Source organism: Corynebacterium sphenisci DSM 44792 (assembly GCF_001941505.1).
GTDB classification, from domain to species: Bacteria; Actinomycetota; Actinomycetes; order Mycobacteriales; family Mycobacteriaceae; genus Corynebacterium; species Corynebacterium sphenisci.
The window spans coordinates 1-113,773 of record NZ_CP009248.1 but is presented as its reverse complement, the minus strand read 5'-3'; the positions used below and the strand labels follow the sequence as shown (position 1 = coordinate 113,773).

The following is a 113,773-nucleotide window of genomic DNA, read 5'->3' as shown; positions in this document are numbered from 1 at the left end:
CACCTCGACGCCATCGCCGCCGGCACCGGGGCCCGGCTGGTGCACTCCTGCGGCTTCGACTCGGTGCCCTCGGACATGGCCGTCGCCGAGCTCGCCGCGGCCGCCCCCGGGGAGCTCGCCACGGTGGAGCTGGTGGTGGAGGAGCTCGTCGGCGGGGTCTCCGGGGGCACCGTGGCCTCCCTCAGGGGCCAGCTGGCGGCGATGCGCGCCGACCCCGCCGCCAGGGCGATCGTCGACGACCCCTGGGCGCTGGCCCCCGCCGCCCCCGCCGACCACCGCACCCGGCGCCCGGTGCGGGTCGCCCCCGGCCCCCGCGGCCGGCTGGCCCCCTTCTTCATGGCCCCCTACAACACCCGGCTGGTGCGCCGCTCGGCGATGCTCGCCGGCTACGGGGGGCGCTTCGACTACGCGGAGCGGCTGCGCGTCCGCAGCCCCGCCCGGGCGCTGGCGGTGCGCGCCGGGCTGGCCGCGGGGGCCGCGGCGCTGTACTTCCCGCCGACGGCCCGGCTGCTCGCCCGCCGGCTGCCCGCCCCCGGGGAGGGCCCCACCGCCGCGGAGCGGGCCCGGGGCCGGTTCCGGATGCGCGCGCACGCCCGGACCCGCACCGGCGCCCGCCTGGCGGCGACCGTGGCCCTGGACCGGGATCCCGGCTACGAGGGCACCGCGCTGATGCTCGGCGAGGCGGCGCTGACCCTGCTCCTGGACCGGGATCGGCTGCCCGCCGCGGCCGGGGCGCTCACCCCGGCGACCGGGCTCGGCGCGCCCTACGCGGACCGGCTGCGCGCGGCGGGGATGACCCTGATGGCGCACCCGTGAATGCATAGCCTCACTATGCGGGCGTACCCTGATCGGTGAGCGCGACATACCCCGTCGCCGACATCACCGAGACAGGAGGACCACCATGCGCACCAGCACCCCCGGAGCCGTCGACCTCAGCGGCCGCACCGCCCTCGTCACCGGAGCCGGCTCCGGCATGGGCCACGCCATCGCGAGGACCCTCGCCGCCGCCGGGGCGAAGGTCACCGCCGCCGACCTCGACGAGGAGGCCGCGCACAAGGTCGCCGAGGAGATCGGCGGCGAGGCCTGGGTCGTCGACCTCTCCGACGTGGAATCCCTGGAGGAGCTCAGCCTGGACTGCGACATCCTGGTCAACTGCGCCGGGATCCAGCGGGTGCACGCCATCGAGGAGTTCCCGGCCGCGCAGTGGCGCTTCATCCACCGGCTCATGCTGGAGGCGCCCTTCCTGCTCACCCGGGCCGCGCTGCCGCATATGACCGGCCAGGACTGGGGCCGGATCATCAACATCACCTCCGCCCACGGGCACCGGGCCTCCCGGTACAAGAGCGCCTACGTCGCCGCCAAGCACGGCCTGGAGGGGCTGACCAAGGCCACCGCCCTGGAGGCCGGCGGGCACCGCGTCACCGCCAACTCCATCGCCCCCGGCTACGTGCTCACCCCGCTGGTGCAGGGCCAGGTCGCGGACCAGGCCAAGGAGCGCGGCATCAGCGAGGACGAGGTCTACGACCAGGTCTTCCTGGCCAAGTCCGCCGTCCCGGAGCTACCCACCCCGGAGGATGTCGCGCAGCTGGCGCTGTTCCTCTGCTCCGACGCGGCCGCGGCCATCACCGGCTCCTCGTACAGCATCGACGGCGGCTGGCTGGCGGAGTAACCGGCCGCTCCCCCGCCCCCGGACGCGACAATCCCCGGTCACCGCTGGTGACCGGGGATGTTCCGTGCGCCCGAAGGGATTCGAACCCCTAACCTTCTGATCCGTAGTCAGATGCTCTATCCGTTGAGCTACGGGCGCTCGCGCGTCGCGCGGGCGCGGCCCGTGCAACGAGGGATCACTCTACCCACCGCGCGGGAAAACGCCAAAAACAGCCGCCCACCGGGGCGGATCCGGCTCAGCCGGACAGGCCCAGCGCGGCGGCGGTGAGCTCCACCGAGGCCAGCCGGTCCGGCAGCCGGGTGGCCTGGTGCACCAGGATCAGCTCATCGGCCCCGGACTCCCGGCCGAAGGCGCCGATCTGCTCGCGCACCCGATCCGGATCGCCGACGGCGACGATGCCGAACATCTCCCCCACCCGCCGCCCGGCCGGGGAGTCCAGCAGCAGATCCACCTCCTCCTCGGTGAGCCGGCGGCCCCGGGAGAGCATGGAGCGCACCAGACCGCGGCGCACATGGTGCAGCTGGCGCTCCGCCTCGGCGGCGTCCGCCGCGGCGACGACGTTCATGGTGGCGAAGGCGCGTGGCTCGGCCAGCTGCGCCGAGGGCCGGAAATTCTCCCGGTAGGCGGCGATCGCCTGGTGCAGCGCGGCGGGGGCGAAATGGGAGGCGAAGGCGTAGGGCAGGCCCAGTTCCGCGGCCAGGTGCGCCCCGAACAGGGAGGAGCCGAGGATGTACAGGGGCACGTGGGTGCCCCGGCCCGGGATGGCGTGGATGCCGGGCACCGCCGACTCCTCGCCGAGGTAGCCGCGCAGCTCCCGGACGTCCTCGGGGAAGGTCTCCGCGGCGCGGGCGTCGCGGCGCAGCGCCCGCAGGGTGGCCTGGTCGGTGCCCGGGGCCCGGCCCAGGCCCAGCTCGATCCGGCCCGGGTAGAGGTTCGCCAGGGTGCCGAACTGCTCGGCGACGGTCAGCGGGGCGTGGTTGGGCAGCATCACCCCGCCGGCGCCGAGCAGGATCCGCTCGGTGCGCGCGGCGATCGCGGCGATCAGCACCGCCGGGGCGGAGGAGGCGATCCGGGGCATGTTGTGGTGCTCGGCGTACCAGATCCGCCGGTAGCCGGCGCCTTCGGCGACCCGGGCCAGCTCGACGGAGCCGGCGAGGGCCTCGGCATGGCCCTGCCGGGAGCCGACGGTGGCCAGGTCCAGGATGGATTCGGCGCGGATCACGGGCGCTCCTCGGGGGACGGGGACGGGGACGATCGCGGGCACCCCCGGGCCGCGGTGTCCGCGGGCCGGGGGTGCCGGTGGTGCGCCCGAAGGGATTCGAACCCCTAACCTTCTGATCCGTAGTCAGATGCTCTATCCGTTGAGCTACGGGCGCGTGGCGGAGGCGAGAGGATTCGAACCTCCGGCCCGCCGTGAAGCAGGCAACTCCTTAGCAGGGAGCCCCATTCGGCCGCTCTGGCACGCCTCCGCGCGAGAAGGGAGTCTACCGCCGGGGCGCCCGCGGGGGCAAAAGGCCCCGGCCGCGCCGTATGGTGGGCACATGATTCGCCCCGACCTCGCCCAGATCCCGGCCTACGTCCCCGGCACGGTGGGCGCCGAGATGCTCAAGCTGTCCTCCAACGAGATGACCCTGCCGCCGCTGCCGGCGGTGCAGGCCGCGGTGGCCGATTGCGCCGCCCGCGCGAACCGGTACCCGGACATGGGCGCGGTGGCCCTGCGCGAGGCGCTGGCCGGCTACCTGGGGCTGGACCCGGCCGAGGTGGCGGTGGGCTGCGGCTCCACCGCGCTGTGCCAGCAGCTCATCCAGGCCACCTGCGCCGAGGGTGATGAGGTGATCTTCGCCTGGCGCAGCTTCGAGGCCTACCCGATCCTGGCGCGGGTGGCCGGGGCCACCCCGGTGCCGGTGCCGCTGGACGCCGGCCACCGGCACGACCTGGACGCGATGGCCGCGGCGATCACCGGGCGCACCCGGCTGATCTTCGTGTGCAACCCGAACAACCCCACCGGCACCACGCTCACCGCGGAGGAGCTCGAGGGGTTCCTGGCGAAGGTGCCGGGGGACGTGGTGGTCGCCCTGGACGAGGCCTACCTGGAGTTCGCCGACGGCTTCGACCCGGCCGACCCGGCGGCGGCGCTGCCCGGCACCCCCAATGCGGTGCAGGTGGCGCGGGCGCACCGCAACGTGGTGGGGCTGCGCACCTTCTCCAAGGTGTGGGGCCTGGCCGGGCTGCGGGTGGGCTACCTCTTCGGCGACGCCGGGCTGGTGGAGGCGGTGCAGAAGGTGGCGATCCCCTTCTCCGTGAACGCCCCCGCCCAGGCCGCGGCGCTGGCCTGCCTGGCGGAGGACGCCCGCGCCGAGCTGCTCGGCCGGGTCGGCGAGGTCGCCGCCGAACGCGAGCGGCTCACCCGGATGATCGCCGCCGCCGCCGGGGAGGGCGCGGTGGTGCCCGGGGCGCAGGGCAACTTCCTGTGGATCCCGGAGGACCGGGCCGCGGATCTGGGCCGGGTCGCCGCGGGCGCGGACCCGGCCCCGGCGGACGCGGCCGGGCTGGAGGCGCTGCTGGCCGCCCGCGGGGTGCTGGTGCGCTGCTTCCCCGGGGAGGGCATCCGGGTGACCGTGACCTCCCCGGCGGAGTCGGACCGGCTGCTCGCCGCCCTGGGCCTGGGCTAGGTCAGCGGCAGGCCCCGCCGGTGGCGGGGTGCGCGGCGATGACCTCGGCGAGCTCGTCGAGCATCGCCATGGCGGTGCCGTAGCTGCCGTCATCGGGCAGCGCCGCCACCGCCACGCCGACGAAGGAGCCCGGCAACGGGTCGGCCCGGTAGTCCGGGTAGTCCCCGGCCCGGGCGGGCTTGCCGGCGCCCTTCCCGGCCGGGCCCGGGTCCCGGGCGGGCAGCAGCCCGAACTGGCGCACGAAGTAGGCGCCGTCGTCATCGGGGGACCAGCCGCCCTTGAACCGGGCCCCGGGCACCTCGCCCAGGCCGTAGCGCTGGTCGGCGACGACCTCCCCCATCACCTGGGAGACCACCTCCCCGCCGTCGATGCAGGGCAGGTTCGCGCCGAACACCGCCTGGTCGGCGAGCGTCCAGGGGGTCAGCCCGAAGGGGATGTGCGCCCCGGTGGCGTCGTCCTCGGCGAAGCGGGTGACCTCGTCCCCGCCGTCGCGGAGCACCTCGTCGACGGTCTCCCCGGCCGCCGCCCAGCCGCCCAGGCCCTCCCACAGCGCCTCCGCGCCGTCATTGTCGGACCAGGTCAGGGTGGACTCCACCAGGGGGCCGACCTCCCCCTCGCGGCGCACCGTGGCCACCGCCAGCGGCACCTTGGAGGTGGACCAGGCCGGGCCGCCGTCGAGATCCCCGGCATGGGCGGCGGAGCCGCCGGGCAGCGCCAGGGCCACGCCCATCCGGCCGCCGTACTCGGCCTCGATCCGCTCCACCGCCGCCGCCCACTGCGCGGGCAGCTCCCCCGGCGCCGGCGGTGGATCGGCGGCCTCCGCGGCGGGGGCGCCACGCTCCGGCCCGTCCGCGGCGCAGGCGGCCGCGGCCAGGGGGAGGGCCAGGGCGAGGGCCGCGCTGCCGAGGCGCGCGGCGGGGCTGGGGGCTGCTCGCATGGCGACACCATACCGCCGGGGTTAACTGATGTGCACCACCGCGTTATTGCCGCCGGTGCAGGTGACGTGCTCCCCATCATCGCGGCAGTCCATGGTGTAGGTCCTGCCGGTCACCGGGCTCTCCGCCCGGATGGTGCCGGAGGTCTCCCCGGTGTCCCGGTAGTAGTCGACGAAGGCGTCCCGGACCTCCCTCGTGAAGGGGCAGCTGGTCACGTCCGTGCCCGCCCAGTACAGGTTGAAGTCCCCGGGCTCCCCGGAGCCGCCGCACTTCTCCCAGGCCGGGTCCGGGGTGAAGTCCCGGCGGTTGGGCCGCTCCTCGGTGGTGGTGGTGGAGCTCGTCGTCGACGACGATCCCGTGGTCGGGGCGGTGCCGGCGCCCGGGCCCCCGCCCGGGGCGGCGGTCGGCGCGGAGCCGGCGCCCCCGTCGCCGTCGGCGGAGCGGTACACCCAGTAGCCGATCCCGGCGCCGAGCACGATGGCCAGCACCGCCAGCACCGCGAGCACGCCGACCACCGGCCCGGAGCCGGACCGGGGCGGCGCCGGCTGCGCCGGCGGCACCGGCGGGGCCGGCTGCTGCGGCGGCGGGGCGGCGGCGTAGGGGGAGCCGGACCGGGGCCTGTCCCCGCCCGGGCCGTAAGCCGCCGGCTGGGTCCAGCCGGGGTCGGCCGCGGGCTGCGCCCAGCCCTGCTGCGGGGGCAGCTGCCCGGTGGGCTCGGATTCGGACCAGGCCCGGTCCTGCAGCGGCTCCCAGCGGGGGGCGTCCCCGCCATCGCCCGGTCGGTCTCCGGTTCCGGTCATCGCGGCTCCTCGGTCATCTCGCGCGCCCGGGCGCCCCGGGCGGGCCGGGCCCACCCCGGCACGGTCGCCATTGTGCCCCAGGTCGCGCCGCGGGCACGGGGAAACCCCGGGCCGGGGTGTCCGGCCCGGGGGTTTTCCGCCGGTGCCGCGGAGACGGGGGGATTCGAACCCCCGGTCCCGTGCGGGACGCTCGCTTTCAAGGCGAGTGCATTCGGCCGCTCTGCCACGTCTCCCGGTGCCCGCGCGGCGGCGCGGGCCCCGCCAGACTACCGGCCGCATCGGCGCCGGCCCACCCGGCGGGGCCCTTCCGCGGCTACGGTGGGCTCATGTTGGCTATCGAACAGACCGATCCCGAGGACCCCCGCTCCCTGACCTGGGCGGAGGCCCCCACCCCGCGCCCCACGACCGGGGAGGTGCTGGTCAAGGTCGCCGCCACCGCGGTCAACCGGGCGGATCTGCTGCAGGCCGCCGGGCACTACCCCCCGCCCGCCGGGGAATCGGCCATCCTCGGCCTGGAATGCGGCGGGGTGATCGCCGAGGTGCCCGCCGACGGCTCCGCCGGGGACTGGGCGGTCGGCGAGGAGGTGCTCTGCCTGCTCGCCGGGGGCGGCTACGCCGAGTACGCGGCGGTGCCGGCGGGCCAGCTGATGCGCCCGCCGGCGGGCCTGCCCATGACCGAGGCGGTGTCCCTCGTGGAGGTCGCCTGCACGGTGTGGTCCAACCTGGTCATGACCGCGGGCCTGCGCGCCGGGGAGACGGTGCTCATCCACGGCGGCGCCGGCGGGATCGGCACCTTCGCGATCCAGCTGTGCCGGGCGCTGGGCGCCACCGTGGCGACCACCGCCGGGGGCCCGGCGAAGGTGGCCCGCTGCCGGGAGCTCGGCGCGGACATCGCCATCGACTACCGGGAGGAGGACTTCGCCGAGGTGCTCGCCGACCACGGCGGGGCGGACGTGATCCTGGACATCATAGGCGCGAAGTACCTGGACCGGAACATCCGGGCGCTGGCCCCGGACGGCCGGCTGGTGATCATCGGCATGCAGGGCGGGGTCAAGGGCGAGCTGAACATCGCCCGGCTGCTGGCCAAGCGCGGCAGCGTCACCGCCACCGGGCTGCGCTACCGGGACCGGGCGGACAAGGCCCGGATCGTCGCCGCCACCGCCGCCGGGGCGTGGCCCCTGGTGGAGTCCGGGGCGATCCGGCCGAGCGTGCACCGGGTCATGGACATCCGGGAGGCCGCCGCCGCCCATGATCTGCTCGACTCCGGGGAGGTCAGCGGCAAGCTGGTGCTCACCATCGGCGGGGCCTAGCCCAGGGAGGCCACCGCCCGGACCAGCTGGTCCACGTCGCCGGGGGTGTTGAAGGGCTGCAGGCCCACCGCCACCGCGCCCCCGGCCTCGAACACGCCCATCGCCTCCAGCAGCGCCGAATCCCCCGGCTGCACCGCGGAGGTGACCAGCCCGTTGGCGAGCAGCCGGCGCACCACGTCCACCGCGGGCACCGCGTCGGCGCCATCGCCGACGAGGAAGCTCACCCGGCCCACGGTCTCCGGGGCGGGGCCCTCGGCCTCGGCGGGCACCCCGATGACGTGCACCCGGTCCAGGTTGCCCAGGGCGTCCACCAGCCGCCGGGTCAGCCCGCCGAGGTAGTCCGCGACCTGCGGCAGGGAGGCCTCGATCCGGCGCCGCCGGGTGCCCCGGGCCGCCCGGTCCAGGTCCGCGAGATGCTCCACCGAGGCGGCCACCCCGCCGAGCAGGCCCGGCGCGACCGGGGAGACCTCCAGCCGGTGCGCGCCCCGGGCCCCCGGGGCCAGCGCCAGGGAGGCCAGCCGATCCAGCATGGCGGCGTCCCGGAACACCAGGGCGGCGACATCCGGGCCGCCCCAGGCGGCGGCGTCGAGCAGCACCACGTCCGCGTCCAGGGCGGCCATGTCCACCACCCGGTGCGGGGCGTAGTCGGTGACGTCGACCAGCAGCCACGCCCCCGGGGCGCGGCGGCGCACCTCCGCGGCGATCCCGGCCACCGGGGCGACCACCCCGACATGCGGGTCCGCGGCGGGCACCACCACCAGCCGGGTGCGCGCCCCCACCAGGTCCCGGTACTGCCAGGCGGGCACCTCCCCGGTGGACAGATCCGCCTCCGCCACCCGCACCCGGGCGCCGAACATGTCCGCGGCCCGCTCCACCGGCAGCCGCACCGCCGGCCGGCCCGCCCGGGAGAGCACCACCTCGGTGCCCAGGGTGAGCTGCCGGCGCATCGCGGTCATCAGCTGCTCCACCAGGGCGTGCCGGGAGGCGCCGAGCACCACCGCGTTCGCCCGGCCGCCGACCACGTCGGCGAAGGCGCGGCGGGCGGTCATCGCCATCTGCCCGGCGGCGGCCACGCCCGGCTCCTGCAGCCGGCCGTGGGTGCCGGAGGACGGCTCCGACTTCAGCTTCTTCGGGGCGGTGCGGAAGGAGGTGGCCACCGCCGCGGAGACCCGCTCCGGGATCTGCGCGCACTCCAGGCCGTTGAGGTAGGTCCACCCGTCGGACAGGGACGTGTAGGAGCCGCGCGTCGTGGGGACGTCGAAGGCCATCTCATCCTCTCTGGGGTGCGTCGCCGGCGGCCGCGCCGGCGCCGGTCCGATACCAGACACCCTATCCCCGCAAGGCGGCCCTTAGGGAGCCGACGGGTAGGTTGGGGGCGTGGATTCCAGCTACGAACCCGACCCGGGGGCCGCCGGCCGGGCCGCCGCGGTGGCCCGGATGGTCGGCCGCGACCCGGACCGGCCGGTGCCGCCCTCGCGTTCGCGCACCGTCGCCGCCGCCTGGGCCGACCTCTCCCGCGGCTTCGGCCAGCGCGAGCTGTGGCTGCAGCTGGGCTGGCAGGACATCAAGCAGCGCTACCGGCGCTCCACCCTGGGCCCGCTGTGGATCACCATCGCCACCGGGGCGATGGCCCTGGCCCTGGGCCTGCTGTACTCCCTGCTCTTCCAGCAGGATCTGGGCTTCTTCCTGCCGCATGTCACCGTCGGCCTCATCGTGTGGGGCTTCATCTCCGGCTGCGTGCGCGACGGGGCGCAGGTGTTCATCGAGAACGAGGGGCTGATCAAGCAGCTGCCCAGCGCGCTGAGCGTGCACGTCTACCGGCTGGTGTGGCGCCAGCTGCTCTTCCTGGCGCACAACATGATCATCTGGGCGATCCTGGTGGCGGTGTTCCGCCCGCACCTGGGCTGGTCCTTCTGGCTGGCGGTGCCCGGGTTCGCGCTGCTGGTCGCCAACGGGGTGTGGGTGACCATGTTCTTCGGCATCGTCTCCACCCGGTACCGGGACATCGCCCCGCTGCTGGACTCGCTCATCCAGCTGGTGTTCTACATGACCCCCATCGTGTGGACCACCCGCACCCTGCAGGAGCAGGGCGGGGCGGTGGCGCAGCGGGCCCGGATCGCCGAGATCAACCCGCTGTACCACTACCTGGAGATCGTGCGGGCCCCGCTCACCGGCCAGCCGCTGGCCGCCTACCACTGGTGGATCGTGCTCGCCTGCACCGCGGCGGGGCTGCTGCTGGCCCTGGCCGCGATGCGGCAGTGGCGCTCCCGGGTCAGCTACTGGGTGTAGCGGAAAGGACGACATGGTCTCAATCGACACCTACGGCGCCTGCGTGGACTTCCCCATCTTCGACGCGAAGTCCCGGTCCATGAAGAAGGCCTTCCTCGGCGCCGCCGGCGGGGCGATCGGGCGCAACGACTCCAATGTGGTGGTGGTGGAGGCGCTGCGCGATATCGACCTGCACCTGCGCACCGGGGACCGGGTGGGCCTGGTCGGGCACAACGGGGCCGGCAAGTCCACCCTGCTGCGGCTGCTGTCCGGGATCTACGAGCCCACCCGCGGATCGGCGGTGGTGCGCGGCCGGGTGGCCCCGGTGTTCGACCTGGGCGTGGGCATGGACCCGGAGATCTCCGGGCTGGAGAACATCATCATCCGGGGGCTGTTCCTGGGCCAGTCCCGGGCCCGGATGCGCGCCAAGCTCGACGACATCGCCGAGTTCACCGAGCTCGGCGACTACCTGCACATGCCGCTGCGCACCTACTCCACCGGGATGCGGGTGCGCCTGGCCCTGGGCGTGGTGACCTCCATCGAACCGGAGATCCTGCTGCTCGACGAGGGCATCGGCGCCGTCGACGCGGCCTTCCTGGCCAAGGCCCGGGACCGGCTGCGCGACCTCGTCGCCCGATCCGGGATACTGGTGTTCGCCTCCCATTCCAACGAGTTCCTCGCCCAGCTCTGCGACACGGCGCTGTGGGTCGACCACGGCGAGATCCGGGCCGCCGGGGCGGTGGACGAGATCGTGGCGGCCTACGAGGGGCCGGAGGCGGCCCGGCACGTGCGCGAGATCCTGAAGGAGAAGAAGTGAGCCCATCCCAGCACCCGGCGGAGCCCGCCGAGGCGGCCGAGGCGGTCGCCGCGGTGGTGGTCACCCACGACCGGCTGGATTCCCTGGCCGCGTCCCTGGAGGCGGTGGTGGGCCAGTCCCGGCCGCCGCGCTGGCTGCTGGTGGTGGACAACGCCCACGACGCCCGGGTGCGCGCCCTGGTGGAGTCCCTCGACGGGGAGTCCGGGGTGGCGGCGCACTACCTGGGTTCGCGGACCAACCTGGGCGGCGCCGGCGGGTTCGCGCACGGCATGCTGCACGCCCTGGCGCTCGGCGCGGACTGGGTGTGGTGCGCCGACGACGACGGCCGGCCCGAGGGCCCGGAGGTGCTCGCCGAGCTGCTCGACTGCGCCGCCCGCCATGAACTGGCCGCGGTGAGCCCGCTGGTGCTCAACATCGCCGACGCCACGAAGCTGGCCTTCCCGCTGCGCCGCGGCCTGGCCTGGCGGCGCACCCGCGATGAGCTGGTCGCCGGCGGCGCCGACCCCCGGCTGCCCGCGGTGGACGACGACTCCGGGCGGCGCTGGTACGTCAACTTCGCCTCCGCGGAGGCCGCCACCGGCCGGCCCGCCCCGGCGGGGGTGGACCCGGTGGACCGGGACCGGGATCTGCTGCCCGGGATCGCCAGCCTGTTCAACGGGGCGCTGCTCTCCGCCGGGGCCCTGGCCCGGGTGGGGGTGCCCGACTACCGGCTGTTCATCCGCGGCGACGAGGTGGAGTTCCACCGCCGGCTGGCCCGCTCCGGGCTGCGCTTCGGCACCTGCCTGACCACCGCCTACCTGCACCCCTCGGGCACCGGGGAGTTCCTGCCGATCCTGGGCGGGCGGATGCACGCCCAGTACCCGGCGGACGAGGCCAAGCGCTACTTCACCTACCGCAACCGCGGCTACCTGATGAGCCGGCCCGGGATGCGCCGGCTGCTGCCCCAGGAGTACGCCCGCTTCGCCTGGTTCTTCCTGGTGGTGCGCCGGGATCCGGCCGGGTTCGTGCGCTGGTGGGCGCTGCAGCGCCGCGGCCGCCGGGAGCGCTTCGCCCCCTTCCGGCCGCGGGGCCGGCGCTAGGCGCGGCCGGCGCGGGGCGCGCCCTCGAACAGCGGGGCCCAGTTCCCCGGGGAGGCCAGGTCCGCGGCGGCCGCCGCCCAGCGCTCCCGGTGCGCCGGCCATTCCCCGGCGAGCCGGCGCAGCAGGCCGACCAGCTCGGCGCGCAGCCGCAGCTCCAGCTCCCGGTCGCGCACCAGATGGCGCACCCCGGACTGGGAGGCGTCGGTGACCCACACCTCGTCGAAGGTGGACAGGTGCCACCAGAAGGCGTCCTCGTGGGACACCGCCACCGGCCCCGGGCGGCGCCGGCCGAGCTGGGTGTAGGCCACCCGCTTGGCCAGGGTGCGATCCACCGAGGCGATCTCCCGGGTCGGCGGGCGCACCGGGTCCAGCCCGGCGGGCAGCTCGGCGGCGGGCAGCACCCGGGTCTCCGGGTGCTCCGCGCGGCCGGCGGCGATCCGGGCGAGATCCCCGGCGCTGCCGTGGTCGAGCACCCCCGGCCCGGCGAGGGCGTCGCGCACCGCCTGCAGCTGGGTCCAGGCCAGCCCGTAGCGCATGGACACCAGGGTGGTGCCGATCATCCGGCCCACGGTGGCGGCCATGGTGCGCCCGCCGGCGGCGCCGGCCGGGCCGTGCAGGGCGGCGGCGATGAGCCCGTTGCGCAGGGAGAAGTAGGCGCCGACGCCGTCGACGTCCTTCCAGTAGAAGTCGGCGTGCCACACCGCCGCCCCGGGCACCGTGTCCGTGGGGTAGCCGTGCGCGGCGGCGCGGTGGCCGTAGTCGATGTCGTCGTACTGGAAGAACAGCGGCAGCGCCAGGCCGATGTCCTCGATCACGGTGGAGGGCACCAGGCAGGACCACCAGGCGTTGTAGTCCACGCCCAGGCGGCGCAGCTGGTGGTGCTCCCGGACGTCGACGTCGGCCTTGGCGTAGAGCGGGTCGTTGAGCACCACGTTGAGCCCCGCCCAGTCGAAGCGCTCCCCGGTGCGGAACAGGTGCGTGGGGTTGTACAGGAAGAGCATCTGCGCGCCGAGCAGCATCGGCCGGGTGGCGTAGCGGCCCAGGGCGGACAGCCGCAGCGTGGTCTCCGGCTCCGGGCGGATGTCGTCGTCGGTGAGCAGCACCAGGCACTCCCCGGCGGCGCAGGCGTCGCGCATGCCCCGGGAGAACCCGCCGGCGCCGCCCAGGTTCGGCTGGGCCACCACCTGCAGCCGGTCGCCGAGGGTCTCCCGGGCGGCGGCGAAGGCGGGCTCGTCGGCGGGGTGCCGGTCGCCCTGATCCACCACCCGGATGGCGCGCACCCGCTCCAGGGCCGGCGGGTCGGCGGCGAGGGTGGCCACCGTGTGCGCGCAGTCCGCGGGCCGGTTGAAGGTGCAGATCACCAGGTCGGTGGGCACGTCCCGGGCGGCCAGGTCGGCCGGGGCGGTGAAGCGCACCCGGCGCACCCCGCCGCCGGCGGGCCCGGTGCCCACGGCCACGTGCACCGCGCCGCCGTCGGCGTAGCGGTCCAGGGGCACCTCCACGGCGATCTCCGCCGGGCCGGCGGCGTCGGCGGGCACCGCCGCCGCCCCGATCAGGGCGACGTGGCCGCCGATGTCCTCGGCGCAGGCGCGCACCCGCACCCCCGGGTCCGCCTCGGCGCGCAGGATGACCCGGTCCACGCCGGTCCAGCGCTGCCAGTGCCCGGCGCGCAGCCGCCCGAAGTAGGTGTCCGTGCGCACCGTGGTGCGCGGGGCCAGCTCGATGGCCTCCCGGCCGGCGGAGAGCACCTCCCCGGAGCCGTCGACGCGCCAGTACAGGCCCTCGTCGACCCAGGGGGCGGGGGGCGCGAAGAGCACCCGCTGGATGGTCTGCTCCCCGCCGGCGGCGGGGCTGGTCGAGCCGCTCATGTCGTTCACGCCATTCAGGGTATCGGCGCGCCGATCGGCGCCGCGGCGGCGGGGGTGGCCCGCTCAGCGCACCCGGAAGATCACGGTGCGCTGCACCACGAAGTTGATCACCGTGGCCACGCCCTGGGCGACCACGAAGGCCCCCGCCTGGGCGGCGCCGAGCGCCCAGCCGGCCTCGGACAGCGCCGGCCGGAGCACCACGAAGATCCCGGTCTGGGTGGCGTAGGTGGCCAGGTAGAGCACCGCCACCGCGGCGGTGCGGGCCACGGTGGGGGCGGCCCGGAAGGTCCACCGGGCGTTGATCAGGTAGGCGGTGAGGGTGCCCAGCACCCAGCCCCCGGTCTTGCCCGCGAAATCCGACCAGCCGGCTAGGTTGAGCAGCGCCGCGGTGACCCCGAAGTCCACCACCGCGGCGATCACCCCGGAGATGATGAAGCGGGTCAGCTGGGTGCGCAGCCCATGCTCGTCGCGGGCCGGGGCGGCGGGGTCGGTGATGCTCACCCCGGGGATGGTACCCGCTGGCGGCGCAGCGCCTCGCGCAGCAGCTCCAGGCGGGCGTCCGCGGGCAGCCGGTCGGGGCCGAGCACCCGCACCCGGCGCAGCACCTCCAGGGTGGCCGCGCACAGCGCCTCCACGTCCTCCCCGCCGAGCCGGTAGCCGTCGTCGCGGCACCAGGCCAGCCGGTCCATGGTGTGCGTGGCGATATCGTGCCGGGCGTCGTCGTCGACCAGGGCGGCCAGGCAGAGCAGGCTCACCCAGGCCGCGTCCCGGCCGGCGGCGTCGTCGACCGGGTTCTCCGCCGGCAACGAGCGCATCAGCGCCGCCGCCGCCGGATCGCAGTCGGTCTCCCGCCGGAGATCCAGGGCCTGCAGCAGGGGCACGAACTCCACCGCCCCGGCCCGCTCCACCAGGTCGGCGACCTCCGGCCGGGCCCCGGCGAGGATCCGGGCGGCGGATTCGGCCCCGGTGAGCTCCAGGTTCAGCGCGGCGACGTCCACGTCCGCGCCCGGGGCGGCGGCGCCGGGGCCGTGCCCGGAGCCGCCGATGCACAGCACGTCCGGGGTGGCCCGGTCCCGGGCGAAGGCCTCCCGCACCTCCAGCCGGTGCTCCCACAGCCCCCAGCCCCACACCAGGTGGTCGCCGGGCTCGGCGAGGACCTCCCCCACCAGCCGATCCCCGGGGATCCGCGCCCCGTCCACGGAGAAGGACCAGGGCGCGGCGGCGTCCGGCCAGCCGAAGAGCACCCGCAGCGCCTCACCGAGCCGGTTCAGCGGCAGCCGGTCGTTGACCCCGAACAGCCGGGTGACGGTCTCCGGTTCCGCGGACAGGGCGGCCCCGATGATGAGGGTGGCCGGCTCGATCTCCGCGCGCGCCCCCGGGAAGGCGATGATGTTGCCCCGGTCCGTCGACATGCCACCGATGGTAGGGGCGCCGCGGCGACCTGGCCGCCGGGCGCCGGGACGGGTATGGCGCGGCCGAAACCCCTTAGTCCCAGCTCAGCGGCCCGACCCGGGGGCCATCGCCGACACCCCCGATCAGTGCAGGACCAGCGGCAGGGGCACCGGGTCGGTGCCGCGGGGCCCGCGCAGCCAGTCCCGGCGGCGCCGCTGCGAGTCCACCTCCGCCCAGGCCTCGGCCAGCGCCTCCAGCCCCCGGGCCCAGCCCAGGGCGGCCGCCGCGGCGGGTTCGCCGACATGGGGGAAGTCGATGGGCGCCGGGTCGGGCAGCTCCGGCAGCCGGGGGGCGGTGAGGGTGCCCCGGCCGGGCCGGGCCCGCTCCGCCGCGGCCCGGTCCCGGATCCGCCCCACTACGGCGCGCAGCTCCGCGACGGTGGCCGCCGGGTCCATCCGGGGCAGGTCCGCCAGCGCCGGCGCCGCCCAGTCCGGGACGACGGCGTCGACCTGCAGCACCGCGCATCCGGCGAGCACCCGGGCCAGTTCCGCGGCGCCGTCCCCGGGCCCGGTGAGCCAGGCCCCGGAGAGCCGGTCCCCGCTCGCCGCGGGGGCGAGCTCCACATGCCATACGGCCAGGGCCTCCCCGCCGGCGTCGGCGACCACCGCCACGGTGGCCGGGGCGTCGGCGGCGAAGGCCCCGCCGATCACGTCGACCCCGGCGTCGGCGGCGGCCGGGTCCTCGGGTGCGGGGGGCGTGCTCATGGTGCACAGGATAGTGTGCCGGGCATGTTCGGATTCCTCCGCAAGAAGAAGGCCCCGCAGACCTACATCGCCGCCGAGCGCACGAACACCCCGCTGAGCCCGGAGCTGACCCGGATGGTCGCCGAGGAGCTGCCGCTGCTGGACTCCACCAGCCGGGCCCGGGTGTACGAGATCCTGCGGGAGCACACCGGGCCGGTGATCACCGAGCAGGCGGACCTGCCCGAGGAGCTGCGCCGCATGCTGGACCTGGACTGATCCCCGCGCCTGCGCGCCCGCGGGCCCCGGCGCGGGTAGCCTCGGCGATGATGCGGAAGAACACGGGCAAGTCCGGCACCCCTGCTTCGAACGGTGCCCCCGGAGCCCTGCACACAGAAGCCAGGACCCTCACCGGCTGGGGCCGCACCGCCCCGACCACCGCCGAGGTCCTGTCCACCGGCGACGTCGAGCAGATCGCGGCGGCGGTGCGGATGGTCGCCGAGCGCAATGACGGCGCCCCCGCGCACGCCGCCCGCGGCGTGATCGCCCGCGGCATGGGCCGCTCCTACGGCGACCCGGCGCAGAACGCCGGCGGCCTGGTCGTGGACATGCGGCCGCTGAACCGGATCCACTCCATCGACCCCGATGCCGCGATCGTGGACGTCGACGCCGGGGTCACCCTGGACCAGCTGATGAAGGCGGCGCTGCCCTACGGGCTGTGGGTGCCGGTGCTGCCCGGCACCCGGCAGGTCACCGTGGGCGGGGCGATCGGCCCGGACATCCACGGCAAGAACCACCATTCCGCCGGCTCCTTCGGCGACCACGTCGCCTCCATGGAGCTGCTCATCGCCGACGGCCGGATCCTGCACCTGGAGCCGGAGGGCAGCGCCGACGACCCGGACGGGTCGATCTTCTGGGCCACCGTCGGCGGGATGGGCCTCACCGGCATCATCCTGCGCGCCCGGATCCGGATGACCCGCACCGAGACCGCCTACTTCATCGCCGACGGGGATCTCACCGGGAGCCTCGACGAGACCATCGCCTTCCACTCCGACGGCTCCGAGGTGAACTACACCTACTCCTCGGCCTGGTTCGACGCGATCTCCCCGGAGCCGAAGCTCGGCCGGGCGGCGATCTCCCGCGGCAGCCTGGCCACCCTGGCCCAGCTGGAGGAGCTCGCCCCGAAGCTGGCGAAGGACCCGCTGAAGTTCAACGCCCCCCAGCTGGTCACGGTGCCGGACATCTTCCCCTCCTGGACCATGAACAAGCTGTCCATGGTGGCGATCGGGGAGCTGTGGTGGCTGAAATCCGGCACCTACCGCAACCAGGTGCAGAACCTGACGCAGTTCTACCAGCCGCTGGATCTGATCGGGGAATGGAACCGCGGCTACGGCAAGCGGGGTTTCCTGCAGTACCAGTTCGTGGTGCCCACCGAGGCCGTCGACGCCTTCAAGGGCATCATCCGGGACATCCAGGGCTCCGGGCACTACTCGGCGCTCAACGTGTTCAAGCTCTTCGGCGAGGGCAACCGGGCCCCGCTGTCCTACCCGATGCCGGGCTGGAACGTGTGCGTGGACTTCCCGATCAAGGCCGGGCTGGGCTCCTTCCTCGACGATCTGGACGCCCGGGTGCGCGAGTTCGGCGGCCGGCTGTACCTGGCGAAGGAGTCGCGCACCTCCGCGGAGACCTTCCACGCCATGTACCCGGGGATGGCGGACTGGCTGCGGCTGCGCCGTGAGCTCGACCCCACCGGGGTGTTCGCCTCCGACATGAGCCGCCGGCTCGAACTGAACTAGCCGCCGAGAACCCAAGGAGCATCACATGATCAACGCAGTGGGCGCGCCCCAGTCCATCCTCGTCCTCGGCGGCACCAGCGAAATCGGCCTGGCGATCACCGCCGAGTTCCTCCGCCGCGGCCCGGCCCGGGTGATCCTGGCCGCCCTGGCCGACGATCCCGGCCGGGAGGCCGCCGCGGCGGCGATGCGCGAGGCCGGCGCCGCCGAGGTGGAGCTGCTCGACTTCGACGCCGCGGACTTCGACTCCCATCCGGCGGTGGTCGACGCCGCCTTCGCCGGCGGCGACGTCGACGTGTGCATCGTCGCCTTCGGGCTGCTCGGCGAGGCCGAGGAGCTGTGGCGCGATCAGCGCAAGGCGGTGCAGATCGCCCAGGTGAACTACACCGGGGCGGTGTCGATGGGGGTGCTCGTCGGCGAGCGCTTCCGCCGGCAGGGCCACGGCCAGTTCATCGCCATGTCCTCGGTGGCCGGGGAGCGGGTGCGCCGCTCCAACTTCGTCTACGGCTCCACCAAGGCCGGGCTGGACGGGTTCTACCTCTGCCTCGGCGAGGCCCTGGAGGAGTACGGGGTGCGGACCCTGGTGATCCGCCCCGGCCAGGTGCGCACCCGGATGTCCGCCGGGGTGGCGGAGGCCCCGCTGACCGTGGACAAGGAGGAGGTCGCCAAACTCGCGGTGGCCTCCGTGGACAAGGGCCGGCGCCTGGTGTGGGCGCCGCCGGCCTTCCAGGCGGTGATGATGGTGCTCAAGCACATCCCGCGCCCGATCTTCCGCCGGCTGCCGATCTAGGCCCGCCGCCCCCGGACGCCGATGAACGCCGCCCGCCCACCCGCGCCGCTGTCGCGCACCCTGGCCGCGATCCCCGCGGCCGCCGCCGGCGGGGCGGTGGCCGCCCTGGCCGCCTGGCTGGTGCTGCACGCGATGAGCCTGCCCGCCTTCGGCGGCTCCCCGATGACCCGGGCCCTGGCCACCGCCGCGGTGACCGTGGTGCTCGCCGCCACCGCGGCGGCGCTGCTCGCCGCGCACCTGCGCCCCGCCATGGGCCGGGCCGGCCGCGCCGCCGTCGCCCTGGTCACCCACCTCGCCCCCGCCGGGCTGGTGGTGGCGGTGCTGGGCATCCCGCTGGCCTCGACCCGGCTCTACCTGGACGGGGTGAGCGTGGACCAGGGCTTCCGCACCGAGTACCTCACCCGGATGGCCGCCGAACCGGGCTTGCGCGACATGTCCTACATCGACGTGCCGCCGTTCTACCCGGCCGGCTGGTTCCGGCTCGGCGGCTGGTTCGCCCGGGCGGCGGGCCTGCCCGGCTGGGCGGCCTTCCAGCCCTGGGCGCTGATCACCTTCGCCGCCGCCGGCTGCCTGCTGGTGCCGGTGTGGCGCCGGCTCACCGGCTCGCTCGCCCTGGGCGCCGCGATCGCGCTGAGCACCACCGCGGTGGCGCTCACCGTCGCCGCGGAGGAGCCCTACGCCGCGGTGGTGGCGATGGGCGCCCCGGCCGCGGCGGTGCTCGCCCGGCGCGCCGCCTACGGCGGCCGCGCCGCCGCGGTCGCCCTGACGCTCTTCCTGGGCGCCTCGGCGACCTTCTACACCCTGCACACCGCGGTCGCCGCCCTGGTCGCCGTGCTCGCCGCGGCCGGTGCCGCGATCCGGCTGCGCCGGGTCGCCCCGCTGCTGCGGCTGGCCGGGATCGGGGCCGGGTCCCTGCTCATCGCGGCGAGCGTGTGGGCACCGTACGTGCTGGCCCGGCTGGGCGGGGCCCCGGCCTCCGGGGCCACCGCCGCGCACTACCTGCCCGAGGACGGGGCCCAGCTGCCGCTGCCGATGCTCTCCGCCGGGGTGCTCGGCCTGCTCTGCCTGGCCGGGGTGGCGTGGCTGGTGCTGCGCGCCGCCGAGCCGACCGCCCGGGCGCTGGCCCTGGCGACGCTCACCCTCTACGGCTGGGCCCTGGCCTCGATGCTGGCCACCCTCACCGGCCGCACCCTGCTGGGCTTCCGGATCGCCGCCCCGATCACCATCACCCTGGCCACCGCGGGGGTGCTCGGCATCGCCGCGGCCCTGTCCCGGCTGCCCCGCGACACGCCAGCGGGGGCGGGGGAATCCCCCCGTCCGGGCGCCCCCGCGCCGCGGCGCCGGCGCACCCGGGTCGCGACCCTGGTCACCGTGCTCGCGCTGGCCTGCGCGGTGGCCCACGCCCAGTCCATCCCCGCCCGGCTGCATGGGCCGATCGACCTGGCGCACACCGACACCGACGGCTCCGGGCGGCGCGCGGACCGCTTCGCCCCGGACGCCGGGGCGCATTACCCGGAGCTGGATCGGGTGCTCCGGGAGGCGGGCCTGGACCCGGCGGAGTCGGTGCTGCTCACCGATGAGCGCAATTTCCTGGCCTTCTACCCCTGGTACTCCTTCCAGGCGATGACCAGCCACTACGCCAATCCGCTGGGCGAATTCGACAAGCGCAACGCCGCCATCGAGTCCTGGACCGGGCTCTCGGATCCGGGGGAGTTCGCCGCGGCGCTGGACCGCTCCGGCTGGCGCGGCCCGGATGCGCTGATCCTGCGCGGGGACCTCTCCGACCCGGAGGCGCCGCTCACCCTGGACCTGGCCGAGGACATCTACCCGAACAACCCGAACGTGCTCTTCCGGGGCGTCGCCTTCGACCGGGGCGCCTTCGCCGAGGGCTGGTCGGCCACCCAGGTGGGGCCCTTCGCGGTGCTGGTGCGGCGCTGAGCCCGCCGCCGGCCGGGGGCGGCGCCGGGCATTCGGGCAAAACCATCGGCGCCGGCGCACCCCCGGTGCCGTAGACTCGCCTGATGTGATTGCCGACGAACCCAACCCCCAGGAACCCCCGTCGCCATCCGACGCCCAGCCCGCGGCCCCCGGCCGCGACCCCCGGGTGGAGCGGGAGGTGATCGCCCAGGAGACCGTGCAGCTGGAGTCCGTGGAGCGGCCCCCCATGGACGGTCCCCGGCCGGGTGCGGCGGTGCGCCGCACCGCCATCCTGGGTGGGCTGCTCGGCTTCCTGCTCTTCCTCACCGTGCCCTTCCTGCCGGTGAACCAGACCCAGACCTCGCTGAGCTGGCCGCAGGGGGGCAGCCTGAACTCGGTGACCGCGCCGCTGATGGCGCAGGCGCCGGCGGAACTGGAGCTCACCGTGCCGGTGGGCCTGGCCGAGGACCTGCCCGAGGGGCGCACCGTGGTGCTGGGCACCCTGCCCCCGGGGGCGCCGAAGGCCACCGAGGAGGGTCTGCAGATCCGGCGCACCGAGAACTCCCTGGACGTGATCGTCCGGGACCGGGTGCTGCTCTCCCTGGACGAGGCGGCCTACGCGGCGAACCGGGACCGGGTGATCACCCTGCGCTCCGATGCCGGGCGCACCACCGCGGAGGTGCCCGGGGCGGTGGACAAGGAGGGCAGGCCGCTGCGCGGCACCCTGGTCGGCGACGCCCGCCCCCAGGTCACGGGGGTGTACACCGCGCTGAACCCGCGCGATGACGCCGCCGGGGCGGTGGCCGCGGGCCTGGCCGTGGACATCGAGATCGACTCCCGGTTCACCTCCTCGCCGACGCCGCTGAAGCTCGCCGCGATGCTCGCCGGCCTGGCGCTCACTGCCGCGGCGCTGTTCGCGCTGTCCCGGGTGGACCGGGTGGACGGGGCGGATCGGCTGCGCTGGTTCCCGCGCGGGGCCTGGCGGCCCCGGCCCCTGGACGGGGTCGTCGTGGGCACCCTGCTGCTCTGGCACGTGATGGGGGCGAACACCTCCGACGACGGCTACATCTTCACCATGGCCCGGGTCTCCCACGAGTCCGGCTACATGGCCAACTACTACCGCTGGTTCGGGGCCCCGGAATCGCCCTTCGGCTGGCCCTTCTACGACATCCTGGCGCTGATGGCCCGGGTGTCCACCGCCTCGCTGTGGATGCGGCTGCCCGCGCTGCTGGCCGGGCTGACCATCTGGTTCGCGCTGTCCCGGCTGATCATCCCGCGGCTGGGCGCGGGCATCGCCTCCCGGCGGGTGGCGTACTGGTCGGCGGCCGGGGTGCTGCTGGCCTTCTGGCTGCCCTACAACAACGGGCTGCGCCCGGAGCCGGTGATCGCCTGCGGCGCCCTGCTCACCTGGGTGTTCTTCGAGCGCGCGATCCGCACCCGGCGGCTGCTGCCCGCCGCCTTCGGCGTGATCATCGCCACCCTGTCCCTGGGCTCCGGGCCCACCGGGCTGATGGCGGTGGCCGCGATCCTCGGCGGGCTGCCGGCGCTGATCCGGATCGTGGTGGAGCGGCACCGGGTGCTCGGCGGGGGCTGGCGCGCCCCGGCGATGCAGATCGCGCCCTTCCTCGCCGCGGGCACCGCCATCCTGGTCGGCGTCTTCGGCGACCAGACCCTGGCCTCGGTGCTGGAGGCGGTGCGCGCGCGCAGCGCGGTGGGCCCCTCCCTGCACTGGTACGAGGAGCCGATCCGCTGGTACTGGCTGCTGCTGCAGTCCGTCGACGGGTCCATGACCCGCCGTTTCCCGGTGGTCGTGGCCCTGGTCTGCCTGGCCATCACGGTGGCGGCGCTGCTGCGGCACCGCACCGTGCCCGGGGCGCTGGCCGCCCCGGCCACCCGGCTGGTGTTCATGTTCGTCGGCACCGTGTTCTTCATGACCTTCACGCCGACGAAGTGGACCCACCATTTCGGGGTCTACGCCGGTATCGGCGCCGCTCTGGCCGCCCTGGCGGCGATGGCGATCAGCCACTGGGCGGTGGGCTCGCGGCGCAACCAGGTGCTCTTCGCCGGGTTCATGATCTTCGTGCTGGCCTACTCCCTCACCGGGATCAACGGCTGGTGGTACGTCGGCGCCTACGGGGTGCCCTGGTTCGACAAGACCGTGCAGTACCACGGCCACGAGGCCAATTCGGTGGTGCTGCTGATCGCCCTGGTCGTGATCGCGATCGGCGCCTCGCTGAGCTTCGTCGACGAGTACCGGGGCCGGCGCAGGCCCTCCAGCGCGGCGAAGCGGCTGCGCCTGGGCGCCATCGCCGCCTCCCCGATCGTGGTGGGCACCTTCATCATCGTCGCCTTCTCGGTGGCCTCCCTGGCCAAGGGGGCGGTGAGCCAGTACCCGGCGTACTCCCTGGCCATGGGCAATCTGCGGGCGCTCACCGGCTCCAGCTGCGCCCTCGCCGAGGACATCCTGATGGAGACCAACCCGAACCGGGACTTCCTGCGCCCGGTGCGCGGCCCCCTGGCGGAGTCGCTCTCCGCCGGGGAGACCGATCGCGGCTTCGACCCCAACGGGCTGCCCTCGGACATGACCGCGGAGCCGGAGTGGGTCGACGACGGCACCGCGAACACCGACGTCGACGAGCTCGCGGACAACAACCTGGCGGTGGGCCAGTCCGCGGGCACCGGCGGCGGGTTCTCCCGCGACGCCGGGGTGAACGGCTCCCGGGCCCGGCTGCCCTTCGGGCTGCGCGCCTCGACGGTGCCGGTGCTGGGCTCCTACAGCAAGGAGGTGCAGGTGCCGGCGCGGCTGCAGACCACCTGGTACGAGCTGCCCGCCGCCGATGAGCGCACCCCGCTGCTGGTGGTCACCGCCGCCGGCCGGATCGCGCACGCCGACTTCAACGGGGTGCGCCAGCCCGGCGCCCGGCTGGTGCTGGAGTTCGCCCGGCCCGGCGCCGGCGAGGGCGGCTGGGAGAGCCTCGGCGTCCTGGAGCCGATGGACATCGGTCCGAAGCCGTCCTGGCGCAATCTGCGGCTGCCCATGGACCGGGTGCCGGAGGGCGCCACCGCGGTGCGGCTGGTCGCCGAGGACCTCAACCTGGCGAAGGACCAGTGGCTGGCGGTGACCCCGCCGCGGGTGCCGGAGCTGGCCCCGATGACGGAGGTCATCGACCGGGACACGCCGACCCTGCCGGACTGGGCGGTGGCCTTCCAGTTCCCCTGCCAGCGGCCCTTCGATCACCGCGGCGGGGTGGCGGAGAACCCCGCCTACCGGATCATGCCGGACCGCCCGCTGAAGATCTCCTCCACGGACACCTGGCAGGCCGCCGGCGGCGGCGGGGTGCTGGGCATGACCGACGCGGTCAACGACGCGGTGGCGGTGCCCGCCTACGAGAAGGACGACTGGGCCCGGGACTGGGGTTCGGTGGAGCGGCTCACCCCCCGCACCAATGACGGGGTGGCCCCGGATCCGGCCCGGATCGACTCCCGGGTGGAGCGCCGCTCCGGGCTGTGGTCCCCGGGCAAGATGATCGTCGACGATGACGGGCACACCGACAACCCGGTGATCCTGGAGCGGCCGTGACCGGACGGCCCCCGATCCGGGTGGTCGCCGCGGTGATCCGCCGCGGCGACGGCCGGGTGCTCACCGTGCGCAAACGCGGCACCGGGCGGTTCATGCTGCCCGGGGGCAAACCCGAGCCCGGGGAGTCCCCGGAGGCGACCTGCGTGCGCGAGATCGCCGAGGAGCTCGGCGCGGAGCTGGATCCGGCGCTGCTGGAGGATTTCGGCGTCGCCGAGGACGCCGCCGCCAATGAGCCGGGCCGGCGGGTGCAGGGCATCCACCTGCGCTACGCCGGGGAGGCGCCCGCGGTCGCCCCGCGGGCGGAGATCGCCGAGCTGCGCTGGGTGGATCCGATGGCGCCCACCGGGTCCCTGGCGCCGATGCTGGTGAACCACACCCTGCCCCGGCTGCGCGGGGGCGCCCCGGCGCGGACCGTCTCCGCGGTGACCGTCTTCGCCGGCTCCGCCGAGGGCGCCGATCCGGCGTGGGCGGAGGCCGCCGGGCGGCTCGGCGCGGTGCTCGCCGCGGAGCGGGTGCGGCTGGTCTACGGCGGGGCCTCGGTGGGGCTGATGGGCCGGGTCGCCGACGCCACCCTGGCCGGCGGCGGGGAGGTCGTCGGGGTGATGCCCGGGCTGCTGCTGGACCGGGAGCTGGGCCATCCGGGGCTGACCCGCTTCGAGCGGGTGGGCACGATGCCGGAGCGCAAGGAGCGGATGTACGCCCTCGGCGACGCCTTCGTGGCGCTGCCCGGCGGGGCGGGCACCCTGGAGGAGTTCTTCGAGGTGTGGACCCGGCAGCATCTGGGCATCCACGACCGCCCGGTGGCCCTGGTCGGCCCGGGCGGGTTCTGGGAGCCGCTGCTGGCGATGCTGCGCTCCCTGGCCGCGGCGGGCATGATCCGCCGCCGGCACGTGGACTCGCTGATCCACGTCGCGGATCCGGCGGAGCTGCTGCCGGCGCTGGCGCGCTGGCGGGCGCCGGGGCCGAAATGGGGCTGAGCGGGCGCGCCCCGCGGCCTTCCCCAGCCGCGGGACTCCGCCGCGGCTAGCGGGTGGCGCGCAGCAGCGCCGCGATCAGATCGGAGAGGGTGACCGCGGTGTCGTCGGCGGCGGCGGCCATCTCCCGCAGGGTGCCGGCGAGCGCCTCCAGATCGGCCGGCGCCGGGGCGGTGCGGGCCAGCGGGATCGCGCGGGTGGAGTCCGGCGCAGCCGCGTCCGCGTCCGCGTCGGCGGCGTCCGCGTCCGCGCCGGAGGAGCCGGCGAGCAGCTCGAGCACCGCGATGAGGAAGGCGGCCTGGTCCTCGGTGAGGCCCCCGTCGGCGGCGCGGCGCACCGCGTCGGCGATCTCGGCCGGGTCCAGCTCCCCGGCGGCGATCGCCTCGGCGATGGCCTCGAGCAGCCCGGCGGGCACCGGGTCGGCGCCGTCCACCGCGCCCGGGGCCGGTGCCGGGGTTCGCGTCCCGGGGGCGTCCCCCGCGGCATCGGGGGCCGGTTCGGCGTCGGCATCGGTGATCGGCGCATCGGTGCGCGGCGCGGGCGCGGCGATCTCGCCGCGGGCCCAGGCGCGCAGCGCCGCCTCATCGCCGTTGAAGGTGTTCAGGTCCACCGGGGTGACCACCCCGTCGACCCTCCCGGAGCCGGAGGTCTGCCATACCGTGATCCGCTCCCAGCCGCCGGGCAGGGCGGTCGGCGCGGTGCGCTGGTAGGCGGCCAGCCACAGCGGGTGGTCCCGGAAGGCCTCGGTGCCGGCCATCTCCACGTCCCAGAACCAGCGGAAGGTGTAGATCATCGGGGTGCGCCCGGTGCGCTCGGCGACCCGGTCCAGGAACTCCCGGGCCCAGGCGGCGATCTGCGCCGGGGAGCGGCCGTCGGTGTACTCCAGGTCGAGCACCGGCGGCAGCGTGGCCGCGCCGGCGGGCTGCTCGGCCAGGGCGGCGACGAACTCGTCGGCCTGGGCGCGGGCGGGTTTGCCGGGCCGGCCCATGTGGTAGGCGCCGATCACCAGGCCGGCGGCGTGGGCCTTGGCGGAGTCGGAGGCGAAATGCGGGGAGGCGCCGCTGTTGCCGTCGGTGGCCTTGATGATGGCGAAGCTGCGCCCGTCGGCGGCGACCTTCGCCCAGTCGATGGATCCCGGGGAGGGGTGCTGCCATTTGGACACGTCCACGCCGCGCGCGGAGGCCGCGTCGAAGGCCAGCGCCGGGGCGGGCGCGGCCAGGGGCAGCGCCACCGCGATCGCGGCGGCCAGGGCGGCGCCGGCGACACGGCGGGTCGGGCGGGGGGAGCGGGCGGGATTCGGGGCCATGGTGGGCAATATTAGCCTCAACTTTCACATTCGTCACACCAGCCCCACTCGACGCACCCGACCTCGGCGGGGGCGGTCCCGGGGGCACCCGCCCGCCTACACTGGCCCCATGACCAACCCCACCTCGGAGACCCCGACGGACGCCCCCGCCCAGTCCACCCCGCCCACCCCGGCGCAGGACCTCTACCGCCACGTCAACGGCGAGTGGATCGACCACCACGTCATCCCCGCGGACCGCTCCGTCGACGGCGCCTTCCACATCCTGCGCGACCGGGCCGAGGCCGATGTGCGCGCCATCGTCGAGGACGCCGACCCGGACTCCCGGGTGGGCCGGCTCTACCGCGGCTTCATGGACGTCGCCGCGGTGGAGGCCGCCGGCGTGGACGCGCTGGCCGAGGACCTCGCCGGAATCGCCGCCGCCGCCGACCACGACGCCCTGGCCGTGGCGCTGGGCCGGCTGGACCGCGCCGGCGTCGGCGGGGCCGCCGCGTTCTGGGTGGAGAAGGACTCCTCCTCCGATCTGGCCCGGCTGCACCTGGTGCAGTCCGGGCTCGGCCTGCCCGACGAGGCCTACTACCGGGAGGAGCGGCACGCCGGCATCCTCGCCGAATACGAGGCGCACCTGGCCCGGATGCTGCGCATCCTCGACGACGCCACCGTCGGCGCCCGCGACTTCACCGGCTCCGACATCGCCGACGCCTTCGACATCGGCGACGCCGCGGCCGCCGCCGGGCGGATCCTCGCCGTGGAGCGCGCCCTGGCCGCCGGGCACTGGGACGTGGTCGCCTCCCGGGACGCGGTCGCCACCTACAACCCCACCGCCATCGCCGACCTGCCCGCCGGCTTCCCCTGGGCGGCGTGGTTCGCGGAGATGGGCGTCACCGCCGAGGCCGGGGACATCATCGTCATGCAGCCCTCCTACCTCGGCCGGGTCGCCCAGGTCTGGTCCGACGCGGACCTGGAGGACCTGCGGCTATGGGCCCTGGCCCGGGTGCTGCGCGCCCGCGCCGCCTACCTGCCCGAGGCCTTCGTGGAGGAGAACTTCGACTTCCACGGCCGCACCCTCGCCGGCGCCGAGGAGCTGCGCCCGCGCTGGAAGCGAGGCGTCGCCTTCGTCGAGGGCGCCGTGGGCCAGGAGGTCGGCCGCGCCTTCGTGGCACGGCATTTCCCGCCCGCGCACAAGGAGCGCATGGACGATCTCGTCGAGCACCTGCTCGCCGCCTACCGGGAGCGGATCGGCGCCCTGGACTGGATGACCGAGGACACCCGGGCCCGCGCCCTGGAGAAGCTCTCCCTGTTCAAGGCCAAGATCGGCTACCCGGCGCGCTGGCGCTCCTACGAGGGCCTGGAGCCGGTCGGCGAGCTCATGGCCGACGTCCGCGCCGCCGCCCGGTTCACCCACGACTACGAGGTGGCCAAGCTGGGCAAGCCCGCCGACCGCGACGAGTGGTTCGCCACCCCGCAGACGGTCAACGCCTTCTACAACCCGGTGGTCAACGACATCACCTTCCCGGCGGCGATCCTGCGCCCGCCCTTCTTCGACCCGGAGGCCGACGACGCCGCCAACTACGGCGCCATCGGCGCGGTGATCGGCCACGAGATCGGCCACGGCTTCGACGACCAGGGCTCCCAGTACGACGGGCACGGCACCCTGCGCCAGTGGTGGACCGACGCCGACCGGGCCGCCTTCGAGGAGCGCACCGCCACCCTGGTCGACCAGTTCGACGGGCTGGTGCCCACCGGGCTGCGCGAGCTCGGCCGCACCGACCAGGGCGTCAACGGCCGGTTCACCCTCGGCGAGAACATCGGCGATCTGGGCGGGCTCGGCATCGCCGTGGTCGCCTACCGCAACCGGCTCGCCGAACTCGGCCTGCCCGATGAGCCGGACGCCTACCGGGACCTCTTCCGGTCCTGGGCGCTGGTCTGGCGCACCGCGATCCGCCCGGAGCTGTCCGCCCAGTACCTGGCGGTGGACCCGCACTCCCCCGCCGAGTTCCGCTGCAACCAGATCGCGCGCAACATCGACGAGTTCCACGCCGCCTTCGGGGTGCGCCCCGGCGACGGCATGTGGCTCGACCCCGCCGAGCGGGTCACCATCTGGTAGCCGATGGCCGCCCGCGAGATCGCCCTGCTGCCCGGGGACGGCATCGGCCCGGAGATCGCCGCCGCGACCGCCCCGGTGCTCGCCGCCGCCTTCCCCGGCTGGCGGCTGCGCGAGGCGGAGATCGGCTGGTCCCGCTGGTGCGCCGAGGGCGATCCGGTGCCCCCGGAGACCTGGGCCGCGCTCGAGGGGGCCGATGCCGCCCTGCTGGTCGCGGTGACCTCCAAACCGGCCCGCGCCGCGGAGGCGGAGCTGGCCCCGCGGCTGCGCGGCCGCGGACTGGTCTACCGCTCCCCGGTGCTGCAGCTGCGCTCCCGGCTGGACCTCTACGCCAACGTCCGGCCCATCGACCTGCCCGACGGCACCCGGTGCACCGTGGTCCGGGAGAACACCGAGGGCCTCTACGGCCATGACCTGGACGCCGCCGCGGTGCGGGAGACCGGGGTGGGCGCGCTCATCGCCGAGGACCCCACGGTGCGCGCCGGCGGCGCCGGGGAGCTGGCCGTGGCGCTGCGGGTGACCACCGGCTTCGGCTGGCGCCGCCTGCTGCGCGCCGCCGCGGCGCAGACCCGCCGGGGCCGGGTCACCGTCGCGGACAAGCCGAACATCCTGCAGGCCTCCGGGGAGATCCTGCACCGGGCCATCGACGAGGTCGCCGCGGAGCACCCGGGGGTCGACTTCGAGCTGGCCAACGTGGACCTGGTGGCGATGCGGATGGTCGCCGACCCCGGGCACTACGACGTGATCGCCGCGGAGAACGTCTTCGGCGACATCCTCTCCGATCTCGGCGCCGGGCTGATGGGCGGGCTCGGCGCGGCCGCCTCGGCGAATATCGGCGACGCGCACGCCGTCTTCGAGCCGGTGCACGGCTCCGCCCCGGACATCGCCGGCCGCGGCATCGCCAACCCGGCGGCCTTCCTGCTCGCCGCGGCGATGTGCGGCGAGCACCTCGGCGAGGCCGGGGCCGCCGCCGCGCTGCGCGCCGCCGTGGCCGCCGCGCTGGCCGACCCGGCCGCGGCCACCCCGGACGCCGGCGGGGCCGGCGACACCGCCGGCTTCGCCGCCGCGGTGCTGGATCGGCTCGACCGGGGCTGAGCCGGCCACCGGCCGCATCGGGGGTTCCGGCCGGCCCCATGCGCCCGCGCCCGGAGACCCTCAGTCCACCGCGACCCAGCGCACCCCGGAACCGCGGGAGGGCCCCTCGGGATCCTTGCGCACGCTGCCCCGCGCCCGCAGGGCCGCCAACAATTCGGAGACCTCCCGCGGATCGGCGCCGGTGGCCTCGACCACCTCCCGGTTCCGGACGTGCCCGTGGGAGAGGATGCGCTCCCGGATCCAGTCCTCGACGGACACGGTCGCGGTGCCGGCCGCGACGGCGTCCCCCAGGGCCCCCCGGGTCCGTGCCGACAGGGTCCACTCGTCCCTCCCCCCGGGCACATCGGCCAGCAGCCCCTCCTCGGTGAAGAAGGCCATCCGCTCCCGGGCCTCCTTCTCGGAGATCTGCGCCTGACGCTGCACCTGCCGGAGGGTGATGAGCGGGGCTTCGGTGAGGTGCCGCAGCACGATGAGCAGATCGACGGATTCGAGGTACTGCTCCCCGAATTCGGCGCCCACCCGGGCCAGCCCCTCGATGAACGGGATATCCGGGGGGCCGGCCGACAAGGTCACCTCCACCCGAAGATCGCCGGCCTCGACCTGCGGCACCGGACGACCGGAGCGGATCATCGCGACCCACATGCGGTCGAATCCGCGGGACTGCTCCTCCACCAACCCCAGCATCCGCATGGCCCGCAGGAGCACGCGGTTCCTGGGCACCGACACCGTCGACAGCAGCCGATCGGCGGCCACCCCCTCGGGAAGACCACCGGGGGAGGTCACCCGGAAGGTCCGGGGCCCCATCTCCACCACGATGGAGGCGTCAAGCGACCAGTCCCGGTGCACGAGGGCGTTGCTCACGACCTCATCCACGGCGACCTCCGGGAAGGCGGGGATCCGCACCTCCTGTCCGCCCCCGAGATCCGCGGTCGCCATGGTCGCGGGCGCGTACCGGGTGATGAGCTCGCGCAGCCGCGGGGCGACCAGGAGCAGGGGGCCACGCAGATCCTCGGATCGCGGCGGTCCACCGGGGATGGCGATGTACTGGAAGCGCACGGGCTCGGCACCGCGGGCCCCCTGGCCGAAGAGGATGTCCGCCGCCCGCAGCGGCCGCCCGCCCTCATCGACCAGGCCGAGTTCGCGGAGCAGGCCGGTGTCCGTCTCCGGGATGGCGTCATGGCGCCCACCGGCCCTGCGCACCGCGGCCAGCAGGCGGCGGGCCTCGGCCATGGCGACCGGATCGAAATCCCCGGTATCCGCATCACTGCGCCGCGCCGTCCAGTCGGGGTTCCCCCGATCCAGGGTGAGCCGGCTGCGCTGCTCCTCGGTCATCGGCGTGCAGCCGGCGCCCACCCGCCAGGTGGCCGCGCCATCCGTGCCGGTGTAGAGGGCGAGCCCCTCGGGGATCCGGGTCACCAGCAGGCGGACGCCGCGGTACTCGTGCTCCCGGGTCTCCACGCGCAGATTGGGTCGGGAGTTGTTGAAGACCTTCTTGTCGATGTCCTCGGGGTCCATCGCGGTACCCGTGAACGCCTCCGCACCGGAGAGCTTGTCGGCGACGCCGAGCACCACGTGGGCCTCACCATCGGAGCCGTTGGCGAAGCAGATGCATTCCCTGGTGAGCACCCTGAACACCTTGTCCTCCGGTTTGCGCGGGGGCTTCGGCCCATGCGCGGCCATGGCCGGATCCTCCTTGAAGTCGAGGACGCTCGTCTCCAGGGCGGCGCCGCGGGTCCCCTGCCAGATCGCGTCCAGCGCGTCGCGGATATGCCGGGGCATGTCAGTGGCCATGGCCCCAGCGTCCCGCATCACCATCGGTTTCCGCAAGGTTCTTGCGGAAACTTCTCGGAAACTTGTTTCCGCCACAGGTGGGGAGCACCTACCGAGGCAGCAACGAAACCACAGGTCAGAGACTTTTTTCCGGTTGCGCGAGTTTCCGGGAGTTTCCGGAAAACCCGGACTCCGGGCCCCACACGCCGGCGACACCATCGCACCGGACCCGTGTCACGGCCGTCTCCGCAGGTCACATCCTCATCCGGGAATTTCCCGTGAGTTTCCGCGAAAACTCTCCGGAAACTCGGTGCCTCCCGCATCCCGGGCGCCGGACCCATGGCGCGGCCGTCTCCGCAGGTCACATGGGTATTCGGGGGGTTTCCGGGAGTTTCCGGGAATCCCGGGGCCGGCATCCGGGGCGGACCCCGTCATCCACGGCGTTCCCGCAGGTCACGGTCCCGTATGGTGCTTTCCGGGGGTTTTCCGGGGTTTTCGGAAAACCCCGGGGCGGCCGCACCCGGCGCGCTACTCGAAGGGCGAGATGTCGAAGCCCTCCAGCGGATCGGACTCGCGGATGTCCTCCTCCGGCGGGGGCGGCACCTCGCAGAGCACCGTGGTCGCCCCGGCCGGGTCCACGATGGTGGCCAGGGGGCCGAACTCGGTGGCCTGCGGGGGCACCGCCACCTGCCCGCCGAGCTCCCCGGTGCGCGCCACCGCGGCGTCGATGTCGGCGACCCCGAGATAGGCCAGCCACCCGGACCAGCGCCCGGCGCCGTCCGCCGGGTCCCCCTCGGCGCCGAGCCCGTCGGCGGCGATCCCGGCGAAGGCGGCGCCGTCGGCCATCGCCACCGCGTAGCCCACCCCGCCGTCGGCGCGGTGCGCCACGGAGATCTCCCAGCCGAGCAGCTCATGGTAGAACTCGGCGGCCTCGTCCACGCCGGCGCCGGTGACCAGCTCGAACCACACCGGGGCGCCGGGTTCCCCGGCGGCGAAGAAGGCCCGCTCCCCGGGCTGGCGGAGCAGCCCCACCAGGGCCCCGAAGGGATCGGCGACGACGGCCATCACGGAGCCGTCGGCGAGCTCGGTCGGCTCCAGGGCCACCTCGGCGCCGAGCTCCCGGGCCCGGCCGGCGACCGCGGGCACGTCCTCCACGTGGAAGCACACCCGCCACCGGTCCATCCCGGCGTCGGCGAAGAGCGCGGAAATCGGCATGCCCTGCAGGGTGGCCATCCGGCGGCCCTCGCCGGCGTCGGCGAAGGACCAGCCGAGCAGGTCCCGGTAGAAGCGCTCGGAGCGGCGGGCGGCGGTGGTGAGCAGGTCCACGCGCACGGGCATGCCGTCGCCGGCGAGGAAGGCGGGCATTACAGGTTCCTCCACTTCTCGGGGTCGAAGCCGTCGTCCGCGGTGGCCTCGTCGAAGTAATCGTCCTCCCCCTCGGCGGCGGCGCCGGGGCCGGCGACCCGGGCGGCGGCCCCGCCGAGGCCGACCACGTCGCCCACCCGCAGCACCCGGCCGCGGCGGCGGTCCGGCTCCCCGTTGACGGTCACCGCCCCCTCGGCGATGAGGGACTTCGCCAGGCCGCCGGTGTCGACGAGCCCGGCGAGCTTGATGAACTGGCCGAGCCGGATGGTCTCGTCGCGGATGGCGACGTCGATGGGTTCCATGCCGACCAGTGTCCCATACCGGGCCGCGCGCCCGGCGGGGGCGGCCGGGGCGCCGGTACACTCGGTTCAAGGTGTTCACCCAGCCCGGTGCGCACCACCAGCCAAGAGAACACGGAGGTTCCCCATGACCGACTCACCCTCGAACGAGCTGCCCAACGACCACGTGCCCGGCGACCCGGCCCCCGGCGGGGCCCCGGCCTACGATCAGCCCACCGAGCCCCGCGAGCCCGCCGAGGCGAACCCGGACCAGGCCGGCCCCGCGGCGGCCTCCCCCACCGGGGGGCACTGCCCGCATGCCGCCGCCGGCGACGCGGCGCATTCCCGCGCCCAGCGCGGCGCCTACCTGACCACCGCCCAGGGGGTGCGCCAGGCGGAGACGGATCATTCCCTGCGCGCCGGGGCGCGCGGCCCGATCCTGCTGCAGGATCAGCACCTGCGGGAGAAGCTGCAGCACTTCGACCGGGAGCGGATCCCGGAGCGGGTGGTGCACGCCCGCGGCGCCGGGGCCCATGGCGTGTTCACCGCCAACGGCCGGGCCGCGAAGCTCACCCGGGCGGCCTTCCTCAAGGAGGGCGCGGAGACCCCGGTGTTCGTGCGCTTCTCCACGGTGGTGGGCTCCCGCGGGTCCATCGACACCGCCCGGGACACCCGCGGCTTCGCCACGAAGTTCTACACCGCGGAGGGCAACTACGACCTGGTCGGGATCAACATGCCCGTGTTCTTCATCCAGGACGGGATCAAGTTCCCCGACGTGGTGCACTCGGTGAAACCGCATATGGACCGGGAGCTGCCGCAGGCGCAGTCCGCGCACGACACCTTCTGGGACTTCGTGTCCCTGCACACCGAGGCGACCTTCCACACCATGTGGAACATGACCGACCGGGGCATCCCGCGCTCCTACCGGATGCTGGAGGGCTTCGGGGTGCACACCTTCCGGCTGGTCAACGAGGCCGGGGAGACCACCCTGGTGAAGTTCCACTGGAAGCCGCGCCTCGGCGTGCACTCCCAGGTGTGGGAGGAGGCGCAGCTCTCCGGCGGCGCGGACCCGGATCTGCACCGCCGGGACCTCGCCGACGCCATCGAGGCCGGCGCCTACCCCGAGTTCGACCTGGGGGTGCAGGTGTTCCCGGACACCCCGGAGGAGACCTTCGAGGGCATCGACCTGCTGGATCCGACGAAGCTGGTGCCCGAGGAGCTCGCCCCGGTGGAGATCATCGGCACCATGCGGCTCACCGCGAACCCGGTGAACTACTTCGCGGAGACCGAGCAGGTGGCCTTCTGCCCCTCCAACCTGGTGCCCGGCATCGAGCCCACCAATGACGCGCTGCTGCAGGCCCGGCTGTTCTCCTACACGGACACGCATATGCACCGCCTGGGCGGGCCGAACTTCACCCAGCTGCCGGTGAACCGCCCGCATGCGGAGGTCAACGACATGCAGCGCGACGGCTTCGGCCAGCAGGCGGTGCACGCCGGCACCTCCGCCTACCACCCGAACTCCATCGACGGGGGCTGCCCCTTCCTCGCCGATCCGGAGGCCGCCGCCGGCTGGCTGGAAGTGCCGCTGCCGGTGGAGGGCGAGAAGACCCGGGCCACGCCGGCGAGCTTCGACGACCACTTCACCCAGCCCCGGCTGCTGTGGAAGTCGCTGCAGCCCGTGGAGCGGGCCCACCTCATCGACGCCTACGCCTTCGAGCTGGGCAAGTGCTGGTCGGAGACGATCCGGCGCCGGGTGGTGGAGCGGGTGCTCGCCCGGATCGACGCCGAACTGGCCGCCGGGGTCGCCGAACGGCTCGGCCTGCCCGCCCCGGAGCCGGTGGCGGATCTGCCGGAGCCGGCGCCCTCCCCGGCGCTGTCCCAGATCGGCGGGGAGCATCCCGTGGACGGCCGGCAGGTGGGCGTGTTCGTCGACGACTCCGTCGACGGGGCCGATCTCGCCGAGGCGATCCGGGCCATCGACGCGGCCGGGATGGTGCCGCTGGTGCTCGCCGCCCGCGGCGGCACCGTGGCCGGGGCGACGGTGAACCGCACCCTGGCCACGGTGCGCTCCATCGAGTTCGACGCCGCGATCCTCGCCGCCGACTCCGCGGACCCGGCCGCCCGGGTGCTGGTCGACGAGATGTTCCGCCACCTCAAGGCGATCGCCCACGTCGGCGCCGGCGCCGAGCTGGTGGCCCGCGCCGCCGAGGCCGACGCCCCCGGGGTGCTCGCCGCGGGCACCCTGGCCGAGGCGGTGGCGGGGCTGACCCCGCTGATCGCCCGGCACCGGGTGTGGGAGCGCGCCTGATCGGCGCCCCGACCCGGGTCCGGGACGCCCCGCCGGCGTCCCGGGCCCCGGGGCCCGGCCCCTGAGCAGGGACTCCGGAATTATGCGCAAACAATATGCGTAATATCGGGGGCATGCCCGCACCCAGCCCCGACCAGCCCTCCCCCCGCGCCTCCTGGCACCGCCGCGCCGGCCGACCGGTGCGCTGGTGGCTCGCCGCCGTGATCGCCTCCGCCTTCGTCCACCCCTTCCTCGACGAGGGCCGCTGGCTCATGGTGCACCTGTTCACCCTCGGCGCGGTCACCAACTCCATCCTCATCTGGGGCCGCCACTTCACCGAGCGGCTGCTGCACCTCGAGGTGCCCCCGGAGGACCGCCGCCGGCAGCTGCTGCGGCTGCGGCTGCTCAACGCGGGGATCCTCGTCCTGATCGTCGGGCGGGTCGCCGGGATCTGGCCGGTCACCGTCACCGGCGCCGCCGCCGTCGGCGGCGTCGTCGCCTGGCACGCCGCCGGCATCGCCCGCGACCTGCGCGGCCGCCGCGGGGGCCGGCACGCCGTGGTCGTCGACCACTACCTCGCCTCGGCGCTGCTGCTGCCGGTGGGCGCCGTGTTCGGGGCCCTGCTGGGCTCCCCCGCCGACGAGCTCGGCCCCGGCGGGCACGACGGGCTGGTCCTCGCCCACGAGGCGGTGAACCTGCTCGGCTTCCTCGGCCTCGCCGCCGCCGGCACCCTGACCACCATGTTCCCCGCCCTGTGGCGCACCCGGATGTCCCCCCGGGGCCGACCCCGGGTGGCGCTGGCGACGATGCTCGCCGGGATCGCGGTCACCGCCGTCGCGGCCGTCGCCGCCGTCCCCGCCGCCGCCTCGGCGGGCCTGGCCCTCGTCGCCGCCGGCTGGATCATCGCCGCGGTGCCGTGGGCGGACAACGTCCTCGCCGTCGCCCGGGACCCCCGGGACCGGCTGGGCCACCCGGCGCTGTCCACCGCCGCGGCCGTGGCCTGGCTGGTGGGCTCGCTCATCGCCGCCTCCGCGATGGCCGCCCGCCCCGGGTTCACCATCACCGCCCTCACCCTGCCGCTGGTCATCGGCTTCGCCGCCCAGCTGCTGATCGGGGTGATGGGCTGGCTGCTGCCCTCCACCATCGGCGGCGGCGGGCGCGCCCTCGCCGCGGGCATGCGGGAGCTCGACCGCGCCGGGGCGTTCCGCTGGGGCCTGGTGAACATCGGCCTGGTGCTGTGGCTGCTGCCGCTGCCCTCGTGGACGAAGGTCGCCGTCTCCGGCATCGTCGGCCTCGCCCTGGCCGCCTTCCTGCCGCTGCTGGGCCGCTCCGCCCGCGCCCAGCTGGCGGTGCTGCGGCGGCCCCGCGACGGCGCCGATGGCGCCCCGGTGGAGCTCACCGGGGCGGCCCGGGACCGCGCCGGCCTGCCGGAGCGCACCGGGGCCCGCCGCCTGGGGGTGCAGCTCACCGCCGCCACCGCCACCCTCGCCCTCGTCGTCGGGGTGGGCGTGGCGCTCTCCGGCGGCGGCGCCGGCGGCTCCGCCGGGGCCGCGGAGGCCGCCGGGGTGGCCCCCACCGGGCGCACCGTGGAGGCCACCGTCACCGCCCGGGACATGCGCTACGAGCCGGACGTGCTCCGGGCCGAGCCCGGCGACCGGCTGGTGATCACCATGGTCAACGCCGATGACCAGGTCCACGACCTGCGGCTGGCCACCGGGGAGGACACCGGCCGGGTGGCCCCGGGCGAGTCGGCGACCGTCGAGATCCCCGTGCTGCCCGGCGAGGTCGAGGGCTGGTGCACCATCGCCGGGCACCGGCAGATGGGCATGACCCTGCGGGTCGACGCCGGCGGGGCCGGGGCGGCGGTGCTCGCCGGGCCCGGCGCCGGCGGGGAGGGCGGCGGGACCGCGCACCCGACCCCGGCGGCGGGCCCGCCCGCGGCGGATTCGCCCACGGTGGATCCGCGGCTGCCGGCGGCGCCGGCCGGGCGGGTGCACCGGGTGACCCTGCACGCCCGGGAGTTCACCGGCTACGGCGCCCCCGGGGTGGAGCAGGAGCACTGGACCTTCGGCGACGATCCCCTGGGGCCCACCCTGCGCGGCCGGGTCGGCGACGAGTTCATCGTCACCCTCGTCAACGACGGCACGATGAGCCACTCGGTGGACTTCCACGCCGGGATGGTCTCCCCGGACAGGCCGATGCGCGACATCGCCCCCGGGGAGAGCCTGGAGTACCGCTTCCGCGCCGAGCACGCCGGGATCTGGCTGTACCACTGCGGCACCGCCCCGATGTCCCAGCACATCGCCGCCGGGATGCACGGGGCGGTGGTGATCGATCCCCCGGACCTGGCGCCGGTGGATCACGAGGTCCTGCTGGTGCAGTCCGAGGCCTACTGGGGCGAGGGCGGCCCGGATGCGGCGAAGGTGCTCGCCGACGCCCCGGACGCGTACCGCTTCAACGGCTACCCGGACCAGTACCTGGCGCACCCGATCCGGATCCGCGCCGGGGAGACCGTCCGGTTCTGGGTGCTCGCCGCCGGACCGAACCGGGGCACCAGCTTCCACGTGGTGGGCACCCAGTTCCACCGGATGTACAAGGAGGGCGCGCTGCTGCTCGACGACGGGGTCGGCGGGGCCCAGGCCCTGGACCTCGCCGCCGCCCAGGGCGGCTACGCGGAGGCCCGGTTCCCGGAGCCGGGCACCTACACCTTCGTCGACCACCAGATGACCCACGCCGAGCTCGGCGCCCGGGGCCGCGTCATCGTGGAATGACCCGCCGGCCCCGCCGAGGGGGCCGGGCTAGAGGCCCATCGGGGCATCCGCCGGCTCCACCGCCCGGGGCAGGTTGGACTCGCCCATGAGCACCCGGTCCACCGCCTCCGCGCAGGCCCGGCCCTCGGCGATCGCCCACACGATGAGGCTGGCGCCGCGGCCGTTGTCCCCGGCGACGAACACCGGGCCCCGGAAGGCGGGCCCGGCCGCGGCGCCGCCGCGGACGCCCTCGACGACCCGGCCCCCGGCGTCGAGGGCCCGGTAGTCGCCGTCGCGCAGCATCCGGCCGCGGTCGTCGACGCCGACGCCGAGGGCGTCGACCAGGCCGCCGCGCTCGGCGCCGACGAAGCCGAGGGCGATCAGCACCAGATCCGCGTCCAGCTCGAAGTCGGTGTCCTCCATCGGCACCCGGCGCCCGTCGACGACGGTGACCTCGTTCGCGGACAACCCGGTGACGTGGCCGTCGGCGCCGTGGAAGGCGACCGTGTTCGCGTTGAACATCCGGGCGCCGAGGGTCTGCCCGACCTCCCGGGCGGCCAGGCCCAGGGCGGCGACCTGCTCGGCGGTCTCCTCCCCGGTGACCGCGTAGGCGCCCTCCTCGTGGGCGGTGGCCACCCGCCACTGCAGCGGGTACAGCGGCCAGGGGGTGGACGCGGCCCGGGATTTCGGGGCCCGGGGCCGGATGTCCAGCTGGGTGACGCTGGCCGCGCCCTGGCGCAGCGCGGTGCCGAAGCAGTCGATGCCGGTGTCGCCGCCGCCGATCACCACCACCCGCTTGCCGCGGGCGTCGATGGCGGGGCGCTCGGCGTCCCCGGCGACGACCCGGTTGGCCTGCGGCAGGTACTCCATCGCCTGGTGCACCCCGGCGAGGTCGCGGCCGTCGACGGGCAGCTCCCGGGGCAGCGGCGCCCCGGTGGCCAGCACCACCGCGTCGAAGCCGGCCAGCCGGGCGGCGTCGGGGGCGGTGCGGGTGATGAACTCCACGCCCTCGGCGCGCATCTGGTCCAGCCGCCGGTCCAGCCGGGAGGCCTCCATCTTGTAGTCCGGCACCCCGTAGCGCATCAGCCCGCCGATCCGGTCGTCGCGCTCGAAGACGGTGACCGCGTGCCCGGCGCGGGCGAGCTGCTGGGCGGCGGCCAGCCCGGCCGGCCCGGAGCCGACCACGGCCACCGACTGCCCGGTGTCGAAGCTGGCCGGGATGGGCCGCACCCAGCCCTCGGCGAAGCCGTGCTCGGCGATCTCCAGCTCCACGTTCTTGATGGTCACCGCGTCGTCGTTGATGCCGAGCACGCAGGCGCCCTCGCAGGGGGCGGGGCAGAGCCGGCCGGTGAACTCGGGGAAGTTGTTCGTGGCGTGCAGCCGGTCGAAGGCCTCCCGCCACCGGTCCTGCCGGACCAGGTCGTTCCACTCCGGGATGATGTTGCCCAGCGGGCAGCCGGAGTGGCAGAAGGGCACGCCGCAGTCCATGCAGCGGGCGGCCTGCCGGGTGATCTGGCCCTCGGGGGCGGGCTCGTAGATCTCCCGGGCGTCCATCAGCCGCAGCGGCACCGGGCGGTGCCCGGGCTCCTCGCGGCGGTGCTTCATGAATCCCTTGGGGTCAGCCATTGCGCACGGCCTCCATAATCGCGTCGTTGACGTCCCGGTCCGCCGCGCGCGCGGTCTCGATGACCTCGAGCACGCGGGCGTAGTCCCGGGGCATGATCTTGATGAGCTGGGCGGCGGTGACGCCGACGTCGGAGCCGGTGAGCTCGCGGTGCCGGTCGATGAGCCGGTCCACCCGGTCCCGTTCGGCGGCGTCGAGGGCGACGACGTCCACCAGCTCCGGGTTCACCTTCGCCGCGACGGTGCCGTCGTCGAGCAGGTAGGCCACGCCCCCGGACATGCCGGCGGCGAAGTTGCGGCCCACCGGGCCCAGGACCACGACCACTCCGCCGGTCATGTACTCGCAGCCGTGGTTGCCGATGCCCTCCACCACCGCGGTCGCCCCGGAGTTGCGGACGCAGAAGCGCTCCCCGACGGTGCCCCGGATGAACAGCTCGCCGCCGGTGGCGCCGAAGCCGAGCACGTTGCCGGCGATGGTGTCCGCGCTCTGGTCCGCGGTGGGCGGGGCGGAGCGGGAGGGCCGCACGATGATCCGGCCCCCGGACAGGCCCTTGCCCACGAAGTCGTTGGCGTCGCCCTCCAGGCGCAGGGTCACCCCGGCGGGCAGGAAGGCGCCCAGGGAGTTGCCCGCGGAGCCGGCCAGGTCCACGGTGATGGTGTCCTCGGGCAGGCCCGCGGCGCCGCCGGCGGCGGTGACCGCGTGCCCCAGCAGGGTGCCCACGGTGCGGTCCACGTTGGAGATCGGGTGCGCCAGCCGGATCGGCTCCGGCGCCTCGCCGCGGGCGGCGGCGTCGAGCGCCCCCCGGGCCTCGGCGATCAGCGCCTGGTCGAGCACCCCGTCCAGGCCGGTGTCCTGCGCCCGGGTGCGGCGCAGGTCCTGGTCCGGGAAGAAGGGGGACTCCGCCGGGGCGAGGATCCGCTCCAGGCTCAGCTTCTGCGCCCGGGGCAGCGCGTCCAGATCGGTGCGCGGGCGCAGGCACTCCACGTGCCCCACGGCCTCGTCGACGCTGCGGAAGCCCAGTTCGGCGAGGTAGCCGCGGATCTCCTCGGCGAGGAAGGTGAAGAAGTTCACCACGTGCTCGGCGCGGCCGGTGTACTTCGCCCGCAGATCCGGGTTCTGGGTGGCGATCCCCACCGGGCAGGTGTCCAGGTGGCAGACCCGCATCATCACGCAGCCCTCCACCACCAGCGGGGCGGTGGCGAAGCCGTACTCCTCGGCGCCGAGCAGCATGGCCACCATGACGTCGCGGCCGGTCTTCAGCTGCCCGTCGCACTGCACCCGGATCCGGTCCCGCAGCCCGTTGAGCATGAGGGTCTGCTGGGTCTCCGCCAGGCCCAGCTCCCAGGGCCCGCCGGCGTGCTTGAGGCTGGTCAGCGGGGAGGCGCCGGTGCCGCCGTCGTGGCCGGAGACGAGCACCACGTCGGCGTGCGCCTTGGACACCCCGGCGGCGACGGTGCCGACCCCGGCCTCGGCGACCAGCTTGACGTGGATTCGGGCATCCGGGTTGGCGCAGCGCAGGTCGAAGATGAGCTGGGCGAGATCCTCGATGGAGTAGATGTCGTGGTGCGGGGGCGGGGAGATCAGGCCCACCCCGGGGGTGGTGATCCGCACCTCGGCGACCCAGGGGTAGACCTTGTGCGGCGGCAGCTGGCCGCCCTCGCCGGGCTTGGCGCCCTGCGCCATCTTGATCTGGATGTCCGTGCAGTTCGACAGGTAGTGGCTGGTCACGCCGAAGCGGCCGGAGGCGACCTGCTTGATCGCGGAGCGCCGCCAGTCCCCGTTCGGCTCCCGCTCGAAGCGGGCCGGGTCCTCCCCGCCCTCCCCGGAGTTGGACATCGCGCCGAGCCGGTTCATCGCGATCGCCAGGGTCTCGTGCGCCTCCGCGGAGATGGAGCCGTAGCTCATCGCCCCGGTGGAGAAGCGCCTGACGATGGCGGAGACCGGCTCCACCTCCTCGATCGGCACCGGCGGCCGGTCGGAGGCGAGCTCCAGCAGCCCGCGCAGGGTGGCCAGCCGGGTGGACTGGTCGTCGACCCGGCGGGTGTAGTCCCGGAACACCGCGTACTGGCCGGTGCGGGTGGCGTGTTGCAGGGTGAAGATGGTCTCCGGGTTGAACAGGTGGTACTCCCCCTCGCGGCGCCACTTGTACTCCCCGCCGAGGTCCAGCTCCCGGTGCGCCTGCTCCTCGGGGCGGGGCAGGAAGGCGCCGCGGTGCCGGGCCTCCACGTCGGCGGCGATCTCCTCCAGGCCGATCCCGCCGAGGGGGGAGTCGGCGCCGGGGAAGTACTCGTCGAGGAAGTCCTGGGCCAGGCCGATCACGTCCGCGAGCTGGGCGCCGCGGTAGGACTGCACCGCGGCGATGCCCATCTTGGACATCACCTTCAGCAGCCCCTTCGCCGCGGCCGCGCAGTAGTTCGCGCAGGCCTCGTCGAGGGTGAGGTCGCCGAGCTGGTTCTTCATGCGCAGCTCGTCGATGGTCTCGAAGGCCATGTAGGGGTTGATCGCGTCCGCGCCGAAGCCCACCAGCATGGCCATGTGGTGCACCTCGCGGGCGTCGCCGGCCTCGATCACCAGGGAGGCCCGGGAGCGGGTCTTCTCCTCCACCAGGTGGTGGTGCACCGCGGAGGCGAGCAGCAGGGAGGGGATCGGCGCGTTGTACTCGTCGGATTCGCGGTCGGAGAGCACGATGATCCCGGCGCCGCGGTCGATCGCCTCGGAGACCTCCCGGCGCACCCGGCGGATCGCGTTGCGCAGGCCCCGGCCGCCCTGGGCGACGGGGTAGAGCCCGGAGACCACGGTGGCCCCGAAGGCGGCGTACTCGGGGTGCTCGCCGAGGCTGGTCAGGGTGACGAAGTCGTGGTTGTCCAGGATCGGGTGCGGCAGCCGGATCCGGTGCGCGGCGTCGGCGGTGGGGTTGAGCACGTCCGCCTCCGCGCCGAGCAGGGTGTGCAGGCTGGTCACCATATGCTCCCGGATGGAGTCCAGGGGCGGGTTGGTGACCTGCGCGAAGCGCTGCGAGAAGTAGTCGAAGAGCATCCGGGGCCGCCCGGAGAGCGCCGCGATGGGCGTGTCCGAGCCCATGGAGCCGACGGCCTCGGCGCCGGTGAGCGCCATCGGCCGGATGATCAGGTCCACGTCCTCCTCGGTGATCCCGAACACCCGCTGGCGCAGCACCGCCCGCCGGTGCGGCATGTAGGTGTAGCGCCGCCGGGGCAGGTCGGCGGCCTCCACCAGGGCGGCCTCCACCCACTCCCGGTAGGGGCCGGTGGCGGCGACCTCGCGCTTGATCTCGGCGTCGTCGATGATCCGGCCGGCGGAGGTGTCCACCAGGAACATCTCCCCCGGGCGCACCCGGGTGCGCTGCACGATGTGCTCCGGGGCGATGTCGAGCACCCCGGCCTCGGAGGCCATCACCACCAGGCCCTCGTCGGTCACCCAGATCCGGCCCGGGCGCAGCCCGTTGCGGTCGAGCACCGCGCCGATCACGGTGCCGTCGGTGAAGGCCACCGCCGCCGGGCCGTCCCAGGGCTCCATCAGGCAGGCGTGGTACTCGTAGAAGGCCCGCACCGCCGGGTCCAGGCCCGGGTCGTGCTCCCAGGCCTGCGGGATCATCATCATCACCGCATGCGGCAGGGAGCGCCCGCCCAGGTGCAGCAGCTCCAGGGCCTCGTCGAAGCGGGCGGTGTCGGAGCCGGCCGGGTCGCACACCGGCAGGGCCCGGTCGATGTTGCCCAGCGCCGCCGAGCGGATCAGCGACTCCCGGGCGTTCATCCAGTTGCCGTTGCCGCACACGGTGTTGATCTCGCCGTTGTGCGCCACCAGCCGGTGCGGGTGCGCCAGCGGCCAGGAGGGGAAGGTGTTGGTGGAGAAGCGGGAGTGCACGATGGCCAGCGCGGAGGTGAGCTCCTCGCGCCGCAGGTCCAGGTAGAACCGGCCCAGCTGGGGGGTGGTGAGCATCCCCTTGTAGACGATGGTGCGGGCGGAGAGGGAGGGGAAGTACACGGTGTCGCCGCCGGCGCCCTCCCCGGCGCCGCGCTCGCCGAGCTCGCGCTCGCAGCGCTTGCGCACGAACCACATCTTGCGGTCCAGGCCGATCCCGGAGAGCTGGTTGCCCTCGTGGTCCTTCGCGGAGAGGAAGACCTGCCGGAACACCGGCATCGCGGCGCGGGCCATGGCGCCCAGGGCGGAGTCGTCGACGGGCACGTCGCGCCAGGCGATGAGCTCCACGCCCTCCTCGGCGCAGATGTCCTCCACGGCGCGGATCGCGTCCAGGGTGGCCATCCGGGCCTGCGGCAGGAAGGCGATGCCGGTGGCGTAGGCGCCCGGCGGGGGCAGCAGCACCCCGGCGCGGGAGAGCTCCGCCCGGTAGAAGGCGTCCGGGATCTGCAGCAGGATGCCGGCGCCGTCGCCGGTGTTCGGCTCCGCCCCGGCGGCGCCGCGGTGGTCGATGTTGGCCAGCGCCTCCAGGGCGTGGTCGACGATGCCGCGGCCGGCGCGGCCGTGCATGTCGGCGACGAAGGCGACGCCGCAGGCGTCGTGCTCCCGGCGCGGGTCGTAGAGCCCGGTGCGCCCCGGCGGGCGGGTGCCGCCGGGGGCGGTCTGGCTGGTGTTCTCGGGCATGGCGGGGCCCCTTTTCCGTTCGGCCCCGCCGGGGCGCCCGCCGGCGGCCGCTCGGCCGTCCGCGGGCGCCCCGGCGGGGCGCATGGGCGTGACCTGCTCATCGTCGCGGCTGGGCGGAGCAGGGGGGAAAGCGAGTCCACCCTTATATCCCCAGGTCACACGGTTGAGGTGATTTATGTCACATTCTGCTCGGGGGGATTGATCGGCGGTGAAAGGGTGGTGTAACGCCGGCGAAACACCCCCGGCGGGATCCGGGGGCCGGTGCCGCCGGCCGCGGTGTTCGACCCCGCCGGCCGGGCGCGTCCCGGACCGGGCTAGGGTCGGCGGGCATGGCCGGCCCGCCCCACCCCACCGCGCGCCCGCCCCGCCGCGCGGCGGGCGGGCTCGCCGCGCTGCTCGCCCTCGCCGGCTGCGCGCCGGCGGGGCCCGGCGACCCGGCCCCGCCGGCGCCGCCGCCGATCCACGCCCCCGCCGACCCCGGCGCGGCCCCGCCGGCCCCGGCGGAGCAGGGCCCCGGTCCGGCCGCGGCGGCGATCCGGGGTCTGCTCGCGGAGCTGCCGGTGAAGGGCCGCGCCCCGAGGACCGGCTACGACCGCGCCGAGTTCGGCCAGCGCTGGAGCGATGATGTGCCGGTGGCGCTGGGCCGCAACGGCTGCGACACCCGCAACGACATCCTGCGCCGGGATCTGGGCCGGGTGGAGCTGAAGCCGGGCACCCGGGGCTGCGTGGTGCTCGCCGGGGTGCTCGACGACCCGTACACGGGCGAGGCGATCGGCTTCCGCCGCGGCCCGGAGACCTCCCGGGCGGTGCACGTGGACCATGTGGTGGCGCTCTCCGACGCCTGGCAGAAGGGGGCGCAGGCGCTGGACCCGGACGAGCGCCGGGCGCTGGCCAATGATCCGCTCAACCTGCTCGCCGTGGACGGGCCGGCGAACATGGCCAAGGGCGACGGGGACGCGGCGACCTGGCAGCCGCCCAACCGGGCCTTCCGCTGCGCCTACGCGGCGCGGCAGACCGCGGTGAAGCACCGCTACCGGCTGTGGGTCACCGCCGCGGAGGCCGAGGCGCTGGGCCGCTGGCTGGACCGCTGCGGCGGCGCCGACGAGGCGGCGCTGGCGGCGCTGCTCGAGGGGGCGGAGGCGGCCCGGCCGGAGGTCGCCCGCCCCTGAGCCGGCGGCCCCTCCGGGGGCACCCGGGAATCGCGCGAAACCGCACGTCACCCCCGATGCCAACCCCGTAGGCCGGGCACTCGCTGAGCAGCCGCTGATAATCACCCGTGCATCGTGCGTGAACATTGTTTCCCCGGGCTTCGCATGCGACCCTTCCCCCATGAGCACCAACGATGACGCGAAGACCGCCGGCGGCGTCGACGCCGGCCGTCCGCCGCGACTGCCCCTGACCCCCGATCCCGCCGCCGCCGAGGGGCTGCAGCGCATCCTGGACGGCCGCTGGGCCGATGTGCGCGAGCGGGTCCGGGGATTCCTCGACGACCCCTTCTTCCTCCCCGAGCCGGGCCTGCCCCTCGACGAGGCCCGGGAGTGGCTCATCCCCCGCCTGCGGCGGATGGCCGAGTTCGGCCTGCAGCGCGGCTCCTTCTCCGTGGCGCACGGCGGCACCGGCGACACCGGCGGCAGCCTCACCGCGATGGAGATGATGGGCCACGCCAACCTCGCCGTGATGGTGAAGTCCGGCGTGCAGTGGGGCCTGTGGGGCGGGGTGGTCGACGCCCTCGGCACCGGGCGGCACAGCGCCTACGTCAGGGACATCATGGACCTGAAGCTGCTCGGCAGCTTCGGCATGACCGAGCTGGGCCACGGCTCGGACGTGCAGAACGTGGAGACCACCGCGATCTACGACCGGGAGACCAAGGAGTTCGTGGTGAACTCGCCGACCCCGGCCTCGGCGAAGGCCTACATCGGCAACGCCGCCGCGCACGGCCGGATGGTCGCGGTGTTCGCCCAGCTGCACACCCCGGACGCCTCCGGGGATCCCGGCGAGAGCCACGGCGTGCACTGCGTGCTGGTGCCCTTCCGCGATGACGAGGGCAACCCGATGCCCGGGGTGACCATCACCGACCACGGCATCAAGGGCGGACTGGTGCAGATCGACAACGGCACGATCCGCTTCGATCATGTCCGGGTGCCCCGGGAGAACCTGCTCAACCGCTTCGCCGAGGTCTCCGAGGACGGCGCCTACTCCTCCCCGATCGACTCGCCGAACCGCCGCTTCTTCACCATGCTCGGCACCCTGATCCGGGGCCGGATCTCCGTCGGCGCCGCCGCCGGCGCGGCCACCCGCTCCAGCCTCACCATCGCGGTGCGCTACGCGATGCGCCGCCGCCAGTTCGAGGGCGTGCCCGGCCACGAGAAGACCCTCATGGAGCACCGCACGCACCGGCTGCGCCTGCTCGTGCCGCTGGCCCGCAGCTACGCCCTGGCGCTGCTGCAGAACAGGATCATCGAGCGCCTGCACGAGCAGGAGAAGCTCATCGCCGCCGGGGAGTGGGACGTGGCCAACCCCACCGAGGAGCAGCAGTGGAAGCAGCGGGAGATGGAGTCCCGCGCCGCCGCGGTGAAGGTCGCCGCCACCGCGCACGCCACCGCCACCATCCAGGAGTGCCGCGAGGCCTGCGGCGGCGCCGGCTACATGGCGGAGAACCTGCTCACCGTGCACAAGGCCGACTCGGACGTGTTCACCACCTTCGAGGGCGACAACACGGTGCTGCTGCAGCTGGTCGGCAAGGAGCTCATCACCGCCTACGCCCGGGACATGTCCGGGCTGGACCCGCTGGCCATGCTGCGCTACGGGGTGGACAACGTCGGCGACGTGCTGTGGCGGCGCACCTCCGTGGCGGCCACGGTGCAGACCCTGGTGGACTCGGTCACCGACCGCGACGAGGAGTCGCTGTTCCACGCCGGTTACCAGGTGAAGCTCTTCCGGGACCGGGAGCAGAACCTGCTGAAGTCCCTGGTGCGCCGGCTGCGCGGAGCGAAGAAGATGGAGATCGCCGATGCGGTGGCCGCCGTCGACGGCGCCCAGGATCACCTGATCGCCTGCGCCTGGGCCCGGATCGACTCGCTGCTGCTGGAGGCGATGGTCGAGGAGGAGGCCGCGATGGCCGCCGATGACCCGGCGCTGCCGGTGTTCAACCAGCTGCGCAACCTCTTCGCGCTGTCCACCATCGCGACCCACTCCGGCTGGTACCAGGAGCAGAACATCCTCGGCCGGCTGCGCACCAAGGCCGCCCGCGCCGCGGTCAACGACCTGGTCGACTCCCTGGGCCCGTGGGCCGGGGTGCTCGTGGACGCCTTCGCGGTGCCGCGCGCCCTGGTGGACGTGCCCATGCTCAGCGAGACCCCCGGGGTCGACGGCAACTAGCCGCACCCCGCCCCCGGCAGCATGCCCGGGATGGCCGATCGGCGGATCGGCCATCCCGGGCATGAGCCTTTCCTCATGTCCGGGGGGAGCGGCCGGGGGCGGTGTTACCGGACCGCGACCCGGGGCGAAAACGGGGCCTTCGCGCAGGTCGCAGCGTGGAAAGGGGTGGTATCACCGCGAAACCAGTGTGACGGAAGTGGACAATCCGTGACCCGGGCGTAATATTTGCCGTCGAAATCCTGATTCAGGGAACGACGCGGGCGCCGCCACCGGCACCTGCTTTCCATCCCCGAAGCATCGGGGTACGCTGGGCGGCCACCGCACCGCCCGCGGCCGGCGCCGCCGGCCGCCGCGGCACCCCGCAGCACGCACGATCCCGCCCGGAGGAACCCGCCATGCACGCCGAAGTCAACGTCTCCCCGAAGAACCCGCTGTCCTTCCAGATCCGGGCGGCGGCGAAATCGCTGCGCCCGCTGCTGCGCTCCGGAGCGCTCGCCATGACCCCCGCCCAGGCGCCGGCCATCCTGAGCTACCTGCGCCGCTGGAAGCTCTCCGTGGGCGCCATCCTGCACATGGGCGCATTGCGCTATCCGGACCGGCTCGCCCTCGTCGACGACCTCGGCGAGCTGACCTACCGGCAGCTGCGCGATGACTCGGTGAACCTGGCCCGGGCCATGATGGACCGCGGCATGGGCCCCGGCACCGCCTTCGCGGTGATCGCCCGCAACGGCCGCGGGATCATCGAGCCGATGGCCATCAAGGCCCTGATCGGCTCCGAGATCATGCTGCTCAACATCGGCGCCTCGCCGAACCAGATCGAGGGCATCGTCGAGCAGAACGACGTGCGCTTCCTCTTCCTCGACGAGGAGTTCCTGCCGCAGCTGCCCGAGGAGCTGCCCGGGGTGCAGCTGGTGATCACCCACCTGGAGGACCCCACGGACCGCTCCGGGTTGCCCGCCGGCGCCCTGGTCATGTCCGACCTGGTCGCCGCCGGCGGGACCACCCCGCTGGCCCGCAAGCCCGAGCAGGGCCGGATCATCATCATGTCCTCCGGCACCACCGGGCTGCCCAAGGGCATCCTGCGCGATGAGCCGAAGACCCCGGCCACCCTCGGCGCGATCACCGACCGGATCCCGTGGCGGCGCAACATGGTCGTGCACCAGGCCGCCTCCATGTTCCACGCCTGGGGCTGGGCGAACGTGATCATCGGACTGGTCACCGGCGCCACCATCATCACCCAGCGCGTCTACGACGCCCGCCGCTGCCTGGACCAGTGCGAGCGCTACGGGGTCAACGGGCTGGTCTCCGCCGCGATCTGGCTGAAGTACCTCAAGGAGGCCCTGGACGAGGACCCGGACCGCCGGGTCGGCCCCTTCGAGTTCATCATCTCCTCCGGCAACGCCATCCCCGGCTGGCTGGTCACCGAGCTCACCGAGCGCTTCGGCCCGGTGGTGTGCAACTTCTACGGCTCCACCGAGGCCGGGCTGACCGCGATCGCCTCCGGGGAGGAGCTCGCCCGGATGCCGGAGACCGCCGGCCGGCCCGCGATCGGGGTGCGCCTGGCGCTGCTCGACGATGAGGGCCGGCCCGTCGGCCCCGGCGAGGTGGGCCGGGTGCACACCACCCAGGAGCTGACCTTCAAGGGCTACCTCAGCCCCAAGGACACCTGGCGCACCGTGGACGGCATGTTCGAGATCGGCGATCTGGCCACCATGGACGAGAACGGCTACCTCTACGTCTGCGGCCGCTCCGACGACATGATCATCCGCGGCGGGGAGAACGTCTTCCCCCGGGAGGTCGACGAGCTGCTCGGCCCGCTGCCCGGGGTCGGCGACGTCTACGCCCATGGCGTCAACGACGATGACCTGGTCGCCCAGATGCACCTGTACGTGGTGCGCTCCGAGGAACCGGCCGGCGCCGCCCTCACCGGCGACTACCTGCAGGAGTACGTGCGCCGGCACCTCGCCAGCTGGTCGGTGCCGGACCGGGTGTTCTTCGTCGACCACCTGCCCCGCAACGCCGCCGGCAAGGTCGTGCCGCGCTCCCTGGAGACCCTGGAGCGGGTCGAGGCCTGAGCAGGCCGCGGGACGCCGGCCACCCCCGCCGCCGCGGGTGGGCCGGCGCCCGCATGCGGACCGGAAGGTAACGGACGGGTATCATTCCGCGAAGGCTTATCCGGGAGGGTCATGCGACCCGCCCGGATCCGCCGATCCCTCGCCGTCCGCCAGCCGGCGAGCCCCGCCGTGAAGGAGAGTCAGTGCCCAGCAACGAGTCGCAGCAGCCCATGCCGAAGTCCGAGTACTACCCGGAGGTGCACCACGGCATCCCCGCCTGGTCGGTCCCGGAGATCCTCAACTTCATCCAGGCGATCCCGCCGATCCTGCGCACCGGGATGCTCAACTTCCGCAGCCCGCTGCAGGCCTACCGGCTCGCCGAGGCGATGGTGCGCTGGCGCTTCTCCACCGCCGCGCAGCTGCGCCGGGCCGTCGCCCGCGACCCGCACCGGATCGCGATCATCGACGATGAGGGCGAGATGACCTGGCGCCGGCTCGACGAGGAGGTCACCTCGCTGGCGAAGAACCTCCGCGCCGAGGGCGCCGGCCCCGGCACCCGGGTGGCGATCATGGCCCGCAACGGCCGCGGCATGGTCATCCCGCTCGCCGCGAAGGGCTTCATCGGCGTCGACGTGCTCCTGCTCAACGTGGGCTCCTCGGAGGCGCAGCTGGATCGGATCCTCACCGAGCACCGGGTCGACCACCTCTTCATCGACGACGAGTTCGTGGACCGGATCCCGGAGGGCCATGACGGGGTCAAGGTCACCGTCACCCACATCGAGGACCCCGCCAACCCGCCGGCGATGAAGCCGGAGTGGACCACCCTGCAGAAGCGCGTCCAGACCGGCGGCAACGTCACGCTGGACAAGATCGCGCACCTGGGCCGGATCATCATCATGTCCTCCGGCACCACCGGCACCCCCAAGGGCGTCATCTACGGCGAGCCGAAGACCCCCAAGGTCGCCGCAGGCATCCTGCAGCGGGTGCCGTGGCGCCCGCACCTGGTGGTGCAGCAGACCGCCTCGATGTTCCACGCCTGGGGCTGGGGCAACATCAACCTCGCCTTCGCCGCCCGCGCCACCCTGGTGCTGCGCCGCGTCTTCGACCCGGTGAAGTGCATGGAGGACGCCGAGCGGCACGGGGTCAACGCCTACGTCTCCTCCGTGGTCTTCCTCAAGGAGATGCTCGAGGCGGAGGAGGCCACCCGCCCCTACAACCTGAAGAAGCCCCGGTTCATCGTCTCCTCCGGCAACGCCATGCCCGCCTGGCTGGTGCGCAAGCTGAACAAGCGCTTCGGCCCGGTGACCTCCAACTTCTACGGCTCCACCGAAATCGGCCAGGTCGCCATGGCCTCCGCGGAGATGCTCGACGCGGACCCGGAGACCGCCGGCCCGGCGATGCCCGGGGTGAGGCTGTCCATCCGCGACGAGGAGGGCCGGGAGGTGCCGCAGGGCACCGTGGGCCGGATCTTCTCCGCCAACGGGATGATGTTCAAGGGCTACTCCAACCCGGAGATCCCGATCGACATCGAGGACAACCAGGTCGCCATCGGGGACCTGGGCTACCTCGACGAGCGCGGCTTCCTCTACGTCTGCGGCCGCGCCGACGACATGATCATCAACGGGGGGGAGAACATCTTCCCCCGCGAGGCCGAGGAGGCCCTGGGCACCCTGCCCGGGGTGAAGGACGTGTTCGTGCGCGGGGACAAGACCGACCCGATCAAGTCCCGCCTCGTCGCCTACGTGGTCCGGGAGGACTCCGAGGCCGGCCGCAACCTCACCGAGGAGATGGTCAAGCAGCACGTCGTCGACGAGCTCATCGAGCAGGCCGAGCCGCGCGACGTGTTCTGGATGGAGGATCTGCCCCGCAACGACACCGGCAAGGTGCTCAAGCGGGAGCTGCCGGACGTCAAGGCCGCCGAGGGCCGCTGACGCCCCACGCCCGCATGCGGACCCCGACGGCCCCGGCCGCCGGGGTCCGCGCCGATCCGGGGCCGGGTCGCGGGGGCGCCCGGGGCGGGGCCGGGAACATCGGCGGCCGCCGCGCGTCGAAGCGGTGACCGGACCGCCGACCCCGACCCGAGGGAGCCCCCGATGCACCGCACCACCGCCACCGCCACCGCCGCCCCGCGCGGGCGCCTCACCGCCGCCGCCACGGCCCTGCTGCTCACCCTGGGCGCGCTGCTGGGGCTCGCCCCCGCCCCGGCCGGCGCCGCCCCCGTCTACCACTCCTCCGAGGAATGGGCCTGGCTGGAGCACCCCGGCCAGGTCATCCCCGGCGGCCGGATCATCAACGTCGACGGCGACGGCGCCTGCTCCACCGGGTTCCTCGTCGGCCACGGATCCCGCCGGTTCATCCTCACCGCCGGGCACTGCGGCGACGTCGGCGACCGCTTCGCCGTGGACGACGCCCGTGGTGCCGCCGCCTGGGCGGGGCAGATGGTGGAATCGGCCTACGAGCGCGTCGGCGGGGTCGACATCGGCCTGATCGAGCTCACCGGGACCGCCCCCGCCGAGGCCACCCCGCCCGTCGAGGAGCCCCTGCTGGGCTGGGCCGGCGCGGACTGGCTGGAGCGGACCCGGCCCACCATCTGCCGGCTGGGCTACCGCACCGGGCTGTCCTGCGGCGACTACCTCGGCGTCGACGAGTCCGGGATCGTGCACTACGAGGCCATCACCGACCACGGCGACTCCGGCGGCATGGTCGTCGCCCTCGCCGACGGCGGCATGTACGCCATCGCCGTCACCTCCTACCAGCAGCCCCATGACGCCACCCGGGCCGCCGCCATGCTCGTCGAACCCGCAATGGCGCACTGGGACCTGACGCTGCTGTCCTGAGCCCGCCCCGGCCCCGCCGCCCGCCCGGGCGGCGGGGCCGGGCGCGTTCGGGGCCTGAACTAGGCTCGGGGCCATGACGCAGAGCACCGACCGGGGCACCGAGCGGGTCTTCGACACCCAGGTGCGCGGGCTGCGCCGCGGGGCGCGCATCGACATGGCCTTCTTCATCCTCGCCGGCATCGAATCCGCCTGGTTCGCGGTGCTGCTCTTCGCCGGCTCCTTCGTCTCCGGGTGGGCGCTGCTGCTGCTCATCCCCTTCTGGGCGGTCACCGCCTACCTCACCCTGCCCCGGCTGCACCGCATCCTCACCAGCATCTACGTGCCCGACTACTTCTTCGGCCGGACCCGCACCTCGGAGGGCATGCTCGGCGACCCGGTGAACCTCGCCGTGGACGGCACCGCCGCCCAGATCCACGCCGCGATGACCGCCGCCGGCTGGCACCTCGCCGATGACGTGGACCTGCGCAGCTCCTGGCGGATCGTGGTGGCCACGGTGCTGCGCCGCTCCTACCCCACCGCCCCGGTGTCCCCGCTGCTGCTCTTCGGCCGCACCCAGGACCTGGCCTACCAGCAGGAGGTCGACGGCAACCCGCTGCAGCGGCACCACGTGCGCTTCTGGCGCTGCCCCGACGACTGGCCGCTGCCCGGCGGCCGCCGGGTCGGCTGGCTCGGCGCCGGCTCCTTCGACACCGCGGTGGGGCTGAGCCTGTTCACCCTGCAGATCACGCACCGCATCGACGCGGACATCGACGTGGAGCGCGACCACATCATCGACACCCTCCGGGAGGGCCCCGCGGAGATCCCGGTGGACGTGATCGAGGACTTCTCCACCGGCTACCACCACCGCAACGGCGGCGGCGACCGGGTACGCACCGACGGCGACCTGCCGGTCATCGACGTCACCGGCATCGACGCCGAACCCGTCGCCGCCGGCGAGGACGCCAGCCCGCACCAGGTGGTGCGCGCCGCCCGCGGCTACGACATCCCCGACGGGCCCTCCGCCGAACCCGACCCGGGCGCCCCGCCGGACGAGTCGGAGGTGACCATCGCCGGGGCCACGGTGCGTCGGCCGTGGACGGTGAAGCTGGCCCTGGCGATGCTGGTGATCTCCCTGGTCGCCCAGGTGTGGGCGCTGGTCCGGGCGATCCTGCGCGGCGACCCCACCCCGGCGGCGGTCACCGGCACCGCCTCCGGGCGGGTCCCGGAGGAGCTCATCGGCGCCGCGATGTGGGCCATCGGCGCCGGGCTGGTCATCACCGCGGCGCTGATGGTGCTCGCCTACGTCGGCTACCAGTGGCCCCGGGTGCTGCTGATGGGCCTGCTCACCGTGCTGCTCGGGTTCAAGCTGCTCGACGGGACCATGCCGGACGCCGGCACCCTCACCGTGCACCTGCTGATCACCGCGGTGAGCCTGGTGGCGCTGCTGGCGCTGTCCTCGGATGCGGCCCGGGTGTGGTCCCGGCGCGGCCGGCCCACCTGGCGGGACATCGCCGAGCTCTTCGAACGTTAGCCCCGGGGCGACCGGGGAGGGGGAAGCCCCGCGTCCCGGGGATGGCAGATTCCGGCGGGAGCCCATGGCCCCGTCGCGGGGATCATCCCCGTTCGCGCGGGGAGCACGCGGGCCGGGGCCCGGTGATCCGGTACGGGGAAACGGCCCCGCTGACGGAGGAGTCGAGGCGGGGGCGGGCCGATCCCGCGGCCCGGCGATGGTTGCGCGGGGTGGTGCCGCATCCTTATGCCGACTACCTCTCGCCGGCGGTGGTCCGCTCCCCGGGAACCGGTCGGAAAACCCACCAGTTCTGCAGCGTGAAATTCAGCATGGTCGCCACGGCCTGGGACACGACCCAGGAGACGGTGAGCACATGGGCGTACCCCGGCAGCGCCCTCCGCACCGCGTAGTCGACGCACACCGCGGACGCGAAGCAGGCGAGGTACGACGCGGCCGCCCTGGCTTTTTCGGGCCCCCTCCGGCTTCCGCTGAAGGTGACGAAGCTGTTCAGGTAGTAGGCGACCGTACTGCCCAGGACATAGCTCATCGCCCGCGAGATGGACGGATCCACTCCATAGCCAATCAGGAGGTGCCGGGATCCGTAATCGGCGATGGCGCCGACGATGCCGACAAGGGTGAATCTGAGGATCTTCGCGATCACGGTCCCTCCGCCCGCACCTTCTCGGTCATCTCTTCACGTGGTGCTGGGCCGACCCGGCCGAGCGCCCACCCTCATCGAGGATGGCCCGTACGGATATTCCTCCGTTTCGCGGATCGCATGCGCGCGGGTGGCCCGGGATTGACGTGCTCATGGCGGCTCCTCGGCGGCTCTGCTGTCGTGGTGCGGTGCCCGCCCCGCATCGCCACCCGGCCCCCGGTGTATTCGGCCTGGGGCGACCGGGCTGGCGTGGAACGCCGCGCCGCGGACTGCTCCTCCGTTCCGCCCACCGGCGCGATCGGGGCGGGGCGATCACCGGTGGAGGAGGGCTGCGGCGATCGCCACGGTACAGCCCCGCTCGCGCGGGGAAGACACGTCGATGGCGTCCTCGAAGGCCCCGACCAAGGGAACAGCCCCGCTCGCACGGGGACGACACCGCGAAGGCCACGGGGATGCTCACCTCCGCCGGAACAGCCCCGCTCGCGCGGGGACGACCGGGCCCGGGCCTTCGCCGATCTCGACGCCGGGGGAACAACCCCGCTCGCGCGGGGACGACGCTTCTTGACCTGAGACTATGCTCCGGCACACCCCAATCTACATTCGTTTTCGAACCCTGGTGCGGATATCGGGCCGGAAGACCCGGAGCCCACCGTGGTGGTGACCCCACTTTCTCGGGGCCGAACGGATGCCCCCGTTTCCCGCAGGGGGCCGCCTCCGCTCAGGGCACCACCGGCCGCACCGTGACCTCCTCCACCATCGCCTCGGCGGTGGCGTCCACGGCGAGGCGCACCGCGGCGGCGATGGACTCGGGGCGGACGTAGACGGCGCCGTCGTAGGTGTCCGGGCCGTTGCCGCGGCCGGCCTGGATCTCCCGCTGCATGTCGGTGTCCACCTTGCCGGGGTGCACGGAGGAGACCCGCACCCGGCCGCGCTCCTCCTCGCGCAGGGCCATGGTCAGCGCGCGCAGCGCGAACTTGGTGCCCGAGTAGGGGCCCTGGGCCACCCCGGAGCGGTACCCGGAGCCGGAGTTGATCATCACCACGGTGCCGCCGGCGGCGCGCAGGGCGGGCAGCAGCAGCCGGGTGAGTTCGGCGACGGCGAAGACGTTGACCTCGAAGATCCGCCGCCACCGGTCCCGGGTGACCTCGGCGACGGGGCCCTCGTCGACGATGCCGGCGTTGTGCACCAGCACGTCGAGGCGGTCCAGGTCGAGGGCGGCCACCGCCGCGGCGAGGGCGGCGTCGTCGGTGAGATCGGCGACCAGGGTCTCCGCGCTGGGCAGTTCCGCGGCGATGGCCGCCGCGGCCGCGGCGCCGGTGGCGCCCACGATCACGTGGTGGTCGCGGCCCAGGTCGCGGGCGATGGCGGCGCCGATCCCCCGGGAGGCCCCGGTGACCAGGGCGATGGGCCGGTCGGCGGGGCGCTCCGGGTGGTCGGGGCGGGGGGCTGCGGTGGGTGCGGTCATGCCCCCATGGTGCCCGGCGCGGGCGCCGCCGGCCAGGCCCGGCCGGTGCGCGGCGCCGGCTACACGGAGGTCTGGTCGATCGGGGTGACCTGCACGAAGTCGATGTTGACGTGGGCGGGCCGGGTGGCGGCGAAGACCACGATCTCGGCGACGTCGCCGGCGGTGAGGTTCTCCTTGCCCTCGTAGACGGCCTCGGCGCGCTCGGCGTCGCCGTCGAAGCGGACCAGGGAGAAGTCGGTGCGCACCCGGCCCGGGTCGACCTCGGTGACCCGGACGCCGCGCTCGGCGATCTCCTTGCGCAGCACCTCGGTGAGGGAGCGCTCCCCGTGCTTGGCGGCGTTGTAGCCGGCCCCGCCGACGTAGTTGTACCGGCCGGCCACCGAGCCGATGGTGATCACGGCCCCGCGGGCGCGGGTGAGCCCGTCCAGCAGCGCCCGGGTCACCCGCAGGGTGCCCAGCACGTTGACCTCGTACATCCAGCGCCACTTCTCCTCCACCGCCTCGGCGACGCTCTCCAGGCCCCAGGCCCCGCCGGCGTTGTTGACCAGCACATCCACCCCCCGGTCGCCGATCCGCTCGACCAGCGCGGCGACGTCATCGGCGCTGGTGACGTCGAGGTGCTGCACCTGCGCGGACCCGCCGGCGGCGCGGATCCCCTCGACCACCGCGGTCAGCCGATCCTCCCGGCGGGCGCAGGCCAGCACCTCGTAGCCGGCCTCCGCCAGCCCCCGGGCGCAGGCCTCCCCGATCCCGGAGGAGGCCCCCGTCACCACCGCCAGTCCCCGTCGCGCCGTCATCTGCCCGCTCCCTTCGGATTCGCCTGCCGTCCTTCGCCGCCCACGATAACGCCCCACGGTCGGGCGGGGCCGGGCGCCGCGGCCGGTCAACCCCGGGCGTGGCCGAGGATGGCCTCCCGGGCCTGCGCCCACTGCGGCCCGTCCAGCCGGCCCCAGGAAGCGTGGTCGGCGTCGTCGAGGATGCGCAGATCCACCCGCCCGCCCACCGCCCCGATCCGGTCGGCGTAGACCTCCGCCTCGGCGACGTCGACGACGTCGTCGTTGCGGCCGTGCAGCACCGTGATCCGCATCCCCGGGTCCACGTTGCGCGCCGGGGAGGCCAGCCGGTAGCGCTCCGGGCGCTGCTCGGGGGTACCGCCGAGCAGGCCCCGGACGAAGCGGTCGTCGCGGCCATGCGCCAGGGCGAGATCGAACACCCCGGCCATCGGCACGAAGGCGGCGGGCCGGAAGCCCGGGCCGGCGCCGGGCGCGCCGGCGGGCAGCACCGGCCGGGAGGCCAGCCAGGCGGTGAGGTTGCCGCCGGCGCTGACCCCGGCGACCACCACCCGGGAGAGATCCAGCGCCACCGGGGAGCGCCCGGCCAGCCGGGGCAGGAAATCCACCGCGGCGGCGACGTCCTCGTAGGTGCGCGGCCAGCCGCCGGGGCCGGCCGGCTCCGCCGGCGGGGCGGCCGGATCCGCCGGTTCCGGGGCGGGTCGCCCGGTGCCCCGGTACTCCACGTTCCACACCGCCACCCCGGCGCGCACCAGGTCCGCGGCCATCGGGGCGGTGCCGCGCAGGGTGGAGCGCTGGGTCCAGCCGCCGCCGTGGATGAGCACCACCACCGGCACCGGCAGCGCCGGATCCCTGGGCCGGGGCAGGTACAGGTCCCCGAACTGGCGGGGGTCCGCCCCGGCGTAGGGCAGCCGCAAATCCGGCTCCGGCAGCCGCCCGAAATCCGCGGGGGCGCGCCCGTAGGCGGCGAAGCCCGCCGCGCGCCGCGCCGGGTCCGGCGCGGGCGCGGCCGGCCCCGCCCCGGGGCCCTCCCCGACCCACCAGCCGGCGCCGATGGCGAGGGTGAGCGCCGTCGCGATGGCCACCAGCGCCGCCAGGGGGCGGCGGGTGCGCGGATGCTCGGGCTGCATCGGGTACCTCCGGGGCCGGTTCACCCGACGACACTAGCCCCGCGGGCGGATCCGCCGCGGGTCAGCGGGAAGGTGACCGCCTCGCGCATGTCCGCCCCGGTGAGCAGCATCACCAGCCGGTCCACGCCCAGGCCCAGCCCGCCGGCCGGGGGCATCCCGAACTCGAGGGCGGCGAGGAACTCCTCGTCGACCTCCATCGCCTCCGGGTCCCCGCCGGCGGCGAGCAGGGACTGCGCCTCCAGGCGGGCCCGCTGCTCCAGGGGGTCGGTGAGCTCGGTGTAGGCGGTGCCCAGCTCCATGCCGAAGGCCACCAGGTCCCAGCGCTCGGCCACCCCGGGCCGTGCCCGGTCCGCCCGGGTCAGCGGGCACACCGACTCCGGGAAGCCCAGGTAGAAGGTGGGCTCCACGGTGGTGGGCTCCACCAGCTCCTCGTAGAGCGCCAGCACCAGCGTCCCGGCGTCGGCGTCCGCCCGCGCGGGCAGGCCCAGCCGGGCCAGGATCCGGCGCAGCGTGGCGGCATCGGTGGCCGGGGTGAGCTCCGGGGCGGCGACCCCGGCGGCGCGCACCGCCGCGGTCACCGCGGCGTGCACGTCGCGCACCGGCCAGGGCCCGGAGATGTCCAGCGCGCCCCCGTCCGGGGCGGGCACCGTCGCCGAACCGCGCACCGCCACCGCGGCGGCCCGGATGAGCGCCTCCGCCAGCTCCCGCATCACCGCCTGGTCGCCGTGCGCGCAGTAGGCCTCCAGGGCGGTGAACTCGGGGTTGTGCGTGGCGTCGGCGCCCTCGTTGCGGAACACCCGGCCGAGTTCGTAGACCCGGTCCACGCCCCCGGCGAGCAGCCGCTTCAGGGCCAGTTCGGGGGCGATCCGCAGGCTGAGCTCCAGGTCCAGGGCGTTCATGTGGGTGCGGAAGGGCCGGGCGGCGGCCCCGCCGTGCACCCGCTGCAGGATCGGGGTCTCCGCCTCCAGGTAGCCGCGGGCGTGCAGCTCCTCGCGCAGCGCGCGCAGCGTCGCCGCCCGGGCCCGGAGCAGCTCCCGGGGCCGGTCCCGCAGGGCCAGGTCGACCACCCGGCCGGCCCGGCGCGGGGCGGGCCCGCGCTGCGGGGGGCGCAGGCATTTCGCGGTGAGCCGCAGTTCATCGGCGAGCAGCGAGGCCCGTCCGGTGCGCGAGTCCCCGCGCACCCCGGTCACCTGCACCAGATCGCCGCGGGCGATCCCGGCGACCGCGGCATGCGCGGCCGGCCGGCGGCGCTCCACGATCACCTGGGCCCCGCCGGTGAAGTCCCGCAGCTCGAGGAAGACCACCCCGCCGTGGTCGCGGCGGGCGAGCACCCGGCCGGCGAGGGTGAGCCGCGCCCCGGGCGCGGCGCCGGCGAGCTCCGCGCAGCCCTCCCCCGGGGGCGTCCCGACCGGCCAGGGGTCTCCCCCGGCGGCCCGGATCCGCGCCGCGGCGGACATCCGGGCGGCGACGTCGGCCGGCACCCGCCGCGGCGCCGGGGCGGGCTCCCCGGCGAGCAGCCCGGGGGCGGCGGCGTAGGCGGCCAGCGCCCCGGGGCTGTCGTCGGCGGCCCCGGAGAAGCCGCGGGCGGCGCGGCCGCGGGGCAGGAAGCCCTCGGCCATCGCGGTGGCCGCCGCCACCCGGGGCAGGGTGCGCGGGGAGGCGAAGCACAGGTAGCGGGGCACCCAGCGCGGCCCGTAGCGGGCGTTGGAGCGGTACAGCGACTCCAGCTGCCAGAACCGGGAGGCGAAGACGAGCACCCCCCGCCAGGCGCGCAGCAGCGGGCCCACCCCCAGCCGGCCCTCCGAGGCGAACACCGCCCGGGCGACCGCGAAGTTCAGCGAGATCCGGCGGATGCCCAGGTCCGCGCCCTCCCGGCACAGGGTGGTCACCATCAGCTCCACGGTGCCGCCCGGGGCCGCGGGGGCCCGCCGCATCAGGTCCAGGCTCGCCCCGGTGCGGCCCCAGGGGGAGAAGCCCAGCACCGCCACCCGGCGCCCGGCATGGTGGGCCTCCACCACGATCGCCGCCCCGTCCGCCGGGTCGCCGACCCGGCCCAGGGCCATGGAGAAGCCCCGCTCCGCGGCATCGCCGCGCCAGGCCCCGGCATCGGCGGCGATGGCCGCGAGCTCTGCGGCGGGGATCTCCGCCTGCCGGCGGATGCGCACCGCCACCCCGGCCCGCCGGGCGCGGCGCACCGCCTGCCGCAGGGTGCGCCGCTCCGGTCCGCGCAGGTGCAGATCGGCGCAGTCCAGGACCGCCTCATCGCCGAGATGCAGCTCCGCCATGCCGCGGCCCCGCCAGGCCCGAGCGCCCTCGGCGGAGGCGCCCACCACCGCCGGCGCCCAGCCGTAGCGGGCCGCCTCGGCGAGGAAGGCGCCGATCGCCGTGTCCCAGTGCGCCGGGTCGCCCACCGGGTCCCCGGCGGCCAGGGCGACGCCCAGCTCCACCCGGTAGGACACCGCGGCCAGCCCGGAGGGGGCGTAGGCCACGGAGCGGTCCCGGCGGGTGGCGAAGTAGCCCAGCGAATCCCGGTCGCCCCAGCGGTGCAGCAGCGCCCGGATCGCGGTCTCGTCGCGGGCGGTGAGCGCATTGCGGCCGGCCTGGGAGCGCAGCAGGGCGATCGTGGCCGCCAGGATCGCCGCCGCCCCGATCACGCCGAGCAGCGCCGCCAGCCAGGCCGGCGGCCGGCCGGCGAAGGCCTCGTGCGGCACCAGGGCCAGGCCCACCACCTTGTCCAGGACCCAGGGCAGCCGGTCCTCCGCCGGCAGCGCCGCGCCCGGCGGGCCCGGGAACAGGCCCACCAGCGCCCGGCCGGCGGCCACCCCGACCGCGGCGACGGCCAGGTAGGCCGCGGCGGCGCGGCCGAAGGCGCCGGGGCGCACCCGGGCCGGGAACTCCCGGTGCGCGGCGAGCAGCAGCACCAGGATCGCCGCCTGCAGCACCGCGGCCAGCCGGTACCAGACCAGCTCCGGGGCCCCGGCGCGGGCCATCCCGGCGAGCACCAGCAGGTTCGCCCCCGCCACCGCCCCGGTGAGCGCCACCGCGACGGCCCAGGCCACCCGCTTGCGGGCGAGCACCCCGCCGGCGAGCAGCAGCAGCGCCGCCGCCCAGGCCACCGAGGTCTCCGGCAGCGGCAGCAGCACCACGTCCAGCAGCACCCGCAGCCGCAGCAGCGGATCATGCAGCCCGGGCACCGCGGAGAAGGCCAGCGCCACCACCGCGTACCCGGCCAGCAGCCGGCCGTAGACCCCCGGCACCGCGGCGGTCACCCGCCGGATCCCCCGTGCGCTCATCCGGTCTCCTCGCCTGCTCGAAGGGGGCGCGCCCGTGGCGGGGCCGCGCGGACAACAGGCCCAGGATACGCCGCGCGGCGGCCGCCGGCCGCGGCCGGCCCGGGCCCGCCGGCGGGGGTGCGCCGCCCCGGCCGCGGGCGCCGATCGTGGCAGGATCGGATCATGGTTCAGCCCGACCAGCCCGTCGGCGCGGATCCCGCCGCCGCCGGCCACCGCCTGTTCACCTCGCCCCTCGATCTGGGCCCGCTCACCCTGCGCAACCGCCTGGTGATGGGCTCCATGCACGTCGGCCTGGAGGATCGGCACCGGGATCTGGACGCCTTCGCCGCCTACCTCGCCCGGCGCGCCGCCGGCGGCGCCGCGCTGCTGGTCACCGGCGGCTACTCCCCGGATCTGGCGGGCCGGCTGACCCCGGTGGGCTCCACCATGGCCCGCCGGCGCACCGCCCGCGGGCACCGCCGGGTCACCGCCGCGGTGCATGACGAGGGCGCCCACATCGTGCTGCAGCTGCTGCACGCCGGGCGCTACGGCTACCATCCGCTGTCCCGGGCGCCGAGCGCCTCCCGCTCCCCGATCACCCCCTTCCGGGCCCGGGCGCTGTCCGCCCGGGGGGTGGAGCGCACCATCGGCCACTACGTGCGCGCCGCCCGGCTGGCGCAGCGCGCCGGCTACGACGGGGTGGAGGTGATGGGCTCCGAGGGCTACCTGCTCAACCAGTTCCTCGCCGAGCGGGTGAACCGGCGCACCGACGCCTGGGGCGGCTCCGCGCGGGCCCGGATGCGGATGCCGGTGGAGGTGGTGCGCCGGATCCGGGCCGCCACCGGGCCGGGGTTCCTCATCCAGTACCGGATCTCGCTGCTCGACCTGGTCGAGGGCGGGCAGGACTGGGCGGAGATCCTGGAGCTCACCGGGCGGCTGGCCGAGGCCGGGGTGGACGTGTTCAACACCGGGATCGGCTGGCATGAGGCGCGGGTGCCGACCATCGTCACCTCGGTGCCGCGGGCGGCCTTCGCGGATCTCTCCGGCCGGCTGCGCCGGGAGGCGGGGGTGACGGTGTGCGCCTCGAACCGGATCAACGACCCGGATGTGGCGGAGGCGATCCTGGCCCGCGGGGACGCGGATCTGATCTCCATGGCCCGGCCGCTGCTGGCGGACCCGGATCTGATGGCGAAGACGGTGGCCGGCCGCACCGGGCAGATCAACACCTGCATCGCCTGCAACCAGGCCTGCCTGGATCACGTCTTCGCCAACAAGCGCGCCTCCTGCCTGGTCAACCCGCTGGCCGGCCGGGAGCTGGCGCTGGCGGCGACCCCGCCGCGCGCGGCCGCGCCCGCCCGGGTGGCGGTGCTCGGCGCCGGGGTGGCCGGCCTGGCCTTCGCCGAGGCCGCCGCCGGGCGGGGCCATGCGGTGGAGGTCTTCGAGGCCGCCGAGGCGATCGGCGGGCAGTTCCGGCTGGCCGCCCGGATCCCGGGCAAGGAGGAGTACGCGCAGACGCTGCGCTACTTCGACCGGCGGCTCGCGGCGCTGGGGGTGCCGGTGCACCTGGGCCGCCGGGCGGGGGTGGCGGAGCTCGCCGCGGCGGGTTTCGACCGGGTGGTGGTGGCCACCGGGGTGCGCCCCCGGGTGCCGGAGATCGAGGGCGTGCACCATCCGATGGTGATGCGCTACGACGAGCTGCTCTCCGGGGCTCGGGAGGTCGGCCGCCGGGTGGCGGTGCTCGGCGCCGGCGGGATCGGGGTGGACGTGGCCCAGTTCCTCACCCGCCGCCCGGATCGGGACGTGGCCGTATGGCGGCGGGCCTGGGGGGTGGGCGATCCGGCCGCCGCCCGGGCCGGGCTGGTGGAGCGGGCGCCGCATGCGGAGCTGCCCGACACCATCGACCGGGAGGTGCACCTGCTGCAGCGCAAGAGCACCCGGATCGGCGCCGGGCTGGGCAAGACCACCGGCTGGGTGCACCGGGCGGAGCTGCGCGCCGCCGGGGTGGTGCAGCATACCGGGGTGGCCTACCGCCGGATCGACGACGCCGGGGTGCACATCACCGTCGACGGCGCGGACCGGGTGCTGGCGGTCGATTCGGTGGTGCTGTGCACCGGGCAGGTCTCCGAGCTCGCCGCCCTGGGCGGGGTGGACGCGGCGGCCGCGGCGGAGGCCGCCGGGATCCCGGTGGACGTGATCGGCGGCGCGGACGTGGCCGCCGAACTCGACGCCAAGCGCGCGATCCGGCAGGCGGTGGACCTGGCGCTGTCCCTGGGCTGAGCGCCCCGGACGGGGGCTCAGTCGCCGGCGCCGCCCCAGCGGTCCAGGTGCACCCGGTGCGCCAGCGGCAGCCGGCCCGGATGCGGCGGGTCCTCGGCGGGTTCGCCCACGGCGAGCAGCAGCGCCACCGTGGCCTCCGCGGGGGCGCCGAGCGCCTCCTTCAGGGCGGCGTCGTCGAAACCGGTCATCGGGGAGCTGGCCCAGCCGAAGGCCGGCGCCAGCAGGATCCCGTAGGTCGCCGCGATCATGGCGTTGCGCAGCGCGAACTCCCGGGCCAGGCCCGCCTCGGCGCGCACCCGCTGGAAGGCCCGGATCCGCTCCCCGCGTTCGGCGGCGGTCGCGGGATCCCAGTACCCGGAGGCGAGGTTGCGTTCGGTGACCTCCGGCAGGGTGCGCCGCCAGCCGGCCGGGTCGGCGAGGAAGGCCAGCAGCAGCGGGGCCTCGGCGACCTGGCGCTGCCCGCCGGCGGCGGCGAGCACCCGGGCGCGCACCCGCGGGTCCCGGATCCGGATGATGCCCGGGTCCTGCAGGTTGAAGGCGCTGGGCGCCTCCAGGATGAGCCCCAGGTACTCGCGCACCAGCTCCTCGTCGAGGGGGCCGGGCCGGTAGGCGCGCACCGCGCGGCGGGCGCGGACCAGCTCGGCGAGGCGCTCGCGGAGGTCGGGGTCGATGGGCCGGTCGGTCATGCCGACCAGCCTAGGCCCCCACCGGGCCGTGCAGCACGACGATCCAGATGGCGATGTGGTGCAGCACCGCGGCGACGATGGTGGCGGCGTGGAAGACCTCGTGGAAGCCGAACCAGCGCGGCCAGGGGTCGGGCCATTTGAAGCCGTAGACCAGGGCGCCGAGGGAGTAGATCACCCCGCCGCCGGCGAGCAGCAGCAGCACCGCGGCGCCGGTGCCGTCGTAGAGCGCGCCGAGCTTCCACACCACCAGCCAGCCGAGGAAGAGGTAGATCGCCACCGCCACCCAGCGCGGGTGGCTGATCCAGACCAGGTTCACCACCACCGCGGCGGCGGCGCCGACCCAGCAGGCGATGAGCAGCCCGGTGGCATCGCCCGGGGGCAGCCCGGCCACCACGATCGGCCCGTAGGTGCCGGCGATGAACACCGCGATCATGGAGTGGTCGGCGCGCCGGGCGGCCCGGATGCTGGACTCCCGGATGAAGGGCCAACGGTGGTACCAGCCGGACACGGCCATGGCGCCGATCAGGCAGAGCACGTAGACCACGGTGGCGGTGGTCAGCGCGGGGTCGCCCTGGCGCACCGCGGCGATGGTCAGCGCGATGCCGGCGATCAGCCCGACGGCGGCGGCGGCGACGTGCAACCAGCCCCGCAGCACCGGCCGCGGGCCCCGGTCGAAGGGGACGGCGACGGCGGGCACCGCCCCGGTACCGATGTTTTTAGCCATAGCAGGAGCCTACGGTGCCGTAGGTTGCGTGTCCACGGAAATACCCCCACCGCCGGCGGCGGTGCCGGGGAAGGGCACCCGGCCTGCCTCGAGATCCAGTAACCGCCTTTTGTTTTCCACCCCGCCGCCGTAGGCGCCGACGCCCCCGCCGGCGGGCAGCACCCGGTGGCAGCCGACGATGATGGACAGCGGGTTGCCGGAGCAGGCGCTCCCGGCGGCGCGGGCCGCCCGGGGGGAGCCCGCGGCGGCGGCGAGCTCCCCGTAGCTCAGCGTCGACCCGTGCGGGATCGCCGCCATCGCGCGCAGCGCCCGGGCCCGGAAGGAGCCGCCGGAGAGCTCCGGGCAGTCCAGGGTCAGGTCGAAGCGGCGGCGCCGCCCGGCGAAGTACTCGGCCAGCTGGGCGGCCGCGGCGTCGAGATGCGCCCGGGCGGGCCCCTCCGGCGCGCGGCCGGCGTCCGCCGGCGCCGGATCCCCCTCGGCGCGGAGCCGGGCGAGGTAGTCCACCCGGCGCAGGCCGGCGGGCCCGGCGAGCAGCCGCAGCGGCCCCACCGGGGTGTCGATGATGCGGTGGGCCATGGCGCCCAGGGTAGCGGGGCCTCAGGCGGCGGCGTCGCCCTCCAGCCAGGTGAGCAGCGCATCCCAGGTGGCCTCGTTGCCGGCGTGGGCCAGGCCGCGGTGGCCCAGGCCCGCCCCGGAGGCGGGGGTCAGCTCGCGCTGCTCCACCTCGGCGGCGTAGAGCCGCTTGACCAGGCTGGTGGTGCCCTCCTCATCGCACCACTTGTCCCCGGGCACCCGGACCAGCAGGTAGCGGCCGTTGGCGCGGGCGTAGCGGGCCCCGAAGTCGAACTCGGGATCGCCGAAGAAGTAGTCGCGGCGGCGGGTCCAGGAGGCCCACTGCCGGACCACGCCGACCGGGGGCTCCTCGACGAAGCCGAGCGGCTGGCGCGGGATCCGGCCGAAGAGGGTGGCGGTGACCGGGCAGATCACGGTGAACAGGGCGAAGGTCTTGGCCTTGTTCAGCCAGCCGGGCACGTTGCCGATGTTGCGCTGGCCGCAGCCGACCAGCACCGCGGCGTCCACGGTGCCCTCGGAACCGGCCCAGAGCACCCCGTGGCCGCCGACGCCGTGGCCGATGGCGTAGGCGGGCAGGCCGGGGAAGGTCTCCCGCGCCCACTCCAGCACCCCGGGCACGTCGACGGTGATCCAGTCGGACATCCGGATGTCCTCGTTGCGGGTGTCCGCGGCCAGCCCGGAGCGGCCGGTGCCGCGGTTGGCGTAGGTGACCACCGCGTAGCCCTTGTCCGCCAGGTGCCGGGCCATGTCCGCGTAGGCGTCGCCGGTGATCCCGGCGTTGGGGTGGATGGTGATGACGCCGCGGATCTCCCCGGGGTGCTTCGCGGGCCGGAAGAGGGTGCCGCGCAGCAGCAGCCCGTCGGCGGCCGGGACGACGATGTCCCGGCGCGGCCGGGGGGTGGGGTCCATCGGGCTGTCGGCGGTGCGCTTGCTCTCGTCCTTCATGGCGGCCGGGTCCTTCCATCGCGTGTCGCGCGTCCGCCGCCCGGATCCGGGCGGCGGACGTGATTCCACCGGGGATGGTATTCCTTTGTGACCGCAGTCACGTGGCTTTACCGGATATACCCCCGGATGGGAGGTTATTTCCGGCGAAAATGACGTGCCCGGCGCCGCCCTACAGATTCACGTCGCCGTAGGCGCGCTCATCCTCGATCGGCTCCAGATGGGAGGAGATGTGCACCCCGGGGAAGCGCCCGCGCAGCTCGTCCTCCACGTCGCTGAGCGCATCATGGCCGCGCACCACCGACCAGGCCCCGGGCACCAGCATGTGGAATTCGATGAACGTGCGCCGGCCGGCCACCCGGGTGCGCACCTCGTGGATGTCCACCCCGGCGAGCGGGTCGACGTGCGCCGCCACGATCCGGTCCACCGCGGCGCGATCCGCCCCGGTCATCGCCTTGTCCATGAGCCCATCGACGGACTCCCGGCCCAGCGACCAGCCGGCGCGCAGGATGTTCGCGGCCACCGCCAGGGCCACCACCGGGTCCAGCCAGGACCAGCCGGTGAGGTGCACCAGGGCGACCCCGGCGATCACGCCGAGGGAGGTGACCACATCGGAGAGCAGATGCCGGCCGTCGGCGGCCAGGGTGATGGACCGGTGCTCCCGCCCGGCGCGGATGAGCACCCAGGCCACGGCGCCGTTGATCCCGGCGGCGACCGCGGAGATCGCGATACCCGCGCCGATTGCGGCCACCGGCGCGGGGTTGAGCAGCCGCTCCACCGCGGTGACCGCGATGAAACCGGCGGCGAGGAGGATCATCGCCGCCTCCAGCCCGGAGGCGAAGTACTCGGCCTTGGCGTGGCCGAACTCGTGGTCGGCGTCGGCGGGTTGGGCGGTGATCCGCAGGATGACCACCGCGAAAATCGCGGCGATGAGGTTCACCGAGCCCTCGGCGGCGTCGGAGAGCAGGCCGACGGAACCGGTGAGCAGGTAGGCCACCGTCTTCAGGGCGATGGTGGCCAGCGCGGCGGCCACCGACAGCCAGGCGTAGCCCTGCAGGTTCCTCATGCCGGGGGAATATAGTCGCCGGCGGGGGCGCCGGGAAGGGGGCCGGCGGCGGTCATCGCCGATCGGCGAAGCGGTACAGCGCCCGGGCGTTGTCGTGCAGCACCCGGGGCAGCTCCCACTCCCCCAGCACGTCGAGCAGCAGCTCCAGATCCCCGCCGTCGAAGCGGCGCTCCGCCCGGGTGCCGGGCAGATCGCTGCCGAAGACCAGCGCCCCCGGGTTCGCCCGGTGGATCCGGCGCAGCGCATCGGCCGGCGGGAAGGGCAGCCTGCCGAAGCCGGTGGCCTTCACCCGCACCCCCCGCGCGGCCAGGTCCACCACCGCGTCCACCCCCGCCTCCGCCATACCCAGGTGGTTGACGCACACCCGGTCCAGCTCCGGCAGCCGCGCCACCAGCCCGGGCCGGGCGGTGACGTCCACGGCGACGTCGGTGGCCCAGCCGGCCAGATCATGGACCCGGTGCGCCACCGCGAGCAGATCCCCGTCGGCGACCTCCTGGCCGCGCAGCAGGTTGAAGCGCACCCCGCGCACCCCCCGCGCATCGAGGGCGAGCACCCGCTCCGCCCCGAGATCCGCGGTGCCGGTGATCACGCCGATGAAGGCGCGGCCGCCGTCCGCCGGGGCCCGCCCGGCCGCGGCGGCCTCCAGCTCCAGCTGCTCCAGGGACTCCACCAGGGTGCGCGCCCGGTCCCGCCGGGAGCCGCCGACGACCACCCCGCCGGCGAACCGGGCCCAGTCCACCTCCTCGGCGACCCGGCCCACCGCCTGCAGGTAGGCGTCCACCGGGAAGGGCCGCGGGGCCTCCGGCAGCTCCGGCTGCATGTCCCGGGCCGCGATCACGTGGAAATGGGCGTCGATGATGTCCATCGCCGCCGATCCTACGTAGGCCCCGGCCGCGGCGGCCATCGCGCCGCGGCGCCGGGCCGCCCTGGCATCCTGGGGCCCATGGACCAGCCCCGCACCCCCCTCGACCCGGCCCGGGTGGCCCGCGGGCTGCCGATCGCCGCCGCCCTCGGCCCCCTCGCCGAGGCGCTCGGCCGCTCCCCCGGGGCGGCGGCGGTGGTGCAGGCCCCGCCGGGCACCGGCAAGACCACCGCGGTGCCCCCTGCGGTGGCCGCCGCGGTGGCCGCCCACGGCGCCGCCGGCCGGGTGCTGGTCACCGCCCCGCGCCGGGTGGCGGTGCGCGCCGCCGCCCGCCGGCTCGCCGATCTCGCCGGGGTGCGGCTGGGCGGGCCGGTGGGCTACGCGGTGCGCGGGGACGTCCGGGTCGGCCCGGACACGGTGGTGGAGTTCGCCACCCCCGGGGTGCTGCTGCGCCGGCTGCTCGCCGACCCGGAGCTGCCCGGGGTCGCCGCGGTGGTGCTCGACGAGGTCCACGAACGCGATCTGGACACCGACCTGGCCCTGGCCATGCTGCGCGATCTGCGCGATCTGCGCGAGGACCTGATCCTGGTGGCGATGTCCGCCACCGTCGACGCGGAGCGCTTCGCCGCCCTGCTCGACGTCGACGGCGCCCCCGCCCCGGTGATCGCCGCCGCGGCGACCGCGCACCCCCTGGAGATCCGGTACCGGCCGCACACCGGGCCCCGGCTGGGCCCGCGCGGGGTGGAGCGGGGCTTCCTCGACCACGCCGCGGCGCAGGCCGCGGCGCTGGCCGCCGAGACCGCCGGGGACGTGCTGGTCTTCCTGCCCGGGGTCCGGGAGATCGACCACGTCCGGGCCCGGCTGGCCGCCCTCGCCCCGGAGGCGGAGACGCTGCCCCTGCACGGCCGCCTGGACGCCGCCGAACAGGACCGGGTGGTCGCCGGGCGGGACCGGCGGGGCCGCCGGATCATCGTGGCCACCGCGGTGGCGGAGTCGTCGATCACGGTGCCCGGGGTGCGCGCCGTGGTGGACGCCTGCCTGGACCGCGGGCCCCGGCTGGATCTGGCCCGGGGCATGTCCGGCCTGGTCACCGTGTCCTGCGCCCGCTCCTCGGCGGAGCAGCGCGCCGGCCGGGCCGCACGGCTCGGCCCCGGGGTCGCGGTGCGGCTCATCGCCGAGGCCGAATGGCCGCAGCTGGACGCCTGGCCCGCCCCGCAGATCGCGGTCGCCGAGCTCACCCGGGCGATGCTGGATCTGGCGGTGTGGGGCACCCCCGGCGGGGCGGGGCTGCGGCTGCCGGACCCGCCGCCGGCGGCGCACGCCGCCGCCGCGAACGCGACCCTGGCCGCCCTCGGCGCCGTCGACGGGGCGGGCCACGCCACCGGGCTGGGCCGGCTGCTGGCCCGGCTGCCGGTGGATCCCGCCGCCGGCCGGGCGCTGCTCATCGCCGCCGGGCCGCTGGGGGCGCGCCGGGCCGCGGCGGCCACCGCACTGCTCGCCGAGGCCCCCGCCGGGGACCTCACCCGGGCCCGGCCGGGCGAGACCGCCCGCCGCGAGGCCCGCCGCCTGGAGCGGCTGCTGGGCCGCGGCGACGTCGTCGCCGCCGCCGGCGACCTGGCCCGGGACGCCGGCGACCCGCCGGAGGCGGACCCGGTGGCCCTGGTCACCGCCCTGGCCCGGCCGGAGCGGATCGCCCGGCGCCGGGACGCCGCCTCCGCGGAGTACCTCACCGTCGGCGGCACCGCCGCGACCGCCCCGCCGGAGCTGCGCGGCCATGACTGGCTGGCCATCGCCGAGGTCACCCGGGCGCCCGGCGCGGCCGGCGGCCGGGCCGGGGCGCTCATCCGCGCCGCCGCCCCGGCGAGCCGGGAACTGGCCGAGTACACCGCGGCGGCCCGGCGCGGCGGCGGCCGGGAGGTGCGGCTGACCGGCCCGCTGGGCGCCGGCCGGATCAGCGCCCGGGAGGTCGACCGGCTCGGCGCCATCGAACTGGCCGCCCGGCCGGTGCCGCCCACCGCCGCGGAGGCCGCCGCCGCGCTCGCCCGGGCGCTGGCCGCCGATCCGGCGCTGCTGCGCTGCACCCCGGCCGCCGAGGCGCTGCGCGCCCGGCTGGCGCTGCTGCACCGCGAACTCGGCGATCCCTGGCCGGCGGTGGACCGGGGCAGCCTCGCCGCGCGGGCCGGGACCCTGCTCGCCGGTCGCGGCGCGGAGACCGCCCCGGCGGCGGTGTCCGCCGAGGAGCTGCGCCGGCTACTGCCCTGGCCGGACGCCACCCGGCTCGAGGAGCTGGTCCCGGAGCGGATCCGGGTGCCCTCGGGATCCCGGGTGCGCCTGGACTACCCGGACCCGGACCAGGCGGCCGAGACCGGGCGGGGCGCGCAGCCGGTGCTGGCGGTGAAGCTGCAGGAGTGCTTCGGCCTGGCGGAGACCCCCCGGATCCTGGACGGCCGGGTGCCGGTGCTGCTGCACCTGCTCTCCCCGGCCGGGCGCCCCCTGGCGGTCACCGCGGATCTGCGCAGCTTCTGGGACGGGACCTACGCCGGGGTGCGCGCGGAGATGCGCGGCCGCTATCCCCGGCACCCCTGGCCGGAGGACCCGTGGACCGCCCCGGCCACCGCGCGCACCACCCGGCGGCGCCGCTGAGCGCTCAGCCGGCGGCCGGGTCCGGGGTCCGGGCGGCCCGCGACCAGCGGGCCCGCCGCCAGCGCGGCAGCTCCGGCACCCGGCCGGTGATCGCCGCCCAGGCCAGGGCCGTCAGCAGCACCACCCCGGCGATGCCCTGGGCGTTGCCGATGACCCACACCAGGGGGTTCGCGGCGACGGCGCCCTCCTCCCCGAACACCCCGTAGGGGGCGATGAGATGCGCCAGGTAGAAGGCGATGCCCAGCGCCAGCGCCGGCCGCGAGCGCAGCCGGGCCAGCAGCGGCAGGCCGACGATGATGATGGACCAGTGGTGGCTCACCGTGTACGGGCCGGTGACGCACACCGCCAGGGCGATCGCCGCCAGGGCGAGCACCGGCCGGCCGATCCGCTCCAGGCGCCAGGCCGCCAGCCCGGCCGCCACCGCCCCGGCGAGGAAGACCGCCGCCACGATCGCGGTCTCCGCCGCCCCGGTCACCCCGGCCCGGGCGACCAGCCCGGACACCGCCTGATTCGGCGGGTAGATCGGCTCCCCGCCCCGGTTGCCGGCGAAGAACTCCTCGGTCCAGTAGTAGACCGACTCCTCGAAGCGCAGCGCGAAGCCCACCGCCGCGGTGAGCAGGAACCAGCCCGCGGAACGGGCCACGTCCCCCCCCCGGCCGCGGACCAGGAAGATCAGGGCGTAGGCGGCGGGGGTGATCTTGATCCCGGCGGCGACGCCGACCCCGGCGCCGCGGGCCCAGCGGGGCAGGAAGCCCAGCACGTCGGCGACCACCAGCAGCGCCAGGAAGACGTTGATCTGGCCGAAGTCGATGTTCGCGCGCAGCGGGTCCACCAGCAGCGCCGGGCCGAGCAGCACCGCGGCGGCCAACCGCGGCCGGGGCAAAAGCAGCCGGGTGGCGGCCATCGCCAGGATCGCCCACACCGCGGCGATGGTCGCCGCGGTCCACAGCACCTGCAGAGTGGTCGGCCCCGCCCAGGTGGTGGGCCAGAACAGCAGCGCGGCGAAGGGCGGGTAGATGAAGCGGAACCCGCTGCGGGTGGGGAAATCCGCCGAGTACAGGTCCTGGCCGCGGCGCAGCGCCCAGCCGGCGTCCTGGAAGACCTCCACGTCCATCATGTAGTAGGTGAAGGCCCGGTGCAGGTGCAGGGCGACGACGCCCGCGGCGAGCAGCCCGGCGAGCAGCAGCAGCCGGCGGCGGGTCGCCGGCGGCAGGGCCGCGATTCGATCCTGGAGCATGGGGGCGAATCTACCGTGGGAAAGCCGGATTCACCCGATGGGGGCGGATGCCCGCGGACTCCCCGCGCGCCCGCCCCGGCGGGGTTAGGCTCGGCCGCATGGACGCCCCCGACGCCGCCGCCCGCCGCGCACCCGGCCCGACGGGGCCGCCCGCGCGGAACTTCCCGCTGGCCTTCCTGCGCCAGCTGCGCACCCGGGACCTGCTGCCGCCGGGGCTGGCCGAATCCGACGCGCCCGCGCCCCCGGCCGGGGCCGCCGGCCGGCCTCCGGTGGTGCTCATCCACGGCACCTGGATGAACGCCTACTCCACCTGGGCGATGATCGCCCCCGGGCTGCGCGCCGCCGGCTTCGACGTGCACGGCTTCAACTACGGCGTGGACCGGGGGTGCCGGGTCGGCCGGGTCGGCGGGGTCGCCGGGGTCGCCGATCTGGAGGCCAGCGCCGCCGAGGTCGCCGACGCGGTGGACGCGGTGCTCGCCGCCACCGGGGCCGAGCGGGTGGACCTGATCTGCCATTCCCAGGGGGCCATCCACGGCCGGCTCTACGCCCAGGAGCGCGGGGCGGGCCGGGTGCGCACCCTGATCAGCCTCGGCGGCAACCACCACGGGGCCACCCTGTCCGGGGTGAGCCGGCTCGGCGACCGGCTCACCGCCGCCGGGATCCCGGTGGAGCCGGCCTTCACCCGCATCCTCGGCCCGGCGGGCCTGCAGCAGACCCCGGGCCGGCCGATCTTCGAGCGGCTGAACTCCGCCGGGGAGCTGCGCGAGGGGGTGCGCTACGTCAACTTCGCCAGCCGGGTGGACTGGATCGCCACCCCCTGGGCGGGCGGCTTCCTCGACCACGACCCGGCCCGCCCGGGGGCGTGCGACCCGGCGGTGCGGAATATCCGGGTGCAGGATCTCGGCCGCGGGCAGTGGCCGGATCACCTCTCCATGCTGTACTCGCCGACCGTGCTCGCCGAGATCATCGCCGCCCTCGGCGGCCCGGCGCGGCAGCCCGATCATGCGGTGGTGGTGCCGGTGTGGGGGCAGCTGCGCCCGCCGGCGCTGGCCGGGATCGGGGCGGCCGCGGCCGCCGGGTGGCTCCTCGCCCGGCGCCGCCGCCGGCGCCGGTAGCCTCGGCGGGCATGAGCCCCGCAACCGCCCCAGCCCCCGCCCCCGAGCCCGCCGACCGCTCCCCGGAGGCGATCGCCGCCCGGCTGGCGGCGGTGCGCGCCCGGGTGGACGCCGCCGCGGCCGCCGCCGGACGGGACCCGGCCGGGGTGCGGCTGCTGCCGGTGTCGAAGACGGTGCCCGCCGGGGTGCTCGCCGCCGCCTGGCCGCACCTGGCCGCCGCCGGGGTGACCGCCCTGGCGGAGAACCGGGTGCAGGAGGCCGCGGCGAAGGCCGCGGAGCTCACCGGCCCCCGGTGGGCGGTGATCGGCCCGCTGCAGAGCAACAAGGCCGGCCGGCTGGCCGGCTTCGCCGACGAGTTCCACGCCCTGGACCGGGCGAAGGTCGCCGATGCGCTGCAGCGCCGGCTCGTCGAGCACGAGCGGGTCCTGGAGGTGCTGATCCAGGTGAACACCTCCGCGGAACCGCAGAAGGCCGGGACCGACCCCGCCGGGGCCCGGGAGCTGGTGGCGGCGCTGGCCGCCGGGCGGTGGCCGAACCTGCGGCTGCGCGGGCTGATGACCATGGCGATGCCGGATGACGGCACCCCCGCCGGGGCGGCCGCGGTGCGCGGCTGCTTCACCCGGCTGCGCGAACTGCGCGAGGGGCTGGCCGCGGATTTCGCCGCGGAGCTGCCGGAGGGCGCCCTGGCGGAGCTGTCCATGGGCATGTCCGGGGATTTCGAGGCCGCGATCGCGGAGGGCTCCACCCAGGTGCGGGTGGGCCGGGCGATCTTCGGTGCCCGGAAGCCGGCCGGCGCGGGGTAGCGTTCTTCCCATGACCCGCTCACCCAGCCTGAACGACGCCGGCACCCCGGCGTGCAGCCGCCGCCGCTTCCTGCTCGGCTCCGCCGCCACCGCCGCCGGCGCCCTGCTCGCCGCCTGCGGTTCCGCGGAGGAGGCCGCGAAGGTCGCCGCCGCGGAGATCCCGGTCGGCGGCGGGGTGGTCATCGGCAAGTACGTGATCACCCAGCCCGCCGAGGGCGAGTTCCACGCCTTCTCCGCGGTGTGCCCGCATATGGGCTCCACCATCTCCGAATTCGCCGACGGGCAGATGATCTGCCCCCAGCACGGCTCCCATTTCGACATGGCCACCGGCGAGGTGATCTCCGGGCCCTCCCGGGACCCGGCCGCCCCGGCGCCGCTGGCCGCCGAGGGCACCGACCTCGTCGTCGGCTAGGCCCGGCCCGGCCGCGGCCGGCTCGGGCATCATGGGGGCGGGGGGATGCGCCGCGGGCCGGCGGGTGCGGCCCGCCCGAGGAGAGGAGCCGCCCGATGACCCGAGACGACACCGCCGCAGCCAAGCGGAAGCTGGTGAAGAGCCGCGCCGAGCTGGGCCGGGAGGAGCTGGCCGGGCTGCTCGAGGATCTGGCCGCCCGGGTGCGCGCCGGCCGGGTCACCCTCGGCGCCGGGGAGGCGGCGGCGACCATGGACCTGCCGGAGTCGCTGCGCGTGGAGCTGGAGGTGGAGGACTCCCCCAAGCGGGCCGGGCTGCGCCGCACCCTGGAGCTGGAGCTGAAATGGTTCGTCGACGCCGCCGGGGATCCGGTCGCCGGCGGCGGCGACGCCGCCGGCCTGGCCATCTCCTGACCCCCGGGCCGGCGGCTCAGCCCAGGTAGTGCCGGGTGACCGCCTCGGCGACGGCGTCCGGGTCATTGGCCGCGGCGAGCACCCCGTGGCCGTGGCCGGGCAGCAGGATGAGCTCCCCGCCCATCGCCTCCCGGATCGCGCGGTGCGCGACGCCGGTGACCGCACTGTCGCGGTCGTAGTGCAGGATCAGCGGCGGCGTCGCCAGCTCCGCGCCGCTGGGCCGGATCGCGGCCCGGGCCGCGGGCCAGCCGGCGCACAGGTAGCCGGATTTCAGCGCGTCGGCGTTGATCCGCAGCAGGTCCCCGCCGGCGAGCATGTCCCCGAACAGGCGCGGGGTGCGCGCCGGATCCGCGGCGTTGCGGTTGTCATTGCAGATGATGCCCCGCTCCACCATGGTCATCGCGGTGACCATCTCCATCACGTCCTCGGGGCCGAGCCCCTCGGGCAGCTCCGGCTCCGGGGTCGTCCCGGTGGCGATCCGGTCGGCGATCTCCGGCCACATCGACTCGCTGTACAGCGCCGCCATGGTGAGCTGCAGCAGCGGGGACTGCTCCGCGGCGCCGCCGGTGAGGCCGGCCAGCGCGGAATGGCCGCGCCAGACGGCGGGCAGCACCCGGTTCAGCGCGGGCAGCGCCGCCTCCGGGTGCTCCGCGAGCGCCCCGGGGAGATCCCCGACCTCCGCCGGCGGCGGGTAGACCCGGCCCGGCGCCCCGGACTGCTCGTTCACCCGGTCCGACCAGGCGCGGTAGACCTGCAGCGGGGTCGTGCCGAGGTGGTACCTCGCGTCCCGGTCCGCGATCCAGCCGAACAGGGCGGTGAGCGCCTCCCGGCGCCAGGTCTCCCGGGCCGGGCCGAGGTCGAACCAGCGCTGGTCGGGGTCCACCCCGGAGTCCAGCACCATCGCGCCGACCCGCCCCGGGAAGAGGGTGGCGTAGGTGGACATCAGATCGGAGCCGTAGGACACCCCGTAGAGGTCCAGCTCCGGCAGGCCCAGCGCCTTGCGGGCCTCCTCCAGGTCCCGGGCGGTGTTCTCCGTGGTGATCGTCGCCGCGTAGCCGGGCATCGCCGCCTCGCAGGCGGCGTAGAGCGCCCCGACCTGGCCGGCGAGCACCGCGCTCATCGGGATGCCCGCGAGATCGCACTCCAGGGGGGTGGACCAGCGCAGGCCCCGGGGCTGCACCGCGATGAGATCGCGCTGCTCGCGCACCGCGTCGGGCATCCGCACCTGCTCCGGGGCGAACATGCCCAGGGCGTCGCCGCCGGGGCCGCCGGGGTTGCCGGCCACCGCCCCGCGGGAGACCCCGGTGGCGGGCAGCCGGGAGATGGTCAGGGTGATGGTCGGCCCCTGCGGGTCGGCGTAGTCCCGGGGCACCTCCAGTTCGGCGCATTCGGTGCCCGGGGCGGTCATCGCCGCGGCGGGGCAGTCGCCCCAGTCGAGCGCCGGCGCGGGGTCCGCCGCGGCCGGGGTGGCGGGCCCGGCGACCAGGGCCGCGGCGGCGACGGCGGCGAGGATCCGGCGGGCGGGGCGGGTGCGGCGGGTGGGCTGGTCGGTCATGGGGCCTTCCGGGGAGGACTGGTCAACGGGACTCACTGTATCCTGCCGCCGGCCGCGCGCCGATCCGCCGCACGCGATCCGCGGGTAGTATCCGCGGCGAATCTTCCCCGTCCCCGATCCCGGGAGGGCCCATGGTCCCGCGCATCCGCCCCATCCACGGCCCGGCCCTGCCCCCGGTCGCCGGCCTCGCCCTGGTCACCGGGGCCTCCTCCGGGATCGGGGCGGCCACCGCCGCGGCCCTGGCCGGGGCCGGGTTCGAGGTGCTCGGCACCAGCCGCCGCGGCGCGGCCGCGCCCGCCCCGCGGGGGGTGCGCATGATCGAGCTGGATCTGGCCGATCCGGGGTCCATCGCCGCCGCCGCGGAGACCGTGCGGGAGCGTGCCCGGGGGCGCGGCGAGCGTGGTGCGGCGGTGCTGGTGGCCAATGCCGGGGAGAGCCAGTCCGGGCCGCTGGAGGAGCTGCCCCGGGCGGCCTGGGAGCGGCTGCTGCAGGTCAACGTGGTGGGCCAGCTGGACCTGGTGGCCCGGCTGCTGCCCGGGATGCGCGCCGCAGGCCGGGGCCGGGTGGTGCTGGTCGGCTCGATGCTGGGCTCGCTGCCGCTGGCCTTCCGCTCCTCCTACGTCGCCTCGAAGGCGGCGCTGCGCGGGGCGGGGCTGGCGCTGCGCGGGGAGGTCGCCCCCTTCGGGATCGGGGTCAGCGTGGTCGAGCCGGGCTCCGTGGCCACCGGGATCGCCGCCCGGCGCACCCGCTACGGCGGGGCCTGGGATTCGCCCTACCGGGGGCGGCTGGCCGCCATGCTGGACCGGCTGGACGCCAACGAGGCCGCGGGGGTGGCCCCGGAGGCGGTGGCGGAGGCGATCCTCGCCGAGATCCGGGCCCGCCGGCCCGCGGCCTACCGGGCCCGCGGCTCCCGGGCGGCGCTGGCGATCCCGCTGACCCGGCTCGGCGGCACCCAGTTCACCCTGGATCTCATGGATCGGGTGCACGGACTGCGCTGATCCGCGGCGGCCGTGGTGGAATCGGCCCATGACCGCCGATCGCCTCGCCCGGGTGCTCACCGAGGCCTGCGCCCCCTGGGTGTCCATCGCCGCCGCCGTGCTCATCACCGGCGCCGCCGCCGGCCGGCCCGGCGCGGGCGCGGCCGCGGCGGCGCTGCTCGGCCCGCTGCCGCTGGCGGGGCTGGTGCTGGCCGGCCGGGCCGGCCGGATCCGCAGCGGCCGGCACGTCACCGATCGCGGCGAGCGCGGGATCGCCTTCGCCATCTTCGGCGCGGGCCTGGCGGCCACCGCGGCGGTCTTCGCCGCCGCCGGGGCGGGCGGGCTGCTCTGGCCGCTGCTCGCCGCGGGCGCGGCCACCGCCGCCGGCGCGGGGGCGATCACCGTGCTCGGCGGACGCAAGCCCTCCCTGCACCTGGCCTCCTGGGTGGCGGCCTGGTGCTGCTGCGCCCTGGCCGCCGGGGCCTGGTTCGCCGCCCCGCTGGCGCTCGCCCCGCCGCTGGCCTGGGCACGGGTCCGGCTGGCCCACCACACCGTCCGGCAGACCCTCGCCGGGGCGCTCATCGGCCTGATCGCCCCGGCGGTGCTGCTGCTCGCCTGACCCGGCCCCGCACCCGTGCGGGGTGCGGGGCCGGGTCGGCGCGGGGGCGCCCTAGATCGCGCAGAGCGGCAGGGTGCGCTCCTCCCCGCCGGTGGTGGGGGTGGTCAGGAAGAGGCAGGGCGACCAGCCGCGGTCGGCGATGATCGCGGTGATCTCCGCCCAGCGCCCCGGGCTCAGCGCGGTGCCCCGGGCCAGCACGAAGCCGCTGGTGCGCTCCGGGCCGCCGACGATGGCGACGTCATCGGCGAGGTAGGTGATGATGTAGTTCGCCTCGCCCTCGGGGTCCTGGAAGGGCACCCCGTCGAAGCTGACCCGCAGCGCCGCGTTCGTTTCCGGATCCCGCACCGTGGCCCGGCCCGTGATCCCGGAGGATTTCCCGGTCCAGTCCACGCAGGTGTTGCGCACCCCGACCCGGTCGGCGGCCTGCACCGTGTACACGGCGGTGACGTCCCGGGCGCATTGCAGGGTGAAGGGCTGCGGCACCGCGGCGAGCTGGTGCCAGGTGCCGGCGTAGCCGGCCAGGTCGACGTGGTCGACCCGGCTGAGCGGCTCCCCGCCGCCGAGGGCGCCGAGTCCGGGCAGGTCCGAGGAGCTCACCGGCAGCCCGGGGAACTCGGCGGGCGGGTCCCCGGCCGCGTCGCCGCCGGGCAGCCCGGGCAGCTCCGGCAGCTCGGGCAGGTCGGCGATGTCCGCGGACCCGGCCGCGGGGGACCCCGGCAGGCCCGGGATGGCCGGGGCGGCCCCGGCGGGGACGGCGGCGAGCAGCAGGGCGCCGGCGGCGGCGAGGGAGACGGCGCCGGGGGCGATCATGGACCAGGAATTTTTCATATGCGAAGCTTATCAGCTTCCATAGGGGCGGCACCCCCGGTGGCCCCGGCCCGCCGCGCCCGCCGCCGCGGCAGCACCCGCCATGCCCCGTCGAGCACCAGGAAGAGCAGCAGGCTCAGCCCGAACATCGGGGCCAGCGCCGAATAGGCCAGGATCGCCAGCACCACCGCCGCGGTCGGCACCGGGCGCAGCGCGCGCCACCGGCTCGGCGGGGCCAGCCGCCCCGGCCGGCCGTCCCGGCCGCGCAGGAACCACATCCGGTAGCCGCGCAGGATGAGCGCGATGAGGCCCACCGCGATCCCCGCCAGCGCCAGCTGGTTCACCCAGCCGAGCAGCCGCCCGGCATGGGCGCCGATGAGCCATTCGGTGGCCTTGGCGGCGAACGGCCAGTCCGCGAAGTCCACCCGGTCCACCAGCTCCCCGGTCGCCCCGTCCACGGTCACCGCATCCCGGCTGAAGCGCCACGGCACCCGGGCCTCGGTGACCCGCCAGGCCTGCCCCGGGGCCTCCGGCAGCGCCACGTCGAGCACCCCGGTCAGCCCGGCCCGGCGCGCCCGGTCGACCACCAGGTCCGCCTGCCCGGCGAGCTCCCGGGAGGCCGCCGGATCCGGGGCCGGGGCGGCGCCGTGCCCGGAGTGCCCGTGACCGTGGCCATGGCCCGCGGCGGGGGCGCCGGCGACGACCGCCGGGGTCGGCGCGTACCAGCCGAACGCGCCGCGCACCGCGCCGATCGCCTCCCCGGCGACCAGGGACCAGGTCAGCCCGGTGAAGGTGAGGAAGAGCAGGCCCGCGGCCAACCACACCCCGGCCCGGGAATGCCGGCGCAGCTGGGTGGCGCGGGCCGACTCCGCCCGGGGCGCCCGGCGCGGGCCGGCGGCGGCGCGGCGGCGGGTCCGGCGCCGCCGGTCCCACCACAGCCACAGCCCGCCGAGGGTGAGCGCGCCCAGCCAGGACGCGGCGGTCTCCGCGTAGAGCCGGCCGGGCGCGCCCAGCCACAGGCTGCCGTGGCCCTCGGCGAGCCAGTTGCGCAGCACCAGCGCGGAACCGCCGTACTGCACCGCGTCCCCGCGCACCGCCAGGTCCCCGGCGTCGACGAACACCGCCCGCCGGGCCCGGGGTTCGCCCAGGCCCGGGTCGGCGAAGAGCACCCGGGTGGTCTCCGCGGAGTCGGCGGGCAGCCGCAGCGCGGTCACCGGCAGATCGGGGTGCACCCGGGCGGCGGCGTCGATCCGCTCCGCCACCGGCCGGTCCGGCAGCGTGGAGGGGGCGGTGAACTCCTGCTGGTGCAGCACCGCCTCCAGGGTGGGCGCGGCGGCGTAGCCGAGGCCGGTGAGCGCGGCGATGAGCAGCAGCGGCGCCACGAACACCCCGGCGATGGAGTGCATCCGGTGGATCAGCGCCCGCGGGCCGGCGCCGCCGCGGCCGGGCGGGCCCGGATCCGGCGGCGGGCTGGACGGGCTGGGGCTGGGGGCGGGGTCACCCGCCGTCATGGTGGTCATGCCGAAAAGTCGCGTCGCCGGGGCCGCCGGTTCCCCGCCGCCGGCCGGGAACCGGGGGCCGCCCGGATCCGACGATCCGGGCCCGCCGGGGTCCGACCCGGGGCGGGTGAACGGGAAATCCGGTGGCCGCGCCCCCGGGTGCGGCGAAACCCTTTTGCGGGGGAGAGCAGGGCGCTAGGCTCGATCCATGGAGCCGGCCCATACCCCCGATTGCACCCCCTCCGCACCCCCGGCCACCCCCGATCCCGGCGCCTGGCGGCGGGTCGGGCTCGCCATGTTCACCATCGGCTTCGGCGCGAACCTCTTCGCCCCGATGCTCGAGGTGTACCGCTCCGCCGAGGGCATCGGGCAGCCCTCGGTGACCGCGATGCTCGGCGTCTACGCCGCCGGCCTGGTGCCCGCCCTGCTGCTCGCCGGCCGCGCCTCGGACCGGCTGGGCCGCTCGGCGATCCTGCGCCCGGCGCTGCTGCTCGCCGGCGCCGGCTCCGCGGTGCTCGCCGCCGGGGCGGCGCTCGGCGCACCGGCCCTGTTCGCCGGCCGGTGCATCGTCGGCGCCGGGGTGGGCATGGCGATGGCCTGCGGGGCGGCCTGGATCAAGGAGCTCAGCGCGGACCGGCCGGCGGCCGGGCCACGGCGGGCCACCGCGGCGGTCTCCGCCGGCTTCGGCGGCGGCCCCCTGGTCTCCGGTCTGGTCGCCGAATTCGCCCCCGCCCCGGAGCTCACCCCCTACCTGGTGCACCTGGCGCTCGTCGCCCTCGTCGCACCCCTGCTGCGCGCCGCCCCGGAGACTCGGCCGCCGGCGCCGGGCCGGCCCGGGTCCCGCCCGGCGCTGATCCCCCCGGCGGCGCGCACCCGCGCCTTCGGCTGGGCCGTCGCCGCCTGGGCGCCATGGGTGTTCGGCTGCGTCACCGTCGCCTTCGCCCTGCTGCCGGTGCTGGTGCTCGACCAGGTGCGGCTGCCGGTGGCCTACAGCGGGCTCATCGCCTTCCTCGCGATGGGCTCCGGGGCGGCGGTGCAGCCCGCGGCGGCCCGGCTGGCCGCCGCCGGCTGGCTGCCGCTGTCCGTGATCGGCCTCGGCGCCGCCGCGGCCGGGATGCTCGGCGCCGCCGCAACAGCCGCCTGGCCGCATCCGCTGGCGGTGCCGCCGGTGGCGGCGCTGCTGGGCTGCAGCTACGGGGTGATGATGGTCGCCGGCCTGCACGAGGTGGCGCTCATCTCCCCGCCCGCGCAGCTGGGGGCGCTGATCGGGGTGTTCTACGCGCTGACCTACCTCGGCTTCGCGGCGCCCTTCGTGCTCTCCCTGCTCGCCCCGCCGGCCGGGGCGGCCCTCGGCGGCGGGCCGGCCGCGGGATACGCGGCGCTGCTGCTCGCCGGGGCGGCCATCGCGGCCGGTTCCGCGGTGCCGGTGGGCCGGGTCGCCGCCCGGGCGGCCCGGGACGCCGGCCGGACGCGGCCGGCGTAGCCGCGGCTTGCCGCCCGCCGCGACGCGGCGGTACACCGGGGGTATGACCGAGGTGAACGACGCAATCCGAACCCTGAAGATCCACGATCTGCGCCACCGGGACGAGGCCCCGGCGGGGGCGCGCATCCTGGTGGACCGGATGTGGCCGCGCGGGGTGGCCAAGGCCGATGTGGACCTCACCGGCCGGCTGCCCCAGGTGGCGCCCTCCCCGGGGCTGCGCACATGGTTCGGCCACGACCCGGAGCGCTTCGCCGAGTTCACCCGCCGCTACCGGGCGGAGCTCGACGAGCGGCTCGCCGACGCCGACCACGGCGGCGAGGACGATGACGGGGCCGCGGACCAGCTGCGCGAGCTGCTCGACCGCGCCGCGGCGGCCACCGCCGAGGAGCCGCTGCTGCTCGTCTACGGGGCCGCCGACCGGGAGCACAACCACGCCGAGGTGCTCGCCGGCTGGCTGCGCGAGCGCATCGGGTAGCCGCGGGTGCGGGCTAGGCGGCCATCCCGGCGACGTAGGCCGCCTGGGCGACGTGCGCGATCGCGTCGTCGAGCATGCTCACCAGGCGCACCCCACGGGTCACCGAGGGATCCCAGGAGTCGTCGACGACCTCCCCGAGCCGCTCCGGGGTGAGGCCCGCGGCGTAGTCGGCCGCGGCGGCGCAGACCGCGGCGAGGTAGTCCACCAGCCCCTCCTGATCCGCGGTGCGGATGGCGTGCGCCGCCGCCGGGGAATCTCCGTAGCCGATGCCGTCGCCGGCCGGGCCCAGGTCCAGCCGCCCCCGGTGGCCGGCGGACCAGATCTGCCCCGCCCCGGTGAGCGCGGCGAGCTGGGCGTCGAGCTGCCGGCCGGCGTGCCAGAGCAGCCAGGCCGGGGAATTCGGGTGCCCGCCGGGGTGCGCGTTCAGCGTCGCCGCATCCATCGTGGGCAGCGCCCGGGCGGCGGCGACGGGTCGGTGGGCGAGATCGGCGAGCAGCTCGGCGGGGTCCATGACCCCTTCCTACCCGCTCCCCCGCCGGGGCCGGCGGGGGCGACGGAAAAACCGGAGGCCGCGGACCATACCTGGTCCGCGGCCTCCGGCCTCGGTGGGCGAAGGGGGACTTGAACCCCCACGTCCCGAAGGACACTGGCACCTGAAGCCAGCGCGTCTGCCATTCCGCCACTCGCCCGTAGCGACTCGCATACGGTAGCACGAGCGATCGCGCCCAGTCCAAATCCGCAGGTAGCGACCCCTGTTTCGGCCATACGCCGGTCCACGGCTTCGTATCCCGCGCTCACCTGTACCTATACTGGTGGGCACCGCCGCGCGTCGCCCCGCCCGGGTCGGCGCCGCGGACGCACGCACCCGACGTGCACCCGGGCGCGCACCCGCGCCCGCCCCGAACCCCAGAAGACCCGGGGCCACCGCCCCGGGGGAAGGTGACCGGCCCTCGATGGATTTCCTCGGACGCATCCGGAAACTCGACAGCTCGCTGCAACGCGGGCTGGACAACGGCTTCGCCCGGGTGTTCGGCGGCAAGGTGGTGCCGAATGAGCTGGAGGAGTGCCTGAAGCAGGAGATCGAGGATTTCCTCATGCAGGACGCCAACGGCCGCTTCCTGGCCCCCAACGACTTCCGGATCGGGGTCAGCCCCGTCGACTTCGACCACCTCGGCGAGGCCGAACCCGGGTTGCCCGGGGATCTCGCGGACCGGATGTCCCGGTACTGCCGCAACAACGGCTGGGCGCTGTCCGGACCGGTGTCGGTGCGCCTGGAGCTGGTGTCCTCGCTGCACACCGGCCAGCTGAAGACCGCCTCCCAGTTCACCTCCGGCAACCGGATCGAGTCCGGCTACGTCGGCGACCGCGCGGAGCCGCGCACCGACCCGGACGGCCCCCGCGCCGAGGACGGCCGGCCCGCCCCGGACGCCCGGGGCACCTCCGCGGTGGAGGTGCCGCCGCCGGCGGCCCGCGTCGACCCGGCCGCGGCGGGCGCCGCCGCCGGGGAGGACGACGGCGACTGGCGGGAGCGGGCCTGGGCGGACGCGGAGTTCGCCCCGGCCGGCGGGGCCCCCACCGAGGCCGCGGCGGCCGCGGCGGCGCAGGTCACCCTGCTGCTGCAGGACGGGTCCAACCGCACCCACGCGGTGCGCCGGGGCTCCACCATCATCGGCCGGGGCACCGCCTGCGATTTCCGGCTGCCGGACACCGGGGTGTCCCGGCAGCATGCGGAGATCACCTGGGACGGCCGGGATGCGGTGCTAGTGGACCTGCGCTCCACCAACGGCACCCTGGTCAACGACACCCCGGTGGAGAACTGGCTGCTCGCCGACGGGGACGTGATCTCGATGGGGCACTCGGTGATCGAGGTGCGGATCGGCTGAGCCGGCGCGCACCGCCCCTCCCGCGGGCCCCGTCCGCCGGGTAGTCTCACCGCATGCACCGGAATCGGCGGGGCATGGATTAAGGAGGAATGGACGTGGAGGCGATTGTCTTCCTGCTGTCGCGCATCGCGGTCCTGGTCCTGCTGTGGTTCTTCATCTGGATGACCATGCGGGGCCTGCGCGCCGACGCGAACGCGGCATCCGGGCTGCGCCCGGTGCGCGCCGCGGCGCCGGCGATGCGCGCCCGCCCCTTCCAGCGCACCCAGACCCCGCACCAGCTGCTGGTCACCGCCGGCCCGCTAGCCGGGTCCCGGATGAACCTGGACAACAGCCGCGAGGTGACCATCGGCCGGGCCGATGACTCCGCCTTCGTCCTGGACGACGACTACGCCTCCGCCCGGCACGCCCGGCTGCTGCCCCGGGACGGGGACTGGTTCCTGGAGGACCTCGACTCGCGCAACGGCACCTTCCTCAACGGGCAGCGGGTGGACGCGCCCGAGAAGCTGGAGACCGGCATGGAGATCCGCATCGGCCGCACGACGCTGAGGCTGCAGCCGTGACCTGGGCCCTGGACTACGTCACCGCCTCGGACCGGGGCCTGGTGCGGCAGAACAACGAGGACTCCGCCTACGCCGGGCCGCGGCTGCTCGCCCTGGCCGACGGGATGGGCGGGCACGCCGCCGGGGAGGTCGCCTCCCAGCTGATGATCGCGGCGGTGTCCAAGCTCGACGACGATCAGCCGGACGCGGATCTCATCGCCGCGATGCGCCAGGCGATGCACGAGGGCAACGCCACCATCGCCGAGGAGGTGGAGGCCAACCCGGCCACCGAGGGCATGGGCACCACCCTCACCGCGCTGCTCTTCGACGGGGCCCGGGCGGGCCTGTGCCATGTCGGGGACTCCCGCGGCTACCTGCTGCGCGACGGGGAGCTCACCCAGATCACCCGGGACGACACCTACGTGCAGTCCCTGGTGGACGAGGGCAAGCTCACCCCGGACGAGGCCAGCGTGCACCCGCAGCGCTCGCTCATCCTCAAGGCGCTCACCGGCCGGCCGGTGGAGCCGGCGACCTCCATCCGGGAGGTCCGCCTCGGCGACCGCTACCTGCTCTGCTCCGATGGCCTGTCCGATCCGGTGAGCGCGCAGACCATCGCCGAGGCCCTGGCCGAGGGCACCCCCGCCGAGGCGGCGGAGCGCCTGGTGTCCCTGGCGCTGCGCTCCGGGGGCCCGGACAACGTCACCCTGGTCGTCGCCGACGTGGTGGATGCGGCCACGCCCACCCCCTCCCAGCCGGCGCTGTCCGGGGCGCTGGGCGATCCGGGGGCGGAGGGCCCCCGCCCGGACACCGCCGCCGGCCGGGCCGCGGCGATGCGCCCGGCCGCCGAGCAGCGCCGCGCCGTGGTCGCCGACCCCGGCGCCGCCGCGGGCCCCGGCTCCGGGCGCCGCCTGGTCATCGCCGCGGTGGCGCTGGCGCTCATCGCCGCGGTGGCGGTGGGCCTGTGGGGCTGGCGGAAGCTGGACTCGATGTACTACGTCGCCGCCGAGGAGGAGGCGCCGCGGGTGCTGCGCATCCACCACGGGGTGCCCGGCAGCCTGCTCGGGCTGCACCTGAGCTCCCCGCACCAGTACGTGTGCCTGGACGAGGCCGGGTCGGTGACCCTGCCGGATCCGGCGATGGCCGCCGAGGACGCGGACTGCCACCTGATGCGGATGTCCGATCTCAACCCGGTGGGCCGCTCCATGCTCGCCGCCGGGCTGCCCGCCGACGGCCACGAGGAGGTCTTCGGCCAGCTCCGGCGCCTGGCGGGCCAGGCGCTGCCGGTGTGCCTGACCTCCGCGGAGCCGCCCGCCGGCCGGCCCGGCGCGGACGCCCGGGACGGCCGCGACGCCCCCGGCGCGGACGCCGACCCCGCCGAGGGGGACGCCGCCGCGGCCCGCGAGGACGGGCGGGTGGCCGAGGAGGCCGCCGATGCCGCGGCCCGCGATGAGCGGCCGCGGCCCATCCCCGGTTCCCAGCCGGGCGTCAACTGCCGGGAGGTGACCATCCCATGACCCGCGTCCCCTCGACCACCGGACCCGCGGCCCGGCCCCGGGAGCTGGCCCTGCTGCTGCTCGCCGGGGTGGTGACCCTCATCGCCCTGGTGTCCATGCAGCTCGGCCGGGGCGACTCCGCCTCCATGGAGGTGCTGTGGATCCTCGGCGGGTTCATCCTCGTCTTCGGGGTCGCGCACGCCGTGCTGGCCTTCCTCGCCCCCTGGGCGGACCAGATCCCGCTGCCGGTGGTCGCCGCCCTCAACGGGCTCGGCCTCGTCATGATCCACCGCCTGGACCTGGCCAACGGCACCGCGCTGGTGCGCAACCAGGTGATGTGGACGGTGCTCGGCGTGGCCATGTTCGTCGCGGTGCTGGTGCTGCTGCGCGACCACCGCTCGCTGAGCCGCTACGCCTACCTGCTCGGCCTGGCCGGGCTGGTGCTGCTCGCGCTGCCGCTGGTGTGGCCCTCGGCGATCAACGCCGACGCCCGGATCTGGATCACGATCGGCCCGATCTCGGTGCAGCCCGGCGAGTTCGCGAAGGTGCTGCTGCTCATCTTCTTCGCCCAGCTGCTGGTCAACAAGCGCTCCCTGTTCAACGTCGCCGGCCGGCACGTGCTCGGCATGGACTTCCCGCGGCTGCGCGACCTGGGCCCGATCCTGGTGGTGTGGGCGGTGGCGCTGCTCATCATGGCCGCGCAGAACGACTTCGGCCCGGCGCTGCTGCTCTTCGGCACCGTGCTGGGCATGCTCTACATCGCCACCTCCCGGCCCTCCTGGCTGGTCATCGGGCTCGGCCTGGTCGCCGTCGGCGGCTTCGGGATCTACCAGGTCTCGGCGAAGATCCAGACCCGGGTGGACAACTTCGTCGACCCCCTGGCGCACTACGACTCCGGCGGCTACCAGCTCGCCCAGGCCCTGTTCGGGATGAGCTGGGGCGGGGTCACCGGCACCGGGCTCGGCGGCGGCTACCCGCAGAACGTGCCGGTGGCGCACTCCGACTTCATCCTCGCCTCCTTCGGCGAGGAGCTCGGCTTCGCCGGGCTGGCCGCGATCCTGCTGCTCTTCGCCGTGATCGTGGCCCGGGGGCTGAACGTGGCGATGCAGGTGCGCGACTCCTTCGGCAAGCTGCTCGCCGCCGGCCTCTCCCTGACCCTGGTGATCCAGGTGTTCGTGGTCGTCGCGGGCATCTCCAAGCTGATGCCGATGACCGGGCTGACCACCCCCTTCATGTCCGCAGGCGGCTCCTCGCTGCTGGCGAACTACATCCTGCTGGCGATCCTGCTGCGCATCTCCGACTCCGCCCGCCGGCCGTGGACCACCCCGGCCGAGGCGGAGCGGGCCCGGGGGGTGGCCGCGTGAACAAGGCGATCCGGCAGGCGATGATCTTCTCCCTGGTGCTGGTGCTGCTGCTGCTGGCCAACCTCACCTGGGTGCAGGGCTTCCAGCGGGAGCAGTATGCGCTCAACCCGCTGAACTCCCGGCAGTTCCTGGAGGAGAAGTCCACCCCGCGCGGGCAGATCACCGCCGGCGGGGAGATCCTGGCCTCCTCGGAGAAGGGCCCGGACGGGTTCTACCGGCGCAGCTACGGCTCCCTGCCGGAGGCCTACGGCCCGGTGGTGGGCTACCTCTCCGACGTCTACGGCACCGCCGGGGTGGAGCAGTCGCGCAACGCGATCCTCAACGGCACCGACCCCTCCCTGTTCACCCGCCGGGCGATCGACGCGGTCACCGGCCGGGAGCCGGCCGGGGCCTCCCTGGCGCTGACCCTGCTGCCGGAGGCGCAGCAGGCCGCCTACCGGGAGCTCTCCTCCCGGGGCTACACCGGCTCGGTGGTGGCGCTGCGGCCCTCCACCGGGGAGGTGCTGGCGATGGCCTCGACCCCGTCGTTCGACCCGAACCCGATCGCCGGCAATGACGAGGCGGCCTGGGCGGCGCTCAACGACAACCCGGATGCGCCGCTGCTCAACCACGCCACCCAGCGGCCGCTGCCGCCGGGCTCCACCTTCAAGGTGCTCACCACGATCGCCGCGATCGAGTCCGGGCGCACCCCGGACACCAGGGTCACCGGGGCGCCGCAGGTGACCCTGCCGAACACGGAGACCACCCTGGAGAACTACGGGGGCGCGGCCTGCGCCGGCGACGGCGGGGAGGTCGACCTGCGCACCGCCTTCGCGCACTCCTGCAACACCGCCTTCGCGGAGCTGGCCGTCGACGTCGGCGCGGATCCGCTGCGCAAGGTCGCCGACCGGTTCCGGGTGGGCGACACCTTCGCCGATCTCGGCGTGCCCCAGCAGCCCTCCACGATCGGGGAGATCCCCGATGACGCGGCGCTGGCGCAGACCGCGATCGGCCAGCGCGATGTGGCGATGACCCCGCTGAACGCGGCGATGATCGCCTCGGCGATCGCCAACGGCGGCGAGCTGATGGAGCCGCACCTGGTCAAGGCGGTGCTGGGGCGCAACCTGGCCCCGCTGAAGGAGACCCGCCCGGAGAGCCTGGGCGAGGCGGTGCACCCCGACACCGCGGCGATCCTCACCGATCTGATGCGCGGCGCGGAGGCCCACTCCGGCGGCGACGCGAGCCGGATCGCCTCCAAGACCGGCACCGCCGAACACGGCGAGGTGCGCGGGCAGTACGCCCCGCACACCTGGTGGATCGGCTTCACCCTGGATTCCGACGTGGCCATCGCGGTGGTGGTGGAGAACGGCGGCGACGCCGGCGACGCCGCCACCGGCTCCTCGGTGGCCGCCCCCGTCGGCCGCGCCGTGATCGACGCCATCGAACGGTCGGGGCGCTGATCCCCATGGCCGCCCACCCCGATCCGGAGCACGCCCGCCAGGCCGCGGCGGTGCAGGCGATCCTCGGCCGCGACCGGTACCGGATCCGCGGCCACCTCGGCAGCGGGGGGATGGCCACCGTGTGGTTGGCCGATGACGCCGCGACGAACCGCCCGGTGGCGGTGAAGGCGCTCAAGCCCGAGCATTCCCGGGACCCGGAGTTCCGGCAGCGCTTCCGCAACGAGGCCTCCGCGGCGCGGGCGGTGCGCAGCCCCAACTCGGTGACCGTGCTGGACTACCGGGAATCCGCGGACGCCTGCCTCATCATCATGGAGTACATCCGGGGCGAGTCGGTGGCCGATGTGCTGCGCCGGATGGGCACCATCCCGGAGCACCTGGCCGTCGACGTGGTGGACCAGGCCGCGCACGGCCTGTCCGCGGTGCACGCCGCCGGGCTGGTGCACCGGGACATCAAACCGGCGAATATGCTGGTCACCCCGGAGGGCCTGGTGAAGATCACCGATTTCGGGATCGCCAAGGCCGCCGAGGACGCCTCCCTGACCCGCACCGGGCTGGTGGTGGGCACCGCCCAGTACGTCTCCCCGGAGCAGGCCCGCGGGGAGGAGGTCACCCCCGCCACCGACGTGTACTCCCTGGGCTGCGTCGCCTACGAGATGCTCTGCGGGGCCCGGCCCTTCACCGCGGACTCCTCGATGGCCGTGGCCCTGGCGCACATCAACGAGGCGCCCCGGCCGCTGCCGCCGAGCGTGGACCCGCATGTGCGGGAGCTGGTCGGGATCATGCTGCGCAAGGACCCGGCCCGGCGCTACGCCGACGGCCGGGAGCTCGCCGCCGCGGTGGCCCGGGTGCGCGCCGGCCGGCGCCCCCCGCAGCCGGCCGCGGTACCGCCTGCGGTGCACCGGCAGGCGGTGGCGGCGCACCCGGCGACCAGCGAGCTCGGCGCGATGACCCGGCCGGCCGCAGGCCCGCCGGCGGCGCCCGTCCCGGTGGCCCCGGTCGCCCCGCCCGCCCCCGCCCGACGGCCGGCGCCCTCCCGGCGGCAGCGCCGCCGCGCGGAGCGCGCGGCGACGGCGGCCCGGCCCGCCCGCCGCGGCTGCCTCGGCTGCTTCGGCACCCTGCTGGTGCTGGGCATCCTGCTCGCCCTGGCCGCCCTGGTCGCGGCGATGGTGCTCGCCCAGGGCATCGGCTACGCCGACGGGGCCGCGGTGGTCTGGGACCGGCTGGTGCGCGGCGGCGGCGCCGCGCTGCTCGACGAGGCCGCGACCTACGCCCGCTGGTGGGTGTCCCAGCTGCTCGCCGGCGCCCTCGGCGGGGGCGGGGGCTGAGATGGCGGGCACCGCACGAACCCATGGACCCTTTCCGGCCGGCGGACCCGCCGGCGCCCGCGCCCGACATCCGCGGACGACGCCTGAACAGCCAAGGAGGTGCCGGCGATGACCACCGGCGATGAGCTTCTCGGGGGCCGCTACCGGCTCGGCCCCCTCATCGGGCACGGCGGCATGGCCGACGTGTTCTCCGCCGAGGACACCCTGCTCGGCCGGGATGTGGCGGTGAAGATGATGCGGGCCGACATGGCCCGCGACGCCGGTTTCGTGGAGCGCTTCCGCCGGGAGGCGCTCAACGCCGCGAAGCTGAACCACCCCGCGATCGTCAGCGTCTTCGACACCGGGGCCACCCCCGGCGCCGTCGGCGAGGTGCCCTTCATCGTGATGGAGCTGGTCCGCGGGGAGAACCTGCGGGATCTGGTGCGCCGGGAGGGCCCGCTGGCGCCGACCCGGGCGGCGGGGATCCTCGCCGAGGTCTGCGATGCGCTGCACTTCTCCCATGCGGAGGGGATCGTGCACCGGGACATCAAGCCGGCGAACATCATGATCACCGCCACCGGGGCGGTGAAGGTGATGGACTTCGGCATCGCCCGGGCCCTGGGCGATGCGACGAACATGACCCAGACCTCGGCGGTGATCGGCACCGCCCAGTACCTCTCCCCGGAGCAGGCCCGGGGCCGGGCCGCGGACGGGCGCAGCGACATCTACGCCGCCGGCTGCGTGCTCTACGAGGCGCTCACCGGCCGGCCCCCCTTCACCGGGGAGAACTCGCTGGCGGTGGCCTACCAGCATGTGCAGGATCCCCCGGAGTCGCCCTCGCTGCTGCTGCCCGGGCTCAGCGCCGCGGAGGCCACCGCGGTGGACGCGATCACGCTCACCGCGCTGGCGAAGGACCCGGCGGATCGCTACGACACCGCGGCCCTGATGGCCGAGGATCTGCGGCGGCTGGGCCGCGGGGAGGTGCCGCTGGCCGCGGCGCACCACATCCCGCCGCACGCCGCCCGCGGCGATGACGCCGCCACCGCCGAATTCGCCCCGCAGCGCCCGGCCGCGCCCGCCCCCGCGGAGCCGGCCGCGCCCCGGCGCACCCGGCGGGCGGCGCCGGCGAAACGCCGGCTGTGGCCGGTGGTGGCGCTGCTCGCGGTGCTCGCCCTGCTCGGCGGGGGCGGGGCGCTGTGGGTGCTCGGCGGGCCCGGGGAGGCCGGCGGGGACTCCGCGGCGACGGTGACGGTGCCGGACGTGGCCGGCAAGGGCGCCGCGGAGGCGGAGCGGATCCTCGCCGCCGCGGACCTGGAGGTGATCCGGGAGGACGTCGCCGACCCGGAGGTGCCGCGCAGCCGGGTGATCGGCACCGACCCGGGCCCGCGGGCCGCGGTGCCCGCCGGCTCCCCGGTGACCATGCGGGTCTCCGCCGGGCCGGAGGCGATCCGGGTGCCCGACGTGGTGGAGCTCACCGCGGAGGCGGCCCGGCGCAAGCTCACCGCCGCCGGGCTGAAGGTGGACACCGTGGTGGAGGAGGAGCCCAGCGACACGGTGCCCGCCGGGGCGGTGGTCGGCCAGGAGCCGAAGGCGGGGCGGAAGGTGTCCAAGGGCACCACCGCCAGGCTCACCGTGTCCACCGGCAAGGCGGAGTCCACGGTGCCCGACGTCACCGGCCAGGATCTGGACGGCGCCCGGGCGACCCTGGAGGACGCCGGGTTCCGGGTGGTCGTGGTGGAGGTCGACTCCGTGGAGCCGGCCGGCCGGGTGCTGTCCACGGACAACGCCGGGGCCCGGCAGGAGGAGGGCTCCGAGGTGCGGATCCGGGTCTCCCGGGGCAACCAGATGCGGATGCCCTACCTCATGGGCAAGACCGCGGAGCAGGCCGAGTCGGAGCTGCGCGCCGCCGGGTTCACCGGCGAGATCCGGCGCGGCCAGGTGAACACCCCGGATGTGCGGCAGCTGGGCATGGTCGCCTCCCAGTCCCCGGCCCCGGACACCACCATCGACAAGGACGGGGCGGTGGACATCGAGGTCTACGTGCTGGGCCTCTAGGCCCCGGCGCCGGCGGCGCGGTAGCCGGCCTGGTGGCCGGCCTGCTCGGACTCGAGCCGGGCGAGCAGCTCCTCGGGGTGATCCGCGCCGGCGGCGCGCAGCCAGTTCGACAGCATCCGGTGGCCGTATTCGGTGAGCACCGACTCGGGGTGGAACTGCACCCCGTGCAGCGGCAGCTCGGCGTGCCGCACCGCCATCAGCATCCCGGAGTCGGTGCGCGCGGTGGCCACCAGCTCCGGCGGCAGGGTGGCCTCGTCGACGGTGAGCGAGTGGTAGCGGGTGGCGGTGAAGGGGGAGGGCAGCCCGGCGAGCACCCCGGTGCCGTCATGGCGCACCGGGGAGGTCTTGCCGTGCAGCAGCTCATCGGCGCGCACCACGGTGGCGCCGAGGACCTCGCAGAGCGCCTGGTGGCCCAGGCACACCCCGAGCAGCGGCACCCGCAGCTCCGCGGCGGCGCGGATCACGTCCTCGGTGCGGCCCGCCGCGGCCGGGGTGCCCGGGCCCGGGGAGATCAGCACCGCGTCGAAGCCGGCGAGGGCGGCGGCCGGGTCGGCCAGCTCCGGGGAGTCGTTGCGCCACACCACGGTGTCCTCGCCGAGCTGGCCCAGGTACTGGACCAGATTGAAGACGAAGCTGTCATAGTTGTCGACGACGAGGATCCGCATACCGCGGGATCATACTGGTAGATTGATCGCCGACCGCCGCAGCGGCCCCCCGAGGGGGACGTGGCCGCCGGCGGTGGACCGCACCCGCGCACAGATGGAGGAGCCATGCCCAAGGCACGCGTCGATCGGACCATGGAGGGCCCGAACACCTCCGCCGGGGTGAGCCGCACCCCGGTGAAGATCAACACCACCTCCACCCCGCTCTGGTACAAGATCATCATGTTCGGGCTGATGCTGCTCGGTATCGCCTGGCTGGTGGTCAACTACATCGCCGGCTCCGCGATCCCCTTCATGGTGGCGCTGCACGCCTGGAACTACGTGATCGGCTTCGGGCTGCTCATCATCGGCCTGCTGATGACCATGGGCTGGCGTTAGCCGCACCCCGCACCAGAACCGCTCCGACGCCCCCGGTGGACCCCGTCCCCGGGGGCGTCGCCGATCCCGCGGACGGGGGTGGTGCAGCAGGTCGGGAATCACCCCCGAAACGGGTGTCATTAAGGCCGTGCAGCGTTCGTTCCCCCACCCGGGTTATCCACAGCGACGGTACCGGGGATGGAGCGGCCTGTGGACAACCGCCCGCCGGCGGGCGGTCCCGGGAACCGGGGGTTATCCACAATGGGGGCCTCCGGGGACCGGCCGGACCCCGATCCGCTCTGTCCACATTATCCACGGCCTGTGGATAACTCTGTGAACAAGTCGGTGGTTTGTCCCGTATTTTCGGTTCATGGGTCGTGCGCTTCCCTTTCGGACCGGCTTCGTACACCTGTCCGCAAATTACAACGTTAGGATTATCCACAGCTGTGCACAACCTTGTGGACAACACCGGTTCCCGTGGATTGTGCATAACCTCGTGGAGAACCTGTGCACGGTCGGTGCACGGGGCGCCCGCCGGCCGTCCACGATCCGGGATCCGGGTTATCCACAGTGTCGACAACCCCCGCCCCGCGGGTACCCCCGCGGCACCCTCAAGAGAACATTGAGGGTGCCGGCCGGCGGCGGCCCCGGAACCGGGCCGGCGGCACCCGGTCGGCGGCGGGATCGGGGCCGGGCCCGGACGGGCGCGGGCGCCGGGTGGCGGGGGAGGCGGGGCGGAGGCCGGGCTCGGGGCGGCGGGGGCCGGGATCAGGGCGGCGGGGGCCGGGATCAGGGCGCGGGGACCGGGGCGAGCGCCGCCGGTGGGGCCGCCCACCACAGGACCAGCGCCGCGACGACGAACGCGCCGACCGCCGCGAGCACCAGGTTCAGCCGCCCCGCGCGCACCGGGCCGGGCGCGCGCAGCGCCGCCGCCCAGCCCAGGGCCACCGGCAGCCCGGTGAGCAGGCCACCGACATGCCCGGACGAGGAGATCCCGCCGATGAAGATCGGCATGCACAGGGTGACCAGCACCAGCACCGAGGTGCCGCGCAGCTGCCGTGAATCGACCACGGCCAGCTGGGCGCCGAAGACCAGCCAGATGCCGAGCAGCGCCCCGGAGATCCCCACCGTCGGGGCCTGCGGGGTCCACCACAGCACCGCCGCGGAGGAGCCGAGCGCGGTCACCGCGGTGAGCGCGGCGAAGCGGGCCGTACCCCAGAACCGCTCCACCTGCGGGCCGACCAGGGACAGCAGCACCATATTGGACAGCAGATGCCCCGGCCCGTCATGCAGCAGCGGCCCGCTGACCAGGCGCAGCCAGCCGGCCCCGGCCATCGCCGGCCCGTGGAGCACCCCGCGGGCCATCACCGGGGCGGCGAGGTTGCGCTCGATGGAGCCCGAGGCCGCCGCCCCGGCGAGGTAGAGCGCGGTGCAGGCCACGACCAGCGCCAGCGTCGCCGGCGCCCCGGCGAACCAGCCGGTCCGGGCGGGGCCGGCCGGGCGACCGGCATCGGCGGGGCGGGGGTGCGCATGGGGGCCCATGGCCGTGAATCTACCGGGGCACGGCGAAGCCCCGGGCCGGTCCCCCGCCGACGGCGGCGGGGGCGGGCCCGGGGCGGTGCGCCGCGGCCGAGGTGGCCGGGCGCGGGGTGCGGGGCTAGGCCCGCTCGATGTCGATGGAGGTGATTGCCACCGGCTCCAGAGGGCGGTCCCAGTGGTCCGTGGCGACCCGGGCGATCTCGTCGACGACCTTCTTCGAGGCCTCGTCGGCGACCTCGCCGAAGATGGTGTGGTTGCCGTTGAGGTGCGGGGTGGCCGAGACGGTGATGAAGAACTGGGAGCCGTTGGTGCCGCGGCCGCCGCGCTTGCCCGCATTGGCCATGGCCAGCAGGTACGGGCGGTCGAAGACGAGCTCCGGGTGGATCTCGTCGTCGAACATGTAGCCGGGCCCGCCGGTGCCGGTGCCCTCCGGGTCGCCGCCCTGGATCATGAACCCGGCGATGATCCGGTGGAAGAGGGCGCCGTCGTAGAACGGGCCGGACTCGGTGCCGGAGGCGTTGCGGGTGGTGTAGTCCGCGGTGCCCTCGGCCAGGCCGATGAAGTTCTCCACGGTCTTCGGGGCGTGGTTGCCGAACAGGTCGATGACGATGTCGCCGTGGTTGGTGTGCACGGTCGCGGTCGCGGTCTTGATAGTCACCCCACCGACGATACCGGCGGATCCGCGGGTGCCACAACGCGGAGCCCGGAAAACCCCTAACCTGGTGTTGAACGACGTGACGTTCGACGCACACCAGAGGAGAACCCAGGCATGTACCCCAGCACCATCTCGTTGGCCGCGAAAGGCGTGAAGAACGCCTTCTCGGCCTACGGCGACTACAAGGACAAGAAGTCCGCGGAGTTCTACGACACCCTCCAGGAGGCGAAGAAGCTCGCCGCGGAGAAGGCCGACCAGGCGCGCGAGGCCGCCTCGGAGAAGACCGAGGAGGCCCGCAAGGTCGCCGCCGAGATCCAGGACCGCGCCGCCGACCGGGCGGAGGACCTGGCCAAGACCGGCCGCAAGAAGCTCTCCCGCGCGGAGAAGAAGGCCCAGAAGAAGTCCGATGAGCTCGCCAAGCGCGCCGCCAAGGGCCGGAAGAAGAGCCGCAAGGAGCTCAAGGCCGCCCGCAAGGACGCCAAGAAGTCCGCGAAGCAGCTGCGCAAGCGCGCCGGCAGGACCGTGGACACGGTCACCGGCAAGAAGCAGCGCCGCGAGCGCAAGCTGCGCAAGACCCTCATCCTGACCCTGATCCTCGCCGCCGTGGCCGCCCTCGTGGTGAAGCTGCGCAAGGAGGACAAGCTGCCGGTGGAGCAGGCCCCCGCCAAGCTCAAGGAGACCGCGCAGAAGGCGAAGGCGAACGCCCCGGAGGCGGCGCAGAAGGCCAAGGAGGCCGCCGCCGAGGCCGCGGACACGGTGAAGTCCGCCGCGGACAAGACCGCCGCGAAGGCCGCCGACCTCGCCGGGGACGCCACCGCCAAGGCCAAGGACGCCGCGGAGGACGCCGCCGCCGGCGCGAAGTCCGCCGCCGCCGAGGCCGCGGAGAAGACCGCGGAGGCCGCCGAGGCCGCCGCCGAGGCCGCCGAGGAGGGCGCGGACAAGACCGCCGAGGCCGCGCAGCAGGTCTCCGCCAAGGCCGATGAGGCCGCCGACGCCACCGCGGAGAAGGCCGATGAGGCCGCCGCGAAGGCCAAGGACGCCGCCGACGCCGCCGAGGCGAAGACCAAGGCCGGCGCGAAGCAGGCCGCCGACTCCACCAAGTCCGCCGCCGACAAGACCGCCGATGCCGCGAAGAAGGGCGCCGACGAGGCGGCCGACTCCGCCAACGAGGTCGCCAACCAGGCCGAGGTCAAGGCCGACATCGCCGAGAACAAGGCGAAGCAGAACAAGCCGGCCGCCCCGAAGCCCGGCGGCGCCCGCAACAAGAAGTAGCGCCCCGGCACCGCCGCAGGATGCGGCGGGCGCCCCGGATGCCGCACGGCCCCGTCCCCGAGAGGGGGGCGGGGCCGGCGGCGTTTCCGGGGGCGGCTCAGCCGCTCCTGGTGATGCCGCGCCGGTACAGGTCCTCGCCGTCGAGGAAATCGTCCAGCTCCGCCACGAAGCGGCGCCCCTCGGCGCCGGGCAGGAAGGTCGCCAGGGCGAGTATCGCCCAGTACATCGACTTCGAGTCCACGTCCCGGAGCCTTTTCGCGAAGCGCTTCGGCTTCTTCGCCCCGTCCCGGGTGGTGCGCATCCACAGCCGGGAGTGGTGGGCGACGGTGTTGCGCAGGTAGGTGACGGCCTTGATCTGGGTGGGGAAGATCCTGGCGTTGACGCCCAGCTGCCCGGCGAGGTCGCGCCACAGCGGCGCGCCGGCATCGCCGTCGCAGGTCATGATGAAGCGGCCCAGGGTACCGAGGCTGAAGGCGTCGATCACCGCCCACAGCGGCAGCTCCCCGGCGAGCTCGAGGAGCAGATCATGGTCCCCCGGCCGGTACTTCCGGGGCCGTTCCCCCGCCCGGTCGGCCCAGGCGGCGTCGAGGGCCCGGCCCACGTACGGCTCATCATGGCGGTAGATGTCGCGCAGGATGGTGGCGACCATCGCCCGGGCGGGCTCGTCCTTGCTGACCCGCAGATACCGCCCCTCGTCCAGGAAGCCCGTGGGGCCGTATGTGCCGCAGTACAGGTCGACGACCATGGCGCGCAGCCGCCATTCCACGGCGCGCAGCCGATCATGCACCATCCCGGCGAGGCGGGCGTCGAGGTCGATGAGCCGGAACAGGTCGGCGGCGTCCTTGGCCGGAAGCCCCGTCCGGCCCCGATCCGCCAGGGCCCGGTAGTTGCCGGCGTAGCCGAGGAAGTAGTGGAAGTTCAGGGCCGCGAGCCGGCTCCGGTGCGCGTCGGTGATCGTGGACCCGTCGACGTAGCCGTGGTCGACCAGATAGCGCACGCGCTGCTCCACGGACAGTCTCGGTGGTGTGCCCATGGCCCGACCATATAAAAAGGACCCCCGCAGTGCGCATCGAGGAGAGGCGGCGGGGGGACTATCGCCTCGAGTATGGCAGGTTCCCGGCACCGGGTCAACCATGCCGCAGGCGGATCGGCCGCGGCCCCCGCCCGGGAGGGGCGGGGGCCGCGTGCGGTGGAGCCTAGGGGAATCGAACCCCTGACCCCCACCTTGCAAAGGTGGTGCTCTACCAATTGAGCTAAGGCCCCGGGTGCCGGGGAGGCCGCCGGAAAGCGGAAAACCCCGCGCCCGCCGGGCTGCTACGCCCGGCCGGCGCGGGGCCCGGTGGTGGTGGGCCTAGGAGGACTTGAACCTCCGACCCCTTCGTTATCAGCGAAGTGCTCTAACCGCCTGAGCTATAGGCCCGGAACCGGGATACAACTTAACCCAGTGCCGAGCCGAACGGCAAATCCGCAGTTCACCGCGGATCCGCCCCGCTCCGGGAGGGGGCCTCAGGCGGGGTCGTCGAGGTCCACGACCACTCCGCCGACCAGACCGGCGCAGGCGTTGTAGATGATCGCGCCGAGGGTGAGCAGGGCGGTGACCAGCACCACCCACAGCGCACCCAGTCCCGCGGCGGCGAGGAACACGGTGCCGGCGCCGATCGGCTCCCCGCCGATCAGATCGCCGATCGCGTCCCAGATGCCGGCGGCGCCGAGCACCAGGTAGAGCACGGCGACGGCGATCATCCAGGCGAGGAAGCCGATCACGCTCACCGCGGCGGAGGCCCGCAGCGCGGACCAGGCCCCGATCCGGGTGAGCTCCGCCTGGCGCGGTCCGGTGGCGGTCATGAGCTACTCCTTGCCCTTCGGCGCGTCACCCTTGTGGTGCACGCGGGCCCCGTCGGCCCCACCGGGCCGGGGGGTGACGATGTCCAGGGTGCCGGCCTCGGAGACCTGCGCGGCGGCCTCCTCGCCCTCGTCCTCGACATTGCGGTCGATGGCGAGCAGCTCGGTGCCCTCGGCGAGGTTCACCAGCCGCACGCCCTTGGTGGCGCGCGAGGTCGCCCGGATCTCGTTGACCCGGGTGCGGATCACGTCCCCGGCGGAGGTGACCGCGAAGATCTCGTCCTCGTTGTCCACCACCAGGGCGCCCATCAGCGGCCCGCGCTTCTTGTCGTACTTCAGGGTGAGCACGCCCTGGCCGCCGCGGCCCTGCGGGCTGTACTCGTCCAGGCGGGTCTTCTTGCCGTAGCCGCCGGTGGTGGCGACCAGCAGGTTCTGGCCCTCCTCCACGACGACCATGGACAGCAGGCTGTCGCCGTCCTTGAAGCGCATGCCGAGCACGCCGCCGGTGGCCCGGCCCATCGGGCGCAGCACCTCGTCGGAGGCGGGGAAGCGGATCGCCTGGCCGCGTTCGGAGACCAGCAGCAGATCATCGTCCGGGCCGCACAGCCGGGCCCCGATGAGGGTGTCGCCCTCGCGCAGGTTGATCGCGATGAGCCCGGAGGAGCGCGCCGAGTCGTAGTCCTCCAGCCGGGACTTCTTCACCCGGCCGGCGGCGGTGGCCAGCACCAGGTAGGGGGCGTCGGAGTAGCTGGAGACCTGCAGCACCTCGGCGATCTTCTCCCCGGGCTGGAACTCCAGCAGGTTCGCCACGTGCTGGCCGCGGGCGGCGCGGGTGGCCTCCGGCAGCTCGTAGGCCTTGAGCCGGTAGACCCGGCCGGCGTTGGTGAAGAAGAGCATCCAGTCGTGGGTGGAGCAGACGAAGAAGTGCCGGATGATGTCGTCCTGCTTGAGGTCCGCCCCGCGCACCCCCTTGCCGCCGCGCCGCTGGGACTTGTAGGAGTCGACCTTGGTGCGCTTGGCGTAGCCGGTGGAGGTGATGGTGACCACCACGTTCTCCCGGGCGATGAGGTCCTCCTCGCTGACCTCGCCGATGGCGCCGACGATCTTGGAGCGCCGGTCGTCGCCGTACTTCTCGACGACCTCGGCGAGTTCGTCGCGGACGATGGCGCGCTGCCGCTCGGGCTTGGCCAGGATGTCCTTGTAGTCAGCGATCCTCTCCTCGATGGCGGCGAGCTCGTCGACGATCTTCTGCCGCTCCAGGGCGGCGAGCTTGCGCAGCTGCATCGCCAGGATGGCGTCGGCCTGCGCCTCGTCGATGTCCAGCAGCTCCATCAGGCCGGTGCGGGCGACGTCCACCGTGGAGGAGCGCCGGATCAGGGCGATCACCTCGTCCAGGGCGTCCAGGGCCTTGACCAGGCCGCGCAGGATGTGCGCCTTCTTCTCCGCCTCGTCCAGGCGGTACTGGGTGCGCCGGACGATGACCTCGATCTGGTGGTCGACGTAGAGCCGCACCAGCTGGTCGATGCGCAGGGTGCGCGGCACCCCGTCGACGATGGAGAGCATGTTCGCGCCGAAGCTGGTCTGCAGCTGGGAGTGCTTGTACAGGTTGTTGAGCACCACCCGCGGCACCGCGTCCCGCTTGAGCTTGACCACGATCCGCATGCCCCATTTGAGATCGGACTCGTCGTCGATGCTGGAGATGCCGGCGATCCGGCCGTCGCGGACCTGCTCCGCGATATTGGCGATCATCCGGTCCGGGTTGACCTGGTAGGGCAGCTCGGTGATCACGATGGACTGCCGGTTGCCCTCCTCCTCGATGGAGGTGATGCCGCGCATCTTGATGGAGCCGCGCCCGGTGGTGTACGCGTCGTGGATGCCCTTGTCGCCGACGATGAGCCCGCCGGTGGGGAAGTCCGGGCCCTTGATCCGGGCCATGATCTCCTCCAGGGCGGTCTTCTCGTCCGCCTCCGGGTTGTCCAGGCACCAGTTGATCGCCTCGGCGATCTCGCGGAGGTTGTGCGGCGGGATGTTCGTGGCCATGCCCACGGCGATGCCGCCGGAGCCGTTCATGAGCAGCTGCGGGATCCGGGAGGGCAGCACCACCGGCTCGGTGGTGCGGCCGTCGTAGTTCGGCGCGAAGTCGACGGTGTTCTCGCGGATGTCGCGGACCATCTCCATGGCCAGCGGGGTGAGCCGGGCCTCGGTGTAGCGCATCGCGGCCGGCCCGTCGTCGCCGCGGGAGCCGAAGTTGCCCTGCCCGTCGACCAGCGGGTACCGCATGGACCAGGGCTGGGCCATGCGCACCATGGTGTCGTAGATCGCCGAGTCGCCGTGCGGGTGGTAGTTGCCCATGGTGTCGGAGACGGGCTTCGCGGACTTCACGTAGCCGCGGTCCGGCCGGTAGCCGTTGTCGAACATCGCGTAGAGGATGCGGCGGTGCACCGGCTTGAGGCCGTCGCGGACCTCCGGCAGGGCGCGGCCCACGATGACGCTCATCGCGTAGTCGATGTAGCTCGACTGCATCTCCTCGTTGATGTCGATCGGGCGCACCTCGTCGCCGATGCGGTCGCTGGGACCGTCGGAGCCGAACAGGGTCCCGTCGTTGTCGTCGCTCACTCGGTTACCTCTTTCATGGGGTCTCAATTGCGCCCCGTGGGGGCGATCCCCACCATCCTACGTCGCCCAGGGGCGTCTGAGGCGCTCATCGGGCCACCGGGTGATACCGTCGAGGTATCACCTTCATCCGCCGGCTGCACCGTCCCCGCCGCCGGCGCCGGATCGCGAGGAGGCCCCGATGGCGATGACCCTGCGGCTGACCCCCGAGCAGGACGCCGCGCTCACCCTGCTCGCCGAGGCCCGGGGGGTGTCCAAGCAGGTCGCCGCGGCGCAGGCGATCGCCGCCGAGGCCGCCCGCACCCTGCGCGGCGCCGAGGTGCGCGCCCTGGCCCGCCGGGAGGTGGAGGCCTACCGGGGCCTGGAGCGGCGCGTGCGCGCCGCCCGCGGCCCCCGCCCGGGGGAGGACCCGCGGTGAGCATGCTCACCGGGGAGGACGCGCTCATCGCCGCCGAGGAGGTGTGCGCCGCCACCGGGGCGCGGGTGCGGGATCTCTCCGCCCTGGTCGCCGCGGCCGCGGTGCCCGGCACCCGGATCGGCGGCATCCCGGTGCACCGGGATCGGGCCGAGGCCCGGGCGGCGTTGGCCGAGGCGGTGGCCCGGCTGCAGCCGCTCACCGGGGGCAATGACGCCCTGGCCCGGGTGCTGGACCGGATCGCCTTCGGCTGAGCGTGCCCTCGTGGCTGGCGAACCGAAGGACCCAAACCGTGCGAACTTCAAACGGACCATCACCGACCGACGGCGGGGTGCCCATTAGCGGGCCTCCTTCACCACACCCAGCCGGCGCGTGACTCCGGGGCGGGTGTGATGAATCTCGACTCCCCGCACCTATCGATGTTTTGCCGATGATCGGAACCCCGGGTACCTGAGGCGGAGACTCGACACGTGAGCAGCACCGTGTGCCCGGGCCGTGATAAGGCGCTAACTCAATGGCCGGCAGCACCATATTATATTTACCCGAGCCATGAAACCATGCCCAAGGACTATACGGGCCTTCCGGAGAGCATGGGGACCGTGGGAGTGGGCTATGCAGTCACCCGCGGCACATCTTCTCCGAGACCGAAAACCGCGGCCACCCGGGCAAAAACCCGCCCGCCCCGATCCCCGCCCCGTCCTGGCGATTCACCAAATTCAGCTGGTCGCCTGCCGCACCCAAGCAGCGGAGTCCCACTGCACCGGTAGACCCATGGCCCCTGGCCTAACCAATGGGTTCTCTAGAAATTCCCCATCGATGAGGGTGCCGACCTTGGTTGGCCAGGTCGTACCTGGCGAGACCCGCGAGAGCAAAAAAGCCATCATGGTAAGGGAGCCAAATATTCTTTCGCTTTGCTCCGGGGGCAGACAGTGAAAGTTCGGCATGGTCCGGAACGCTACTGTCGATACCGGCATGAGTTTTCTATTCCAGAGCCGGCCATGATGCGCGCTGATATTACGCACGATAGTCAGCTGCTCAAGCCAGCGGGTGAGCGGATGGGCTTTGCCAAATCTGTCCTTCTGCCGCCTGCCGAGTTCGCTGAAAACGATATTGAGCCCCAGGGCTGAGGCTATTTCTCGCTGGTCTTCGACAACCAGCCCCTCGAACAGGCGGGAGATATCACTGAAGTCCAGGACCTCCGCTAAAACCCAGAAGGGGAACCGGCTGTTATAATTGTTCTGGTAATGCCGGATTGCGGCGTTATTTCGCCGAGCCCGCCGCACCCTTTTCCGCGCATTGTCCAACCAGTCCCCATGGCTAAAGTCGTCTCTGAAGTTCGCGGAATGGCGATAGAAGAGGGGATCCCGGAAACTAAGGGTTTCCCCCACCCGGCAGCGCAGCGCGATCTCAATACGTTCCATGCCGTCATGGACAAGAGTACGGAGCTTCCGGTCGGCCTCGTATAACCTTACGCAGTCCGAGAACCTGGTCCCCGCGGTGAACCGGTCGGTTTTTCCGCCATTTTCGTCTTCTTGTCGAGCGGTGTACCAGTAGGCGGAGAGCCGGTAATAGCTGACGTAGGAAAACCACTGGCGGGCGAGAGCATCGTCGACGGCCATGCCCCTCGCCGAGAGCCGCCGTACGTGTTCGTCGATCGTGCACGCCGGTTTGCCGGGTAACGCCATGGTGGCCACCCCCCCCTACGAAAGAAATCCAGCCCACTCCCGACCGGAGGTCGAGGCGGGCTGAACGGTTGATGTCAGCCTAGATCGGCGGCTCACGTTGCGCAAGCGCACCACGCGGTTCTCCGGAGGCATGCCCCCCCCAGCCCACCCCAACCTGACCGGCAAAATGGCTGGTGGGAGGATCCCGGGCAGGTGATGCACCTGGTGTTCTATCTAGTCCGGGGCCACCCCGCGCTCGGCGATGAAGCGCTCGAAGCGGTCCACCACGGCCTTCGGCTCCCGGGCCCAGCGATTGTGGCCGAGGCGCTGCTCGATGAAGTCGTACTCGGCGGCCTTCGGCAGCCGGGCGGCGAGATCCATCGCCGACTCCGGCGGGCAGTCGTGATCGCCGCCGCAGGTCAGGGTGAGCACCGGGGTGGTCACGTCCATCGCCGCGGTGCGGTAGTCCATATCCGCCCCGCGGGGGCGCAGCCGGTTGCGGCGGGCGAAGCCGGCCCACTCCCGCATGTGCACGCGGGACTGGCGGCCGAAGTTGCCGAGATCATGCGGCCCGGGCGGCCAGTGGCCGAGAAGCCCGGATACCGCCGCCATGCCCGGCGCACCCCAGCGCAGCCGCCGGTAGGGGGAGCCGGTGAAGTGCCGGAAATAGGGGCTGCCGGAGCCCACGGTGACCACCGCGTCGACGTCCGCCTCCGGGCGGCACAGGTACAGGGTGGCCACCTGGCCGCCCATGGAGTGGCAGATGAAGTACACCGGCAGCCGGACGCCCTCGGGCTGGATGATGGCGCGTGCCTCGGCGACCACCCGGGGGAAGTCCACCGCGGCCATGTCGTGGTAGCCCCAGGCCCGGGACCAGGAGGCCCGGTCGGTCTGGTCGCCCTGGCCGCGCAGTTCGGAGCCCACCGCGGCGTAGCCGCGCGCGGCGAGCTCCCCGGCGATCGGCCAGTAGTAGCGGGCGCCCATGCCCATCCCCGGCCACAGGATGACGATCCCCCGGGGCTCACCCTCCGGCAGGTGCACGCGCAGCGGCGTCACGGAGCCGTCGGGCAGGGTCACCGGGTGGATGAGGTCGGGGTTCTTGCGCTTCGGGGCATCGCTCACATGGGGCAGCTTATGGGTTCCCACCCACGGTTTTCCAACTGAACCGTCCCCGGCGGCGCCGGCGGGTGCGCCCGGGTCCGGGGTGCGCCGGAACGAAAATGCGCTCCCCGACGATACGAGTTTGGTAGGAAATGGATATGACTTCCGAGATCCATCGCCGCCGGCGCGGCCGGGCCCGCCAGGCCGGCGCCGCCCTCGCCGGGGCCACCGCATCCCTGCTCCTGCTCGTCACCGCCGCCGGCGCCGTCCCCGCCCCGCCCGGGCCGGGCGGCGTCGACGCTCTCCCCGGCATCGGGGTCCCCGACCTGCCCGGCCTCGGGGAGCTGCCCGGGACCCCGCCGGGCCCCGCCCCCGGCGGGTCGGGTGACTCCGACCCCGGGGACGGGGACGACGGGGCCCCGGCCCCGGGCCCGGCGGGCATCGACTCCGGTTCGGACTCCGCCTCCGAGGCCATCTCCCCCATCGGCCGGGCGAAGGACCGGGCCACCCAACCCGGCGCGGTGGATCCCTTCTACGACATCACCGCCCTCACCCCGGGTGCCCCGGGCAGCGTGCTGCGCACCGCCGCGGCGCGCACCGCGCCGATGCCGCGCGGGCTGGATTTCCCGCTGCCGGACTCGGTGACCAAGGTCATCTACTCCACGACGGACACCCACGGCTCCCCCATCGCGGTGAGCGGCTACCTGGTGGAGCCCTCGGTGCCGTGGACCGGGAAGGGGGCGCGCCCCACCGTGGTGGTCGGCCGCGGCACCGTCGGCCAGGGCGACCAGTGCGCGCCCTCCCGGAACTGGCCGGTGGACGATCAGCCGGATCCCTTCTCCTCCGGGCGGATGGTCGCCCTGGAGGGCCTCTACGACTGGGCCTTCTCCGCGGTGGGCGTGCGCGTCTTCGTCACCGACTACGTCGGCATGGGCACCCCGGGCATGCACACCTACATGAACCGGGCCGAGCAGGCGCACGCCATGATCGACGGGGCTCGGGCCGCGCGGAACCTCGTCGGCGCCGGCGACTTCGGCCGGGTCGCCTTCTACGGGCACTCCCAGGGCGGCGGGGCCTCCACCGCCGCCGTCGAGGCCGCCCCGGGCTACGGGGCGGACCTGGACGTCGCCGGGGCCTACGCCTCCGCCCCGCCGGCGGACCTGGAGGCGGTGCAGCGCGGCATCGACGGCTCGCACCTGGTCGGCGCCATCGGCTTCACCATCAACGGCCTGGTGGCCCGCTACCCGGAGCTGGAGCAGGACCTGGCCCGGCACATCTCCGAGGAGGGCCGGAGGGTTCTCGACAACCTCTCCCGGATGTGCACCGACGAGATCGAGGCGGCCTACGGGGGCCAGACCACCGCGGACTGGACCGCCGACGGCCGGGCCCTGGACGAGATCATCGACGAGATCCCGGCCGGCCGGCGGGCCATGGACGCCCAGCGGATCGGCACCCTGACCCCCACCGCCCCGGTGATGATCATCTCCGGCACCCATGACGGCACCGTGGACTACCAGCAGGCCAAGGATCTCGCCGGGCACTGGTGCGCCGCGGGGGCGAACGTGGTCTACCGGGACGACATCCTCCCGGAGATCGAGGACTACAACCACTTCCTGCAGGCGGTCTCCGGGGCCCCGTTCGGGATGAGCTTCATCCTCAAGGTGCTCAACGGCGCCCCGGTGGGCGGCTGCAATGCCGCCGGCGGGGCCGGGTCGGCGGAGCTGCCCGATCTGCCGCGGCTGGACTCCTCCGCCGGGGCCCTGTTCCGCGACTAGCCCCCCGGCTACGGCACCGCACCCCGCGGCACCGGCGGGTGCCGCGGGGTGCGGGTCATGCGCGGGCCGGTCCTAGACGTCGAGGAAGCGGACGTCCTTGGCGTTGCGGGTGATGAAGGACCGGCGGGAGCCGACGTCATCGCCCATCAGGATGCTGAACAGCTCATCGGCCTTCTGCGCATCCTCCAGGGCGACCTGGCGCAGCACCCGGTGGGTGGGATCCATGGTGGTCTCCCACAGCTCCGGGGCGTCCATCTCGCCGAGGCCCTTGTAGCGCTGGATGCCGTCGTCGGTGTTGATCTTGCGGCCGGCGGCGAGGCCCTCCTCCACCAGCTTGTCCCGCTCCGCGTCGGAGTAGGCGTAGCCGGGCTGGCCCTTGGACCACTTCAGCTTGTACAGCGGCGGCTGGGCGAGGTAGACGTGGCCCTCCTCCACCAGGGGCCGCATCAGCCGGAACAGCAGGGTGAGCAGCAGCGTGGCGATGTGCTGGCCGTCCACGTCGGCGTCCGCCATGAGCACGATCTTGTGGTAGCGCAGCTTGGAGATGTCGAACTCGTCGTGGATGCCGGTGCCCAGGGCGGTGATGATCGCCTGCACCTCGTTGTTCTTCAGGGTCTTGTCCAGGCGGGCCTTCTCCACGTTGAGGATCTTGCCGCGCAACGGCAGGATCGCCTGGAACATGGAGTTGCGGCCGCCCTTGGCGGAGCCGCCGGCGGAGTCGCCCTCGACGATGAACAGCTCGCTCTTCGAGGGGTCCTTGGAGCGGCAGTCCGCCAGCTTGCCGGGCAGCCCGCCCAGATCCGTGGCGGACTTGCGCCGCACCAGGTCCCGGGCCTTGCGCGCGGCCTGGCGGGCGTGCGCGGAGGAGATGGCCTTGTTGATGATCACCCGGGCCTCGGCGGGGTTGGCCTCCAGCCAGTGCCCGATGTGCTCATTGGCGGACTTCTGCACGAAGGAGCGCACCTCGGTGTTGCCCAGCTTCGTCTTCGTCTGCCCCTCGAACTGGGGGTCGGTCACCCGCACCGAGATCACCGCGGCCAGGCCCTCCCGGCAGTCGTCGCCGGTGAGGTTCGGCTCCTTGTCCTTGAGCAGCTTGTGCTCCCGGGCGTAGCGGTTCATCAGGGAGGTCAGCGCGGAGCGGAAGCCCTCCTCGTGGGTGCCGCCCTCGATGGTGTTGATGGTGTTCGCGAAGGTGTGCACGGATTCGGAGAACCCGCCGTTCCACTGCATCGCGATCTCCACCTCATGGCCCTCCCCGGCGGCCTCGAAGTGCACGATGGTCGGGTGGATCGCGGTCTTCGTCTTGTTCAGGGACTCGACGTAGTCGCGCAGCCCGTTGGGGTAGTGGTAGACCTTCTGCCGGACCTTCGGCTTGGCCTCCTTGGCCTTCTTCTCCTCCTCGACCTCGGCGGCGTCCTTCGCGGCGGCGGCGGACTCGTGCTCGGCCTGCTCGGCGAGCTCCTCGGCCTCCAGCTCCTCCTCGCTGACCCGGCGGTCGGTGAGGGTGATGGTCAGGCCCTTGTTGAGGAAGGCCATCTCGCGCAGCCGGCGGGCGATGGTGTCGAAGTTGAAGTCGGTGGACTCGAAGATCTCCGGGTCCGGCCAGAACCGGACCGTGGTGCCGGAGCCGCGGGCCCGGCGGCCCTGCTCCAGCTCCTCGGGGATGGCGTTGACGAAGCGCTGGTGCCACAGGTGGCCGTCGCGGACGATATCCGCCTCCAGCCGGGTGGACAGCGCGTTGACCACGGAGATGCCCACGCCGTGCAGGCCGCCGGAGACCGCGTAGGACTCGGAGTCGAATTTGCCGCCGGCGTGCAGCTGGGTCATCACGACCTGCACCGTCGGCGCACCGGAGGGGTGCATCTCCACCGGGATGCCGCGGCCGTCGTCGATGACCTCCACGCCCCCGTCCTCCATCAGGGTGACCTGGACGTGGCTGGCGTACCCGGCCATCGCCTCGTCGACGGAGTTGTCCACGACCTCCCAGACGAGATGATGCAGGCCGCGTTCACCGGTGGAGCCGATGTACATGCCCGGGCGCTTCCGGACGGCCTCGAGTCCCTCGAGGATGGTGATGGATGATGCGTCGTAGTGATTCTCGGTGGCAGCCACGGGGGGCCAGTCTCCTTCTACGGAAGATGGGGTACCCGACCATCCTACCCGTACCCCACCACGGGAGGGGTATTCACGAACGCTCTGAGGGGCGTTTCCGGGCGATTTTCGCGATCCCCGCCTATCCGTAGGTGTCCCGCGGGCCCCGGCCGCGCACCCCGTAGCGGCCCTTGCGCCATGTCGGCGCCGGGGGGCCGATGATCCGCAGCCGGGTGACCACCCCGTCGCCGACCTCCTCGGCGATCCGGGCCAGGATCCGGTCCTGCAGGTACCGCAGCTGGGTGGCCCAGGCGGTGGAAGCGGCCCGCAGCAGCAGGGTGCCCTCGTCGAAGGAGTCGATCCGCACCTGGGCGGCGAGCTCCTCGCCGACGATCTCCGGCCACCGGGTGAGGATCATGCCCCGAGCCATCTGCGGGGCCCAGCCCCGGTCCAGGATCTGCCGGATGAGCACCGTGCCCAGCGGCTGCGGCTCATTGCGCCGGTACCGGCGCACCCGCGGGCCGCCGGCGCCGCGGCCCTGCAGATGCTCCGGGATCCGGGTGCCCGCCCGATCCCGGGCCTCGGCGAAGAACCCGGTCTCCGCCAGGCGCTCCCCCACCGGGCCCAGGCCGGGCACCACCGCCCCGGCGTCGTCGCGGCGGGGCCGGCCGGCGAGGGGGTCGGGGCCGCCGCGGCGCGGCGGCGCGCCCAGGGAGGGCACCCGGCCCCGGCGGCCGGCGGTGCGGCGCAGCCGGGTGAAGGTCTCCGCCACCAGGTCCGGGACGGTCCCGGCGCCGGGGGCCGGGGCCGCCTCCGGTGCCGTGGCCCCGCCGGCGTCCGGGGCCGGCGCGACTGCGTCCGGGGCCTGCGCGGCGGTCTCCGGGGCCGGGGCCGGTGCGGCGGCGGGCGCCCCGGCGGCCCGGACCAGCCGGGCGGCCTTGGCCACCGCCGCATCGGCGGCGCTGCTGCCGGCGGCGTCCCCGCCGGCCGCGGCGGCGCCGGGCTCCCCGGCGCTCATGCCCCGGCCCCCTCGGCGAGCACCGAGATCCGGCCCTGCTCGGTGTCCCGGACCTCCACCAGGTGGGTGGTGTGGCCTGCCTCGGCCAGCCCCGGCGGCAGCTCCTCGCCCACCGCGGAGGTGATCAGGACCTGCTCGGCGCGGGTGGCCATCGCCACCAGGGCCTGCCGGCGGTGCCGGTCGAGTTCCGCGAAGACGTCGTCGAGGATCAGCACCGGGTCCGGGCCCTCGGCGCGGAGCAGCTCGTAGCCGGCCAGGCGCAGCGCCAGGGCGAAGGACCAGGTCTCCCCATGCGAGGCGAAGCCCTTCGCCGGCTCCTCCCCCAGGGTCAGGGAGAGGTCGTCGCGGTGCGGGCCGACCAGGCTCATCCCCCGCTCGATCTCCCGGCGCCGGCCCTCCGCCATCGCGGTGAGCAGCAGCGCCTCAAGCACCTCCGGATCCGCCTGCGCGGCCTCCCCGGCACCCATCGGCGCCGATCCGGCCGACTCCAGCACCCGCGGCCGGTAGGCCACCGCCGCGGGCCGGGAGCTCGGCGCCAGCGTGGCGTAGGCCTCCACCACCCGCGGGGCCAGATCCGCGGTGAGCCGGATCCGCTCGGCGGTGACCACCGCGCCGACCCTGGCCAGCTGGGCGTCCCAGGTGTCCAGGGTGGCCAGCGCCGCCTCCCCCTCGGCGGTGCCGTAGCCGCGGCGCAGCGCGGTGGCGGCGGATTTCAGCAGGGCGTTGCGCTGCCGCAGCACCCGGTCGTACTCCAGGCGGGCCCCGGCCAGCCGGGGCCGGCGCACCCCCAGCAGATCGTCGAGGTAGCGGCGGCGCTGCGCCGGCTCCCCCTTGACCAGCTCCAGGTCCTCGGGGGCGAAGAGCACCGCGCGCACGGTGCCGAGCAGCTCCCGGGGGCTGCGCAGCCGGGTGCGGTTGAGCTGGGCGAGGTTCGCGCCGCGGGCGTTGATGAGCAGATGGGCGGTGAGCTCCCGGCCCTCGTTGACCGCGGTGGCCGACACCCGGGCGGATTCCGCCCCGGCGCGCACCAGGGGCGCGTCCCCGGCGACCCGGTGCGAGGACAGGGTGGCCAGGTAGCCGACCGCCTCGACGATGTTGGTCTTGCCGTAGCCGTTGCGCCCGGTGAATACGGTGATGCCCGGCTCCAGGGCCAGGTTCAGCTCCGGCCAGGAGCGGAAGTCCCGCAGCGAGAGCGAACGCAGGTGCATGCCGGCGGCGTCGGTGGCGGCGGGCCTAGCCCGGCAGCCGGACCGGCATCAGCAGGTAGGTGTAGTCCACCTCGGGGGTCGGGAACATGCCGTCCTCGCCGGCCTCCGGCAGCTCCTCCGGCTCCGGCACCAGGATCGCCGGGCGGGAGGGCTGCGTGAAGCCCATGAACACCCGGTTGGTGTGGATCGCGGAGAGCCCGTCGGAGAGGTAGGCGGGGTTGAAGGCGATGAGCAGCGGCTCCCCGGCGAAGGCGCAGTCCAGGATCTCCTCGGCGGAGCCGGTCTCCTCCGCCTGCGCGGACAGCCGCACCTGGCCCTCGGAGAAGTCCATCCGCACCTGGGCGCCGCGGTCGGCGACCAGGCTGACGCGGCGGATCGCCTCGCGCAGCGGCTCGATCTCGATGGAGGCCACCGCGGAATGCTCCTTGGGCAGCAGCGGGCGGAACTTCGGGAACTCCGCCTCCAGCAGCCGGGTGGTGGTGCGCCGGTCCGGGCCGAGGATGCCGAGCAGCCCGTCGGAGCCGATCGGCTGGCCGTCGGAGCCGTCGCCGACGGCGATGGTCACCGGCTCGGAGGAATGCGAGTCGATGGTGCGGGCGGTGTCCGCCAGGGTCTTCGCCGGGATGAGCAGCTCCACCGGGCCGTCGGCGACGGCCTCCCAGTCGAAGGTGCGCACCGCCAGCCGGAACCGGTCGGTGGCGGCGAGGGTGACCCGGCCGTCCTCGGCCTCCATCCGGATGCCGGTGAGCATCGGCAGCGTCTCATCGCGGCCGGCGGCCACGGACACCTGCCCGATCGCCTCGGTGAACAGGGAGGGGTCCACGGTGGCGGTCACCGCCGGGGTCTCCGGCATCGCCGGGTAGTCGTCGATGGTCATCGCCGGCAGCTCGAACCGGGAGGAGCCGCAGGTGACGTGCACCTTGGTGCCGTCGTAGTGCAGGTCGATGGGCTTGTTCGCCATCTTCGCGACGATGTCCGAGACCAGTTTGCCGTTGACCGCGAAGCGGCCGACATCGGTGCTCTCCGCCGGGATCCGCACCCTGGTGGAGACCTCGTAGTCGTAGCCGGCGATCTCCAGGCCCGCGTCGGAGACGTCGAAGAGCATCCCGCGCAGGATCGGCTGCGTGGTGCGGGTCGGCAGGTTGCGCGCCACCCACGCGACGGCGTCGGCGAGATCGTCCTTGGCGGCGCGTACGCGCACGTCGGTCTGCTCCATCGTCCCTCCACGGAATCGCTGCCGGGGGCCCGGCCATGTCATTCGGCGCCCCGCGACCGCGGTGGCGTCGTCATCCACACACTGTAACCCACCGGCGCGGCCCCGGCGGTCGCCGCGGGGGAGCCCCCGCCCCGCCGGCCGCCCGCGGCGGGCGGGGCGAATCGGGGCGTGGCGCGGCGGTCCACAGCGCTGTTTTCACGGAAACGGCTCTGGGGGATCAGGTTGGTGGAAGTAATAGGGGCGGTGGGAACTGTGGATATCCGCCCATGGCGCTGGTCGGCTCGCGTGGCGCGATGGTGACGGCGCGGTGGATGAAGTGTCGACAACCCGGAGAAAATGTGGATAACCCCCGTCCCCGCCGGCTTCCCACAACCGGCGCCGGGTTATCCACAGCCCCGCCGACAGCTTGTGCACCGGTGCTGGGGCCGCCCCGGGGGATCCGGATCACATCCGGGCGCGCTCGTGGATCCGGGCGGTGAGCTCGTCGACCTCCCGGCGGGTGGCCTCGTTCTCGGTGATCTCGTGCTCGATCTTGTTGTCGCCGTGCAGGATCGTGGCGTGGTCCCGGCCGCCGAGGACCGCCCCGATGCTCACCAGGGAGAGGTTCGTCATCCGCCGGATGAGGTGCATCGCCACCTGCCGGGCGTGGCTGACCGGGCGGGAGCGCCGCGGCGACTCCAGATCCTTGATGGACAGCCCGAAGTACTCCGCGGTCGCCGCGACGATGATCTCCGGGGTGATGTCCACCGCTCCCCCGCCGGTGCCGAGCACCTCCCGGGCCAGCTCCACCGAGGGCTCCCGGCGCAGCAGCGAGGCCTGGGCGGAGATCTGCAGCAGATCGCCCTCCAGCGCCCGGATCGAGGTGTTGGTGTGCTGGGCGATGAAGATCAGCACATCCTCCGGGATGTCCCGGTTCTCCAGCTGCTCCACCTTCTTCTGCAGGATCGCGATCCGGGTCTCCAGATCCGGCAGCGACAGGTCCGCGTACAGGCCCTGCTCGAAGCGGGTGCGCAGCCGGTCCTCGAGGGTGACCAGCTGGTTCGGCGGCCGGTCGGAGGACAGCACGATCTGCCGGTTGGTCTGGTAGAGCGCGTTGAAGGTGTGGAAGAACTCCTCCTGGGTGCCCTCCTTGCCGGCGAGGAACTGGATGTCGTCGACCAGCAGCACGTCGAGGTTGCGGTAGCGGCGCTTGAAGGACTCCTGGGCGTCCTCGCGCAGCGAGGTGATGAAGTCGTTGGTGAACTCCTCGGAGCTGACGTACTTCAGCCGCAGCGTGGGCCGCAGGTTCAGCGCGTAATGGCCGATCGCGTGCAGCAGGTGCGTCTTGCCCAGGCCCGAGGGGCCGGCGATGTAGAGCGGGTTGTAGGACCGGCCCGGGTTCTCCGCGACCGCCACCGCCGCGGCGGCGGCGATCTTGTTCTGGGGGCCCTGCACGAAGGTGTCGAAGGTGTACTTCGGGTTCAGGGTGGGCTCCTCCACCGGATCGCACATCTGGCGGGGCACCGCCTGGTGCGGGCCGGTGGCCATCGCGGACACCGGGGCGGGGGCGCCGGCGGCGGGGGCCTCCGGGGCGGGGTAGCCCGGTTGGGCCGGTTGACCGGGCTGGGTCATCGGCTGGCCGGCGGGCATCGGCGGCATCGCCCCGCCCTGGCCGGGGTAGCCGGTCGGCGGCTGCGCGGCCGGCTGCGTCGGCGGCTGCGCGGCCGGCTGCGCCGGCGCCGGGTAGCCGGGGTGCTCCCCGAAGCGCATCGCGGCCTGCTGGTTGGTGCCGGGCTCGGTGAAGTGGGCGGCGTCATCGCCCGGCCGCGGGTAGCCGTAGCCGGGCTCCGCCCCGGTCGGGGGGTAGGTCCGCTGGGGTTGCGGGGCCTGCGGCTGCGCGGTGGTCGGGGCCGCCGCGGCGGGGGTCTCCTCGGCGCGGTCGGCGACGGTGACCACGACCTGCAGCTCCTCCCCGGTGATCCGGTGAAGCACGGCGGCGAAATGGCTGCCGAGGTCGCCCTCGATCAGCTTCTTCGCCGAGGTGGAGGTGGTGGTCAGCAGCACGAACCCGTTGATCTGGCCGACCGGCTGCACCGTGTTGAGCAGGGAGCGCTCGAAGGCGTCGAGGGCAGGGGTGGGGTCCGCGGGATCCTCGCCGGCGGCCTGGAGGGTCTCGATGACCCGGGTCCAGATCGCGTCGAATCCCGTGGAGCCCTCGTTCATGTCGCCGTCCCGTCGTCGCCGTGTCAT

At 74.7% G+C, this 113,773-nt stretch carries 88 protein-coding genes and 7 tRNA genes (1 of these 95 cut by a window edge); 45 read left to right on the top strand and 50 right to left on the bottom strand.

Annotated features, from left to right (window positions below):
• Positions 1–816, top strand: the 3' portion of a protein-coding gene (locus tag CSPHI_RS00475) for a saccharopine dehydrogenase family protein (protein ID WP_075691011.1). Its footprint begins 348 nt before the window's first position; the window shows 816 of its 1,164 coding nt (coding positions 349–1,164); the start codon falls outside the window, past its left edge; the stop codon is at positions 814–816.
• A gap of 85 nt (positions 817–901) precedes the next feature.
• Complete coding sequence (locus CSPHI_RS00470) at positions 902–1,669, top strand: 3-hydroxybutyrate dehydrogenase (RefSeq protein WP_075691010.1); 768 nt, start codon at positions 902–904, stop codon at positions 1,667–1,669.
• A 65-nt stretch (positions 1,670–1,734) separates the two neighbouring features.
• On the opposite strand, the gene CSPHI_RS00465 is transcribed toward CSPHI_RS00470, so the two are convergent.
• The 4 genes from CSPHI_RS00465 to CSPHI_RS00450 all read right to left on the bottom strand — a co-directional run bounded on the left by CSPHI_RS00465 (position 1,735) and on the right by CSPHI_RS00450 (position 3,138).
• A tRNA-Arg gene (locus CSPHI_RS00465) sits at positions 1,735–1,807 on the bottom strand.
• Positions 1,808–1,904: 97 nt separating this feature from the next.
• Positions 1,905–2,891 carry an LLM class flavin-dependent oxidoreductase gene (locus tag CSPHI_RS00460; protein ID WP_075691009.1) on the bottom strand — a complete coding sequence of 329 codons (987 nt, stop codon included), beginning with the start codon at positions 2,889–2,891 and terminating at the stop codon, positions 1,905–1,907.
• A gap of 78 nt (positions 2,892–2,969) precedes the next feature.
• A tRNA-Arg gene (locus CSPHI_RS00455) sits at positions 2,970–3,045 on the bottom strand.
• 1 nt (position 3,046) lies between these two features.
• Positions 3,047–3,138, bottom strand: a tRNA-Ser gene (locus tag CSPHI_RS00450).
• A gap of 72 nt (positions 3,139–3,210) precedes the next feature.
• Between CSPHI_RS00450 and CSPHI_RS00445 the strand changes: the two genes are divergently transcribed.
• Entirely contained in the window at positions 3,211–4,341 is a 1,131-nt protein-coding gene (locus CSPHI_RS00445; RefSeq protein WP_075691008.1) for a histidinol-phosphate transaminase, read from the top strand.
• Between the two features lies 1 nt (position 4,342).
• Here the strand turns inward: CSPHI_RS00445 and CSPHI_RS00440 are convergent, their stop codons facing one another.
• The 3 genes from CSPHI_RS00440 to CSPHI_RS00430 all read right to left on the bottom strand — a co-directional run bounded on the left by CSPHI_RS00440 (position 4,343) and on the right by CSPHI_RS00430 (position 6,309).
• Entirely contained in the window at positions 4,343–5,278 is a 936-nt protein-coding gene (locus CSPHI_RS00440; protein ID WP_075691007.1) for a serine hydrolase, read from the bottom strand.
• A 21-nt stretch (positions 5,279–5,299) separates the two neighbouring features.
• The gene (locus tag CSPHI_RS00435; RefSeq protein WP_075691006.1) at positions 5,300–6,076 is read right to left on the bottom strand and encodes a hypothetical protein; all 777 of its coding nucleotides are present in this window, start codon (positions 6,074–6,076) and stop codon (positions 5,300–5,302) included.
• Between the two features lie 148 nt (positions 6,077–6,224).
• Positions 6,225–6,309: transfer RNA gene (locus CSPHI_RS00430), tRNA-Ser, on the bottom strand.
• Between the two features lie 93 nt (positions 6,310–6,402).
• Here CSPHI_RS00430 and CSPHI_RS00425 point away from each other — a divergent pair.
• Positions 6,403–7,386, top strand: a complete 984-nt coding sequence (locus tag CSPHI_RS00425) for an NAD(P)H-quinone oxidoreductase (RefSeq protein ID WP_075691005.1) — start codon at positions 6,403–6,405, stop codon at positions 7,384–7,386.
• Here CSPHI_RS00425 and CSPHI_RS00420 read toward each other — a convergent pair.
• Complete coding sequence (locus tag CSPHI_RS00420; protein WP_075691004.1) at positions 7,383–8,654, bottom strand: aminotransferase class V-fold PLP-dependent enzyme; 1,272 nt, start codon at positions 8,652–8,654, stop codon at positions 7,383–7,385. The two genes, CSPHI_RS00425 and CSPHI_RS00420, sit on opposite strands and share 4 nt — an antisense overlap.
• A 169-nt stretch (positions 8,655–8,823) precedes the next feature.
• On the opposite strand from CSPHI_RS00420, the gene wzm reads away from it, so the two are divergent.
• Genes wzm through CSPHI_RS00405 form a run of 3 tightly spaced genes read left to right on the top strand, consistent with a single transcriptional unit; the run spans position 8,824 to position 11,550 of the window.
• Positions 8,824–9,675: a galactan export ABC transporter permease subunit Wzm/RfbD gene (gene wzm / locus CSPHI_RS00415; protein WP_075693562.1), complete on the top strand. Its 852-nt coding sequence runs from the start codon at positions 8,824–8,826 to the stop codon at positions 9,673–9,675.
• Between the two features lie 13 nt (positions 9,676–9,688).
• A complete protein-coding gene (wzt, locus tag CSPHI_RS00410; RefSeq protein WP_075691003.1) occupies positions 9,689–10,471 on the top strand; it encodes a galactan export ABC transporter ATP-binding subunit Wzt/RfbE in 783 nt (260 codons plus the stop codon).
• Positions 10,468–11,550, top strand: a complete 1,083-nt coding sequence (locus tag CSPHI_RS00405) for a glycosyltransferase (RefSeq protein ID WP_075691002.1) — start codon at positions 10,468–10,470, stop codon at positions 11,548–11,550. The genes wzt and CSPHI_RS00405 overlap by 4 nt, the downstream gene beginning before the upstream one ends.
• On the opposite strand, the gene CSPHI_RS00400 is transcribed toward CSPHI_RS00405, so the two are convergent.
• The 4 genes from CSPHI_RS00400 to CSPHI_RS00385 form a co-directional block, all read right to left on the bottom strand.
• Complete coding sequence (locus CSPHI_RS00400; RefSeq protein WP_075693560.1) at positions 11,547–13,418, bottom strand: glycosyltransferase; 1,872 nt, start codon at positions 13,416–13,418, stop codon at positions 11,547–11,549. The two genes, CSPHI_RS00405 and CSPHI_RS00400, sit on opposite strands and share 4 nt — an antisense overlap.
• A 63-nt stretch (positions 13,419–13,481) precedes the next feature.
• Complete coding sequence (locus CSPHI_RS00395) at positions 13,482–13,919, bottom strand: GtrA family protein (protein WP_245803321.1); 438 nt, start codon at positions 13,917–13,919, stop codon at positions 13,482–13,484.
• Complete coding sequence (locus CSPHI_RS00390) at positions 13,916–14,830, bottom strand: plasmid pRiA4b ORF-3 family protein (RefSeq protein WP_075691001.1); 915 nt, start codon at positions 14,828–14,830, stop codon at positions 13,916–13,918. The genes CSPHI_RS00395 and CSPHI_RS00390 overlap by 4 nt, the downstream gene beginning before the upstream one ends.
• Before the next feature lie 123 nt (positions 14,831–14,953).
• The gene (locus tag CSPHI_RS00385) at positions 14,954–15,574 is read right to left on the bottom strand and encodes a hypothetical protein (RefSeq protein ID WP_084210149.1); all 621 of its coding nucleotides are present in this window, start codon (positions 15,572–15,574) and stop codon (positions 14,954–14,956) included.
• A 24-nt stretch (positions 15,575–15,598) separates the two neighbouring features.
• Here CSPHI_RS00385 and CSPHI_RS00380 point away from each other — a divergent pair, with 24 nt between their 5' ends.
• The 6 genes from CSPHI_RS00380 (at position 15,599) to CSPHI_RS00355 (ending at position 24,607) form a co-directional block, all read left to right on the top strand.
• Positions 15,599–15,829, top strand: coding sequence for a hypothetical protein (locus CSPHI_RS00380; RefSeq protein WP_075691000.1), 231 nt, complete (start codon positions 15,599–15,601; stop codon positions 15,827–15,829).
• Positions 15,830–15,879: 50 nt separating this feature from the next.
• Positions 15,880–17,346, top strand: a complete 1,467-nt coding sequence (gene dprE1 / locus CSPHI_RS00375; RefSeq protein ID WP_075693554.1) for a decaprenylphosphoryl-beta-D-ribose oxidase — start codon at positions 15,880–15,882, stop codon at positions 17,344–17,346.
• A 25-nt stretch (positions 17,347–17,371) separates the two neighbouring features.
• On the top strand, positions 17,372–18,133 hold the full coding sequence (gene dprE2, locus CSPHI_RS00370; protein WP_075690999.1) for a decaprenylphospho-beta-D-erythro-pentofuranosid-2-ulose 2-reductase: 762 nt from the start codon (positions 17,372–17,374) through the stop codon (positions 18,131–18,133).
• Positions 18,134–18,154: 21 nt separating this feature from the next.
• Entirely contained in the window at positions 18,155–20,071 is a 1,917-nt protein-coding gene (locus tag CSPHI_RS00365; RefSeq protein ID WP_075690998.1) for an arabinofuranosyltransferase, read from the top strand.
• 85 nt (positions 20,072–20,156) lie between these two features.
• On the top strand, positions 20,157–23,630 hold the full coding sequence (locus CSPHI_RS00360) for an arabinosyltransferase domain-containing protein (protein WP_245803320.1): 3,474 nt from the start codon (positions 20,157–20,159) through the stop codon (positions 23,628–23,630).
• The gene (locus tag CSPHI_RS00355; RefSeq protein ID WP_075690997.1) at positions 23,627–24,607 is read left to right on the top strand and encodes a TIGR00730 family Rossman fold protein; all 981 of its coding nucleotides are present in this window, start codon (positions 23,627–23,629) and stop codon (positions 24,605–24,607) included. The genes CSPHI_RS00360 and CSPHI_RS00355 overlap by 4 nt, the downstream gene beginning before the upstream one ends.
• Before the next feature lie 46 nt (positions 24,608–24,653).
• Here the strand turns inward: CSPHI_RS00355 and CSPHI_RS12205 are convergent, their stop codons facing one another.
• Positions 24,654–25,910: a glycoside hydrolase family 25 protein gene (locus tag CSPHI_RS12205; RefSeq protein ID WP_075690996.1), complete on the bottom strand. Its 1,257-nt coding sequence runs from the start codon at positions 25,908–25,910 to the stop codon at positions 24,654–24,656.
• Positions 25,911–26,019: 109 nt separating this feature from the next.
• Here CSPHI_RS12205 and CSPHI_RS00345 point away from each other — a divergent pair, with 109 nt between their 5' ends.
• Both CSPHI_RS00345 and CSPHI_RS00340 read left to right on the top strand, forming a co-directional pair.
• Positions 26,020–28,014 carry a M13 family metallopeptidase gene (locus CSPHI_RS00345; RefSeq protein WP_075690995.1) on the top strand — a complete coding sequence of 665 codons (1,995 nt, stop codon included), beginning with the start codon at positions 26,020–26,022 and terminating at the stop codon, positions 28,012–28,014.
• A 3-nt stretch (positions 28,015–28,017) separates the two neighbouring features.
• Complete coding sequence (locus CSPHI_RS00340; protein WP_075690994.1) at positions 28,018–29,106, top strand: isocitrate/isopropylmalate family dehydrogenase; 1,089 nt, start codon at positions 28,018–28,020, stop codon at positions 29,104–29,106.
• Positions 29,107–29,166: 60 nt separating this feature from the next.
• Here CSPHI_RS00340 and CSPHI_RS00335 read toward each other — a convergent pair whose 3' ends face one another.
• The 3 genes from CSPHI_RS00335 to CSPHI_RS00325 all read right to left on the bottom strand — a co-directional run bounded on the left by CSPHI_RS00335 (position 29,167) and on the right by CSPHI_RS00325 (position 32,543).
• Complete coding sequence (locus CSPHI_RS00335; RefSeq protein WP_075690993.1) at positions 29,167–30,897, bottom strand: ATP-binding protein; 1,731 nt, start codon at positions 30,895–30,897, stop codon at positions 29,167–29,169.
• 507 nt (positions 30,898–31,404) lie between these two features.
• Positions 31,405–32,241, bottom strand: a complete 837-nt coding sequence (locus CSPHI_RS00330; protein WP_075690992.1) for a VOC family protein — start codon at positions 32,239–32,241, stop codon at positions 31,405–31,407.
• Entirely contained in the window at positions 32,241–32,543 is a 303-nt protein-coding gene (locus tag CSPHI_RS00325; RefSeq protein WP_075690991.1) for an RNA-binding S4 domain-containing protein, read from the bottom strand. Before CSPHI_RS00325 ends, CSPHI_RS00330 begins: the two co-directional genes overlap by 1 nt.
• Before the next feature lie 124 nt (positions 32,544–32,667).
• On the opposite strand from CSPHI_RS00325, the gene CSPHI_RS00320 reads away from it, so the two are divergent.
• Together CSPHI_RS00320 and CSPHI_RS00315 are read left to right on the top strand one after the other, a co-directional pair.
• The gene (locus CSPHI_RS00320; protein ID WP_075690990.1) at positions 32,668–34,827 is read left to right on the top strand and encodes a catalase; all 2,160 of its coding nucleotides are present in this window, start codon (positions 32,668–32,670) and stop codon (positions 34,825–34,827) included.
• Positions 34,828–34,940: 113 nt separating this feature from the next.
• Positions 34,941–37,577 (top strand): multicopper oxidase domain-containing protein, encoded by a 2,637-nt coding sequence (locus CSPHI_RS00315; RefSeq protein ID WP_075690989.1) that lies wholly within the window; start codon positions 34,941–34,943, stop codon positions 37,575–37,577.
• A 27-nt stretch (positions 37,578–37,604) separates the two neighbouring features.
• Here the strand turns inward: CSPHI_RS00315 and CSPHI_RS00310 are convergent, their stop codons facing one another.
• Both CSPHI_RS00310 and gltB read right to left on the bottom strand, forming a co-directional pair.
• Positions 37,605–39,182 carry a glutamate synthase subunit beta gene (locus tag CSPHI_RS00310; protein WP_075690988.1) on the bottom strand — a complete coding sequence of 526 codons (1,578 nt, stop codon included), beginning with the start codon at positions 39,180–39,182 and terminating at the stop codon, positions 37,605–37,607.
• Entirely contained in the window at positions 39,175–43,800 is a 4,626-nt protein-coding gene (gene gltB, locus CSPHI_RS00305; protein WP_075690987.1) for a glutamate synthase large subunit, read from the bottom strand. The genes CSPHI_RS00310 and gltB overlap by 8 nt, the downstream gene beginning before the upstream one ends.
• Positions 43,801–44,129: 329 nt before the next feature.
• Between gltB and CSPHI_RS00300 the strand changes: the two genes are divergently transcribed.
• From CSPHI_RS00300 to CSPHI_RS00275, 6 genes are all read left to right on the top strand, one after another.
• Complete coding sequence (locus tag CSPHI_RS00300) at positions 44,130–44,969, top strand: HNH endonuclease family protein (protein WP_075690986.1); 840 nt, start codon at positions 44,130–44,132, stop codon at positions 44,967–44,969.
• A 160-nt stretch (positions 44,970–45,129) separates the two neighbouring features.
• Positions 45,130–47,178: an acyl-CoA dehydrogenase family protein gene (locus tag CSPHI_RS00295; protein WP_075690985.1), complete on the top strand. Its 2,049-nt coding sequence runs from the start codon at positions 45,130–45,132 to the stop codon at positions 47,176–47,178.
• A gap of 395 nt (positions 47,179–47,573) precedes the next feature.
• The gene (locus CSPHI_RS00290) at positions 47,574–49,253 is read left to right on the top strand and encodes an AMP-binding protein (RefSeq protein ID WP_075690984.1); all 1,680 of its coding nucleotides are present in this window, start codon (positions 47,574–47,576) and stop codon (positions 49,251–49,253) included.
• A gap of 182 nt (positions 49,254–49,435) precedes the next feature.
• Positions 49,436–51,163: an AMP-binding protein gene (locus CSPHI_RS00285; RefSeq protein WP_157118437.1), complete on the top strand. Its 1,728-nt coding sequence runs from the start codon at positions 49,436–49,438 to the stop codon at positions 51,161–51,163.
• 162 nt (positions 51,164–51,325) lie between these two features.
• On the top strand, positions 51,326–52,069 hold the full coding sequence (locus tag CSPHI_RS00280) for a chymotrypsin family serine protease (RefSeq protein ID WP_075690983.1): 744 nt from the start codon (positions 51,326–51,328) through the stop codon (positions 52,067–52,069).
• Between the two features lie 73 nt (positions 52,070–52,142).
• Positions 52,143–53,579, top strand: coding sequence for an LssY C-terminal domain-containing protein (locus CSPHI_RS00275; protein ID WP_084210146.1), 1,437 nt, complete (start codon positions 52,143–52,145; stop codon positions 53,577–53,579).
• A 232-nt stretch (positions 53,580–53,811) separates the two neighbouring features.
• Here CSPHI_RS00275 and CSPHI_RS00270 read toward each other — a convergent pair whose 3' ends face one another.
• From CSPHI_RS00270 to lysX, 5 genes are all read right to left on the bottom strand, one after another.
• Positions 53,812–54,219 (bottom strand): GtrA family protein, encoded by a 408-nt coding sequence (locus CSPHI_RS00270; RefSeq protein ID WP_075690982.1) that lies wholly within the window; start codon positions 54,217–54,219, stop codon positions 53,812–53,814.
• Between the two features lie 715 nt (positions 54,220–54,934).
• Positions 54,935–55,681, bottom strand: a complete 747-nt coding sequence (locus CSPHI_RS00265; RefSeq protein WP_075690981.1) for an SDR family oxidoreductase — start codon at positions 55,679–55,681, stop codon at positions 54,935–54,937.
• 59 nt (positions 55,682–55,740) lie between these two features.
• The gene (locus CSPHI_RS00260; protein ID WP_075690980.1) at positions 55,741–56,478 is read right to left on the bottom strand and encodes an SDR family oxidoreductase; all 738 of its coding nucleotides are present in this window, start codon (positions 56,476–56,478) and stop codon (positions 55,741–55,743) included.
• Positions 56,479–56,564: 86 nt separating this feature from the next.
• On the bottom strand, positions 56,565–57,602 hold the full coding sequence (locus CSPHI_RS00255) for an alpha/beta hydrolase family protein (protein ID WP_075690979.1): 1,038 nt from the start codon (positions 57,600–57,602) through the stop codon (positions 56,565–56,567).
• 20 nt (positions 57,603–57,622) lie between these two features.
• The gene (lysX, locus tag CSPHI_RS00250; protein WP_084210145.1) at positions 57,623–60,895 is read right to left on the bottom strand and encodes a bifunctional lysylphosphatidylglycerol synthetase/lysine--tRNA ligase LysX; all 3,273 of its coding nucleotides are present in this window, start codon (positions 60,893–60,895) and stop codon (positions 57,623–57,625) included.
• A 162-nt stretch (positions 60,896–61,057) separates the two neighbouring features.
• On the opposite strand from lysX, the gene CSPHI_RS00245 reads away from it, so the two are divergent.
• Positions 61,058–63,151 carry an oxidoreductase gene (locus CSPHI_RS00245; protein ID WP_075690978.1) on the top strand — a complete coding sequence of 698 codons (2,094 nt, stop codon included), beginning with the start codon at positions 61,058–61,060 and terminating at the stop codon, positions 63,149–63,151.
• Positions 63,152–63,168: 17 nt separating this feature from the next.
• Here the strand turns inward: CSPHI_RS00245 and CSPHI_RS00240 are convergent, their stop codons facing one another.
• From CSPHI_RS00240 to CSPHI_RS00215, 6 genes are all read right to left on the bottom strand, one after another.
• Positions 63,169–63,837 carry a nitroreductase family protein gene (locus tag CSPHI_RS00240; RefSeq protein ID WP_075690977.1) on the bottom strand — a complete coding sequence of 223 codons (669 nt, stop codon included), beginning with the start codon at positions 63,835–63,837 and terminating at the stop codon, positions 63,169–63,171.
• Between the two features lie 10 nt (positions 63,838–63,847).
• On the bottom strand, positions 63,848–64,561 hold the full coding sequence (gene trhA / locus CSPHI_RS00235) for a PAQR family membrane homeostasis protein TrhA (RefSeq protein ID WP_245803319.1): 714 nt from the start codon (positions 64,559–64,561) through the stop codon (positions 63,848–63,850).
• Between the two features lie 9 nt (positions 64,562–64,570).
• Positions 64,571–65,137 (bottom strand): methylated-DNA--[protein]-cysteine S-methyltransferase, encoded by a 567-nt coding sequence (locus CSPHI_RS00230; protein WP_075690976.1) that lies wholly within the window; start codon positions 65,135–65,137, stop codon positions 64,571–64,573.
• Positions 65,138–65,158: 21 nt separating this feature from the next.
• Positions 65,159–66,079: an alpha/beta fold hydrolase gene (locus tag CSPHI_RS00225; RefSeq protein ID WP_075690975.1), complete on the bottom strand. Its 921-nt coding sequence runs from the start codon at positions 66,077–66,079 to the stop codon at positions 65,159–65,161.
• A 169-nt stretch (positions 66,080–66,248) separates the two neighbouring features.
• On the bottom strand, positions 66,249–67,142 hold the full coding sequence (locus CSPHI_RS00220; RefSeq protein WP_075690974.1) for a cation diffusion facilitator family transporter: 894 nt from the start codon (positions 67,140–67,142) through the stop codon (positions 66,249–66,251).
• 52 nt (positions 67,143–67,194) lie between these two features.
• Positions 67,195–68,007: an amidohydrolase family protein gene (locus tag CSPHI_RS00215; protein WP_169840384.1), complete on the bottom strand. Its 813-nt coding sequence runs from the start codon at positions 68,005–68,007 to the stop codon at positions 67,195–67,197.
• 78 nt (positions 68,008–68,085) lie between these two features.
• On the opposite strand from CSPHI_RS00215, the gene hrpB reads away from it, so the two are divergent.
• Complete coding sequence (gene hrpB / locus CSPHI_RS00210; protein WP_075690972.1) at positions 68,086–70,647, top strand: ATP-dependent helicase HrpB; 2,562 nt, start codon at positions 68,086–68,088, stop codon at positions 70,645–70,647.
• 4 nt (positions 70,648–70,651) lie between these two features.
• On the opposite strand, the gene CSPHI_RS00205 is transcribed toward hrpB, so the two are convergent.
• The gene (locus CSPHI_RS00205; RefSeq protein ID WP_075690971.1) at positions 70,652–71,884 is read right to left on the bottom strand and encodes a glycosyltransferase 87 family protein; all 1,233 of its coding nucleotides are present in this window, start codon (positions 71,882–71,884) and stop codon (positions 70,652–70,654) included.
• Between the two features lie 98 nt (positions 71,885–71,982).
• Here CSPHI_RS00205 and CSPHI_RS00200 point away from each other — a divergent pair, with 98 nt between their 5' ends.
• The 4 genes from CSPHI_RS00200 to CSPHI_RS00185 all read left to right on the top strand — a co-directional run bounded on the left by CSPHI_RS00200 (position 71,983) and on the right by CSPHI_RS00185 (position 74,624).
• A complete protein-coding gene (locus CSPHI_RS00200) occupies positions 71,983–72,999 on the top strand; it encodes an esterase/lipase family protein (RefSeq protein WP_075690970.1) in 1,017 nt (338 codons plus the stop codon).
• 11 nt (positions 73,000–73,010) lie between these two features.
• Entirely contained in the window at positions 73,011–73,802 is a 792-nt protein-coding gene (locus tag CSPHI_RS00195) for a YggS family pyridoxal phosphate-dependent enzyme (RefSeq protein WP_075690969.1), read from the top strand.
• Between the two features lie 10 nt (positions 73,803–73,812).
• A complete protein-coding gene (locus CSPHI_RS00190; protein WP_075690968.1) occupies positions 73,813–74,214 on the top strand; it encodes a Rieske (2Fe-2S) protein in 402 nt (133 codons plus the stop codon).
• A 95-nt stretch (positions 74,215–74,309) separates the two neighbouring features.
• The gene (locus CSPHI_RS00185; protein ID WP_075690967.1) at positions 74,310–74,624 is read left to right on the top strand and encodes an amphi-Trp domain-containing protein; all 315 of its coding nucleotides are present in this window, start codon (positions 74,310–74,312) and stop codon (positions 74,622–74,624) included.
• A gap of 16 nt (positions 74,625–74,640) precedes the next feature.
• Here CSPHI_RS00185 and CSPHI_RS12585 read toward each other — a convergent pair whose 3' ends face one another.
• Entirely contained in the window at positions 74,641–76,179 is a 1,539-nt protein-coding gene (locus CSPHI_RS12585) for an alpha/beta fold hydrolase (protein ID WP_075690966.1), read from the bottom strand.
• 131 nt (positions 76,180–76,310) lie between these two features.
• Between CSPHI_RS12585 and CSPHI_RS00175 the strand changes: the two genes are divergently transcribed.
• Entirely contained in the window at positions 76,311–77,177 is an 867-nt protein-coding gene (locus CSPHI_RS00175; protein WP_075690965.1) for an SDR family NAD(P)-dependent oxidoreductase, read from the top strand.
• A 28-nt stretch (positions 77,178–77,205) separates the two neighbouring features.
• Entirely contained in the window at positions 77,206–77,775 is a 570-nt protein-coding gene (locus CSPHI_RS00170) for a hypothetical protein (protein ID WP_075690964.1), read from the top strand.
• A gap of 51 nt (positions 77,776–77,826) precedes the next feature.
• On the opposite strand, the gene CSPHI_RS12580 is transcribed toward CSPHI_RS00170, so the two are convergent.
• Together CSPHI_RS12580 and CSPHI_RS00160 are read right to left on the bottom strand one after the other, a co-directional pair.
• The gene (locus CSPHI_RS12580; protein ID WP_281248706.1) at positions 77,827–78,603 is read right to left on the bottom strand and encodes a lipocalin family protein; all 777 of its coding nucleotides are present in this window, start codon (positions 78,601–78,603) and stop codon (positions 77,827–77,829) included.
• Positions 78,600–80,102 (bottom strand): PepSY-associated TM helix domain-containing protein, encoded by a 1,503-nt coding sequence (locus CSPHI_RS00160; protein ID WP_075690963.1) that lies wholly within the window; start codon positions 80,100–80,102, stop codon positions 78,600–78,602. The genes CSPHI_RS12580 and CSPHI_RS00160 overlap by 4 nt, the downstream gene beginning before the upstream one ends.
• Before the next feature lie 187 nt (positions 80,103–80,289).
• Between CSPHI_RS00160 and CSPHI_RS00155 the strand changes: the two genes are divergently transcribed.
• A complete protein-coding gene (locus CSPHI_RS00155) occupies positions 80,290–81,564 on the top strand; it encodes an MFS transporter (RefSeq protein ID WP_084210143.1) in 1,275 nt (424 codons plus the stop codon).
• Positions 81,565–81,607: 43 nt separating this feature from the next.
• A complete protein-coding gene (locus tag CSPHI_RS00150) occupies positions 81,608–82,039 on the top strand; it encodes a DUF488 domain-containing protein (RefSeq protein WP_075690962.1) in 432 nt (143 codons plus the stop codon).
• A 13-nt stretch (positions 82,040–82,052) separates the two neighbouring features.
• Here CSPHI_RS00150 and CSPHI_RS00145 read toward each other — a convergent pair whose 3' ends face one another.
• Positions 82,053–82,550: a DinB family protein gene (locus tag CSPHI_RS00145; RefSeq protein WP_075690961.1), complete on the bottom strand. Its 498-nt coding sequence runs from the start codon at positions 82,548–82,550 to the stop codon at positions 82,053–82,055.
• A 95-nt stretch (positions 82,551–82,645) separates the two neighbouring features.
• Positions 82,646–82,728 (bottom strand) — tRNA-Leu (locus tag CSPHI_RS00140).
• Positions 82,729–82,992: 264 nt separating this feature from the next.
• Here CSPHI_RS00140 and CSPHI_RS00135 point away from each other — a divergent pair.
• From CSPHI_RS00135 to pknB, 7 genes are all read left to right on the top strand, one after another.
• Positions 82,993–83,922: an FHA domain-containing protein gene (locus CSPHI_RS00135; RefSeq protein WP_075690960.1), complete on the top strand. Its 930-nt coding sequence runs from the start codon at positions 82,993–82,995 to the stop codon at positions 83,920–83,922.
• Positions 83,923–84,017: 95 nt separating this feature from the next.
• Positions 84,018–84,482, top strand: a complete 465-nt coding sequence (locus CSPHI_RS00130; RefSeq protein WP_075693539.1) for an FHA domain-containing protein FhaB/FipA — start codon at positions 84,018–84,020, stop codon at positions 84,480–84,482.
• Positions 84,479–85,975, top strand: coding sequence for a PP2C family protein-serine/threonine phosphatase (locus CSPHI_RS00125; protein WP_084210142.1), 1,497 nt, complete (start codon positions 84,479–84,481; stop codon positions 85,973–85,975). The genes CSPHI_RS00130 and CSPHI_RS00125 overlap by 4 nt, the downstream gene beginning before the upstream one ends.
• Entirely contained in the window at positions 85,972–87,318 is a 1,347-nt protein-coding gene (locus CSPHI_RS00120; RefSeq protein WP_075693538.1) for an FtsW/RodA/SpoVE family cell cycle protein, read from the top strand. Before CSPHI_RS00125 ends, CSPHI_RS00120 begins: the two co-directional genes overlap by 4 nt.
• Positions 87,315–88,757 (top strand): penicillin-binding transpeptidase domain-containing protein, encoded by a 1,443-nt coding sequence (locus tag CSPHI_RS00115; RefSeq protein ID WP_075690959.1) that lies wholly within the window; start codon positions 87,315–87,317, stop codon positions 88,755–88,757. Before CSPHI_RS00120 ends, CSPHI_RS00115 begins: the two co-directional genes overlap by 4 nt.
• Positions 88,758–88,762: 5 nt before the next feature.
• Entirely contained in the window at positions 88,763–90,082 is a 1,320-nt protein-coding gene (locus tag CSPHI_RS00110; RefSeq protein ID WP_075690958.1) for a serine/threonine-protein kinase, read from the top strand.
• A 108-nt stretch (positions 90,083–90,190) separates the two neighbouring features.
• Complete coding sequence (gene pknB, locus CSPHI_RS00105; RefSeq protein ID WP_075690957.1) at positions 90,191–92,116, top strand: Stk1 family PASTA domain-containing Ser/Thr kinase; 1,926 nt, start codon at positions 90,191–90,193, stop codon at positions 92,114–92,116.
• On the opposite strand, the gene CSPHI_RS00100 is transcribed toward pknB, so the two are convergent.
• Positions 92,113–92,781 carry an aminodeoxychorismate/anthranilate synthase component II gene (locus CSPHI_RS00100; protein WP_075690956.1) on the bottom strand — a complete coding sequence of 223 codons (669 nt, stop codon included), beginning with the start codon at positions 92,779–92,781 and terminating at the stop codon, positions 92,113–92,115. The two genes, pknB and CSPHI_RS00100, sit on opposite strands and share 4 nt — an antisense overlap.
• Before the next feature lie 105 nt (positions 92,782–92,886).
• On the opposite strand from CSPHI_RS00100, the gene crgA reads away from it, so the two are divergent.
• Positions 92,887–93,156 (top strand): cell division protein CrgA, encoded by a 270-nt coding sequence (crgA, locus tag CSPHI_RS00095; protein WP_075690955.1) that lies wholly within the window; start codon positions 92,887–92,889, stop codon positions 93,154–93,156.
• Between the two features lie 768 nt (positions 93,157–93,924).
• Here the strand turns inward: crgA and CSPHI_RS00090 are convergent.
• Together CSPHI_RS00090 and CSPHI_RS00085 are read right to left on the bottom strand one after the other, a co-directional pair.
• Positions 93,925–94,677, bottom strand: a complete 753-nt coding sequence (locus CSPHI_RS00090; protein WP_075690954.1) for a rhomboid family intramembrane serine protease — start codon at positions 94,675–94,677, stop codon at positions 93,925–93,927.
• Positions 94,678–94,792: 115 nt separating this feature from the next.
• The gene (locus tag CSPHI_RS00085) at positions 94,793–95,332 is read right to left on the bottom strand and encodes a peptidylprolyl isomerase (protein WP_303356276.1); all 540 of its coding nucleotides are present in this window, start codon (positions 95,330–95,332) and stop codon (positions 94,793–94,795) included.
• Positions 95,333–95,443: 111 nt separating this feature from the next.
• Here CSPHI_RS00085 and CSPHI_RS00080 point away from each other — a divergent pair, with 111 nt between their 5' ends.
• On the top strand, positions 95,444–96,601 hold the full coding sequence (locus CSPHI_RS00080) for a hypothetical protein (RefSeq protein ID WP_075690953.1): 1,158 nt from the start codon (positions 95,444–95,446) through the stop codon (positions 96,599–96,601).
• A gap of 97 nt (positions 96,602–96,698) precedes the next feature.
• Here the strand turns inward: CSPHI_RS00080 and CSPHI_RS00075 are convergent, their stop codons facing one another.
• The 5 genes from CSPHI_RS00075 to gyrA all read right to left on the bottom strand — a co-directional run bounded on the left by CSPHI_RS00075 (position 96,699) and on the right by gyrA (position 101,059).
• Positions 96,699–97,634 carry an Abi family protein gene (locus CSPHI_RS00075; RefSeq protein ID WP_169840383.1) on the bottom strand — a complete coding sequence of 312 codons (936 nt, stop codon included), beginning with the start codon at positions 97,632–97,634 and terminating at the stop codon, positions 96,699–96,701.
• Positions 97,635–97,791: 157 nt separating this feature from the next.
• A tRNA-Ala gene (locus CSPHI_RS00070) sits at positions 97,792–97,864 on the bottom strand.
• 80 nt (positions 97,865–97,944) lie between these two features.
• Positions 97,945–98,021, bottom strand: a tRNA-Ile gene (locus tag CSPHI_RS00065).
• A gap of 86 nt (positions 98,022–98,107) precedes the next feature.
• Entirely contained in the window at positions 98,108–98,446 is a 339-nt protein-coding gene (locus CSPHI_RS00060; protein ID WP_075690951.1) for a DUF3566 domain-containing protein, read from the bottom strand.
• A 3-nt stretch (positions 98,447–98,449) separates the two neighbouring features.
• Positions 98,450–101,059 (bottom strand): DNA gyrase subunit A, encoded by a 2,610-nt coding sequence (gyrA, locus tag CSPHI_RS00055; protein ID WP_075690950.1) that lies wholly within the window; start codon positions 101,057–101,059, stop codon positions 98,450–98,452.
• A gap of 178 nt (positions 101,060–101,237) precedes the next feature.
• Here gyrA and CSPHI_RS00050 point away from each other — a divergent pair, with 178 nt between their 5' ends.
• Positions 101,238–101,474, top strand: a complete 237-nt coding sequence (locus CSPHI_RS00050; RefSeq protein WP_075690949.1) for a CopG family transcriptional regulator — start codon at positions 101,238–101,240, stop codon at positions 101,472–101,474.
• The gene (locus tag CSPHI_RS00045) at positions 101,471–101,725 is read left to right on the top strand and encodes a TetR family transcriptional regulator (RefSeq protein WP_425429728.1); all 255 of its coding nucleotides are present in this window, start codon (positions 101,471–101,473) and stop codon (positions 101,723–101,725) included. Before CSPHI_RS00050 ends, CSPHI_RS00045 begins: the two co-directional genes overlap by 4 nt.
• 462 nt (positions 101,726–102,187) lie before the next feature.
• On the opposite strand, the gene CSPHI_RS00040 is transcribed toward CSPHI_RS00045, so the two are convergent.
• Entirely contained in the window at positions 102,188–103,090 is a 903-nt protein-coding gene (locus CSPHI_RS00040) for an Abi family protein (RefSeq protein WP_245803318.1), read from the bottom strand.
• Between the two features lie 279 nt (positions 103,091–103,369).
• Positions 103,370–104,257, bottom strand: a complete 888-nt coding sequence (locus CSPHI_RS00035; protein ID WP_075690947.1) for an alpha/beta fold hydrolase — start codon at positions 104,255–104,257, stop codon at positions 103,370–103,372.
• Positions 104,258–104,394: 137 nt separating this feature from the next.
• Here CSPHI_RS00035 and CSPHI_RS00030 point away from each other — a divergent pair, with 137 nt between their 5' ends.
• Positions 104,395–106,011: a lipase family protein gene (locus tag CSPHI_RS00030; RefSeq protein ID WP_075690946.1), complete on the top strand. Its 1,617-nt coding sequence runs from the start codon at positions 104,395–104,397 to the stop codon at positions 106,009–106,011.
• A 72-nt stretch (positions 106,012–106,083) separates the two neighbouring features.
• On the opposite strand, the gene gyrB is transcribed toward CSPHI_RS00030, so the two are convergent.
• The 5 genes from gyrB to dnaA all read right to left on the bottom strand — a co-directional run bounded on the left by gyrB (position 106,084) and on the right by dnaA (position 113,773).
• Entirely contained in the window at positions 106,084–108,123 is a 2,040-nt protein-coding gene (gene gyrB / locus CSPHI_RS00025; protein ID WP_075690945.1) for a DNA topoisomerase (ATP-hydrolyzing) subunit B, read from the bottom strand.
• Between the two features lie 121 nt (positions 108,124–108,244).
• Complete coding sequence (locus tag CSPHI_RS12575) at positions 108,245–109,120, bottom strand: DciA family protein (RefSeq protein WP_084210139.1); 876 nt, start codon at positions 109,118–109,120, stop codon at positions 108,245–108,247.
• Entirely contained in the window at positions 109,117–110,328 is a 1,212-nt protein-coding gene (gene recF, locus CSPHI_RS00015; protein ID WP_075690944.1) for a DNA replication/repair protein RecF, read from the bottom strand. The genes CSPHI_RS12575 and recF overlap by 4 nt, the downstream gene beginning before the upstream one ends.
• Before the next feature lie 25 nt (positions 110,329–110,353).
• Entirely contained in the window at positions 110,354–111,544 is a 1,191-nt protein-coding gene (gene dnaN / locus CSPHI_RS00010; RefSeq protein WP_075690943.1) for a DNA polymerase III subunit beta, read from the bottom strand.
• A 444-nt stretch (positions 111,545–111,988) separates the two neighbouring features.
• The gene (dnaA, locus tag CSPHI_RS00005) at positions 111,989–113,773 is read right to left on the bottom strand and encodes a chromosomal replication initiator protein DnaA (RefSeq protein WP_157118434.1); all 1,785 of its coding nucleotides are present in this window, start codon (positions 113,771–113,773) and stop codon (positions 111,989–111,991) included.

Bases quoted from the DNA above. Each gene is read 5' to 3' on its own strand.
- CSPHI_RS00470 (WP_075691010.1), top strand. From the start codon at position 902: ATGCGCACCAGCACCCCCGGAGCCGTCGACCTCAGCGGCCGCACCGCC.
- CSPHI_RS00445 (WP_075691008.1), top strand. From the start codon at position 3,211: ATGATTCGCCCCGACCTCGCCCAGATCCCGGCCTACGTCCCCGGCACG.
- CSPHI_RS00440 (WP_075691007.1), bottom strand. From the start codon at position 5,278: ATGCGAGCAGCCCCCAGCCCCGCCGCGCGCCTCGGCAGCGCGGCCCTC.
- CSPHI_RS00435 (WP_075691006.1), bottom strand. From the start codon at position 6,076: ATGACCGGAACCGGAGACCGACCGGGCGATGGCGGGGACGCCCCCCGC.
- CSPHI_RS00425 (WP_075691005.1), top strand. From the start codon at position 6,403: ATGTTGGCTATCGAACAGACCGATCCCGAGGACCCCCGCTCCCTGACC.
- CSPHI_RS00420 (WP_075691004.1), bottom strand. From the start codon at position 8,654: ATGGCCTTCGACGTCCCCACGACGCGCGGCTCCTACACGTCCCTGTCC.
- wzm (WP_075693562.1), top strand. From the start codon at position 8,824: ATGGTCGGCCGCGACCCGGACCGGCCGGTGCCGCCCTCGCGTTCGCGC.
- wzt (WP_075691003.1), top strand. From the start codon at position 9,689: ATGGTCTCAATCGACACCTACGGCGCCTGCGTGGACTTCCCCATCTTC.
- CSPHI_RS00400 (WP_075693560.1), bottom strand. From the start codon at position 13,418: ATGAGCGGCTCGACCAGCCCCGCCGCCGGCGGGGAGCAGACCATCCAG.
- CSPHI_RS00390 (WP_075691001.1), bottom strand. From the start codon at position 14,830: ATGTCGACGGACCGGGGCAACATCATCGCCTTCCCGGGGGCGCGCGCG.
- CSPHI_RS00385 (WP_084210149.1), bottom strand. From the start codon at position 15,574: ATGAGCACGCCCCCCGCACCCGAGGACCCGGCCGCCGCCGACGCCGGG.
- CSPHI_RS00380 (WP_075691000.1), top strand. From the start codon at position 15,599: ATGTTCGGATTCCTCCGCAAGAAGAAGGCCCCGCAGACCTACATCGCC.
- dprE1 (WP_075693554.1), top strand. From the start codon at position 15,880: ATGCGGAAGAACACGGGCAAGTCCGGCACCCCTGCTTCGAACGGTGCC.
- dprE2 (WP_075690999.1), top strand. From the start codon at position 17,372: ATGATCAACGCAGTGGGCGCGCCCCAGTCCATCCTCGTCCTCGGCGGC.
- CSPHI_RS00365 (WP_075690998.1), top strand. From the start codon at position 18,155: ATGAACGCCGCCCGCCCACCCGCGCCGCTGTCGCGCACCCTGGCCGCG.
- CSPHI_RS12205 (WP_075690996.1), bottom strand. From the start codon at position 25,910: ATGGCCCCGAATCCCGCCCGCTCCCCCCGCCCGACCCGCCGTGTCGCC.
- CSPHI_RS00345 (WP_075690995.1), top strand. From the start codon at position 26,020: ATGACCAACCCCACCTCGGAGACCCCGACGGACGCCCCCGCCCAGTCC.
- CSPHI_RS00340 (WP_075690994.1), top strand. From the start codon at position 28,018: ATGGCCGCCCGCGAGATCGCCCTGCTGCCCGGGGACGGCATCGGCCCG.
- CSPHI_RS00335 (WP_075690993.1), bottom strand. From the start codon at position 30,897: ATGGCCACTGACATGCCCCGGCATATCCGCGACGCGCTGGACGCGATC.
- CSPHI_RS00330 (WP_075690992.1), bottom strand. From the start codon at position 32,241: ATGCCCGCCTTCCTCGCCGGCGACGGCATGCCCGTGCGCGTGGACCTG.
- CSPHI_RS00325 (WP_075690991.1), bottom strand. From the start codon at position 32,543: ATGGAACCCATCGACGTCGCCATCCGCGACGAGACCATCCGGCTCGGC.
- CSPHI_RS00320 (WP_075690990.1), top strand. From the start codon at position 32,668: ATGACCGACTCACCCTCGAACGAGCTGCCCAACGACCACGTGCCCGGC.
- CSPHI_RS00315 (WP_075690989.1), top strand. From the start codon at position 34,941: ATGCCCGCACCCAGCCCCGACCAGCCCTCCCCCCGCGCCTCCTGGCAC.
- CSPHI_RS00310 (WP_075690988.1), bottom strand. From the start codon at position 39,182: ATGGCTGACCCCAAGGGATTCATGAAGCACCGCCGCGAGGAGCCCGGG.
- gltB (WP_075690987.1), bottom strand. From the start codon at position 43,800: ATGCCCGAGAACACCAGCCAGACCGCCCCCGGCGGCACCCGCCCGCCG.
- CSPHI_RS00300 (WP_075690986.1), top strand. From the start codon at position 44,130: ATGGCCGGCCCGCCCCACCCCACCGCGCGCCCGCCCCGCCGCGCGGCG.
- CSPHI_RS00295 (WP_075690985.1), top strand. From the start codon at position 45,130: ATGAGCACCAACGATGACGCGAAGACCGCCGGCGGCGTCGACGCCGGC.
- CSPHI_RS00290 (WP_075690984.1), top strand. From the start codon at position 47,574: ATGCACGCCGAAGTCAACGTCTCCCCGAAGAACCCGCTGTCCTTCCAG.
- CSPHI_RS00280 (WP_075690983.1), top strand. From the start codon at position 51,326: ATGCACCGCACCACCGCCACCGCCACCGCCGCCCCGCGCGGGCGCCTC.
- CSPHI_RS00275 (WP_084210146.1), top strand. From the start codon at position 52,143: ATGACGCAGAGCACCGACCGGGGCACCGAGCGGGTCTTCGACACCCAG.
- CSPHI_RS00265 (WP_075690981.1), bottom strand. From the start codon at position 55,681: ATGACCGCACCCACCGCAGCCCCCCGCCCCGACCACCCGGAGCGCCCC.
- CSPHI_RS00260 (WP_075690980.1), bottom strand. From the start codon at position 56,478: ATGACGGCGCGACGGGGACTGGCGGTGGTGACGGGGGCCTCCTCCGGG.
- CSPHI_RS00255 (WP_075690979.1), bottom strand. From the start codon at position 57,602: ATGCAGCCCGAGCATCCGCGCACCCGCCGCCCCCTGGCGGCGCTGGTG.
- lysX (WP_084210145.1), bottom strand. From the start codon at position 60,895: ATGAGCGCACGGGGGATCCGGCGGGTGACCGCCGCGGTGCCGGGGGTC.
- CSPHI_RS00245 (WP_075690978.1), top strand. From the start codon at position 61,058: ATGGTTCAGCCCGACCAGCCCGTCGGCGCGGATCCCGCCGCCGCCGGC.
- CSPHI_RS00240 (WP_075690977.1), bottom strand. From the start codon at position 63,837: ATGACCGACCGGCCCATCGACCCCGACCTCCGCGAGCGCCTCGCCGAG.
- trhA (WP_245803319.1), bottom strand. From the start codon at position 64,561: ATGGCTAAAAACATCGGTACCGGGGCGGTGCCCGCCGTCGCCGTCCCC.
- CSPHI_RS00230 (WP_075690976.1), bottom strand. From the start codon at position 65,137: ATGGCCCACCGCATCATCGACACCCCGGTGGGGCCGCTGCGGCTGCTC.
- CSPHI_RS00225 (WP_075690975.1), bottom strand. From the start codon at position 66,079: ATGAAGGACGAGAGCAAGCGCACCGCCGACAGCCCGATGGACCCCACC.
- CSPHI_RS00220 (WP_075690974.1), bottom strand. From the start codon at position 67,142: ATGAGGAACCTGCAGGGCTACGCCTGGCTGTCGGTGGCCGCCGCGCTG.
- CSPHI_RS00215 (WP_169840384.1), bottom strand. From the start codon at position 68,007: ATGGACATCATCGACGCCCATTTCCACGTGATCGCGGCCCGGGACATG.
- hrpB (WP_075690972.1), top strand. From the start codon at position 68,086: ATGGACCAGCCCCGCACCCCCCTCGACCCGGCCCGGGTGGCCCGCGGG.
- CSPHI_RS00205 (WP_075690971.1), bottom strand. From the start codon at position 71,884: ATGCTCCAGGATCGAATCGCGGCCCTGCCGCCGGCGACCCGCCGCCGG.
- CSPHI_RS00200 (WP_075690970.1), top strand. From the start codon at position 71,983: ATGGACGCCCCCGACGCCGCCGCCCGCCGCGCACCCGGCCCGACGGGG.
- CSPHI_RS00195 (WP_075690969.1), top strand. From the start codon at position 73,011: ATGAGCCCCGCAACCGCCCCAGCCCCCGCCCCCGAGCCCGCCGACCGC.
- CSPHI_RS00190 (WP_075690968.1), top strand. From the start codon at position 73,813: ATGACCCGCTCACCCAGCCTGAACGACGCCGGCACCCCGGCGTGCAGC.
- CSPHI_RS00185 (WP_075690967.1), top strand. From the start codon at position 74,310: ATGACCCGAGACGACACCGCCGCAGCCAAGCGGAAGCTGGTGAAGAGC.
- CSPHI_RS12585 (WP_075690966.1), bottom strand. From the start codon at position 76,179: ATGACCGACCAGCCCACCCGCCGCACCCGCCCCGCCCGCCGGATCCTC.
- CSPHI_RS00175 (WP_075690965.1), top strand. From the start codon at position 76,311: ATGGTCCCGCGCATCCGCCCCATCCACGGCCCGGCCCTGCCCCCGGTC.
- CSPHI_RS00170 (WP_075690964.1), top strand. From the start codon at position 77,206: ATGACCGCCGATCGCCTCGCCCGGGTGCTCACCGAGGCCTGCGCCCCC.
- CSPHI_RS12580 (WP_281248706.1), bottom strand. From the start codon at position 78,603: ATGAAAAATTCCTGGTCCATGATCGCCCCCGGCGCCGTCTCCCTCGCC.
- CSPHI_RS00160 (WP_075690963.1), bottom strand. From the start codon at position 80,102: ATGACCACCATGACGGCGGGTGACCCCGCCCCCAGCCCCAGCCCGTCC.
- CSPHI_RS00155 (WP_084210143.1), top strand. From the start codon at position 80,290: ATGGAGCCGGCCCATACCCCCGATTGCACCCCCTCCGCACCCCCGGCC.
- CSPHI_RS00150 (WP_075690962.1), top strand. From the start codon at position 81,608: ATGACCGAGGTGAACGACGCAATCCGAACCCTGAAGATCCACGATCTG.
- CSPHI_RS00145 (WP_075690961.1), bottom strand. From the start codon at position 82,550: ATGGACCCCGCCGAGCTGCTCGCCGATCTCGCCCACCGACCCGTCGCC.
- CSPHI_RS00135 (WP_075690960.1), top strand. From the start codon at position 82,993: ATGGATTTCCTCGGACGCATCCGGAAACTCGACAGCTCGCTGCAACGC.
- CSPHI_RS00120 (WP_075693538.1), top strand. From the start codon at position 85,972: ATGACCCGCGTCCCCTCGACCACCGGACCCGCGGCCCGGCCCCGGGAG.
- CSPHI_RS00110 (WP_075690958.1), top strand. From the start codon at position 88,763: ATGGCCGCCCACCCCGATCCGGAGCACGCCCGCCAGGCCGCGGCGGTG.
- pknB (WP_075690957.1), top strand. From the start codon at position 90,191: ATGACCACCGGCGATGAGCTTCTCGGGGGCCGCTACCGGCTCGGCCCC.
- CSPHI_RS00100 (WP_075690956.1), bottom strand. From the start codon at position 92,781: ATGCGGATCCTCGTCGTCGACAACTATGACAGCTTCGTCTTCAATCTG.
- crgA (WP_075690955.1), top strand. From the start codon at position 92,887: ATGCCCAAGGCACGCGTCGATCGGACCATGGAGGGCCCGAACACCTCC.
- CSPHI_RS00090 (WP_075690954.1), bottom strand. From the start codon at position 94,677: ATGGGCCCCCATGCGCACCCCCGCCCCGCCGATGCCGGTCGCCCGGCC.
- CSPHI_RS00080 (WP_075690953.1), top strand. From the start codon at position 95,444: ATGTACCCCAGCACCATCTCGTTGGCCGCGAAAGGCGTGAAGAACGCC.
- CSPHI_RS00075 (WP_169840383.1), bottom strand. From the start codon at position 97,634: ATGGGCACACCACCGAGACTGTCCGTGGAGCAGCGCGTGCGCTATCTG.
- CSPHI_RS00060 (WP_075690951.1), bottom strand. From the start codon at position 98,446: ATGACCGCCACCGGACCGCGCCAGGCGGAGCTCACCCGGATCGGGGCC.
- CSPHI_RS00050 (WP_075690949.1), top strand. From the start codon at position 101,238: ATGGCGATGACCCTGCGGCTGACCCCCGAGCAGGACGCCGCGCTCACC.
- CSPHI_RS00040 (WP_245803318.1), bottom strand. From the start codon at position 103,090: ATGGCCGTCGACGATGCTCTCGCCCGCCAGTGGTTTTCCTACGTCAGC.
- CSPHI_RS00030 (WP_075690946.1), top strand. From the start codon at position 104,395: ATGACTTCCGAGATCCATCGCCGCCGGCGCGGCCGGGCCCGCCAGGCC.
- CSPHI_RS12575 (WP_084210139.1), bottom strand. From the start codon at position 109,120: ATGAGCGCCGGGGAGCCCGGCGCCGCCGCGGCCGGCGGGGACGCCGCC.
- recF (WP_075690944.1), bottom strand. From the start codon at position 110,328: ATGCACCTGCGTTCGCTCTCGCTGCGGGACTTCCGCTCCTGGCCGGAG.
- dnaN (WP_075690943.1), bottom strand. From the start codon at position 111,544: ATGGAGCAGACCGACGTGCGCGTACGCGCCGCCAAGGACGATCTCGCC.
- dnaA (WP_157118434.1), bottom strand. From the start codon at position 113,773: ATGACACGGCGACGACGGGACGGCGACATGAACGAGGGCTCCACGGGA.